Origin of the sequence: Deinococcus sp. YIM 134068 (assembly GCF_036543075.1) — a bacterium.
Lineage (GTDB): Bacteria > Deinococcota > Deinococci > Deinococcales > Deinococcaceae > Deinococcus > Deinococcus lichenicola.
In genome coordinates, this window is the sequence record NZ_JAZHPF010000007.1 from 1 (window position 1) to 115,343 (window position 115,343).

General features: G+C 69.7%; 85 protein-coding genes and 1 riboswitch (1 of these 86 running past the window's edge). Of the genes, 40 read left to right on the plus strand and 45 right to left on the minus strand.

Annotated elements, in window-relative coordinates:
* The 7 genes from rhaD to V3W47_RS08980 form a co-directional block, all read left to right on the plus strand.
* The coding region (gene rhaD, locus V3W47_RS08950; protein ID WP_331824861.1) for a bifunctional rhamnulose-1-phosphate aldolase/short-chain dehydrogenase at positions 1-1,538 on the plus strand (1,538 nt) is incomplete at its 5' end.
* The gene (locus V3W47_RS08955; RefSeq protein ID WP_331824862.1) at positions 1,528-3,018 is read left to right on the plus strand and encodes a rhamnulokinase; all 1,491 of its coding nucleotides are present in this window, start codon (positions 1,528-1,530) and stop codon (positions 3,016-3,018) included. The genes rhaD and V3W47_RS08955, both read left to right, overlap by 11 nt.
* An 83-nt stretch (positions 3,019-3,101) precedes the next feature.
* Positions 3,102-3,845 carry a (Fe-S)-binding protein gene (locus V3W47_RS08960; RefSeq protein ID WP_331824863.1) on the plus strand — a complete coding sequence of 248 codons (744 nt, stop codon included), beginning with the start codon at positions 3,102-3,104 and terminating at the stop codon, positions 3,843-3,845.
* A gap of 112 nt (positions 3,846-3,957) precedes the next feature.
* Positions 3,958-5,460, plus strand: a complete 1,503-nt coding sequence (locus V3W47_RS08965) for a LutB/LldF family L-lactate oxidation iron-sulfur protein (RefSeq protein ID WP_331824864.1) — start codon at positions 3,958-3,960, stop codon at positions 5,458-5,460.
* On the plus strand, positions 5,457-6,086 hold the full coding sequence (locus V3W47_RS08970) for a LutC/YkgG family protein (RefSeq protein ID WP_331824865.1): 630 nt from the start codon (positions 5,457-5,459) through the stop codon (positions 6,084-6,086). Before V3W47_RS08965 ends, V3W47_RS08970 begins: the two co-directional genes overlap by 4 nt.
* 1 nt (position 6,087) lies before the next feature.
* The gene (locus tag V3W47_RS08975) at positions 6,088-6,915 is read left to right on the plus strand and encodes a class II aldolase/adducin family protein (protein WP_331824866.1); all 828 of its coding nucleotides are present in this window, start codon (positions 6,088-6,090) and stop codon (positions 6,913-6,915) included.
* A 132-nt stretch (positions 6,916-7,047) separates the two neighbouring features.
* Positions 7,048-7,692 (plus strand): DUF305 domain-containing protein, encoded by a 645-nt coding sequence (locus V3W47_RS08980; protein ID WP_331824867.1) that lies wholly within the window; start codon positions 7,048-7,050, stop codon positions 7,690-7,692.
* A 78-nt stretch (positions 7,693-7,770) separates the two neighbouring features.
* Here V3W47_RS08980 and V3W47_RS08985 read toward each other — a convergent pair whose 3' ends face one another.
* Complete coding sequence (locus tag V3W47_RS08985; RefSeq protein ID WP_331824868.1) at positions 7,771-8,817, minus strand: hypothetical protein; 1,047 nt, start codon at positions 8,815-8,817, stop codon at positions 7,771-7,773.
* A 190-nt stretch (positions 8,818-9,007) separates the two neighbouring features.
* Here V3W47_RS08985 and V3W47_RS08990 point away from each other — a divergent pair, with 190 nt between their 5' ends.
* Positions 9,008-10,417 (plus strand): DEAD/DEAH box helicase family protein, encoded by a 1,410-nt coding sequence (locus tag V3W47_RS08990; protein ID WP_331824869.1) that lies wholly within the window; start codon positions 9,008-9,010, stop codon positions 10,415-10,417.
* Positions 10,404-11,648 (plus strand): DUF790 family protein, encoded by a 1,245-nt coding sequence (locus V3W47_RS08995; protein ID WP_331824870.1) that lies wholly within the window; start codon positions 10,404-10,406, stop codon positions 11,646-11,648. The genes V3W47_RS08990 and V3W47_RS08995 overlap by 14 nt, the downstream gene beginning before the upstream one ends.
* A 65-nt stretch (positions 11,649-11,713) precedes the next feature.
* Here the strand turns inward: V3W47_RS08995 and V3W47_RS09000 are convergent, their stop codons facing one another.
* The 12 genes from V3W47_RS09000 to V3W47_RS09055 all read right to left on the minus strand — a co-directional run bounded on the left by V3W47_RS09000 (position 11,714) and on the right by V3W47_RS09055 (position 25,130).
* The gene (locus V3W47_RS09000) at positions 11,714-13,240 is read right to left on the minus strand and encodes a CoA-acylating methylmalonate-semialdehyde dehydrogenase (protein ID WP_331824871.1); all 1,527 of its coding nucleotides are present in this window, start codon (positions 13,238-13,240) and stop codon (positions 11,714-11,716) included.
* Positions 13,241-13,439: 199 nt separating this feature from the next.
* Entirely contained in the window at positions 13,440-14,786 is a 1,347-nt protein-coding gene (locus V3W47_RS09005; protein ID WP_331824872.1) for an aminotransferase class III-fold pyridoxal phosphate-dependent enzyme, read from the minus strand.
* Positions 14,787-14,888: 102 nt separating this feature from the next.
* Positions 14,889-16,163, minus strand: coding sequence for a M20 family metallo-hydrolase (locus V3W47_RS09010; protein ID WP_331824873.1), 1,275 nt, complete (start codon positions 16,161-16,163; stop codon positions 14,889-14,891).
* Positions 16,160-17,242 (minus strand): ABC transporter substrate-binding protein, encoded by a 1,083-nt coding sequence (locus V3W47_RS09015; protein ID WP_331824874.1) that lies wholly within the window; start codon positions 17,240-17,242, stop codon positions 16,160-16,162. The genes V3W47_RS09010 and V3W47_RS09015 overlap by 4 nt, the downstream gene beginning before the upstream one ends.
* Before the next feature lie 126 nt (positions 17,243-17,368).
* Positions 17,369-18,346, minus strand: a complete 978-nt coding sequence (locus V3W47_RS09020; RefSeq protein ID WP_331824875.1) for an ABC transporter permease — start codon at positions 18,344-18,346, stop codon at positions 17,369-17,371.
* Positions 18,328-19,212, minus strand: a complete 885-nt coding sequence (locus tag V3W47_RS09025) for an ABC transporter permease (protein WP_331824876.1) — start codon at positions 19,210-19,212, stop codon at positions 18,328-18,330. Before V3W47_RS09025 ends, V3W47_RS09020 begins: the two co-directional genes overlap by 19 nt.
* The gene (locus tag V3W47_RS09030; RefSeq protein WP_331824877.1) at positions 19,209-20,018 is read right to left on the minus strand and encodes an ABC transporter ATP-binding protein; all 810 of its coding nucleotides are present in this window, start codon (positions 20,016-20,018) and stop codon (positions 19,209-19,211) included. The genes V3W47_RS09025 and V3W47_RS09030 overlap by 4 nt, the downstream gene beginning before the upstream one ends.
* Positions 20,019-20,135: 117 nt before the next feature.
* Positions 20,136-21,500, minus strand: a complete 1,365-nt coding sequence (hydA, locus tag V3W47_RS09035) for a dihydropyrimidinase (protein ID WP_331824878.1) — start codon at positions 21,498-21,500, stop codon at positions 20,136-20,138.
* Positions 21,501-21,536: 36 nt separating this feature from the next.
* Positions 21,537-21,938: a type II toxin-antitoxin system VapC family toxin gene (locus V3W47_RS09040; RefSeq protein ID WP_331824879.1), complete on the minus strand. Its 402-nt coding sequence runs from the start codon at positions 21,936-21,938 to the stop codon at positions 21,537-21,539.
* An 8-nt stretch (positions 21,939-21,946) separates the two neighbouring features.
* Positions 21,947-22,225 (minus strand): hypothetical protein, encoded by a 279-nt coding sequence (locus V3W47_RS09045; protein ID WP_331824880.1) that lies wholly within the window; start codon positions 22,223-22,225, stop codon positions 21,947-21,949.
* A 34-nt stretch (positions 22,226-22,259) separates the two neighbouring features.
* Positions 22,260-23,639, minus strand: a complete 1,380-nt coding sequence (preA, locus tag V3W47_RS09050) for an NAD-dependent dihydropyrimidine dehydrogenase subunit PreA (RefSeq protein ID WP_331824881.1) — start codon at positions 23,637-23,639, stop codon at positions 22,260-22,262.
* Between the two features lie 135 nt (positions 23,640-23,774).
* Positions 23,775-25,130, minus strand: coding sequence for an NAD(P)-dependent oxidoreductase (locus tag V3W47_RS09055; protein WP_331824882.1), 1,356 nt, complete (start codon positions 25,128-25,130; stop codon positions 23,775-23,777).
* An 887-nt stretch (positions 25,131-26,017) separates the two neighbouring features.
* Between V3W47_RS09055 and V3W47_RS09060 the strand changes: the two genes are divergently transcribed.
* The 18 genes from V3W47_RS09060 to V3W47_RS09145 all read left to right on the plus strand — a co-directional run bounded on the left by V3W47_RS09060 (position 26,018) and on the right by V3W47_RS09145 (position 47,985).
* A complete protein-coding gene (locus tag V3W47_RS09060) occupies positions 26,018-26,755 on the plus strand; it encodes a cobalt-precorrin-7 (C(5))-methyltransferase (RefSeq protein WP_331824883.1) in 738 nt (245 codons plus the stop codon).
* Positions 26,752-28,314, plus strand: coding sequence for a precorrin-8X methylmutase (locus V3W47_RS09065; RefSeq protein ID WP_331824884.1), 1,563 nt, complete (start codon positions 26,752-26,754; stop codon positions 28,312-28,314). The genes V3W47_RS09060 and V3W47_RS09065 overlap by 4 nt, the downstream gene beginning before the upstream one ends.
* Positions 28,315-28,322: 8 nt before the next feature.
* Complete coding sequence (cbiD, locus tag V3W47_RS09070; protein WP_331824885.1) at positions 28,323-29,450, plus strand: cobalt-precorrin-5B (C(1))-methyltransferase CbiD; 1,128 nt, start codon at positions 28,323-28,325, stop codon at positions 29,448-29,450.
* Entirely contained in the window at positions 29,447-30,178 is a 732-nt protein-coding gene (cobI, locus tag V3W47_RS09075; protein ID WP_331824886.1) for a precorrin-2 C(20)-methyltransferase, read from the plus strand. Before cbiD ends, cobI begins: the two co-directional genes overlap by 4 nt.
* Positions 30,175-30,957, plus strand: a complete 783-nt coding sequence (gene cobM, locus V3W47_RS09080; protein WP_331824887.1) for a precorrin-4 C(11)-methyltransferase — start codon at positions 30,175-30,177, stop codon at positions 30,955-30,957. Before cobI ends, cobM begins: the two co-directional genes overlap by 4 nt.
* Positions 30,954-31,724, plus strand: coding sequence for a cobalamin biosynthesis protein (locus V3W47_RS09085; protein WP_331824888.1), 771 nt, complete (start codon positions 30,954-30,956; stop codon positions 31,722-31,724). The genes cobM and V3W47_RS09085 overlap by 4 nt, the downstream gene beginning before the upstream one ends.
* Positions 31,721-33,247 (plus strand): precorrin-3B C(17)-methyltransferase, encoded by a 1,527-nt coding sequence (gene cobJ / locus V3W47_RS09090; RefSeq protein ID WP_331824889.1) that lies wholly within the window; start codon positions 31,721-31,723, stop codon positions 33,245-33,247. The genes V3W47_RS09085 and cobJ overlap by 4 nt, the downstream gene beginning before the upstream one ends.
* Positions 33,244-34,341: a CobW family GTP-binding protein gene (locus V3W47_RS09095; RefSeq protein ID WP_331824890.1), complete on the plus strand. Its 1,098-nt coding sequence runs from the start codon at positions 33,244-33,246 to the stop codon at positions 34,339-34,341. Before cobJ ends, V3W47_RS09095 begins: the two co-directional genes overlap by 4 nt.
* Before the next feature lies 1 nt (position 34,342).
* Positions 34,343-35,332 carry a HoxN/HupN/NixA family nickel/cobalt transporter gene (locus V3W47_RS09100; RefSeq protein ID WP_331824891.1) on the plus strand — a complete coding sequence of 330 codons (990 nt, stop codon included), beginning with the start codon at positions 34,343-34,345 and terminating at the stop codon, positions 35,330-35,332.
* A gap of 97 nt (positions 35,333-35,429) precedes the next feature.
* Positions 35,430-36,287 (plus strand): hypothetical protein, encoded by an 858-nt coding sequence (locus V3W47_RS09105; protein ID WP_331824892.1) that lies wholly within the window; start codon positions 35,430-35,432, stop codon positions 36,285-36,287.
* Positions 36,284-40,612, plus strand: coding sequence for a cobaltochelatase subunit CobN (cobN, locus tag V3W47_RS09110; protein WP_331824893.1), 4,329 nt, complete (start codon positions 36,284-36,286; stop codon positions 40,610-40,612). The genes V3W47_RS09105 and cobN overlap by 4 nt, the downstream gene beginning before the upstream one ends.
* Before the next feature lie 43 nt (positions 40,613-40,655).
* Entirely contained in the window at positions 40,656-40,898 is a 243-nt protein-coding gene (locus V3W47_RS09115) for a type II toxin-antitoxin system Phd/YefM family antitoxin (RefSeq protein ID WP_331824894.1), read from the plus strand.
* Positions 40,895-41,284 carry a type II toxin-antitoxin system VapC family toxin gene (locus V3W47_RS09120; RefSeq protein WP_331824895.1) on the plus strand — a complete coding sequence of 130 codons (390 nt, stop codon included), beginning with the start codon at positions 40,895-40,897 and terminating at the stop codon, positions 41,282-41,284. Before V3W47_RS09115 ends, V3W47_RS09120 begins: the two co-directional genes overlap by 4 nt.
* 16 nt (positions 41,285-41,300) lie before the next feature.
* A complete protein-coding gene (locus tag V3W47_RS09125; RefSeq protein ID WP_331824896.1) occupies positions 41,301-43,022 on the plus strand; it encodes a VWA domain-containing protein in 1,722 nt (573 codons plus the stop codon).
* On the plus strand, positions 43,019-44,344 hold the full coding sequence (locus tag V3W47_RS09130) for a cobyrinic acid a,c-diamide synthase CobB (RefSeq protein WP_331824897.1): 1,326 nt from the start codon (positions 43,019-43,021) through the stop codon (positions 44,342-44,344). The genes V3W47_RS09125 and V3W47_RS09130 overlap by 4 nt, the downstream gene beginning before the upstream one ends.
* Positions 44,345-44,708: 364 nt before the next feature.
* Positions 44,709-47,270, plus strand: coding sequence for an ATP-binding protein (locus tag V3W47_RS09135; protein ID WP_331824898.1), 2,562 nt, complete (start codon positions 44,709-44,711; stop codon positions 47,268-47,270).
* Positions 47,271-47,437: 167 nt separating this feature from the next.
* Positions 47,438-47,680 (plus strand): hypothetical protein, encoded by a 243-nt coding sequence (locus V3W47_RS09140; RefSeq protein WP_331824899.1) that lies wholly within the window; start codon positions 47,438-47,440, stop codon positions 47,678-47,680.
* Positions 47,653-47,985, plus strand: a complete 333-nt coding sequence (locus V3W47_RS09145; RefSeq protein ID WP_331824900.1) for a cation:proton antiporter domain-containing protein — start codon at positions 47,653-47,655, stop codon at positions 47,983-47,985. The genes V3W47_RS09140 and V3W47_RS09145 overlap by 28 nt, the downstream gene beginning before the upstream one ends.
* 70 nt (positions 47,986-48,055) lie before the next feature.
* On the opposite strand, the gene V3W47_RS09150 is transcribed toward V3W47_RS09145, so the two are convergent.
* Positions 48,056-48,448, minus strand: a complete 393-nt coding sequence (locus V3W47_RS09150) for an HU family DNA-binding protein (protein ID WP_331824901.1) — start codon at positions 48,446-48,448, stop codon at positions 48,056-48,058.
* Positions 48,449-48,566: 118 nt separating this feature from the next.
* Here V3W47_RS09150 and V3W47_RS09155 point away from each other — a divergent pair, with 118 nt between their 5' ends.
* Positions 48,567-49,643, plus strand: coding sequence for a hypothetical protein (locus V3W47_RS09155; protein ID WP_331824902.1), 1,077 nt, complete (start codon positions 48,567-48,569; stop codon positions 49,641-49,643).
* A 71-nt stretch (positions 49,644-49,714) separates the two neighbouring features.
* Here the strand turns inward: V3W47_RS09155 and V3W47_RS09160 are convergent, their stop codons facing one another.
* From V3W47_RS09160 to gcl, 11 genes are all read right to left on the minus strand, one after another.
* Complete coding sequence (locus V3W47_RS09160; protein ID WP_331824903.1) at positions 49,715-50,407, minus strand: HAD family hydrolase; 693 nt, start codon at positions 50,405-50,407, stop codon at positions 49,715-49,717.
* A gap of 95 nt (positions 50,408-50,502) precedes the next feature.
* On the minus strand, positions 50,503-51,963 hold the full coding sequence (locus tag V3W47_RS09165) for a replication initiator protein A (RefSeq protein WP_331824904.1): 1,461 nt from the start codon (positions 51,961-51,963) through the stop codon (positions 50,503-50,505).
* A gap of 905 nt (positions 51,964-52,868) precedes the next feature.
* Positions 52,869-57,671: a DUF5724 domain-containing protein gene (locus tag V3W47_RS09170; RefSeq protein ID WP_331824905.1), complete on the minus strand. Its 4,803-nt coding sequence runs from the start codon at positions 57,669-57,671 to the stop codon at positions 52,869-52,871.
* Between the two features lie 2 nt (positions 57,672-57,673).
* Complete coding sequence (locus V3W47_RS09175) at positions 57,674-58,078, minus strand: hypothetical protein (protein WP_331824906.1); 405 nt, start codon at positions 58,076-58,078, stop codon at positions 57,674-57,676.
* A 401-nt stretch (positions 58,079-58,479) separates the two neighbouring features.
* The gene (gene dinB / locus V3W47_RS09180; protein ID WP_331824907.1) at positions 58,480-59,541 is read right to left on the minus strand and encodes a DNA polymerase IV; all 1,062 of its coding nucleotides are present in this window, start codon (positions 59,539-59,541) and stop codon (positions 58,480-58,482) included.
* Between the two features lie 94 nt (positions 59,542-59,635).
* Complete coding sequence (locus tag V3W47_RS09185; RefSeq protein WP_331824908.1) at positions 59,636-60,433, minus strand: IclR family transcriptional regulator; 798 nt, start codon at positions 60,431-60,433, stop codon at positions 59,636-59,638.
* A 58-nt stretch (positions 60,434-60,491) separates the two neighbouring features.
* The gene (gene aceB, locus V3W47_RS09190; protein WP_331824983.1) at positions 60,492-62,030 is read right to left on the minus strand and encodes a malate synthase A; all 1,539 of its coding nucleotides are present in this window, start codon (positions 62,028-62,030) and stop codon (positions 60,492-60,494) included.
* A gap of 145 nt (positions 62,031-62,175) precedes the next feature.
* Complete coding sequence (locus V3W47_RS09195; RefSeq protein WP_331824909.1) at positions 62,176-63,423, minus strand: glycerate kinase type-2 family protein; 1,248 nt, start codon at positions 63,421-63,423, stop codon at positions 62,176-62,178.
* Positions 63,424-63,434: 11 nt separating this feature from the next.
* Entirely contained in the window at positions 63,435-64,331 is an 897-nt protein-coding gene (locus V3W47_RS09200; protein ID WP_331824910.1) for a 2-hydroxy-3-oxopropionate reductase, read from the minus strand.
* Positions 64,328-65,131 (minus strand): hydroxypyruvate isomerase, encoded by an 804-nt coding sequence (gene hyi / locus V3W47_RS09205; RefSeq protein ID WP_331824911.1) that lies wholly within the window; start codon positions 65,129-65,131, stop codon positions 64,328-64,330. Before hyi ends, V3W47_RS09200 begins: the two co-directional genes overlap by 4 nt.
* Positions 65,132-65,330: 199 nt before the next feature.
* Positions 65,331-67,109, minus strand: a complete 1,779-nt coding sequence (gene gcl, locus V3W47_RS09210; protein ID WP_331824912.1) for a glyoxylate carboligase — start codon at positions 67,107-67,109, stop codon at positions 65,331-65,333.
* Between the two features lie 382 nt (positions 67,110-67,491).
* Here gcl and V3W47_RS09215 point away from each other — a divergent pair, with 382 nt between their 5' ends.
* From V3W47_RS09215 to V3W47_RS09235, 5 genes are all read left to right on the plus strand, one after another.
* Positions 67,492-68,871, plus strand: coding sequence for an aldolase/citrate lyase/malate synthase family protein (locus V3W47_RS09215; RefSeq protein ID WP_331824913.1), 1,380 nt, complete (start codon positions 67,492-67,494; stop codon positions 68,869-68,871).
* Positions 68,868-70,142 carry an allantoate amidohydrolase gene (locus tag V3W47_RS09220; protein WP_331824914.1) on the plus strand — a complete coding sequence of 425 codons (1,275 nt, stop codon included), beginning with the start codon at positions 68,868-68,870 and terminating at the stop codon, positions 70,140-70,142. Before V3W47_RS09215 ends, V3W47_RS09220 begins: the two co-directional genes overlap by 4 nt.
* Positions 70,142-71,482 carry an allantoinase gene (locus V3W47_RS09225; protein ID WP_331824915.1) on the plus strand — a complete coding sequence of 447 codons (1,341 nt, stop codon included), beginning with the start codon at positions 70,142-70,144 and terminating at the stop codon, positions 71,480-71,482. The genes V3W47_RS09220 and V3W47_RS09225 overlap by 1 nt, the downstream gene beginning before the upstream one ends.
* A 283-nt stretch (positions 71,483-71,765) precedes the next feature.
* On the plus strand, positions 71,766-72,527 hold the full coding sequence (gene allE / locus V3W47_RS09230) for a (S)-ureidoglycine aminohydrolase (protein ID WP_331824917.1): 762 nt from the start codon (positions 71,766-71,768) through the stop codon (positions 72,525-72,527).
* 295 nt (positions 72,528-72,822) lie between these two features.
* The gene (locus V3W47_RS09235; RefSeq protein WP_331824918.1) at positions 72,823-74,586 is read left to right on the plus strand and encodes an NAD-dependent malic enzyme; all 1,764 of its coding nucleotides are present in this window, start codon (positions 72,823-72,825) and stop codon (positions 74,584-74,586) included.
* Positions 74,587-74,791: 205 nt separating this feature from the next.
* Here V3W47_RS09235 and V3W47_RS09240 read toward each other — a convergent pair whose 3' ends face one another.
* The 10 genes from V3W47_RS09240 to V3W47_RS09285 all read right to left on the minus strand — a co-directional run bounded on the left by V3W47_RS09240 (position 74,792) and on the right by V3W47_RS09285 (position 88,018).
* The gene (locus tag V3W47_RS09240; RefSeq protein ID WP_331824919.1) at positions 74,792-76,192 is read right to left on the minus strand and encodes an 8-oxoguanine deaminase; all 1,401 of its coding nucleotides are present in this window, start codon (positions 76,190-76,192) and stop codon (positions 74,792-74,794) included.
* Positions 76,193-76,280: 88 nt separating this feature from the next.
* Positions 76,281-77,681 (minus strand): NCS2 family permease, encoded by a 1,401-nt coding sequence (locus V3W47_RS09245; RefSeq protein ID WP_331824920.1) that lies wholly within the window; start codon positions 77,679-77,681, stop codon positions 76,281-76,283.
* 428 nt (positions 77,682-78,109) lie between these two features.
* Positions 78,110-79,435, minus strand: coding sequence for a guanine deaminase (gene guaD, locus V3W47_RS09250; protein WP_331824921.1), 1,326 nt, complete (start codon positions 79,433-79,435; stop codon positions 78,110-78,112).
* A complete protein-coding gene (gene xdhC / locus V3W47_RS09255) occupies positions 79,432-80,271 on the minus strand; it encodes a xanthine dehydrogenase accessory protein XdhC (protein ID WP_331824922.1) in 840 nt (279 codons plus the stop codon). Before xdhC ends, guaD begins: the two co-directional genes overlap by 4 nt.
* Positions 80,272-80,535: 264 nt before the next feature.
* On the minus strand, positions 80,536-82,923 hold the full coding sequence (xdhB, locus tag V3W47_RS09260) for a xanthine dehydrogenase molybdopterin binding subunit (RefSeq protein ID WP_331824923.1): 2,388 nt from the start codon (positions 82,921-82,923) through the stop codon (positions 80,536-80,538).
* Positions 82,920-84,326, minus strand: coding sequence for a xanthine dehydrogenase small subunit (locus V3W47_RS09265; RefSeq protein WP_331824924.1), 1,407 nt, complete (start codon positions 84,324-84,326; stop codon positions 82,920-82,922). The genes xdhB and V3W47_RS09265 overlap by 4 nt, the downstream gene beginning before the upstream one ends.
* Positions 84,327-84,713: 387 nt before the next feature.
* Complete coding sequence (gene uraH, locus V3W47_RS09270) at positions 84,714-85,073, minus strand: hydroxyisourate hydrolase (protein ID WP_331824925.1); 360 nt, start codon at positions 85,071-85,073, stop codon at positions 84,714-84,716.
* A gap of 139 nt (positions 85,074-85,212) precedes the next feature.
* A complete protein-coding gene (gene pucL, locus V3W47_RS09275) occupies positions 85,213-86,103 on the minus strand; it encodes a factor-independent urate hydroxylase (RefSeq protein ID WP_331824926.1) in 891 nt (296 codons plus the stop codon).
* Positions 86,100-86,645: a 2-oxo-4-hydroxy-4-carboxy-5-ureidoimidazoline decarboxylase gene (gene uraD, locus V3W47_RS09280; protein ID WP_331824927.1), complete on the minus strand. Its 546-nt coding sequence runs from the start codon at positions 86,643-86,645 to the stop codon at positions 86,100-86,102. Before uraD ends, pucL begins: the two co-directional genes overlap by 4 nt.
* Entirely contained in the window at positions 86,642-88,018 is a 1,377-nt protein-coding gene (locus tag V3W47_RS09285; protein ID WP_331824928.1) for a nucleobase:cation symporter-2 family protein, read from the minus strand. The genes uraD and V3W47_RS09285 overlap by 4 nt, the downstream gene beginning before the upstream one ends.
* 235 nt (positions 88,019-88,253) lie before the next feature.
* Between V3W47_RS09285 and V3W47_RS09290 the strand changes: the two genes are divergently transcribed.
* The gene (locus V3W47_RS09290; RefSeq protein WP_331824929.1) at positions 88,254-88,811 is read left to right on the plus strand and encodes a MarR family winged helix-turn-helix transcriptional regulator; all 558 of its coding nucleotides are present in this window, start codon (positions 88,254-88,256) and stop codon (positions 88,809-88,811) included.
* Here the strand turns inward: V3W47_RS09290 and V3W47_RS09295 are convergent.
* From V3W47_RS09295 to V3W47_RS09310, 4 genes are all read right to left on the minus strand, one after another.
* Entirely contained in the window at positions 88,760-91,903 is a 3,144-nt protein-coding gene (locus V3W47_RS09295; protein WP_331824930.1) for an alpha-mannosidase, read from the minus strand. The two genes, V3W47_RS09290 and V3W47_RS09295, sit on opposite strands and share 52 nt — an antisense overlap.
* A gap of 17 nt (positions 91,904-91,920) precedes the next feature.
* Positions 91,921-92,844, minus strand: coding sequence for a carbohydrate ABC transporter permease (locus V3W47_RS09300; RefSeq protein ID WP_331824931.1), 924 nt, complete (start codon positions 92,842-92,844; stop codon positions 91,921-91,923).
* Positions 92,841-93,749 (minus strand): carbohydrate ABC transporter permease, encoded by a 909-nt coding sequence (locus tag V3W47_RS09305; protein ID WP_331824932.1) that lies wholly within the window; start codon positions 93,747-93,749, stop codon positions 92,841-92,843. The genes V3W47_RS09300 and V3W47_RS09305 overlap by 4 nt, the downstream gene beginning before the upstream one ends.
* Before the next feature lie 384 nt (positions 93,750-94,133).
* Positions 94,134-95,387, minus strand: coding sequence for an ABC transporter substrate-binding protein (locus V3W47_RS09310; RefSeq protein ID WP_331824933.1), 1,254 nt, complete (start codon positions 95,385-95,387; stop codon positions 94,134-94,136).
* A 289-nt stretch (positions 95,388-95,676) separates the two neighbouring features.
* Here V3W47_RS09310 and V3W47_RS09315 point away from each other — a divergent pair, with 289 nt between their 5' ends.
* The gene (locus V3W47_RS09315; protein WP_331824934.1) at positions 95,677-97,140 is read left to right on the plus strand and encodes a glycoside hydrolase family 3 N-terminal domain-containing protein; all 1,464 of its coding nucleotides are present in this window, start codon (positions 95,677-95,679) and stop codon (positions 97,138-97,140) included.
* A gap of 101 nt (positions 97,141-97,241) precedes the next feature.
* Here the strand turns inward: V3W47_RS09315 and V3W47_RS09320 are convergent, their stop codons facing one another.
* The gene (locus tag V3W47_RS09320) at positions 97,242-99,008 is read right to left on the minus strand and encodes a hypothetical protein (protein WP_331824935.1); all 1,767 of its coding nucleotides are present in this window, start codon (positions 99,006-99,008) and stop codon (positions 97,242-97,244) included.
* 225 nt (positions 99,009-99,233) lie between these two features.
* Between V3W47_RS09320 and V3W47_RS09325 the strand changes: the two genes are divergently transcribed.
* The 3 genes from V3W47_RS09325 to V3W47_RS09335 all read left to right on the plus strand — a co-directional run bounded on the left by V3W47_RS09325 (position 99,234) and on the right by V3W47_RS09335 (position 103,729).
* Positions 99,234-100,040, plus strand: coding sequence for a ParA family protein (locus V3W47_RS09325; protein ID WP_331824936.1), 807 nt, complete (start codon positions 99,234-99,236; stop codon positions 100,038-100,040).
* Entirely contained in the window at positions 100,033-100,932 is a 900-nt protein-coding gene (locus V3W47_RS09330; protein ID WP_331824937.1) for a ParB/RepB/Spo0J family partition protein, read from the plus strand. Before V3W47_RS09325 ends, V3W47_RS09330 begins: the two co-directional genes overlap by 8 nt.
* Before the next feature lie 520 nt (positions 100,933-101,452).
* Entirely contained in the window at positions 101,453-103,729 is a 2,277-nt protein-coding gene (locus V3W47_RS09335) for a bifunctional diguanylate cyclase/phosphohydrolase (RefSeq protein WP_331824938.1), read from the plus strand.
* 203 nt (positions 103,730-103,932) lie between these two features.
* On the opposite strand, the gene V3W47_RS09340 is transcribed toward V3W47_RS09335, so the two are convergent.
* Positions 103,933-105,102 carry a hypothetical protein gene (locus V3W47_RS09340; protein WP_331824939.1) on the minus strand — a complete coding sequence of 390 codons (1,170 nt, stop codon included), beginning with the start codon at positions 105,100-105,102 and terminating at the stop codon, positions 103,933-103,935.
* A gap of 239 nt (positions 105,103-105,341) precedes the next feature.
* A riboswitch (cyclic di-GMP riboswitch) is annotated at positions 105,342-105,426 on the plus strand.
* A 125-nt stretch (positions 105,427-105,551) separates the two neighbouring features.
* On the opposite strand from V3W47_RS09340, the gene V3W47_RS09345 reads away from it, so the two are divergent.
* Positions 105,552-107,318, plus strand: a complete 1,767-nt coding sequence (locus V3W47_RS09345; RefSeq protein WP_331824940.1) for an NPCBM/NEW2 domain-containing protein — start codon at positions 105,552-105,554, stop codon at positions 107,316-107,318.
* 32 nt (positions 107,319-107,350) lie between these two features.
* Here the strand turns inward: V3W47_RS09345 and V3W47_RS09350 are convergent, their stop codons facing one another.
* On the minus strand, positions 107,351-109,069 hold the full coding sequence (locus tag V3W47_RS09350; protein ID WP_331824941.1) for an NPCBM/NEW2 domain-containing protein: 1,719 nt from the start codon (positions 109,067-109,069) through the stop codon (positions 107,351-107,353).
* Between the two features lie 756 nt (positions 109,070-109,825).
* On the opposite strand from V3W47_RS09350, the gene V3W47_RS09355 reads away from it, so the two are divergent.
* Positions 109,826-111,625, plus strand: coding sequence for an NPCBM/NEW2 domain-containing protein (locus tag V3W47_RS09355; protein ID WP_331824942.1), 1,800 nt, complete (start codon positions 109,826-109,828; stop codon positions 111,623-111,625).
* A 90-nt stretch (positions 111,626-111,715) separates the two neighbouring features.
* Here the strand turns inward: V3W47_RS09355 and V3W47_RS09360 are convergent, their stop codons facing one another.
* The 3 genes in view from V3W47_RS09360 to V3W47_RS09370 are tightly spaced (at most 29 nt apart) and all read right to left on the minus strand, a layout consistent with a single transcriptional unit that may run on beyond the window.
* A complete protein-coding gene (locus V3W47_RS09360; RefSeq protein WP_331824943.1) occupies positions 111,716-112,687 on the minus strand; it encodes a glycosyltransferase family 2 protein in 972 nt (323 codons plus the stop codon).
* A 29-nt stretch (positions 112,688-112,716) separates the two neighbouring features.
* Positions 112,717-114,225 (minus strand): lipopolysaccharide biosynthesis protein, encoded by a 1,509-nt coding sequence (locus V3W47_RS09365; RefSeq protein ID WP_331824944.1) that lies wholly within the window; start codon positions 114,223-114,225, stop codon positions 112,717-112,719.
* A gap of 10 nt (positions 114,226-114,235) precedes the next feature.
* Positions 114,236-115,343, minus strand: the 3' portion of a protein-coding gene (locus V3W47_RS09370; protein WP_331824945.1) for a glycosyltransferase. 101 nt of this gene lie beyond the right edge of the window; the window shows 1,108 of its 1,209 coding nt (coding positions 102-1,209); its start codon lies off the right edge, out of view; it ends in the stop codon at positions 114,236-114,238.

Genomic DNA, 115,343 nt, shown 5'->3' on the forward strand with positions numbered 1-115,343 from the left:
CGGCGGTGCGGGACAATCCGGGGCTGGAGGCCGTCGTGATGGGCAAACACGGCCTCGTCACCTGGGGCGAGACCTCGAAGGAGAGCTACGAGACGACTCTGCGGATCATCGGGGAGGCGCAGGCGTATCTGGACGCCCACCGGGAGGGGCAACCGTTCGGTGGGGCGAGCGTCCAGAGCCTGCCGGAGGACGAGGCGAATGCCCTGCTCGCCGGGGTGCTGCCCGTCCTGCGCGGCGCGATGAGGGGGGCGCGGCCCGTCATCCTGAACGTGGACCGCAGCCCGGAGGTCATGGAGTTCGTCAATTCCAACGCGGCGGCGGAACTGTCGCAGGTGGGCGCGGCCTGCCCCGATCACCTCGTCCACACGAAGCGGGTGCCGCTGTATCTGGACTGGACGCCGGAGCAGGGGAAGGACGCGCTGATCCAAGCGGCCAAAGAAGGGGTCGAACGCTTCAAGGCCGAGTACGCCGCCTATTTCGAGGAGAACAGGGGTGAGGGCGACGTGATGTTCACGCCCAGCCCGCGCGTGGTCCTCATCCCCGGCCTGGGCATGGTGAACAGCGGGCCGGACGCGCAGGGGGCGGACGTGTCGCGCCAGCTCTACCTCCGCGCCATTCAGGTCATGAAGAGCGCGAGCAGCCTCGGTGGGTTCGTCTCCCTCACCGCCGCCGAGAGCTACGCCGTCGAATACTGGCCGCTCGAACTGTACAAGCTCGCGCAGAAACCCGCGCCGAAGGTGCTGGAGGGGCACGTCGCCCTGGTGACGGGCGCGGCGAGCGGGATTGGCCGGGCCATTGCGCGGCGGCTGGCGCAGGACGGGGCACACGTCGTCATCGCGGACCTCAACGCGGAGGGCGGGGCGGAGGTCGCCGGGGAACTGACGAAGGCACGCGGATACAGACGGGCCACCAGCGTCCCCATGAACGTCACCGAGGAGGCGCAGGTGCAGGGCGCGTACACGCACGCGGTCCTGAATTACGGCGGCGTGGACATGGTGGTGAACAACGCGGGCATCGCCTCCAGCGCCCCCATCGAGGAGACCAGCCTGGAGATGTGGAACAAGAACCAGAGCATCCTCTCCACCGGGTACTTCCTCGTGGCCCGCGAGGCGTTCAAGGTGATGAAGGCGCAGGGCACGGGCGGCAACCTCGTCTTCATCGGCTCCAAGAACTCCGTCGCGGCAGGCAAGAACGCGGCAGCCTACAGCGCGGCGAAGGCGGCGGAACTCCACCTCGCCCGCTGCCTCGCGGAAGAAGGCGGGGCCGCCGGAATCCGCGTGAACTCCGTCCTCCCCGACGGCATCCTCGCGGGGTCCGCGATCTGGGACGGCAAGTGGCGGGCCGAGCGGGCGGCGACCTACGGCATCGCGCCCGACAAGCTCGAGGAGTTCTACCGCAACCGCACCACGCTCAAGGTCAACGTCTTCCCGGAGGACATCGCCGAGGCGGTCGCCTACTTAGGCTCGCCCGCCGCGAGCAAGACGACGGGCGGCGTGCTGACGGTGGACGGCGGCGTGCCCATCGCCTATGTCCGCTGAGGTTTCGCGCCACATTGCCGTCGATCTGGGCGCGTCGAGCGGTCGCGTCGCATTGGGAACCTTGCGGGAGGGGCGGCTGAGCGTCGAGGTTTTGCACCGTTTTCCCAACGGCGGCGTGCCCGTGCGCGGCGGCCTGTACTGGGACCTGCTCGGCCTGTGGCGCGAGATCCTGCATGGTCTGAAACTCGCCTCCTCGCGCGGCCCGGTCGCCAGCGTCGGCGTCAACTCGTGGGCGGTAGACTACGGCCTGCTGGATGACGAGGGAGAACTGCTCGGCGGCGTCCACCACTACCGCAGCGCCCGCCTGAACGGCGTGATGGAACGGGTGCGGGAAACGGTCGGGGACGGGGCGATCTACGGGGCGACGGGCATTCAATTCCTGCCCTTCAACACGCTCTATCAACTGGCGGCGGAACGGCCTGAGCGGCTCTCTCAAGCCCGCACCCTGCTGATGGTCCCCGACCTCCTCCACTACTGGCTGTGCGGGGCGCGGGTGACGGAGCGGACGAACGCGAGCACGACGCAGTTCTACGACCCCCTCAGCGGAGAGTGGGCGACCCCGCTGCTGGACGCCCTGAAGCTTCCCACCCACCTCCTGCCGCCCATCGCCTTACCGGGCACCGACCTCGGAGAACTCAGCCCGGAGGTGGCGCGCGAGACGGGCCTGCACGGCACCCGCGTCATCGTGCCCGCCACACACGACACCGCCTCTGCCGTGGCCGCCGTGCCCGCCGCCGCCGGGGAGACGGGCTGGGCCTACGTGTCGAGCGGAACGTGGAGCCTCGTCGGGGTGGAGACGCCCCAGCCAGTTCTGACGGACGCCGCCCTCACCGCCAACCTCACGAACGAGGCGGGCGTGAACGGCACCACCCGACTCTTGAAAAACGTCATGGGCCTGTGGGTCGTGCAGGAGTGCCGCCGCGCGTGGGACAATGCCGACTTCGCCGCACTGTACGAGGGGGCGGCGGGCGTCCCGGCGGGTGGCCCGCTCATCGACCCCGACGACGCCCGCTTCCTTCATCCCGGCCTCGATATGCCCGACCGGGTAGGGGCGTACTGCGCCGAGACCGGCCAGCCCGTTCCCCGGACCCCGGCGGAGGTCATGCGCTGCGTGCTGGACAGCCTCGCCCACCGGACGGTGGATGTGCTGGAGCAGCTTGAGGCCGTACAGGAGCGACCCATCCGCACCGTCTACGTGGTGGGCGGGGGCGCGCAGAGCGGGTTTCTCAACCAGCTCACCGCCGACCTCTCAGGCCGCACGGTGGTCGCCGGGCCGGTGGAGGCGACGTTGATGGGCAACCTGCTCGTGCAGGCGGAGGCGAGTGGGGCCATCCCGCGCGGCGGTGTGCGGGAGGTCGTGCGGGCCTCTGAACTCCTGACGACCTTCATGCCGTCCGGTCCCGTCCCCGCCGGGGAGCGCGAACGCTTCCGCCGCCTCACTGTTCGTCGCGTGACGGATGAGGCCCTGTCGCGGGGCTAGAGTTGGCAGACCCGGCCCCCGTCTCCACCCCACTCGCGGCCCTTCCGGTGAGGAGCGGCCACGAGTCGAAAGGTACGAACCCCTTGACTGTCGATCTGTTCATCACCTGTCTCAACGACGCGATGTTTCCCCGCACGGGCGAGGCGACCGTGAAACTCCTCGAACGCCTCGGCCACGAGGTCCGCTTCAACGAACGGCAGACCTGCTGCGGCCAGATGCACTTCAACTCCGGGTATCAGGAGGACGCGTTGAAGCTCGTCCGACATTTCGTAGAGACCTTCCGGGACGCGGAAGCCATCGTCGCCCCCAGCGGCTCCTGCGTCGGCATGGTCCGCGACCTGTACCCCCGCGCCGCCGAGTGGGCCGGGGACGAGGCATTGCTGGAGGAGGTGAACGCCCTCACCCCGCGCGTGTTCGAGCTGAGCGAGTTCCTCGTCAAGGAGCTGGGCGTGGAGGACGTGGGCGCGTACTACCCGCACCGGGTCACGTACCACCAGACTTGCCACGCGATGCGGATTTTGCGGGTGGGGGACGCTCCCCTCCGGCTGCTGAGGAACGTCAAAGGCCTGAATCTGGTCGAACTCCCCGCCGTGGAGCAGTGCTGCGGCTTTGGGGGCACCTTCTCCGTGAAGAACGCCGACACGAGCACCGCGATGCTCGCCGACAAGGTGCAGAACGTGATGAGCACGGGGGCCGAGGCCTGCACCGCCGGGGACAACTCCTGCCTGATGCACATCGGCGGTGGGCTGAGTCGCCTGCAGGCGGGCACCCGCACCGTCCACCTCGCCGAGATTCTGGCGAGTACCGAGGGGGAGGTCTTCGCATGAGCAATTCTTCGCCGAGCAGGGCGGCGTCCTGGGCAGAACAGGCCCCAAAGCGGTTGGGAGCCTTGCCCGCCTGCTCGTTCGGGCCTGGGCATTCTTCGTGCGAGGGACACCCATGAGCGCCGGTGGAATCAAGCCCGCCCGGACCTTCCAGCAGGCCGCGAAGGTGACGCTCGCCAACCCGCAGATGCGCCGTAACCTCCGGCACGCGACCACCGTCATCCGCGAGAAGCGTGAGCGGGCGGTGGCCGAGCTGCTCGACTGGGAGGCGCTGCGGGACGAGGGCGCGGCGGTCAAGGATCACGTGATGGCGAGGCTCTCGGAGTACCTCCTCGACCTCGAATCCGCCGTCAAGGCCCGTGGCGGGCACGTCCACTGGGCACGCGACGCGGCGGAAGCGCGGGGGATCGTGGCGGGCATCGCCGAGGGGCACGGGGCGCGGGAGGTCATCAAGGTCAAGTCCATCTCCACCGACGAGATCGAGCTGAACGCGGCGCTCTCGGAACGCGGCATCCACGCCATCGAGACCGACCTCGCCGAACTGATCGTGCAACTCGCCGAGGACCGCCCCAGCCACATCCTCGTCCCGGCCATCCACCGCAACCGGGCGGAAATCCGGGACCTCTTCCGGCGCAAGCTCGGCGCGGAACTGCTCACCGACGAGCCGAAGGCGCTGGCGGAGGCCGCCCGGCTCTACCTGCGCGAGAAGTTCCTGACGACGAAAGTCGCCGTCTCGGGGGCCAATTTCGCCGTTGCCGAGAGCGGCACCGTCTGCGTCGTGGAGTCCGAAGGCAACGGGCGTATGTGCGTGACTATGCCCGACGTGCTCATCAGCGTCATGGGCATCGAGAAGGTGGTCCCGACGTGGCAGGACCTCGCCGTATTCATGCGCCTGCTGCCCCGTTCCAGCACCGCCGAGCGCATGAACCCCTACACCTCCTTCTGGTCGGGGGTGACGCCGGGCGACGGCCCGCAGGAGTTCCACCTCGTCCTGCTCGACAACGGGCGGACGGACGTGCTGGCCGACGAGGTGGGGCGGCAGACGCTCCGCTGTATCCGCTGCTCGGCCTGCCTGAACGTCTGCCCGGTGTACGAGCGAGCGGGCGGCCACGCCTACGGCAGTGTGTACCCCGGCCCCATCGGCGCGATCCTCACCCCACAACTGCTGCATCTGGAGGACAAGAACGCGAACACGCTGCCGTGGGCGAGCAGCCTGTGTGGCGCGTGCTACGACGCCTGCCCGGTCAAGATCAACATTCCCGAGGTGCTGCTGTACCTGCGCGGCAAGATCACGGAAGAGAAGCCGTTGAGCGTCGAGGCCGTCGCCTTCAAGACCGCCGCGTGGGTGATGAGCGAGCCGCACCGCTTCGAGGGGGCGATCAGGCTCGCGCGCACGGGGCAGGGACCGCTGGTGAGGAACGGGGCCATTCACGCCCTGCCGGGGATGCTCGGCGGCTGGACGGACACGCGCGACCTGCCCGCCTTCCCGCCGCAGACCTTCCGCGAGTGGTGGAGGAAACGGCCCGCGCCGCAGGTCCGGGGAGACGACGGGAACGCGCAGACGAGTGAGGGCGAACCCGTCGCCCCGGAGCGGACGGACGACCGGGGGCCGGTGTGAGCGGGGAGGCGAAGCTCGACATCCTGACGCGCATCAACCGCGCGCAGGCCCGGCAACAGGAACCGTTCGCGCGGGTGCCCGTCCGTCCCTCGGCCCGCCCGCGCGGCGAGGTCGTGGAGCAGTTCGCCGAGTACGCCGCCGAGTACCGGGCGAACGTCGTCCGCGTCCCGGCGGCGCAGCTCGCGGGGGCCGTCCGGGACCGCCTCGCCCTGCTGGGCAGCGGGCGCGTCGCCATTCCGGGGGACCTGCCCGCCGGGTGGCTCCCCCCGGAGTGGCCCTTCACGCCGGACGAACCCGGCGTCACCGACCTGACGGCGGTTCAATCGGTGGTCACGGGCTGCGCGGTCGCCATCGCGGAGACCGGCACGGTGGTCCTCGATCACGGCGCGGGGCAGGGACGGCGGGCGCTGACGCTGGTGCCGGACCACCACATCTGCGTCGTGTGGGAGGCGCAGGTGGTGGACAGTGTGCCGGAGGCGGTGGCACACCTGCGGGAGAGCGTGGTGCGCGGGCAGCCGCTGACGTGGATCAGCGGGCCGAGCGCGACCTCCGACATCGAACTCAGCCGCGTGGAGGGCGTGCACGGCCCCCGCGTCCTCGACCTTCTCCTCGTGCGGGAGGCGTGAGATGGCCCTGCCCGAACCCTTTCCACAACTCGGCGAGCTGATCGCCTCCATCGGTGAGGCGGGCCACCGCGTCGCGGGCATGGACGCGAGCGAGGGCGGGGCCGGGAACCTCTCGGTCTGCCTCGGCTGGCCCGTGGAGGTGCGCCGCCGCTTCCCCATCGGGGAGGACTTCGTGCTGCCACAGCCCGCCCCGAACCTCGCCGGTCACGTGGTCCTCGTCACCGGGTCGGGGCGAAGGTTGCGAGACATCCGGCACGACCCCGAGGCCAACCTCGCGGCGGTCGTCATCGGCGGGGACGGGCGCGCGGCCCGGCTGCACACCTCCCCCCGGCGGCTGTTCGAGCGGGTGACGAGCGAGTTCAACTCGCACCTCGCCGTCCACGACGATCAGGTGGGGCGGTCGGGGACGAACTTCCACGCGGTGGTCCACGCGCAGCCGCCGCATCTGACGTACCTCAGCCACATCGCCGCGTACCGGGAGACCCGCACCCTGAACGAGCGGTTGCTCCGCTGGCAGCCGGAGACCATCGTGAATCTGCCGGAGGGCATCGGGGTCCTGCCGTTCATCCTGCCCGGCTCCCCGGCGCTGATGGCAGCGAACATCGGGGCGCTGCGCGAGCACCGGGTCGTCCTGTGGAGCAAACATGGGGTGATGGCGAGGTCGGACGTAAGCATTACGCGGGCGGTGGACCGGGTGGAGTACGCGGAGACGGCGGCGAAGTACGAGCACCTCGACCTGACGAGCGGCGGGCGGGGCGAGGGCCTGTCGCGCGACGAACTGCGCGAGGTCGTGGAGGCCTTCAACGTGCCCACGACCTTGTTGGAGTGATCCCGGCGCGAGGGAGATTCGATCCGGGTCGGCCCTCGGAAAATCGTTCACCTATCGTCCGTCGTCCCGGCACCGATGAACGAACGGTTGCCTCTCGACCTGGCCGGGCTACCCTGGGGTCGGAGGAGGTGCATGAGCAAACCACGCCGGGCACACACGCCGCCGCTCCTGCCCGCCCTGCTGATGGCCCTGCTGGTCGCCCTGCTCGCGCTGACGGCGTTCGTGCTGACCCGGCCCGCCCCTCCCCTCCCCGGCCCGGCGAGCGCCGAGGTGCGCTTCACGCAGGACATGACCCGGCACCACGAGCAGGCGGTGACGATGGCCCGCCTGATCCGCCCCCGCTCCACGCGGCGCACCGTGCGTTCCCTCGCGCTGGACATCGAGCTGTCGCAGGGGGAACAGCTTCGGCAGATGCGCGGCTGGCTCACCCTCTGGGGCCAGGGGCCGGGAGCGCCGCCGACCCCCGAACACGCCCGCCATATGGGGATGGCCTCCCCCGCCGAGCTGGTGTCCCTCTCCACCCTGCCCCCGCGTGAGGCCGAGCGGGCCTTCCTCCGGCTGATGATCCGGCACCACCGGGGGGCGCTGGCGATGGTGCGGGGGGTCCTGCGGCCCGAGGGGGTGCGGCCTGGCGTGCGGCCCGAAGTCCTGCGGCTGGCGCGGCAGATCGAGGCGAGTCAGCGGGGCGAGATCATCACCCTGACCGGGCTGCTCTCCCGGCTGGGCGGGCCGGACTCCTCGGACGCCGCGCCTTCCTCGGGTCAGCACCACCATTAGACCTTGTGCGGACGTGGGCGCTGAGAGGTGAAGAAGGTCGAAGGAAGGTGGAAAGTCCACGGATGTTCACGCTTCCCCTCACCCCTCCGCCTCCCCCGGCAGCGGCGGCGGCACGAGCAGGGCGCTCAGGGCCACGCCGCCCAGGCCCGCCATGACGGCGACGCCGAGCCACAGCTCCAAGCTGAGGTTGCTCAGGCCCGCCCCCACGGCGGCCCCCAGGTAGGGCACCCACACGCAGACGGGCAGCAGGAAGGCGAAGGCCCGCCACGCCCAGACCCGCCCCGGCGAGGGCCGCAGCAGGGCGCACACGGTATCGGCCAATAGTCCCGTGAGGACGGCCAGGAGCGGAACCCGCCACTCGCCGGGGGCCAGCATCAGGCTCATGCCGAGGTTGGTGACGGTGTACATGACCGTGACGGCCCCGAAGGGGAGGTCGAAGCGCCGCAGCAGCAGGAGCACGGGCGCGGCCAGGATCAGGGCCGTGAGGAGGATGGCGCTCAGCTCACCCCGCGTCTGCACCCAGCCCAGCCCCTGCGGCACGACCAGCAGGCCCCACATGTACATGTGCATGAAGGCCGTCACGGTGAGGAGCGCCGTGGCCGAGAGGGTCGCCACCCAGCGGACGCCGGGTGGGGCGCGGCGGGAGGCGGGCAGCCGCCACACGGCATTCAGCGGCGCGGCCAGAATCAGGGCGGCCCCCGCGAACAGCAGGAGGTGGGTGGGCGACAGCAGGGCTTCGATCCCGACCTCGATGCCGAAGGCGGTGTGCCATCCCATATCTCCCAGCCCGCCCAGCCCGAAGAGTGGCACGCCCAGTGCCGCCAGCGCGTAGCCCTCCGGAAAGGCCGCCAGCCCGCGTCCTCCACGCCGCCAGCCCCGGCGGGCGAGCCACAGGCACCACCCGGCGACGGCAAGGAAGCCGCTGTAGAAGAGCGCGTGCCAGGGGGTGAAGAAGGTCTCCAGCGTCTCCCCGAACCTGTTGTGTGCCCAGCCGTCCACGAACAACCCCAGCAGCAGCCAGCCGCCGAGCGCCAGGGTGATGAGGTGCTGCCCGGTGGTGGCCCGGTGTGGTCCGGCGGGGGCGGCGGGCACCGGGACCCGCGCGGGGGGCGGCACGGTGGTCATGCCTGACTCTAGGACAAATCACGGAAGGAGTGCCGCGCTCCCGACCACCTTCCCGACCACCTTCCCGACCACCGTCCCCGCCGCCTTGTCTCTCCGGGGAGAGCAGTCGGGGAAGCGCCTGAGTCCGCTCGCCCCGGAACGTCATGTCTGTCGCCAAGCGACCCGACCTGTCCCGCTAGGCTGCTCGTCTGTGGCCCCTGTACTGAGGTTGGACCGTGGGACCCTCGTGATGCGCGAGGTGCCTGAAGCTGTGGCGGCCCTCTTCGTGTGGGACGCGCGCAGCCAGTCCTACCGCGCGCCGGGAAGCGCCTACCGGGCCGTGGTGGAGGGCTGCCGGGGGGCGGGCGTGCCCCTGCGCGACGAGGCGGCGGCCTTCTTGCGCCTCGACCTCGGCCCCGACCTCGGCTATGCCCGCGAGCTGACCCCCTACCCGCACCAGCAAGAAGCCCTCGCCGCGTGGAAACGGGCCGGGCGGCGGGGCGTCGTCGTCCTGCCCACGGGCGCGGGCAAGACCCTCGTCGCCCAGCTCGCCCTGCGCGACACCGCCCGCAGCGCCCTGATCTGCGTCCCCACCCTCGACCTGCTGCACCAGTGGTACGCGGGCCTCCTCGCCGCCTTCCCCGACGCGAACGTGGGCGTCCTGGGGGGCGGCAGCCGGGACCGCACCCCCATCCTCGTGAGCACCTACGACTCCGCCGCCATCCACGCCGAGGACCTCGCCGGGGGGTACGGTCTCCAGATTTTCGACGAGGCCCACCACCTCCCCGCCGCCTTCACGCGCGTCATCGCCGAGATGGGGCTGGCCCCCTACCGCCTCGGGCTGACCGCCACCCCCAAACGCAGCGACGGGCGGGAGAGCGACCTCGACACCCTGATCGGCCCGGTGGTCTACCGCCGGGCACCGGAGGAGCTCGCCGGGGACACCCTCGCCGAGTACCGCGAGGTCGTCGTCCGGGTGCGGCTCAGCGCCACGGAGCAGCGGCACTACGACGAATTGATCGGCATACGCAACGACTTCCTGCGGCGCTCGGGCCTGCGGCTGGGGAGTCCGCAGGGCTGGCAGCAGTTCGTGATGAGGAGCGGGACCCCGCAGGGCCGGGTGGCGATGCTCGCCCACCGGGAGGCGCGCGGCCTCGCCTACGGCACCGAGGGCAAGTTGCGGGTGCTGGAGGAGGTGCTGGCGAACCACCCGGCGGAGCGGACGCTGATCTTCACGGACGACAACGCGATGGTCTACCGCGTGAGCCGCGACTTTCTCATCCCGGCCATCACCCACCAGACACCCGTCAAGGAGCGCCACGAGGTGCTGGAACACTTCCGCGAGGGGACCTACCGGGTCCTCGTGACGAGCCGGGTGCTCAACGAGGGGGTGGACGTGCCGGAGGCGAGCGTGGCCGTCGTGCTGTCGGGCACGGCGACCGAGCGCGAGCACATCCAGCGGCTGGGCCGCATCCTGCGCCGGGCCGAGGGCAAGACGGCGGTGCTGTACGAGGTCATCACCGAGGGCACCTCGGAGGAACGGGTCAGCCAGCGGCGGCACGGCGAGTGGCGGCCCGCGCCCCCGACCCCGGAGTGGGAGACGCTGAATGCTCCCGACTGAGCTGCTGATGTTCCGGGTGAGGGGCGGCGTCGTGGAACCGAGGCGGCTCAGGGCCACCCTCGGCACCCTCCGCCTCGCCGAGACGGTCATCGCCACCTTCGCGGCCAACGTCGGCAAGCGGCGGGAGGAGCTGGACGAGGACCTGCGCGCGCTGGAGGCGGGCCGCGCCGACTTCAAGGTGCTGCGCGGGCTGGCCCACCTCCTCACGGGCGGGAGCTGCACCTTCGAGGCGGGGGGCGCGGTCGCGCCGGGGGCCGTGCGCGCGAAGGTCTTCCGGCTCGCGCAGGCCTCGGTCCCCAGCCGCCACCACCGCGACCTCGTGCTGGAGCAGGCCGCCCGCGCGCTCTCGGTCACGGCCCCCCTGACCGCCGGGGACGTGTCGGCGGCGCTCTACGCCGACCTCCCCGACCAGCAGACGCTGACCGTGTTCGAGCCGCCGGAGCCGCTGGCGCTGATCCACCGCTTCGACCTCGCCCAGGCGCAGGGAATGCTCTACCGGGCCTACAGCGTCGTGGTCACGGCCCAGCGCAACGAACCCGCCCGCTACAAGCAGCTCCTGCGCTACACCAAGTTCTTCGGGCTGATGCTGACGGTGGAGGGCGACGCCGACGCGGGCTTCACCCTGACCCTCGACGGTCCGGCCAGCCTGTTCGGGGGCACCACCCGCTACGGCCTCGCGCTCGCCAAGTTCCTCCCGGCCCTGCTCCACGTCACGCGCTGGGACCTGACGGCGGCCCTGCGCCCCCGCCGTGACCTCGCCCCGGTGGCGGTGGACGGCGGGAACGAGTGGCTCTTCCAGCTCTCCTCGGCGGACGGCTACGTCAGCCACTACCCCGAGCCGACCGAGCATGACAGCGCGCTGGAGTCGGGGTTCGCAGCGCGATTCGCCAGGACGGACACGCCCTGGGTCCTCGAACGCGAGGTGGACCTCGTGCCGGTGCCCGGCGGCGTGATCCTGCCGGACTTCCGGCTGGTGCATCCGGCGGGGGGCAGCGTGCTCGTGGAGATCGTGGGGTACTGGCGTCCCGAGTACCTGCGCCGGAAGTTCGAGGGGCTGCGGCGCTCGGGCCGCGCGGACGTGATCGTGTGCGTCTCCGAGCGGCTCAATCTGGAGCGGGCGGGCGTGGACCCGTCCGACTTCGGCGACCGGCTGGTGTGGTTCAAGGGCATCCTGAACCCGAAGGACGTGCTGGGCGTAGCCGAGCGGCTGCGGTCGGAAGGAGCGATCTGACTCCAGGCGCGTCCTGCGGGAATGCGGCGGCCCGCCCCCGGCGGCTGGAACTCACCCCGACCTGCCTACCGATTCTGCGGAAAGCCCAGGTCCACCCGGCTGCTCGCGGGGTCGGGCCAGCGCGAGGTCACGACCTTGCCGCGCGTGTAGAACTTGATCCCCTCCGGCCCGTACATGTGGCTGTCCCCGAAGAGGCTCGCCTTCCAGCCGCCGAAGGAGTAGTACGCCACGGGCACCGGGATAGGCACGTTGATCCCCACCATGCCGACCTCGACCTCGAACTGGAAGCGCCGGGCCGCGCCGCCGTCGCGCGTGAAGATGGCGGTGCCGTTGCCGTACTCGTTCTCGTTGATGAGTTTCAGGCCCTCGTCGTAGCTGCTCGCTCGCACCACGCACAGCACGGGACCGAAAATCTCGTCCCGGTAGGCGTCCATCTCGGGCGTCACGTGATCGAGGAGCGAGACGCCGAGGAAGAAGCCGTCTCCGTCGAACTGTTGCTCCCGTCCGTCCACCACCACCGTCGCGCCCTGTTTCGCCGCGCCCTCGATGTACCCCGCCACCCGGTCACGGTGTTCGCGGGTGATGAGCGGCCCCATCTCGTTGCCGGGCTGGTCGCCGGGGCCGACTTTGAGGGCGGGCAGGCGCTCCCGAATGGCCGAGACGAGCGTGTCCCCCACGTCTCCCACCGCCACGAGGACGCTGATCGCCATGCACCGCTCGCCCGCCGAGCCGTAGGCGGCGGAGACGGCGGCGTCGGCGGCCATGCCCACGTCGGCGTCGGGGAGGACGAGCATGTGGTTCTTCGCCCCGCCGAGCGCCTGTACCCGTTTGCCGTGCGCGGTTCCCTGTTGATAGATGTAGCGCGCAATGGGCGTGCTCCCCACGAAGCTCACGGCGGCGATGCCGGGGTGTTCGAGGATGGCGTCCACCGCTTCCTTGTCCCCGTGCAGCACGCTGAACACACCATCTGGAAGACCAGCTTCTCTTAGCAACTCCGCCATAAACAGGCTCGCGCTGGGGTCCTTCTCGCTGGGCTTGAGGATGAAGGCGTTCCCGCAGGCGAGCGCATTCGCCATCATCCACAGCGGCACCATCGCCGGGAAGTTGAAGGGCGTGATGCCCGCCACCACACCGAGTGGCTGCTGGATGGAATACACGTCCACGCCCGTGCTTGCCCCCTCGGAGTACCCGCCCTTGAGGAGATTCGGCACCCCGCAGGCGTACTCCACGTTCTCGATGCCGCGCGCAATTTCACCCAGCGCGTCGGCGTGAACCTTGCCGTGCTCGCGGGTCAGGATGCGGGCAAGGTCGTCCCGGCGACGGTCGAGCAGGTCGCGGAAACGGAAGAGGACTTCGGCCCGCTTGCCGAGGGGTGCGGCCCGCCACGTGTTAGCAGCGGCGGTGGCGAGTTCGACGGCGTGGTCCACCTCGGCACGGCTGGCGAGCGGAACGAGGGCCTGCACCTCTCCGGTGGCGGGGTTGTAGACGGGGGCGGTGCGCCCGGAGGTGCCCTCAGCGGGAGCGCCCGAGAGCCAGTGGGTGAGGGTCTGGACGGAGGCCTGTTGGGTGGACGGTTCGGCGGTGCTGGTCATGGGGAGACCTCCGGGAGTTGGCACGTTGAGCTTTTATCTTTTGCTCCTCCCCCTTGAGGGGGGAGGCCGGGAGGGGGTGAGCGGGCAGGGCGTTTGCGAGGCCAGTGGAGAAGGTCTTGGACCTCTCTTGTTAGGGCAAGCTGACGCTTGCCACCCCTCACCCCGGCCCTCTCCCACGAGGGGAGAGGGAGAACTGCTCTTAATCTGCCGCCACCACCGCCCCGATCATCTCGTCCACCAGGGCCAGCGCCTCCTCGTACACGTCCAGCCCGGCGTCCAGCTCCTCGCGGGTGATGACGAGGGGCGGGCAGACCCAGACCATGTTGAAGCGGCTAAAGGCGTAGACGTGCCTGGACTTGAGGTGGGCAGCGAGTCTCGCCATCTCCGGCGAGGTACCGTTGAAGGGGGCCAGCGGCTCTTTCGTCCTCTTGTCCTTCACCAACTCCAACACGCTGAAGAGGCCGATGTAGCGCACGTCTCCCACACAGGCGTACTTGCGCTTCATGGCCTCCAGGCGCTCGCCCAGGTACTTCCCCAGCTCCAGCGTGTGCTCGAAGAGATTTTCCTCCTCGTACACCCTCAGGTTGGCGATGGCGGCGGCGAGGCTGACGGGATGGCCGCTGTAGGTCAGGCCGCCCGCAAGGAAGTTTTTCTCGAAGTAATCGGCGATCTTCTGATTCACGATGACCGCGCCCAGCGGCATATAGCCGCTCGTGAGACCCTTCGCGCAGGTCACGATGTCCGGCACGATGCCGTAGTGCTGGGTGGCGAGCCACTTGCCGGTCCGCCCGAAGCCGCTCATCACCTCGTCGTCGATGAGGAGGATGCCGTACTTGTCGAGCAGCGCCCGCAGCCGGGGGTAGTAGCTGTCGGGTGGGATCAGCAGGCCGTTGGAGCCGGTGATGCCCTCTACCATCATCGCCGCGATGGTGTGCGGCCCCTCCATCTGAATCACTTCCTCGATGTGGGTGATGCAGCCGTCCTCCCACGCCTCGGCGCTGCCGCCCATCGGCGGGCGGTACATGTAGGGGTCGAACACCCGCACAATGCCGGGGATGCCCGGTTCGACCGGCCAGCGCCGGGGGTCGCCCGAGGCCGTCATGCTGCCCATCGTCGCCCCGTGGTAGGAGCGGTAGCGGGTGATGATCTTGTCACGTCCGGTGTAGAGGCGGGCCATCTTCATCGCGTTCTCGTTGGCCTCGCTGCCGCCCAGGGTGAAGAAGCTCTTGGCGAGGCCCGTCACCTCCGCGAGCTTCCGGCCCAGCTCCGCGCGCACGTCGGTGGCGAACGACGGCCCGGCGAAGCACATCCGGTCCACCTGATCCTTGATCGCCTGCAAGACCTTCGGGTGCTGGTGCCCCACGTTGATGTTGATGAGCTGCGAGGAGAAATCGAGCCAGGTGTTCCCGTCGCCGTCGTAGAAGTGGCTGCCCTTGCCCCCGACCATGTGGATGGGACTGGCCTGCCCCTGCACGCTCCACGAGAAGAGGGTGTACTCGCGGTTGTCGGCGATAACCTGCTGGGTGTCTGGGTGAGGTTCCGGCATAGGGTGCCTCCTGAGTCACGCGGTCGGAAGGAAGAGGGTGAGGGTTTGATCGTAGGCCCCCGGCGGCGGTCTGCCAAGTGACGCCGGGCGACGCCGGACGCTTCAGCCCCGCCCCTGAATCCACGCCATCGCCCGGTCCGTCAGACGATCCAGGGCGACGACGCTCAGCTCGATGTGCTCTTCCCGCGTGTCCTCGATCTTGTTGTGCGAGATGCCCCGGAGGCTTTGGACGAACAGCATCACCGTGGGCACCCCGGCGCGGGCGACCTCCGCCGCGTCGTGGAGGGGACCGCTGGGTAGGCGGTGGCTCGTCGGCACGGTTTCCAGAATGGCCGCCTCCGCCGCGTCGATCAGTTCGGGGTGGAAGGGAATAGGTTCGATGTTCCATAGCTTGCCGACCTCGACCGTGCAGCCGCCCTCCTGAGCGAAACGCTCCGCCGCTTCCCGCGCGTCCTGCCACATCGCCGCCAGCTTCCCCGCGTCGAGGTGCCGTTGATCGAGCGTGATCTCGCACCGCTCCACCACACTTGTGACGATGCCCGGCCACGTCTTGACGCTTCCGACCGTACAGACGCCGCCGTGCCGCTCGGCGATGGCATAGATTTCCTGCCCCAAGCGCGCGGCAGCGAGGAAAGCATCTCGCCTGACGTTCATGGGCGTGCTGCCCGCGTGCGCCGCCTGCCCGTGGAAGGTCAGGGTGTGGCGCTCGACGCCGACCGTCCCGAGCACCGCGCCGAGCGGCAGGCCCAGCCTCTCCAGCATTGGCCCCTGCTCAATGTGCAGTTCGAGGTAGGCGGCGGCGTTCTTCAGCTCGTCGCGTGCCTGCGGAGCGTCCTCCAACTTCACGCCAACCCGCGCGAGGGCGTCACCCAGGTTCACCCCGTCCCGGTCGGTCAACTTCGTCATCTCGGCCACGTCGAAATGCCCGCTCGCCGCGCTCGACCCGTAGAGGGAGCGACCAAAACGCGCCCCCTCCTCGTCGGCCCAGTCCACGAGGCAGAGGGTGACGGGCGGGCGGCCTCCGTACTGGGCGTTCGCGCGCCGCATGACCTCCAGCCCGGCCAGCACGTTCAGCGAGCCGTCCAGCCAGCCACCGTTCGGCACGCTGTCGAGGTGCCCGCCGATCAGGAGTTCACGCTCCGACTCGCCCCTGAGCGTCGCCCACAGATTCCCGGCGGGGTCCTGATGAACTTCGACGGGCAGCTCGGCGAGACGTTCTTTCAGGAAGGCGCGGGCCTTGAGCCAGGTGTCGGTGAAGGCGACCCGCTGCGCCCCATCCTCGTCCCCGGTGAGTTGCCGCAGTTCCTTCAATTCCGCGACAGTTCGGGCGGGATCAAGTCCGGTCCGGGTGGACTCGGCGACCTCTCCCCCACTCACCGTGCCGCCTTCTTTCCGGTGGCGGCCTCCCATACGCTGTACGTCACGGCTGCCGCGTCCGGGTCGGCCTTCAGGATGCCGAGACTCTTGAGCAGCGCCACGTTATTGCGGTACACGGCGGGGTCGAGGTATCCGGCCAGTCCCCGGTTCGTCGGCCCGGAGTTGTAGAGCTTGGCGACCTCGGTCATCTGCCAGGTCTGGTGGGCCTTCGCGTCGGCGCGGGTGCCGCTGCCCTTGCAGGTGTTGCCGCACAGCGGGAGGACGATATTCACGGCCTCGGCCTGATTCTTGACGGCGTAGTTCCAGCCCCGGAGGGTCGCGCGCACGAGCTTGGCGGCGATCTGCTGGCCGCTCTGCCCGCTGCCCTTGAAGTTGGCGTTCCTCAGCGTGCGGTCGGTGGTGAACATCAGGTCTTCGAGGAGGTTGATGCCGTAGTCCGACGCGCGGAAGACGCGCAGCTTGTCGAGGCTGTAGCCCAGGCCCACGATCTGGTCCACCTCGTTGTAGGTCATCGCCGACACGAGGTCCACCTTGTCGGGGAAGACGATGCTGGGGTCGAAAGGGTACGTCACGGCCTGCACGCTGGGGTTGCCCACGGTGCTGTCGAGGCTGGTGGTCAGGCCGTACTTCTTGAGGAGGGCCACCGCCGGGTACTCGTTGCCGCTGGGCCACACGCCGACCCGCTTGCCCCGGAAATCCTGCGGTTTGGTGATGTTGCTGCTCCTCAGCGCCACGAGGGTATACCCGCTCTTCTGGAAAAGCTGCGCGATGTGCGTGACCGGAATGCCCTGCGCCCGCGCGGTCAGGAGGTCGGTGATCCAGGTCGTGCCGAAGTCGGCGGTCCCCGTCGCCACCGTCTGAATCGGCGACTGGTCCCCGGTCGGAAGGAACTGCACGTCCAGCCCCTCGGCCCGGTAGTACCCCTTCGCCTGCGCCACGAAGAAGCCCGCAAACTGCGCCTGCGGAAACCACTTGAGCTGCACTTTGACAGGCACGAGCTTCTGAGCCTGAGCGCCGGACGCGAGGAGAGTGGCGGCGAGGACGGCGGAGACGGCGGCGGTCAGCTTGGAGTGCTTCATGGTTCCCTCCGGGGAAGTGGAAAGGCGAGGACATACAACGCTTCTTTATTGCTCCTCCCCCTTGAGGGGGGAGGCCGGGTGGGGGTGAACGTGCCGGGCATCCAGGAAAACTCGACTCTCAACAGGTCATCCCTGACCCTCCTGCGGCACAGGCGCGAACCTCCTCTCCAACGCGCTGATCAAGCCGAAGAACGCCAGCCCGACGACGCTCGCCAGCACGATGGCGGCCCAGACGACGGCGAGGTTGAAGCGTCCGACCTCGATCTGAATGCGGAAGCCCAGCCCATGCCCGTCCGTGCCGAAGAACTCCGCCACGATGGCCGAGATCAGGGCGAGGGTGCTCCCCACCTTGAGGGCGTTGAAGACGAAGGGAAGCGCGGTGGGCACCCGCACGGTGCGGAAGGTTTGCGCCGGACTGGCCGCGTAGGTGTGCAGCAGATCGAGGTGGAGGGGCTGGGCCGCCTGCAATCCGCGCACCGCGTTCACGACGACCGGAAAGAGCACCGTGATCGCCACGACGACCATCTTGCTCGGCCACTCCAGCCCCACCGCCTTCACCACGACGGGAGCGAGCGCCACGATGGGCACGGAGCTGAAGAGGGCCGCGTAGGGCAGCAGTCCGCGTTCGAGGAAGCGGAAGCGTACGACCAGCAACGCGAGCGCGAGACCGACGACGGTGCCCACCACGAAACCGAGCAGCGCCTCCAGCACGAAGGTGTAGAAGGTGTCCTGAAGGAGGACGGTGCGCGCCTCCCACAACGCCGTGAGGACGCGGCTGGGAGTAGGGATCAAACCTGCTGGAACCCCATACGTGCGTAATAAGACCTCCACAGCAAGCACCGTGAGCAGCAGCGTGAAGGCGGCGGGGAGGACGCGGGCAGCCCGGCTCTCTCCCTGTGCCGCCGAACGAATGCCGAGAACGCCGAGGAGCAGCAGCGCCAGCACCCCGATGAGCCAGGGCTGGGGCTGGGTCGGCGGCGTTCCCAGCCGGGCCAGCGCGACGGCGAGCGCCAGCAGGCCAAAGCCGCTCAGCGCCAGCGGCAGCGCCGCGCCCAGGCCGGGACGGCGGGCCGCCCCGCGCCACGTCACCGCCCCGCTCGCCACGGCGTCACTACCCGTTCGAGGAGACCGACCAACGCGACCAGACTCACGCCCAGCCCCGCGCCGTAGGCCATGATCACCCACAGCGCGATGGTGTCCGACGCCCGCGAGTTCTCGGCGAGCATCTTGCCCAGCCCCGAAAAGGAAATCGTGCTGATCTCCGCCACGATGCTTCCCACCAGCGCCGCCGTCACCGCCACCTTGAGCGCCGTGAAGAGGTAGGGCAGGCTGGCGGGCAGCCGAAGCTGGAAGAACACCCGCCCCGGCGACGCGCTGTACGTCCGCATCAGGTCGAGTTGCAGCGCGTCCGGGCTGCGAAGGCCCCGGCTCATCCCGACGGCAATGGGGAAAAAGGCGATATAGGCGGCAATGAGGGCTTTGGGCAGGAAGCCCTGTACTCCGTACTGCCCGAGCAGCACCGCCAGCATGGGTGCGATGGCGACGATGGGCACCGTCTGTGACGCGACCAGCCACGGCAGCGTCGCCCGCTCGAAGGACCGGCTCAGGACCAGAAGTGCCGCCAGGACCAAACCTAGCCCAGTTGCCAGAACCAGACCCAGCAACGTCTCCCCACCCGTGACGACGGCGTTGTACGGCGCGGAAGTAGGTGCGGTGGGCGGCACGCTGAGGGAGCGGAAGCCCTGCGCCAGTTGGCCGGGCGCAGGCAGCACGGGGTTTCTAAGTTGAGTGGCACAGGCAAGGGCCGTCGGGCACCCGAGGTCCGCCCCGCTCGCCAGCGCCCGCGCCGCCGGGCCGACGTTCGCCCACAGCATCAGCGGCAGGTAGAGCAGCACGGCGACGACCAGCACCGCCAGCATAGGCAGGAGGGGGGACCCGGCGAGTCTTCCCCTCGCGGGCGCGGCGGTCATGCGTGCCCCTTCCTGAGCAGTTCCCGAACCTGCGTCATCAACTCGAAGAAGCGCGGCAGCTCGCGGGTTTCGTCGCCGCGTGGCTGCGGGAGGTTCACGTCCACCACCCCCTCGATCTTGCCGGGCCGGGCGGTCATCACCACGACGCGGGTGCTCAGGAACACCGCTTCGCTGATGCTGTGCGTCACGAAGATGACCGTTTTGCCCGTCTCGCGCCACAGCCGCAGGAGTTCGAGGTTGAGATGCTCGCGCGTGATCTCGTCGAGCGCCCCGAACGGCTCGTCCATGAACAGGAGGGGCGGGTCGAAGGCGAGCGCCCGCGCGATGCTCACCCGCTGCTGCATTCCGCCGGAGAGCTGCCACGGGTAGCGCCGCTCGAAGCCCGCCAGCCCCACGAGGTTCAGCATCTCGCGGGCGCGGGCCGTCCGGTCGCCGGGCACGTTCATCACCTCCAGCGGCAAGGTGACGTTGCTCAGCACCGTGCGCCACTCCAGCAACGCCGGGGCCTGAAAGACGTACCCGTACTTCCGCTCCCGCCGCGCCTGTCCGGGCGGCTGTCCCCCTATCAGGATGGTCCCGCCCGTAGGCTGCACGAGGTCCGCCAGCAACCGCAGCAGCGTCGTCTTGCCGCACCCGGAAGGCCCGATCAGGCTGATGAACTCGCCCCGCCCGATGCTGAGGTTGGCGTCCTGAAGGGCGACCGTCTGCCCGCCCGGATGTGGGAAAACCATCTGGAGGTCGCGGACGGAGACGATGGGTTCGGCGGAGGGAAGGTGAACAGCCTGGGAAGGAAGCACTTGTGTCACGCGACTCTCCTTGAACGGCAGACCTCAGAACTCGTGCTTCTCTCTTTTCTCCCTCTCCCCTCGTGGGGGGCCGGGGTGAGGGGGCGTGTGACCAGCTTCACCGTTGGGACGACACCCTCACCGCCGCAGCAATTGCCCCCGCCCTGGGTCCCCCACGAATTGCCCGCCCTCCACCGCGACCTGGCCGCGCACCGTCACCACGTCGGGCCGCCCGTCGATCTCCCAGCCCTCGAAGCCGCTGTAGTCGTTGTTCATATGGCTCGTCGCCGCTGAGATGTGGCCCCGGTAGGCGGGATCGTAGATCACGAGGTCGGCGTCCGATCCCACCGCGATGGCCCCCTTGCGCGGGTAGAGGCCGAAGAGCTTGGCCGCCCGCGTGCTCGCCGCATCCACGAAGCGCGCGAGGCTCAGGTTCCCCCGGCTGACCCCGTAGGTGTAGAGCAGGTTCACCCGGTCCTCGATGGCGGGGATGCCGTTGGGAATCCGCGTGAAGTCGCCCTCGCCCATCGCCTTTTGAGCCACATCGAAGGGGCAGTGGTCGGTCGCCACGGTGTCGATTTCTCCCCGCGCGAGGGCGTCCCAGAGTCCGGCCTGGTTGCCCTTGTCACGCAGTGGCGGACTCATCACGTACTTCGCCCCCTCCACGCCGGGCCGCTCGGCGCAAGTCCTGTCGAGGAGGAGGTGGGGGATGACGACCTCCACGCTCAGGTCCACACCGCGCCGCTTGGCTTCCAACGCCGCTTCCAGCGCCCGAGTGTTGGAAAGGTGAACCACGTAGCCCTTCGCCCCCGTCATCTCCACGAAGGTGGCGAAGTGGGCGGTGCCCTCGGCTTCCACGCTCTCCGGGCGGCTCGGCTCGTGCCACTCGGGGCCGGTCTTGCCTTCCGAGAGCAACTTGCGTTGGAGTTCCGCCACGAGGTCGGCGTTCTCGCAGTGGGCGGTGACGACCACGCCGAGTTCCTTCGCCAGTTTGAGGGTCTGGTAAAGCGCGTGGTCGTCGATGCCGAAGGCCCCCTTGTAGGCGAGGAAGACCTTGAAGGACTTCATGCCCTGCCCCACGAGGTCGCGCAGGGTGGCCTCCGTCTCGTCGTCCCAGCGCGTCACCCCGAGGTGGAAGGTGTAGTCGCAGGCGCTGTGATCCTCCGCCAGCCCCGTCCACTTCTCCCAGCCCCCCCGCAACGGCTCGCTCTGGGAGGGGGCCAGCATCTCGATATAGGTGGTCGTTCCGCCGATCAGGGCCGCCTGACTCGCCGTCGTGTGCGTGTCCTTGGCGAAGGTGCCCATGAACGGCAGGTAGACGTGAACGTGCGGGTCGATGAAGCCGGGAAAGACGTACTTGCCGCTCGCGTCAATTACGCGGGTGCCCTCGGGCGCGGTCAGCCCCTCCCCGATCTGGCTGATGGTCTCGCCCTCCACGAGGAGGTCGGCGGTGAAGTCGGCGTCGGCGGTGACGATGCGGCCATGTTGGATCAGGAGAGCCACGAAACCTCCGTTACAGGTCGGCGGGGGTGAGCACGGTCAGGCCAAAGCGTTTGAAATGTGGGGCATTGAGGGTGAGGAGGCGTCGAGGTTGTGAGCAAAGACAGCAGCAGCCAGGCGGGCGTCGTGGGCCTGCCTACCGGAAACCTGATGGGTCACGACCAGATTGAGCCAGGTCGTATAGAGTTCCGGCGGGTCCGGGAACAGGTTGAAAGCGCTGTTCAGCAACCGGAGGGCCGTGTGCGCCTCTTCGGTGGTGTAGCTCAGGCCGTTGCTGGTGCCGTAGGGCCGGGTCGCCACCACCCAGTACTCGTACATCACCTGTGGGACGAGCACGATTTCGTCGCCCCGCTCGATGAGCCTGTCAACAGCGGCCTCCACCTCGGCGTGCCGCTCGGCGTCCTTCTGCACGTAACGCAGCATGATGTTGGTGTCGGCCAACACACGCATCAGTCGTAGACCAGATCGTTCAACTCGGCACGTGTCGAGGGAACCCGACCACCACCAGGACGCATCACCTGCTGCTTGAACGCTCGGTGGGCTTCGGCCCGCTCCCCGGCATCCTCGATCTCGCTCAGCCGACGCACGGGCGGACGCAGGGTGATGGTCTGCCCCTCCACACTCAGCCGGAAAGTTTGGTTCCTCAACCGGGCCAGCAGTTCGGCGTCCCCGTGCAGGCGGCCCTCGGCGTCTATCTCGATCAAGGCGTCCAGTTTTGGCGCTTCCATGTCGTGCCCCCTCTCCTGAAGTTTAAAGATCCCCTCAGTGAATCTCGATCCCCGCCTCCGCCCGGTACGCCTCCATCTCGCTCCACTCCTGGGTCACGGCGGGGCGGGCGGCGGTGAGCTGGTCCCAGGTGACGGACTCCCTCCCGCTCGGCACGCTCACCATCTCGATGCAGCCGTCCACCGGGCAGACGTTGGCGCATAGCGCACAGCCCACGCAATCCGGCTCGCGGACGACCGGGGTGGGACGACCCTGCGCGACCTGCTTCCCGCCGTCACGGACGTTAAAGCCGGGATTCACCCGCACGCCCTCCGGTGAGTACAGGTCGATGCACTGGTGGGCGGTGTCGTTGCAGGCGACGTAGCAGAGGTCACACTGGATGCACTTGTCGGGGTTGATCCGAGCGACCGCCTGGTAGCCGAGGTCCAGCCCGCCGAAACTGCTCATCTGCGGCAGGCTGCGGCCCGTCACGTCCGCGATGGTCGCAAAGCCCTTGTCGTCCATCCAGTTGCTCAGGCCGTCGGTGAAGTCCTCGATGATGCGGTAGCCGTAGTGCATCGCCGCCGTGCAGACCTGAAGGGCCGAGGCCCCTAGCAGCAGGAATTCAGCGGCGTCGCGCCAGGTCTGGATACCGCCCATGCCGCAGATCGGCACGCCGCTTCTCCGCACCGTGGGGTCGCACATCAGCTCACTGAGCATGTGCAGCGCGATGGGCTTGACTGCCGGACCCGCGTACCCGCCGTGGGTGGCCTGTCCGCCGATGCTGGGGGTCACGAGGAGCGTGTCGAGGTCCACCCGCATCACGCTGTTGATGGTGTTGATGAGACTGAGGGCGTGCGCCCCGCCCGCCAGCGCCGCGTGCGCCGGGTCGGTGATGTGGGTGACGTTGGGCGTGAGCTTCACGATGACGGGGAGGCGGGTGACGCTCGTGACCCAGTGCGTGTTGAGCTGGCACATCTCGGGCACCTGGCCCACCGCCGCGCCCATGCCGCGCTCGCTCATGCCCTGGGGGCAGCCGTAGTTCAGCTCTATGCCGTCCGCGCCCGTGTCCTCGATCTGCATGACGATCTCGCGCCACGCGTTGGGATCGGCGTCCACCATCGCGGAGACGATGACGGCGCGGTCGGGCCACATCCGCTTGACCTCGGCGATCTCGCGCAGGTTGACCTCCAGCGGGCGGTCGGAGATGAGTTCGACGTTGTTGATGGCGACGAGCCGCTGCCCGCCGAGCGAGAGGCCCCCGTAGCGGTTGGAGATGTTGAGGACGGGAGCACCGATGGTCTTCCACACGGCCCCGCCCCAGCCGTGCTCGAAGGCGCGGTGAATCTGCGCCCCGCTGTTCGTCGGCGGCGCGGAGGCCAGCCAGAAGGGGTTGGGTGCCCGGATGCCCGCGAAGTTCACGGAGAGGTCAGCCATAGTGGGCCTCCAGAAGGGAAGAGTGTGTTACCGATCCAGCACGTGAGGCTCTCTTTTTGCCCCTCCCCCTTGAGGGGGGAGGCCGGGTGGGGGTGAACCGAAACGGCGTCCCCAACAAACAAATGCCCAATACCATCAGTCCGCCGCCACGGGCGAAGCACACAGCGCCGCGTGAATGCTTGCCGCCGCCAGCTTGCCGTCCTGCACGGCCATGACGGTGCTCGCGCTGCCGCGCACGCGGATACAGTCGCCGCCCGCGTAGACGCGAGGGAGGCTCGTTTGCAGCCCGTCGTCCACCCGGAGGTAGCCGCCGTCGAGCGCGAGGCCGAGTTCCACCGCGAGGGCCGGTTTCTCCTGTCCAATGGCCGCGATCACGGTCTCACACGGAATGGTGAACTCACTGCCGGGTATGGGTTCCGGGCGGGGGCGGCCCGAGGCGTCGGGGGCACCGAGGCGCATTCGCACGCAGCGTAGGCCCGTTACCTGCCCGCCTACGACCTCCACCCCGACGGGCTGGGTCAGGAAGGTGAAGCGGACGCCCTCGTGCAGGGCGAACTCGTACTCGTGGCGGTAGGCGGTCATCTCGCTCTCGGTTCGGCGGTAGACCATCTCGACCTCCGCGCCGTGCTTGCGTCCCACCGTCGCCGCGTCGATGGCGGTGTTGCCCGCACCGATCACGACCACCCGCTGACCCAGGGCGAGCGGTCCCACCTTCAACCGCCAGGGTTCAACCTTGCTCGCCTCGATCACGTCCAGGCCGTCCAGCACCGCCTCCTCACCGGGCACGCCGAGCGCCGGGACCGCGCCGAGGCCGAGGGCGAGGAACACGGCGTCGTACTCGGCCAGCAGCAGGTCTAGCCCCTCGCGGTCGGTCAATTCGACTCCGGTACGGACCTCCACGCCGAGGTTCTGCGCCGCCTCCACCTCGCGCAGGGACACCTCCACGGGTTCGCGCAGGCCGATGATGCCGTAGGTGCTCAGGCCACCGCCGAGGTCGCGCCGCTCGTACAGCGTGACCCGGTGCCCCAGCTTGGCGAGTTCGGCGCTCGCGCTGATCCCCGCCGGGCCGCTGCCGACCACCGCCACGCTTCGCCCGGTGGGGGGCGAGGGGGTAAAGACTTGGATGCCGCGCTCGAAGATGTGGTCGGTGGCGTACCGCTGGAGACGCCCAATCTGGATGGGCGTGTGGTCCTTGCCGAGCACGCACGCGCCCTCGCACAGCTCCTGCACCGGGCACACGCGGGCACAGGTGGCCCCCAGGAAGTTCGCCTCCAGAATGACGCGGCCCGACCCGCGCAGGTTCCCGGTCGAAATCTTGCGGATGAAGCTCGGGATGTCGATGTGCGTGGGGCAGGCTTGCAGGCATGGCGCGTCGTAGCAATACAGGCAGCGGTTGGCCTCCACCGTCGCCTCGTGCGGGGTCAGGGGCGGCAGGGCCTCCTGAAAGCGGAAGACTTCGGGGTCGGCGGCGGCTGGACTCGAACGTTCCATGACGGACCTCGCTTCACGGGGAGGGGCGGGTCGGTTCGTGCCCTCACCGGAGCCGACTTAACCGAATGTCCATGAATGCTAATGCGGGCCTTGAATAACGTCAAGCGATGTCAGGGCAACGCCAGGAAGACAGCCGATCAGGAAAAGCATGATTATTGGCCTAACTTTTCTTCTCTCGACGCATTGTCTAGAAGCATCATCCATTCGGAAGACCGTATAATCTCCCATTTAGCAGTATTTTTATGCGAAAATCTACCGTTCGTCTCATCCAACCCGCTGAGAGAATGTACTGTTCCCCTCGTTCCCGACGAGTTCGCCGGACCATGAAAGAGGATTCCGGGCGGCGGCGCAGGTGGAAAATTATGACCGTTATACATCCGGCCTCGTGCAGGGAGGCTCAAGGCAAGAGTAAGGCCGAAAACGCGTGCTTCTGCCTTCTGCCCTCCCGCACTCCCCAGCGTCCACATTCGACTTCCCGCGAACGTGGTTGAGACCGGGAACGCGCCTCGCTGGGCATTGGTGTGCAACTGTGCGGCATCCACGGACCATCCGGAGGCTTCTGCTACCATGCGCGCACCTGGGGATGGGGAAGTCCGGTGAGAGTCCGGCGCTGTCGCGCAACGGTATGCAGGTCACGAGCTTGTAAGCCCGAATGCCACCCAGGGACGCCTCTACACGCCTGAGCAAGGCTGTGGAAGGCACCTCTCGCCGTCAGAGGGCCACCCTGTGAGCTTCGTGCATCCCGGCGTCCCCCGCCGCCTTTGCCCGCTCCGGCCCCGGCTGGAGCGGGCTTTCGCTGTGCGCCCCTCCGGCTCGATTTCCGCCCCGCATGCCGGAGTGTTTCCTGTGTCACCTCCCTCCCCCGCTCGCGCCCGTCGCGCTGCCCCGTGTCACCACGTTCCCCCCACGCGAACCCGACCCCAGACAGGGGGCACGGCGTGATCGTCTGCGTCGGTGCCGGACCCGGCCACCTCGACTTCCTGACCCGGAAGGGCGCGGCACTGATCGAGGGGGCCGACGTGGTGGCGGGCTTCGACGCCGTGGTGGACATGGTGCGGCCCCTGATCCCCGGAAACGCCCAGGTCGTCATGATGGGCTACCGCGATCAGGTGGCGAAACTCGCGGAGGTGGCCGAACTCCACCACGCCGGGAAGCGTTGCGTCGTCGTGTTCATGGGCGACATCCACTTCTCGGGCTTTCAGTACCTGGAGCGGGTGGAGACGGCCTGCGGGCACGCGGTCGAGACGGTGCCGGGCATCTCCAGCGCGCAGATGCTGGCGAGCCGGGGCCGCGTCTGCTTCGACGAGACGACCTTTCTGACCTTCCACCGCCGGGGCGACCTGATCCCCTTCAAGACCCACCTGCGCGACGTGCTGCGGGCCGGGCGCAACGCCATCGTGATTCCGCGCCCCTGGGACTTCATGCCGCGCGACGTGGCCTCGTACCTCCTCGCCGGAAGTGTGAGCGCCGCGCACCACGTCGAGGTCTGGGAGAACCTCACGCGGGCCGAGGCGACGTGGGCGGGCAGCCTGGGCGAGCTGGAGGGCCGGGACTTCTCCGACATGAGCATCCTGCTGATCCGCGCGCTAACGCCCCTGCCCACGGGGTTGGAGGGGGAACGATGAACGATTACGCGATCATCCTCGCCGCGCACGGCAGCCGCGACCCGGCGAGCGCGGCGCAGTTCGGGGAGCTGGTGCGGGAGGTGAGGGCGCTGGAGCCGAACCGGACCATCACCCACGGCTTCCTCGAATTCAACACGCCCACCATCGACGAGGCGGCGCGGGAGGCGGTGGCGTCGGGGGCGCGCGAAGTCGTCCTCGTGCCCGGTGTCCTCCTCGCCGCCACGCACGCGAAGAACGACCTGCCGAGCGAGCTAAATGCCCTGCGCCGCGAGTTCCCGCACGTCACCTTCCACTACGGGGCGGCGATGGACCTCCACCCCGCGCTGCTGGAGGTGTGCCGCGAGCGGCTGGTCGGGGCCGAGGCGGGCGCAGCGGATGAGGTCCGGCGCGACGAGACGCTGCTCCTCCTCGTCGGGCGGGGCACCACCGACCCGGACGCGAACGGGGACATTCACAAGCTCGCCCGCTTTCTGGAGGAGGGGCTGGGGTATGGGGCGAGCGCGGTTTGCTACAGCGGTACAGCCAAACCTGATCTGCCTACCGGGCTGGCCCGCGCCGCGCGGCTGGGCTTCGCGCGGGTGGTCGTGCTGCCGTACCTCCTCTTCGAGGGGGTGCTCTCCCGCCGGGTGCGTTCGGCGGTGGAGGCCGCCGCGCAACGCTGGCCGGGCACGGAGTTCCTGACCGCCGCACCCCTGGGGCCGCATCCCAAAGTCGCGCGGGTGTTCCTCGAACGGGCGCGGGAGGGCGTGCAGGGCCACGGCCACATGAACTGCTCGCTGTGCAAGTACCGGGTGGGGGTCGTGGGCTACGAGGCGCAGGTCGGTGAGGCCCAGGTCGGGCACCACGGGGCGGTCCGGGGTCTGCTGGCGGGCGGGGAGGCACCTAAGCGGAAAGTCGTCCAGCACTACGAACCGCACCCCATCGAGGCGCAGTCCTTCGAGATCATCGAGGGGTTGCGCGACTGGTCGGCGGTGGACGCGGCGGACCGTTACGCCATGCAGCGCCTCGTCCACACGGCGGGCGACCCCGGCATCGTGGAGGACCTGTATTTCTCGCCGGGGGCGACGGAGGCGGGCGTCATGGCGATCCTGCGCGGCCTGACCGTCGTGACAGACGTGACGATGGTGCAGAGCGGCCTCAAGCGGCAGATTCTCGCGGAACTCGGCGTGCGGGTCTGGTGCGGCGTCCACGACGCGGAGACGCACCTCCTGAGCCGGGAGGCGGGCATCACCCGCTCGGCGGCGGGGATTCGTCGCGCTTACGAGAAGTTTGGGAACGACTGCATCGTGGCGATTGGGGATGCCCCCACCGCGATCTTCGAGACGGTGCGCCTCATCCGCGAGCGGCGTTGGCGGCCCGGTCTGGTGATCGGCCTGCCCGTGGGCTTCGTGGGCACGCGGGAGAGCAAGGCGGCCCTGCGCGCCTGCCTGAGCGTTCCCCGCGTCACGAACGCGGGCACGCGCGGCGGGAGTCCCTGGGCAAGTAGCGTGGTCAACGCGCTGATGATTGAGGCGCAAAACCGCCTCGCCGCCGTATCCGCTGCCGGGGCGGAGACGTGAGCCTGCTTATGACCCCACCCGCCCGCCTCAATCTCAGCCTGCCCGCTCCCAACGGGCTGCGGCGCGGCTTCACGACGGGGAGCGCGGCGACGGCGGCGCTGAAAGCGGCCCTGCTCCTGCTTGTTCATGGCGAGGAGCCAGCCGAGGTGGAGGTCACGCTACCGGACGGGGACTTCAGCCTCCTCCTGCCCGTGCGGAACGCCCGCCTGACCGATGTGGGTGCCTATGCGGAAGTCGTCAAGGACGGCGGGGACGACCCGGACGCGACACATGGGGCGACCCTCTGGGTGACGGCCACGCCGCTCCCCGATCCAGAGCTTCCCATGACCTTCCACGCGGGGGAGGGTGTCGGCACCGTGACCGCACCCGGCATCCGCGTCCCCGTGGGCGAACCCGCCATCAACCCCGTTCCACGCGAGATGATGCGGTGGGCGGCGCAGGAGGTTGCGGGACACGAGGCGTTCGCGGTGACGGTGGGCTGCGTGAACGGCGAGGCCATCGCCCGCAAGACCTTCAACCCCCGGCTGGGCATCTTGGGCGGCGTCAGCATCCTGGGCACGACGGGCATCGTGGAGCCGATGAGCCTGGAGGCGTACATGGCCTCCGTGGAGGTCTACGTGCGTGTGGCCGTTCACGCCCGCCCTGACGCGGTGGTCCTCACGCCCGGCAAGCTGGGTCGGGACTACGCGCGGGCGGCGCTGAACGTACCCCCACAGGCCATCGTCCAGATGAGCAACTTCGTGGGGGCGGCGCTGGACGCGCTGCAAGAGGCGCTGGAGGAGACCGGGCACCCCCTTCCCCTCCTCCTCGTCGCCGGGCATCCGGGCAAGCTCGCCAAAGTGCTCAACGGCGACTGGAACACGCACAGCCAGTACAGCGGCATGGCGATGAACGCGGTGGCGCGGGTCGCTGGGGGGCTGGGTGTGGACGGGCCGACCGTACAAGCTCTGGCGGAGGCGAATACGGTGGATGCCTGCGTGGCTCTCCTCACCGGGCACGAACGCGGCGCGGAGGTGTGGGCGGAGATTGCCCGGCAGGTCGCACAGACTCTCCATCACCGTGCCGCCAACGTTCGGCGGGTCCGCGTCGCCCTCTTTGCCCTCGATGGCGCGGGGCTGGGGGAGGCGGAGGCGTGACCCCGCCCGGCACCTTTTACGGCCTCGGCGTCGGTCCCGGCTCCTACGGCCTGCTCCCCGTCGCCGCGCTGGAAGTCCTGCAAAAGGCCGACCTCATCTACGCGCCGCGCTCGCGGGTGTCGGAGGCATCGGTGGCGCTGACCGCCCTGCGGGACCTTGACTTCCCCCGAGAGCGGGTCTGCGAGGTGGAGTTCAACATGGACGGCGACGACGCGCGGCTGAGCGAGCACTACGCCGCCCTCGCCCGCGAGATCGCCGCCCACCAGCGGGCCGGGCGGAGCGTCGCCTACCTGACCATCGGGGACGCGATGACGTACAGCACGCTGGGCTATCTCGTCGCCGCCTTGAAGCGCGAGGCCCCGGAGCTGCCCCGGCGTGTCCTCCCCGGCGTGACGAGCTACGCGACTGCCGCCGCCCTGACCGGCTTCAGCCTCGGAGAGGGCAAGGAGCGGGTGCTCATCCTGCCGTGCCCGGACGACCTGAACGCCCTGCGGGCCGACATCCTCTCCCACGATGTCGTCGTGCTGATGAAGGTGGGGCGGCGCATGGCGGGCGTGCTCGGCCTGCTGTCCGACCTCGGCATCCTCGACCACTGTGCCCTGGCGCACCGCCTGGGGCTGGACGGAGAAGTGGTGCTTCCTTCCCTGAACCCCGCCCCCGACGCGGGCCGCCTGGGCTATCTGAGCGTCGTCCTGATTCGCAAGTCATCCCCCCGGAGGTTTTCTTGAAGGTCTATTTCATCGGTGCCGGTCCCGGTGCCCCCGATCTCATCACCCTGCGCGGGGCGCGGCTCCTCGGGGCGTGTCGCCTCATCCTCTACGCCGGGTCCCTCGTGCCGGAGGCGGTGCTGGAACACGCGCACCCCGACGCCGAAAGAGTCAATACGGCGGGCCTGAATCTTGACGAGCAGGTGGCCCTGTACCGCCGCGCGTTGGAGCAGGGGTTGGACGTGGCCCGCGTCCACAGCGGCGACCCGGCCATCTACGGGGCGACCGCCGAGCAGATGCGTGCCCTGCGGGACCTGGGCATCAGCTACGAGGTCGTGCCCGGCGTGAGCAGCTTCACCGCCTGCGCCGCCGTACTGGGCGCGGAACTCACCCGCCCGAACGTCACGCAGACGATCATCCTCACCCGCGCCTCGGGCCGGGCGAGTCCGGTGCCGGAACGCGAGAACCTGCGCGGGCTGGCCGAACACGGCGCGAGCCTGTGCGTCTTCCTGGGCGGCAATCAGCTTCCCGAGATCGTGGCGGACCTGCTGGGCACCTACGGCCCCGAGATGCCCGTCGCCCTCGTGCAGCGGGCCAGCCAACCCCAGGAACGGCGGCACGTCAGCACCCTGGGCCGCCTCCTCTCCGAGATTCGGGTGAGCGAGTGGGCGCTGACCACCATGCTCATCGTCAGCCCGGCGTTGAGCGAGCCGGAGGCGTTGGAGACGACGAGCCGCCTGTACGACCCCGCGTACGCCCACCGCTTCCGCCGCGCCGTGAAGGAAGGGGGAGAGGCGTGACCGCCGCCGTGCATGAGCTGGCCGTGTGGCCCGTGCGCCGCGAGTCCGAGGCGCTGGCCGGGCGTTTGGCGGACGAGCTGGGAGCGGCGCTGCACCGTCCCTGGCAGAATGCCGAGCGGCAGTTGACGGCCTTCCAGACGGCCTTTCACACTGCGCGGGCCTGGGTGCTGATTGGCGCGGTGGGCATCGCGGTCCGCTTCCTGTCCGGCCTGCCGCAGAGCAAGCACACCGACCCCGCCGTGGTCGTCCTCGACGACGCGGCCCGCTTCGCCGTCGCCCTGCTGGGGGGGCACGAGGGGGGCGCGAATGCCCTCGCCTACCGGGTCGCCCGCCTGACCGGGGCCGTGCCCGTCGTCACCACCGCCACCGAGGCCACACGCCCGCTGACGCTGGGGGTCGGCTGTCGGCGCGGCGTGAGTGAGGAACAGGTGGAGGCCGCCGTCCTGCACGCGCTGGCGGCCCGTCCCCTCACGGGCGTGCGCGAGGTCGCCACCGTGGACCTCAAGGCGAACGAGGCCGGACTCCTCGCCTTCTGCAAGCGCCACGGGTTGCCGCTGCGGGTGATCGCTCATGCGGACATAGAGGCCCGCCCCTTTGTTACCCAGCCGAGTGAGTGGGTGCAGCAGAACGTGGGCCTCCCCGGCGTCTGCGAACCCTGCGCCCTGATCGCCAGCCCGCGCGGGCGGCTGATCGTGCCCAAGATGGCGTTGAACGGAGTCACGGTCGCCGTCGTGGAGGACCGCCTACACCTGGAGGTGAGCGCGTGACCGGCCACCTCAGCCTCGTCTCCGTCGGGCCGGGCGACCTCTCGCTCGTGCCGGAGCGGGCGCGGCAAGCTCTCGTGGAGGCGGACGTGATCGTCGCCTACGACCTCTATCTGCGTTGGGTCGCGCCGCTGATTACGAGTCAAGAGGTGCTGACGCCGCCTCTCACGCAGGAGAAGGTGCGGGCACAACTCGCCATCCAGAAGGCGCAGGAGGGGAAGCGGGTCGCCCTCGTCAGCAGCGGTGACATCGGCGTGTATGCGATGGCGGGCTTGGTCTTCGAGGACCTGCCCGAAGAGCCGCCCTTCGGCGTGGAGGTCATCCCCGGCATCACGAGCGCGACCGCCTGCGCCAGCCTCCTCGGCTCGCCCCTCACGCACGATTTCGCCACCCTCAGCCTCTCGGACCTGCTGTGCCCGTGGGAGTGGATAGAGGAGCGGGCGCGGCACATCGCGGGGGCCGACCTCGCCTGCGTCCTCTACAACGTGCAGAGCAAGGCGAGGCGCGAGGGCGTCTACCGCGTCCTGCGCCTCATGCTGGAACACAAGCGCCCCGATACGGTCTGCGGTGTCGTCCGCAACGCCTACCGCGAGGATCAGGAGGTGCGCGTCACCACGTTGGAGGCGCTGCTCGGCGACGAGTTCGACATGCTGACCACAGTCGTGATCGGCAACCGCTTCACGGCGCGCAAGGGGCGGTGGATGTACACGCCGCGCGGCTACAACGACTGGCGGGCAGAGGAGGCGACCCCGACCTCCCAGCCCGAGGGCACCGTCTGGGTCTTCGGCGGCACCCGTGATGGGAATGCTCTGGCCCTGCGCCTCGCGGAAGAAGGCGAGCGCGTGACCCTCAGTGTCGCCTCCGAGCTGGGGGCACAGGTCGCGCCGAAGCATCCGAACTTGCACGTTTACGACGGCCCCCCCGGTGTGGAGGCCAGGCGGCGGGCATTGCGTGGAGCGCGGGCCATTGTGGACGCCACCCACCCCTACGCCCAGGCCATCACCGCGCAACTGCGGGAACTGAGCGCTGAGTTGAACGTCCCTTACCTCCGTTTGGAGCGGGCGAGCGGCTTGCCCGAGGAAACAACAGGGCTGACCCTGGTGGACGACATCGAGCAGGCTGCCCACGCCGCCTCCCAGCACGGGCGCGTCTTCCTGGCGACGGGCAGCAAAGACCTCGAAACGTTCCAACGCGCGGCTCCAGAGGCCGACGTGTTCGTGCGCTTGACTCCTCAACCCGGCGTCCTCGAACGTGCGTTGAGCCTCGGTATCCGGCCCGAGCGCGTCTGCGCGATGATCGGCCCCTTCTCCCGCGAGTTCAACGTGGCGCAGTGGCGGGCGTGGAAGATCGGCGCGGTCGTCACGAAGGACAGCGGCGACGTGGGAGGCTTCACCGCCAAGCGTGAGGCGGCGCAAGAACTTGGCCTGCCCCTGATCGTGGTGCGCCGTCCCGCGCCCGTGCCCGGTGCCTTCCACACCCAGGACGAATTGATTTCTGCCCTCCAGACCCTCAAGGAGCACGCGTGACCACCTTCAGAACGCCCGTCACCATCGTCAGCGGTTTTCTCGGCAGCGGCAAGACGACCCTGCTCGGCAACCTCCTGAACCAGACGCACGACCGCACGCTCGCCCTGATCGTCAACGAGTTCGGCGAGGTCAGCATCGACGGCCCCCTGTTAGAGACGCGCGAGGACGGGGTGGAACTCCACGACGTTCACGGCGGCCTGCTCGCCTACGGGGGCGAGGGCGACGCCTTCCGCCGCACCCTGCACGCGCTGAGGGAACGCCGCCACACCTTCGACCACGTGCTGATCGAGACGAGCGGCCTCGCCGTGCCGACCGCCGTGATGGTCACGCTGGAGGAGGGCGAGTTCAGCGCCGACTTCGCCCTCGACGCCACATTGATCGTCGTGGACACGCCCCTGCTGCTCGCGGGTGCGTTCAGCCCGGACGCCGGGGACGAGGCGACCCGCAGCGCCGCCCGCGTCTTCGACGCCCAACTGGAATACGCGGATGTGGCGGTGCTGAACAAGATCGACGACCTGGGCGACGCCGACCTGCTTCAAGCTGAGGCGGACGTGCGCTGGCGTGCCCCCCGCGTGCGCTTCCTCGAACTCGCCTACGGGGCGCGGCTCGACACCCAGCTCACCCTCGGCCTGAACCTGCACGGCACGCGGCGGAGCGCGGCGCACCACGGCCCCGTCAGCGGCGCACCGGACGACCTCACGGCCCCGCTCCACGACCACACCACCCTCGACGGGCACTCGCACGGCGACCTCGACGCCCACGTTCACAGCCTCAGCACCCACCAGCACTTCCACGAGCACGACCCTGGCTGGCAGTCCTTCCGGCTGACGAGCGACGCGGCGCAGAATGTCCCCGACCTCGTGCGGACGGTGCAGAACGTGGCCCGCGTCTTTCCCGTCCTGCGCGTCAAGGGCTTCGTGCGGGGCGAGGACGGCGGGCGCTACGCGGTGCAGGCCGTCCGCTCGCGGGTGGAGACGCACCCGGCCCCCGCGAAGGCTGGGGCCACGAACGAACTCATCTTCATCGGCTACCACATCAGCCGCAAGAAGGTCATAGAGGCGCTGCAAGGGGCGCTTCCGCAGCGGTGGGCGTGAGATGAGCGCGCCGACTCTGCCGCCCGTCACGGCCCGGATGACCCTGGCCCGCAGCGCCCCCTATCTGCTGGGCGTGGTGGCCCTGCACGTTCTGGCACTGGCGCTCCTCGTGCCGTCGGCGCTCGCCGAGCCGCTGGTGTGGGGGCTGGGCCTGACTGCCTACCTCTTCGGGGTGCGGCACGCCTGGGACGCCGACCACATCGCGGTGATCGACAACACCGTCCGCAAGCTCCTGACGCTGGGCCGCCCCGCACACGGGGTCGGGCTGTTCTTCAGCCTGGGGCACTCGGCGGTCGTGCTGCTGATGGCGATTGCGGCGGCGGTGGTCGGGCGGGCGCTGCTGGGCGCTCAGGAGGAGATCGGCACCTTCGGGAGCTGGGTGGGGCCATTTGTGGCGGGCGTGTACCTGCTGCTCGTGGCGGGCTTCAACCTCCGCGCGGCGTGGCGGACCCTGCGGCGGCAGGACGGGGGCCACCACCACGGCGGTCTCCTCGCCCGGCTGATCGCGCCGCTGACCCGGCTCGTCACCCGGCAGTGGCAGGTCCTCCCGCTCGGCTTCCTGATGGGGCTGGGCTTCGACACGGCCTCCGAAATCGCCCTGCTTGCCCTTGCCGGACAGGCCGGGCAGGAGGGGCTGGGTTGGGCGGCGATTCTGGCCCTGCCGCTGCTCTTCGGGGCGGGGATGACCCTCTTCGACACCTTGAACGGCGCGTTCATGACCCACGCCTACGCCTGGGCGCTGGACCGTCCCGGAGCCAAGCGGGTCTACAACCTGCTGATTACCGGGCTGTCGGGGGCCGTGGCCCTCGTGATCGGCGTCGTCACCCTCGCGCAGTGGGCGGGCGAGCACTTCCCGGCGGCGGGCCGCGCCCTCGCCGCGTGGCAGGACGTGGACGTGTCGCCGCTGGGCTTCGGGCTGGCGGGCCTCGCGCTGGTGCTGTTTCTCTCGGCTCAGGTATGGCACCGGGTACGGCGGGAAAGGGTGACATGACGAGATGGCCGAACCGCTGGACTTTGGTGTGATGGTGGCGCTGCTTGCCCTGTGTGTTCTGCCAGACACCGTTTCACACTGACTTTGGAGAGTGAGTATGCGTGACCAGGGACAGTCCAATCGGTCCAACTTTTTTCTCGTTCCCAACGACCCGGCGGCTCAGGCTGAGGCTGCCAGACTTTTGAAATGGAAGTGGTCGCCGCGAGCCACCGAACTTATCACTCGTTTCCCACGCCGGGGCAGAGAGGTTCATATCCTGACCGCCGATGAAGTCGAACGGCAGTTGCTGGAGGAGTACAGAGCGCACTTTCCTGCTGTTGTCGATTTGCAACGTGAGTTGGGGGGAGTGACCTACCCCACTGTGGGAGACGATGGGGACTGGGCAACCTGGGGCCTGACACACATCGCCTCTCCTGACATCTTCGAGGAAGGGGTAGAACCGACCCAATTCTGTTGCGAGTACAACACGGCCAGGCCGGACAGTTACAGTGTCTCCGGTGACGGAAGACTCTGGGATGAAATACCAGTCGCCAGAAACGCAAAAATCGCCCTTGAGAGAATCGCCGCAACTTCATACCTCGTAAAGAAGTATAGCGGCACCGGCTATGGGTTGGTTCTTCGGAACATACCGCTAGGGCGCGACGCTTTTCTACCAATTCTTCTTAAAATTGCCGACACGTTGGATTGGCCCCTGATCCCGGAGACTGAGGATGAATACGCCTCTCTCTGGTCGGGGAAGGGGGGCTGGATGGAGTACAGTTCAAGTTTCCAAGATGGAGAAACGTTGTTTTGTCATATTCACTCCGCGTCTCTAGAAGAGATTGAACGCTGTTGCAAGGAGATTGAAGGAGTCCTGCGGCTGCCGGAGCGCGATTTCAAAGCCTCACGTTCCTTTCTGCACGACTTTCCCGGACTGCACCGGGTCAAGAGTGATGTTCCCGAGGGCAAGTCATGACTCTCCCGCCATCTCGCCAGCGCGTCACCCGCGCCGACGGGCGCACCATCAACGTCGTCCGCAAGCGCGGGCACCTGAGCTACTGCTTCCACGGCTGCTGCTGCGGGCGCACCGACAAGGGCTACGCCGCCGCTCCGGTGGACGTGTACAAGGACGAGTGGACCCGGCGCAGGATTCGCAACGCCGTCCACCTCACCAAAGCCGGGTGCCTGGGGCCGTGTTCGCTCGCCAACGTCGCCCACCTCGTCTTCGACGGGCATGACGTGTGGTTCCACTCGGTGAACGATGCGTGGCTGGTGCGCGCGATCTTCGACTATATCGAGGCGATGCTAGCGGCGGACGGGTATCTGCCGCCCCCACCCGAACTCGTGGAGTACACCTTCAATTACTACGCGTGGGACGCGGCGGGAAGCATGTCTGCCGGAACGACCCCGCTGCCCCTCGCCACGCCGGACGCGCCCGCCGACCTCTCCGGCATCGCTTTCCTGACCCACGCGGACACCGACCTCCTCAACCTCCGCGCGGCGCAGGAGACGTTGCCGCCCGACTTCGGCCCGGTGACGGGCGTGGCGCTCGGCAGCGTCCGCTCCGAGGCTCAGATGGCGACGCTGCTCTCCGGCGCGGTGGGGCGGGCCGAGGTCGTCCTCGTGCGGATTCACGGCAAGTTCTCGGCGGTGCCGGGCGCGGAACTGCTGCTGGGGCACGCGCGGAAGACGGGCCAGCACCTCCTCCTCGTCAGCGGCACGAACGAGCCGGACGCGGAACTCGCGGCCCTGAGCCTCGCGCCCGCGTACACGCTCGACACGGCGCGGGCGTACCTCGCGGCGAGCGGGTGGCAGAACGCACGTGAGCTTCTACTCTCCCTCAGCGACACGTTGCGGATGACGGGGTACGGGGCCGAGCCGCCGCTGGCCCTGCCCGAACACGGCCTCTACCACCCCGACCTGCCCGAGAACGCGACGCTGGAGGACTGGCACCGCCTCCGCACGCCGGGCCGTCCCGCCGTCGGCGTCCTGCTCTACCGGGCGCACGCGCTGAGCGGGAACACGGCCTTCATAGACTCGCTCGTGACCGCGCTGGACGAGGCAGGGGCTGATGCGCTGCCCGTCTTCACGACGAGCTTGAAGGATGTGGACGGGAACGGTGATCCAAAAGCCTTCGCCCTGCTGCGGGGGGAGGTGGACGCCCTGATCTCCACCCTCTCCTTCGCTATGGCTGACGTGCAGGCGGGGGACGTGACGGCGGCGGGAGCGAACGTCGGGGCACTGGAACGGCTGGGCGTGCCCGTCGTGCAGGGCATCACCAGCGGCGGGGCGCGCGGCCCGTGGGAGACGAGTGCGCGCGGGTTGAATCCCCTCGACACCGCCATGAACGTCGCCCTCCCTGAGTTCGACGGGCGCATCATCGGCGTGCCCTTCGCCTTCAAGGAGAAGGAGGCCGGGGACGCCGCCCGCCTCGCCGCCGACCCGGAGCGGACCGCGCGGCTGGCCGGAATCACCGTCCGTCTCGCCCGCCTGCGCCACCTCCCGAACTCCGAGAAGCGCCTCGCCTTCGTCTTCACCAACTCGACCGCGAAGGCGTCGCAGGTCGGAAACGCGGTGGGGCTGGACTCCGCCGCCTCGCTGCTGCACCTCCTCCGCGCGCTGGGGGCCGAGGGGTACGACGTGGGCGAGTTGCCGGAGACGAGCGATGAACTCATGCACGCCCTCCTCGCCCGGACAACCTACGACACGACGCAACTGACGCCCGGACAACTCGCGCAGGCCGCCGCGCACGTTCCCGCCAACTTCTACCGCTCGTGGTTTGCCGACCTTCCCGACGCGCAGCAGCGCCGGATGCGGCAGCAATGGGGCGAGGCACCAGGGGAGGCTTACGTCCACGACGGCTCCCTCGCCCTCGCTGGCCTGCACTTCGGCAAGATGTTCGTCGCCCTGCAACCGCCGCGCGGCTACGGCATGGACCCCGACGCGATCTACCACACGCCCGACCTGCCGCCGACCCACCACTACCACGCCCTGTACCGCTGGCTGCGCGAGCCGCCGGAACTGGGAGGCTTCGGTGCCCACGCCCTCGTCCACGTCGGCAAGCATGGGACGCTGGAGTGGCTGCCGGGGAAGGGAGTGGGGCTGAGTGCCAAGTGCTTCCCCGATTCCCTCCTCGGCGACCTGCCCCTCTTCTATCCCTTCGTCATCAACGACCCCGGCGAGGGTACACAGGCCAAGCGGCGGGCACACGCGACGATCCTCGACCACCTGCCGCCGCCCCTCACCCGTGCGGACACCTACGGGCCGCTGGCCGAACTCGCCGCGCTCGTGGACGAGTATTACCAACTGGAACTCCTCGACCCGTCCAAGCTGCCCCTTCTCCAGGGGCAAATCTGGGACCTCGTGCAGCGGGCGAACCTGGGCACCGACCTCGGCACGATGCTGCGGCGCGACCACGGCGACCATGTTCACGAGTGGGACGAGGCGTTCACCGAGGAGGGCGTGCCCGTCACCCTGACCGAGATGAACGGTTCGGACGTGGCGCACCTGCTGGAAGACATCGACGGCTACCTGTGCGAACTGGGCATGGCGCAGATTCGGGACGGGCTGCATGTGCTGGGCCAGCCGCCCGCCGGGGAGCAGTTGCCGGAGATGCTGCGGGCGTTGACGCGCCTGGCAAACGCCGAGATTCCGGGACTGCACACGGGATTGGCCGGGGTACTGGGGCTGAACCTGGGCGACTTGCTGGACAGTCCGGGGGCGAGGTTGGAAGAAAGCGGACAACTCGCCGACCTCGCGGGCCGTCCCGTCCTGACTCATGGGGACGCGCTGGAACTGCTGGACGAACTCGCGCTGCACCTCTACCAGACACTTCGGGCGCAGGATTTCGACCTCGCCGCCATTCCTGACGTGCTGGCCCTGACGCTTGGCAATTTGGATAACTTCGGGACCCTGCCCGCCACGCTCCATTACGCTTGCCGGGTCCTCAAGCCCAATCTAGATGCCACGGGCGACGAGATCACGCACCTGCTCGCGGGCCTGTCGGGGCGCTACGTTCCCGCCGGGCCGAGTGGAGCGCCGTCACGCGGTCTCGCCCACATCCTGCCGACAGGGCGCAACTTCTACGCGGTGGACCCTCGCGCCCTACCTTCTCAGGCGGCGTGGACGGTCGGTTCGGCGCTGGCGCGGGAGGTGCTGGAGCGGCACCTGAAGGAAGCCGGGACGTACCCCGAGCATGTTGCCATCAGCGTGTGGGGCACCAGCAATATGCGGACGCAGGGCGACGACGTGGCGCAGATTCTCGCCCTGCTGGGCGCGCGGCCCGTGTGGCACCCGCAGAGCCGCCGCCTGACCGGGGTGGAACTTATTCCGCTGGAGGAACTGGGCCGTCCCAGAATTGACGTAACGGTACGCATCAGCGGCTTTTTCCGCGACGCCTTCCCCCACCTCATCTCCCTGCTCGACGAGGCGGTGAACCTCGCCATGCAGGCGGACGAGCCGGAGGAGCAGAACTACCCGCGCAAGCACTACCTCGCCGATCTCGCGGGCCGTCTCGCCGAGCTGCCACTGGAAGAAGCCCAGTCCCGCGCCGCCTACCGCCTCTTCGGGAGTGCGCCGGGCACGTATGGGGCGGGCATCCTCGACCTCATCAACGAGGGGAACTGGCAGGGCGACGCCGACTTCGCGCGCACCTTCGTCAACTGGGGCGGCTACGCCTACACCGCCGCCGAGGCTGGAACCGACGCCCGCGAGGACTTCCGCGCCCGCCTCGCCGTGACCCAACTCGTGCTGCACAACCAGGACAACCGCGAGCACGACATCTTCGACAGCGACGACTACCTCCAGTTCTTCGGCGGGATGATCGCCTCCGTGCGGAACCTCAGCGGCGTCCAGCCCCGGCACTACTTCGGGGACACGGCGAATCCGGAGCGTGCCCGCGTCCGCGACCTGGGGGAGGAGGCGCTGCGCGTGTACCGCTCGCGGGTGGTCAACCCCAAGTGGCTGGAGGGCATCCGCCGCCACGGGTACAAGGGCGGGCTGGAGCAGACGGCGACCGTGGATTACCTCTTCGGCTTCGATGCGACCGCCCAGATCGCTCACGATTTCATGTACGAGGGGGTGGCGCAGGCATACGCCCTCGACCCCGAGAATCAGGCCTTCCTGCGCGAGTCGAACCCCTGGGCGCTCAATGCCATCGCCCACCGCCTGCTCGAAGCCCACGCCCGCGAGCTGTGGAGGCCAGAGACGGAGACGCTGAATGCCCTCCAGAACCTGCTCGCCGAGAGCGAGGGACTGCTGGAGGGACGGGGGGAAGTGGTGCGGGTGGGGCTGGGCCGATGAATATTCTCACCCACCTCTTCCTCCACCGGACTAAGCTTAGTCTATGGCGGAGACAGTCAATCTTCACGCGGCCAAAACCCACTTCTCCAAGCTCGTGGACCGGGCGCACGAGGGCGAGGAAATCATCATCGCCAAAGCGGGGAAGCCTTACGCACGGCTTGTTCCCCTGGCACCAACCCGTCAGCGCGAATTTGGTTTCCTGGCCGGACAGGTTGAAATTACTGAAGATTTTGCCCGTGAAGCGATGCGTCCCCTCACCGAGGAAGAACTGGCGGACTGGGAGTGAGGCTGCTGCTCGACACCCACATCCTGCTCTGGGCGACACTCAAACCCGACCTTCTCCCCGCTTCCCTGTATGCCCGGCTGCTCAACCCGCAACAGCAACTCGTGTTGAGTGCAGTCAACGCCTGGGAAATGTCCATCAAGCATCACGCGGGCAAACTCCCCGAGGCCGCACCACTCCTGAGCGACTTTCCCGGCGTCGCCTCCCGACTGGGGGCCGAGGTGCTGAACATCACACCCGCCCATGCCATCCGGGCCGGGGCGCTCGACTGGGCACACCGCGACCCCTTCGACCGGATGCTCGTCGCGCAGGCGTTGGAGGAAGGCTTGCGGCTGGTCACGCTCGACGAGAGCATCACGTCTTACCCGCAGGCACCCATTCTGCGCTAGCCGCCGGGGGCCGCCCGTGACCCTCCCCCTCTACCCCCTCTCCGCCGTCGCCCACCAGCCGGACCTCGTGCTGGCCCTCTCCCTCCTCGCCGTCTCGCCCGACATCGGCGGCGTCCTCATCCGGGGCGACCGGGGCGCGGCGAAAAGCACGGCGGCGCGCGGGCTGGCGGCCCTGCTTCCTCCCGCGCCCGACGGCACCCCCGCCCCCTTCGTCAACCTCCCCCTCGGCGCGACCGAGGACCGGGTGGTGGGCACCCTCGATCTCGACGCGGCCTTAAGGGGCGAGGTCCGCCTGAAACCCGGCCTGATCGCGGCGGCCCACGGCGGCGTTCTCTACATCGACGAGGTGAACCTGCTCGCCGATCATCTGGTGGACGTGCTCCTCGACGTGGCCGCAATGGGCGTGAACCGCGTGCAGCGCGACGGCCTGAGCGCCGAGCATCCTGCCCGCCTCGCCCTGATCGGCTCCATGAACCCGGAGGAGGGGGGACTCCGCCCGCAGTTCCTCGACCGCTTCGGGCTGTGCGTGGACGTGCGGGCACCCGCCGCGCCGGGGGAACGCGCGGAGATCGTGCGCCGCCGGATGCGCTTCGAGGCCGACCCGGACGCCTTCTCGCGGGAGTGGGAGCGGGAGGAGGCCGCGTTCGCCGCCCGCCTCGCCGCCGCCCGTTCCCGGTTGCCGCGTGTGGTCGTGCCGGATGGACTCTTGGACACCATCGCCGCCCTGAGTGCCGGGGCAGGGGTCCGCAGCCTGCGCGCCGACCTCGTGCTGCACCGGGCCGCGCGTGCGCTCGCCGCGCTGGAGGGCCGGGAGGAGGTGCGGGTGGACGATCTGCACCGGGTCGCGCCCCTCGTGCTGACGCATCGCCGGGACCCCCGGTTGCCACCTCCGCCACCCCCTCCCCCACCGCCGCAGGAGGCGACTCCCCCGCAAACGGACGAGTCCCGGCAACAATCGTCAGACGATGCCCCCTCAGCAGACGGCCCGGAGGAGGTCTTCGCCCCCACCGCAACTGCCGCCCCGCTCACCCTGCCTCCCGTCGCCTCTTTCTCAAGCGCTAGGAGGGGAGGGAATGCCACAGGCCGCACCATCCGGGCCGTCCCCGACCCTCAACCGTCCACGCTCGCCGTTCCCGATACCCTGCGCGCCGCCCTGATCCGCACCGCCGCGACCGGGGGCGGAACCGTCACCCTCCGCCGCGAGGACTTCCACGCCCCTGTCCGCGAGGAGGCGGGCGGGCAGCGGGTTCTCTTCGTGGCCGACGCGAGCGGCAGCATGGGCACGCGCGAGCGAATGGGGGCCGTGAAGGGCGCGATGCTGGACCTCCTGCGCGAGCAGACGCGCCGGGACCGGGTGGCCCTCGTCACCTTCCGGGCCGCCGGGGCGACGCTCGACCTCGACTTCACCACCGACCCGCACGCCGCCGAGGCCGCGATCAGCCGGGCACCGACGGGGGGACGCACGCCGCTCGCCCACGCCCTGACCCTCGCCGCCGAGGTGCTGGCCGGGGAGAAGGAAGCCCACCTCGTCCTGTTTACCGACGGTCGGGCCAACGTCCCCCTGACGCCGGGGGGAGACGCCTGGGCCGACGCGCTCGCCGCCGCCCGTTCCCTGCGTGGTATGCCCGCCCTCGTCGTGGACACGGAGGCGGGGCGCGTTCGCCTGGGCCGGGCCGCCCAACTCGCGGAGGTGCTGGGGGCGGAGTTGACGGAGCTGACGCCGGGGGGTGGGACGTGAGACGCCTCGTCCTCGCCGCCCCGCACTCGGGCAGCGGCAAGACGACGGTGGCCTCGCTGCTGTGCCTCGCGCTGCGCCGCCGGGGCCTGCGGGTCGCGCCCTTCAAGCTCGGGCCGGACTACCTCGACCCCACCCACCTTACGCGGGCGGCGGGCGCTCCGGCGCGCAATCTCGACTCCTTCCTCCTCTCCCCGGAGCGGCTGCGGACCCTGTTCGCGCGGGCGGCGAGGGACGCCGACATCTGCGTGCTGGAGGGCGTCATGGGCCTGTACGACGGGCGCGACCCCGCCAGCGATACCCACTCCACCGCCGACCTCGCCCGGCTGCTGGAGGCCCCGGTCGTGCTCGTCATAGATGCGGGCGGCAGCGCGCGGACGGTGGCGGCAGTGGCCCACGGCCTGCGGACGTTTGGACCGGACCTGAACGTGGTCGGCGTCATCCTGAACCGGGTGGCGGGCGAGCGGCACGCCTCTCTCTGTGAGGTCGCGCTCTCTCAGATCGGCCTGCCCGTCCTGGGATACGTGACGCGCGATGGGGCACTTCACCTCCCCGCCCGGCACCTCGGCCTGCTGAGCGCCGAGCAGGCGAGCTGGGACGAGGGGGACGCGCTGCGCGCCGCCGCGACGCTCAGGCTGGACGCCCTGCTGGAAGCGGCGGAAGCACCCGCGCTGCCCGTCTCCATCCCGTCCGTTTCCATCTCGGAGAGACGCGCCATCATCGCCTACGCCCACGACGAGGCGTTCCACTTCTACTACCCGGACGCGCTGGACGCCCTGCGGGACGCGGGGGCCGACCTCGTGCCCTTCAGCCCTCTGCGGGACGCGGGACTGCCTCCCGGCGCGGGCGGCGTGCTGCTCGGCGGCGGCTACCCGGAGGCCCACGCGGCGGAACTGGCGGCGAACGTGTCTATGCGCGCGGCCCTCCGTGACTTCGCGGCGAGCGGACGCCCCGTGGTCGGCGAGTGCGGCGGCCTGATGTACCTCGCGGAGACGCTGGAGGACGCGGACGGGCGCGTGTTCGAGATGTGCGGCGCTCTCCCCTACCGCACCCGCATGGCCCCGCGCCTGACCCTCGGCTACCGGGACGCGACCACGCTCGCCCCCTCGCCGCTCGCCCCGGCGGGCACGCCCCTGCGCGGCCACGAGTTCCACCACAGCGTCCTCACGCACGCGCCGACGCACCCGGCCTACACCTGGACGGACGCGGCGGGGCAGCGGGTGGAGGAGGGCTACGCGCGCGGAAACGTCCTCGCCAGCTACCTGCACCTGCACCACGGGGCGGACCCGGCGATGGCGGCGCGGCTGGTGGAGGCGTGTATGTGAGGCCCCGTTCCCCGTCTCGCTGAGGGCAGGCTGCCGTCGCCCCCGATGGGACGAGGCGGCGACCAGTTGCAGCTGTCAGGGAAGCCGGACGCCGCATACCTCCGCTCGAAGAGCACTTTCGGCGCACGCCACACCGGGCCGCTCGGGTCGGACCACAGGGACCTAGACCCTCAACCCTCCCGACGACCGCCGTGGCGTGCGCCGAAGCAGGAAGTCGGGGGCCATCACCCTCCCCACTCCTCCCCCTTGAACGCCCCCGGTGCTTTATTCAACGTTAAGCCTTCGGTGGGGCCGTCGCCGGGTGAGCGCCACGTCAGGACTCCTGGCCTACACTCGGTCCAGACTTTCCGGTGTCCACGAGGCCATGACCGACCGCTCCCCCTCCTCTTCCTCCTCCCCCACCGCCCAGTTCCTCCCCGACCCGTCCGCCGTTCTGGAGGCGCTGCCCGATCCCTTCTTCGCGGTGGACGCGGGGTGGCGGTACACCTACGTCAACGTTCACGCCGCCGCGACGATGGGCACCACGCCGGAGGCGCTGCTGGGGCGGGTGTTGTGGGAATGCTTTCCCGAGGCGCTCGACACCGCGTTGAACGCCGAGTACCACCACGTCATGCGGACGCGCGGGGTGCGCGAGTTCGACCTGCATTACCCGTCGCTGGACGTGTGGGTGACGGTCAAGGCGTTTCCGCACGCGGACGGGATCGCCGTGCATTTCCGGGACGTGACGGAACGGCGGCGGGCGGAGGAGCGGCAGGGTCGGCTGCTCGAGCTGACACGCGCGCTGGCGGGGGCGACGACCGAGCGTGAGGTGCTGGAGGCGGCCCTCGCGGTGGGACTGCCCGCCCTGGGTGCCTACGGGGGGCTGCTGCTGCGGCTCGACGAGACCGGGGAGGCGCTCGTGCCGCTGCACCTCGCCGGGTACGAGGCCGACCTGCGGGGGCGCTGGCCGAGCATTCCCCTCGCGGCCCCCTTCCCCGCGAACGAGGCGGTGCGGACGGGATCGGCGGTGTTCGCGGACCGGGAACGGCTGGGCGGGTCGGCGGCGCTCGCGGGGGAGCTGTCGCCCCGCACGCAGGCCCTCGCCGCCCTGCCGCTCGCGCAAGGCGGGCAGGTGTTCGGGGCGCTCGTGCTGAGCTTCGACACGGCCCAGACCTTCCCGGCCCCACAGCGCGACTTCATGACCTCGCTCGCCGGGCAGCTCGCGCAGGCGCTGGGGCGGGCATGGGTCCACACCGAGCTGACGCGGGAACGCGCCCGCCTCGCCGCCGTCCTCGACCAGATGCCCGCCGCGATCTGGGTGGCGGAGGTTCCCTCCGGGCGGATGGTCGCGGGCAACAGCGCCATCTCGCGCATCCTGCGCCACCCGTACCGCCCCAGCGCGAACCTCGCCGAGTACGCGGGCTACGTGGGCTTCCACCCCGACGGGCGGCGCTACGAGGCCCACGAGTGGCCGCTGGCGCGGACGATCACGACCGGCCAGCCCGTCCACGAGGAGATCGAGATGGGGCGCGGCGACGGCACGCGCGGCTTCGTGAGCTACTCCTCCGCCCTGATCCACGACGAGGAGGGCCGCCCCGCCCTCGCCGTCGTGACGGGGATGGACGTGACCGAGCTGCGCGAACTCAACGCCACGCTGGAGGCCCGCGTGCGCGAACGCACGGGCGAGCTGCACGCCCGCCACGAGGAGCTGGCGGCGGAGACGGCGGCGCTCCAGGCCTTCGCCCACCTCACCGAGCGGGTGGGCCGCGAGACGGACCCCGGCGCGCTGACCCAGGCCGCCGTGCGGGTGCTCCACGGGGCGCTCGGCGAGGGCAGCACGGGCTACTACGAGCTGGAGGGCGGGCGCTGGCGGCAACGCTCCTGGGACGGGCGCATGGACGAGCAGACGCTGGAGGCCGCGCGGGCCGGATTCCCGGAGACCACGCCCCTCTTCGCGGTGCCCGCCGCGTCGGGGGGGCCGCTGTTCGCGGACGGCTGGCGTACCTCGGACAACGAGCTGGCCCCCCACACGCCCGAGTACGGGGCGCTGGCCGTCCACCCCATCACGGTCGGCGGGCGCACGGTCGGGCAACTCGCCGCCGGGCTGCGCGAGAAAGAGGCGTGGTCCGAGCGCGACCGGGCCGTCTTCCTCGCGGTGGGGCGCGCCCTCACGCTCGCGGCGGAGCGGGCCGACTTCGCCCGGCAGCTCGCCGCCCAGGGCGCGGCGCTCGCGGCGAGCAACCACGAGCTGCGGCTGCTCAACGGGGAATTGGAGGCCTTCGCCTCCAGCGTCTCGCACGACCTGCGCGCGCCCCTCCGGCACATCCAGGGCTTCGCGGGGCTGCTGCGAAAGGCCCTGGCGGCGGGCGAGACCGGGCGGGCGGCGCGCTTTCTCGGCCTGATCGAGACGGGCGCGGGGAACGCGAACACCCTCGTGGACGAACTGCTCTCCTTCGCCCGCACGGTGACGCAGGAGCTGCGCGTGGCGGACGTGGACCTCGCGGGCGTCGTGGCCGGGGTGCGCGCCGACCTCGCCCCGGACCTCACCGGGCGGGAGGTGACGTGGCGGGTGGGAGAACTCCCCACCGTGCGCGGCGACCGGGGGCTGCTGCGCCTGGTGTTCGCCAACCTCCTCTCCAACGCCGTGAAATACACCCGCCCGCGCGAGGCCGCCCTGATCGAGGTCTGCGCCGAGCGGGAGGAGGGCGCGTGGGTCCTGCGGGTCCGGGACAACGGCGTCGGCTTCGACGGGGCATACATGGACCGCCTCTTCGGCGTCTTCCAGCGGCTACACCGCGCCGACGAGTTCGAGGGCGTCGGCATCGGCCTCGCCAACGTCAAGCGCATCGTGGCCCGCCACGGCGGCGAGGTCTGGGCCGAGGGGAAGCCGGGTGAGGGAGCGACCTTCTTCCTGCGTCTGCCCCGCGAGGAGCCGGGGGTCGTCTAGCCCGCCGGGACAAAATGTACCGCTTCCAGACAGCAGAACGCATATTTTTTAGGTGTTCCGATGATTGAGAGGCCGAGGGAGACTGTGGTGTTCTGCTATTTGGTGACAATTTGTTTCTTTCCCCTTCTGGGTGAAGGGGGAGGCCCGCAGTGAACATCCTCCGGGCGATGCGGTGGCACGTCCTGTTGCGCTGGGAGGACGGGCACCGCTCGACGCTCGTCTACGAGGGACCGCTGTGGATCGGCAAGACGAGCCAGGACGTGCATCTGCTCGCCCAGGGAGAGCACGAGCGGAGGCGACAGGCCTCCCCCAGCCTGCCGGAACGGCTCGCCTACGAGGTGCTGGGCTTTCAGGAGGTCGGGCCGGTGGCTTCTCGCTCGGCGTGTCCTCGCTCGCCTCCCCCGGCGTGACGCTCGCCCTGCTCACCGTCGCGGTCGTCGGCAAGGTGGGCGGCACGCTGCTCGGCGCGCGGGCGACGGGGGTGGAGGGGCGGACGGCGTGGCAACTCGGGGTGCTGCTCAACACCCGTGGTCTCACCGAACTCGTCTTCCTCGCGGCAGGGCTACACCTCGGCGTTATCCAGCCGCCGCTCTACACCTCACTCGTGGTCGTCGCCCCCGTCACGACCCTCGCCATCGGGCCGCTCCTCGACGCGGTGGGGGGCGGCGTCCGGCGACTCCTGCTGCCCGCCGGGGAGACGATCCTCCCCGAATAACCTGGTCGGGCTAAGGGCGTCCGTGTCGTTCTCGAATGCCCTCAGCCCGGTCGTCCCCCCCAACGCGAGGTTAGAGCGACCCCTTCAAGGTCGTCGCCACCTTGAAGCTGACCTTCTTGCCCGCCGGAATCTGAATCTTCTCGCTCGTGCCGGGTTTGACGCCCGTACGGGCGGCGGTGGCCTTGACGCTGAGGGTTCCGAGACCGGGCAGGCCCACGCTCTTGCCCCCCTTGATGGCGTCCACCATCGCCTCCATCGCGGCGTTGACGACGGCCTCGCTCTGCTTCTTCGTCAGGCCCGCGCGGTCGGCGACGCCCTCGACGAGCTGCCCTTTGGCGACCTTGCCCGCCCGGCCACCCGTGTCGGCGGCGGTGTCCGCCGGGGCGCTCGTCTCCACCTCGGCGACCTCGGCCTTCTTGGGCGCGGACTTGCGGGCGGGGGCCTTCGTTGCTTTTTTGGTCATGGTCCGCATCGTGACTCCTGCACGTTCGAAACGCAAGAGTCCCGCCGCGCCCGTGGACCCGGTTCACGCCGCCTTCACCCCTTCCCGCTCCCGGAAGCCGCGCTGGTAGAACGGGGGCATGGCTGCCGTTCCCCTCGCCCAGGCCCTTCCGGCGGCGCGTCAGAGTGCGCGCGAGTTCCTGCACGGCCTCGACCCGGCCCGGCGGGTGGTCGTCTTCTGCCACTTCGACGCGGACGGCCTCGCGGCGGGGGCGCTGTTCGGGGGCGCGCTGCCCCGGCTCGGCTTCCGGGACGTGCGGGTGGTGCCCTCGGGGCGCGGGGAGTCGGCCTTCTCGGACGCGGCGCGGGCGCGGCTCACGGCGCTCGGCCCGGCGGCCCTCGTCGTCACCGACCTCGGCGTGAACGGGCGCGGCGTCCTGCCCGGCGTCCCGACCCTGTACGTGGACCACCACCAGCCCGACGGGATGCCCGGCCCGGAGGCCACCGTCGTCAGCGGCTACCCGTGGGACCCCATCCCCGCGAGCGCGTGGCTCGCCCACGAATTGCTCGCCCCCCTGACGGACATGGATGATCTCGGCTGGATCGCGGCGGTCGGAACGATCAGCGACCTCGGGGACGGTGCCCCGTGGGACGCGCTGCCCGCCCTCAAGAAACGGTACACCGCCAAATGGCTGAAGGAGGCCGTCGCCCTCGTGAACGCGGCGCGGCGGGCGAGCGCGTTCGACGTGGACACGGCGCTGGAGCTGCTGCTTGTCGCCGACGGACCGAAGGCCCTCGCCACCGATGACGCCCACGGGGCGGACCGTCTGCGCGCTTACCGGGCGGAGGTGAACGCCGAACTCGCCGTGGCCCGCCGCTCGGCCCCGAAATTCAGCGCCACGGGTCCCTACGCCCTCGTCCGCCTCCACTCCGGCGCGCAGATTCACCCCCTGATCGCCCAGCAGTGGCGAGGACGCCTGCCCGGCCACGCCGTCCTCGCCGCGAATACCGGCTACCTGCCGAACACGGTCGCCTTCTCCATGCGGACCGCCCGCGCCGACCTGAACCTCCCGCAACTCCTGCAAGGGGTGGACGTGGGCGAGGCCGGGGACAGCTACGGCCACGGGCACGATCAGGCGTCGGGAGGTCAACTTTCCCCCGAGGCGTTCAGAAGGCTTTTAAGGGGCCTCGGATTCGAGGAGAGCACTGGGATATAGGAGGGAGGCTTACTGAGGCTTCCAGGGGCCTTTCAAGGGCGTTGAGGGGCATCGGTGGAACGGGTCGGAGGTCAGGCTGGACCGCCCACCCCCATCGGCGCTTCTTGCGGCCTCCCATCGAGCGGCGGCCCGTCCAGATGATCGAGCCAGTTCTGCGGGCTGTCGTACACCGCCACCGCGCCCTCGAAGCGGTCATCCCCGCCACAGCGCAGGGCCACGGTGTTCACCCCCGCCCTCCGGGCGCTCTCCACGTCGAAGGGCGTGTCGCCCAGCATCAGCACCTCGGAGGGCGGCAGGCCCAGCTTCGTGACGGCGGCCCGCACGATGTCCGGCTCCGGCTTGGACGCCTCCACGTCCGACGCGGTGGTGTGCTCGGTGAGCAGGTCCGCGACGCCAGCGACCTTCAGCAGGTCCTCCACCAGCGCCTCGTCCGCCGAGGTGCCCACGATCAGGCGCAGGCCGCGCGCCCGCAGGGCCTCCATCAACGCCCGCGCGCCCGGCTGACCCCTGAGCTGCGGCAGCTCCTCCTGAAAATGGCGTTTCCAGCCGTCGCTGAGGGCCTGGTAACGCGGGTCGTCCTTCCCGATGCCCGTCACGCGCGGCACGAGCTGATCCCCCCCCATACCGATCATGGGCCGGACCTGCCCGAACGTCACCTCCAGGCCTGCCTCCGCGAACGAGCGCACCCACGCGCGGGCGTGCGCGTCATTGCTGTCCACGAGGGTCCCGTCGATGTCCACGATCACGCCACGGTACTTGGTCATGGGCGGAGGGTAGGGGCGGAGGCGGGGCGGCGCGTAAGTGGGGGTTGGCGGGCGCTTCATGGAGGGGCGCTTCATGAGGGCGGGACAGGACCCGCCTACCCGCCGTACGTCTCCCGAATCTGCTCGGCGAACTCGGGGAGCCGCAGTTCCGAGGCGGCGCGCATGACCTCACGGTAGAGGGCATACGGCTCGACCTCCCCGGCTTGCAGGGCGATCAGCAGGCGGCGCAGGTGGTCGTCGCGCAGCTCGCGGCCCACGAAGAGGCGCACCTGCGTGACCGCGCGGACCGCCTGCTCGTCGGTGGGGAGGCCCAGGAACTCGCGCTCCACCGCCGTCGTCAGGCGCTCGGTCTCCTCCTCCTCGCGGCGGGCGAGGTCGGTGCGGCTGGTCTTCCCAGGGGCGCGCTCCACCCCCGGCGCGGCCTCCCCTGCCCCGGCGTCTCCGGGGTCGGTGTACTTGCCCTCCTCGTCGCGGATCACGTCCACGAGGAGGGCGCTGCGGTTGCGGACCCGGTAGCCGGCGCGGGTCATGGCCTCGAACCTCTCCAGCCGCCGGGTGACGTGGGCCTCGCCCCGGTCCTGCACGAGGCGGCGGGCCACAGCGGGCGCGACCCCGTAGCCCCGCAGCGCGTCCACCACGGGCGCGTCGGGGATGACCTCGATGACGGGTTCGGGAGCGGGCGGGGTGGCGGGCAGGTCGCCGAACTCGTACACGATCACGGTGTCGTTGCGGGCACCCTCGTAGGTCACGGCGCGCAGGTAGCCGCGCTCCAGCAGCTCGGTGTGGGCACTCTCCAGATTGCGCTTGATGCGGGCGGGCACCGTCTCGCGCAGCTTGCACTCGCGCGCCCACTGCTGGAGGTGCAGCCGCAGGACGGCGGCGGGCGCTTGCGGGTGCTGCGGGTCGTAGCGGTGGGCGTCCAGCACCCGGTACAGGCTGCGGGTCAGCGACCGCTTGAGGCTGAGCACGAAGGTCATGTCCAGCGGCTTGAGATACCGCTCGCGGATGCTCTGCACGACCGGGCGGGCGAGCCGGATTTTCAGGCTGGTCCCGCTTCCGAACGAGGTGTCCCCCTGCGTGTCCGCCACGATCTGCTCGACGATGTTGAACTTCACGGTCGTCCACCGCTGCCGCTTGTGGTCGCGCCACGACTCGCTCGCCGTGTAGGTCGCGCCCTTGAGGCGGTCGAGGCTCTCCTGAAGCGCCGCGTAGTACTGGCCGGAATCGGGAAAGCCCGCCCGCTGGAGCATCTGGTACGCCGTCGTGTGAACGGCCCCGTCCTCCGGTGCCCCCTGTTCGAGGTACATCACGTTGAGGATGGTGGCGAAATCGCCGTCCAGGCCGTGCGGAACGCCGCCGTACTCGCTCGGTGAGATGCAGGTCAATCGGGCATTGCGGTCGTCGATCACGAACTGCACGTCCCAGCGGGTGTAGTCGCTGGGGATGCGCTCCTGCACGCAGATCAGCCCCAGGCGTGCGGAATTGGCCTCATCGAAGCGGTCGATGTCGGCGGGCGCGGTGGGCTTGACCTTGCGTTTCTTGACGGCGGATGACAAGGGGCGCGGCCTCCACCCGGAACTATACCCGCCGCCCGCCCGGACCCGTCACACCCCGCGCCCGGCTAGGCCTATGCAGCCCTGATGTTGATTCTTTGTATGTTGTTTTCTTTTAAAAGATATTGATGATCAACATCAAGGGGGCGGCGGGCCGCAAAAGCGACTCGCGTGCTGGACGGCGTTTTTGCAACTGACCGCCTGGGAACATGCCGAGTAAATCGGTACTTTATGCCGAGTAAATCGGTAGTCGATGCCGAGTAAATCGGTACTTTATGCCGAGTAAATCGGTAGTTGGGCCGCCGAAGATGCCGAGTAAATCGGTAGTCCCCTGTGGATAACTCTGGGAAGATGCCGAGTAAATCGGTAGTCGATGCCGAGTAAATCGGTAGTTGGGGATGAATTGTTCTACCGATTTACTCGGCATCCTGGGCCGAAGATGCCGAGTAAATCGGTAGTCGATGCCGAGTAAATCGGTAGTTGGACCGAGTACAAGCCCGATTTACTCGGCATGTTGTCTTGAAGAGATAAAACCGCCCTGGGAGGATGAATCCATCAGTTTTCCCTTCGAGGAGAAAAATGAGGATGCCGAGTAAATCGGTAGTGCCGGAGGGAGGTTTATGCATAGACGCGGGAGCAGATCGCTACCTCACTTTTCGTCGTGTGGAAAGGCAAATTTTCGATCTTCGCATTCAAAATGACGGACGCGGCCTCCTCGGGTTCCGGTACGTGCGGGGAGGCCTGCGCGTATTGCCTGAAATGGAAGGTTCAAACATGGCTCAATGGAGCAGAAACGTCGTTCCAGCGCCTCTTTTTTTCTGTTCATGCCTGTCGAGGGGAACGTCGAAGGGCGTCCAGCGGCCAACCAACCTCTGCCGAACGCCCCGAATGACGGGCCAACTCCGGGGCTACGCCAACTGCTCCAGAATGGTCGGGTCCTGAATCTTGCGGTCCTCGGCGAGGAGGAGGACCTTGCTCACGACCTCGGCGGTGCGGGGGTCTGGGTCGGCGAAGGGGAGGAAGATTCGCCCCCCCTGCGCGTTGTGGACGGGAATGATGCACAGGAATCCGCCCGGCTGGCGGTGGACGGTGCCCGAACCGAGGTGGACCGTGTAGTTCGCGTGGTGCCCGGCGATCAGGGCGTGGCCGTGTTCGAGCCGCACATTCCTCAACCCCAGCAGCCGGAGCGTCTCGCGCAGGAGGCTTTCCCGCATCTCCACGGTGCTCTGGCTCGCCTCCGGGTCCACGCCGCCGACGTGGGCGACGCTGACGACGAGATCGAGGTCGCGCATCGTCTCGCTGAAGAGGCGCGGGGGAACGGCGCTCAGGGGCAGGGCTTCCCGCTCGTCGCGGCGCACGAAATAGACGGCGCGCAGGGGTGTGCCCTCCACCTCGTTCGGGGTGAAGGGGCCGCCGACGAACGTGTCCACCCAGACATTGATCCCTTCGGCATGGTCGGTCTTGCGCACGCCCTCCTCCGGGACGGGCACCCAACCCCGCGTCTTGAGGAGCGCGGCGGCCTTCGTGGGCTGGACGTGGTGCCCGTCGTAACGGGTGCTGCGCCGCGCCTCTCCTCCCCCCTCGGCGGGCGTGAGGGGGTAGTACTCGCGGAAGACCTGCTTGAAAGGCTGGGTGACGCCCTCCGCCATCACGTGTTCCTGAAAGGCGGGCCACTGGCCCCCCACGAACAGGTCGTGCGGGTGGGCGAGCCGGAGGGCCTGTTCGCCGATGGGGAGTTCACCGTCCGGCGTCCGCAGGGCGTCCCCCTGCCACCAGCCCGTGCCCCCCTCCCCGAGGACCCACACGAGCGACCGCAGCATGGGCGCGATGACGGGATGGCGGGCGAGGTCGCGCAACTCCGCCGCCCCGAAGTGGTCGCCGCGCACCATCGCCTCCTCCAGCGCGGCCCGCATCCGGGTGCGGGTGGCGTCCAGCTCGGTCAGGGTGGTCCTGATGGCGACGACTTCAGCATGTTTCTTGACCGCCGGGGGAAGGTTCTTCAGCGTCTTGTCGCCCCGGCGCACCCGCAGGCTGGCCGCGCCGTCGGGGGTGAGGTCGATGCCGACGGTCACGCCGTCCACCTCGGCCTCGCGCGACCAGTCGGGGGCGAGGCGGGCCTCCATCGCCCAGGTGAGGCGCTGTGGGTCGGCGTACCCGGCGGTGCGGGCGAGGTTCTGCATCCCGATGTCGGCGGCGAGACGTTCGCTGGCCTGCCGCTGCGCGCCGAACTGCCGTGCTTCCCTGCGGAAGTCGGCGAGGAGGCGGTAGCGGCCCTCAACTTCCCTCGCCGCCAACGTCTTCTTCCGACTCAACGGCAGCAGGCCGAGGGCGCGCACGGCGTCCCCGTGGCGCTTCCCGGTGATGCGCGTCCGCACCTCCTCCTCGTTCAGCTCTCCGAGGAGCGCCCGCGCGAAGAGTTCCGCCCGCTTGTGCCCGCCGCCGCCCGAGGCGTAGCGCGCGGCCCCGAGCAGGGTGGTGAAGTGCGCCGCCCCGAGCGCCCCGTGCATCCGGCGGAACCAGGCCACGTCCACCGCGCCCTCCGTCAACGTCTGCGCGGAGAGGGGCGTCCGCTCGCCGATCTCGGCCTCCCAAGCCTCGCGCACGTCACCCGGCACGCTCCAGCCGCCGTCCTTCGTATGGGCGTGGAGCCAGTACACGCCGTCCCCCAGGCCCTTCCAGCCCAGCGTGGCCTCCACGAGCGGTGCCCACTGGGGGGCAAACATGGCGAGGTCGAGGAGGCGGGCGTCCTTCACCCCCAGCGCCCGCGCCTCCCGCGCGAAGGTGGCGGGCGTATCCACGGGCGCGGGGAAGGACACGCGGATGAGGTGGCTGAAGGTCGTGTCCCGGCTCCCGCCGTGGCCGAGGTAGCTGCGCCGCAGCGGGTTCTTCCCCAGCCCGGCGAGGAGGCGCAGCGTTCGCCCGGCCCCGTGGAGGCTGCCCAGACTCAGGGCGGCCCCGGTGGCGGGCGTCTCCAGGTCGCCGCGCGTGAGTTCGACCTCCAGCACGCGCTCGCGCACGGCGTCCACGGCCCCTTGCCAGGCGGGGCTGGTGGGCAGGCCCTCGCGCGGCTTGCGGGCGGTGTGGAGGTGCAGGTCGGGGAAGTTCGAGCGGGCATACCCCTCCCCCGAACGCGGGCCGATCAACGTGTCCAGCAGGTCGTGGTGGGTGGCCCAGCCGTGCTCCTCCGCCCGGATGAGGAGCGCCGCGTCGGGCCGCTGACGGGGGAGCTTGGGGAAGGCCCGGTCATGGCAGACGCTCAGCTCCCACAGTCGCCGCCACTGCTCCGGGGTCCAGCCCTCGCGCGGCGTGGTGGGCCGCAGGGGAGCGAGGAGGTCGCGGGGGTCGGTGCGGTGCCACTCGTGCACCGGGTCCACGATCACTTCCACGTCGCGGGGCAGCAGGCCCAGCCCCGTCTCCCAGGCGTCGAGGGCGAGGTCGGTGTCCATCCCGTCCGCCGCCTCCCACACGAGGAAGGCCACGACGGGCCGCACGAGGGCCGCGTGTTCCAGCCAGAGGGGCACGGGCGGCCCGAACATGCGGTGCAGCGTCCGGTGCCGGAGGGCCTGCTCGGGGGCGAGGGGGGCATCCCTCGGGTCGTCGTCCAGGTCCTCCAGCGGGTCCCCGGCACTCTCCACCCGGCGCGCGGCGAAGTGGCCCAGCGCCCAGCCCATCCGGGTGAGGTCGCCGGGCTGCGGGTCGGTCCGGCCCACCCACCAGCGCCGCCACAGGTCCGCGAGGGGCAGGTCGTCCCCACGCAGCATCCACGGCGAGACGTTGCCCAGGAGCACGGTGTCCCGCCCGTCCCAGCCTGTCCCGGTGAGGGGGTCCTCCCGGTGGGCGTGGATGAGGTCGTCCAGCGATTTGAGCAGGTCCGCCCCGCGCCGCATCTCCCGCGCGTAGTCGTGTTCCCGCGCCTGGAGGGTGGGCAGGGGGGCGAGCTTCTCCGGGTCGAACAGCCCCAGCCCGTCGTCCAGCGTCACCACACTCTCGGGGTGCGTGAGCCGGGCGTGCAGCGTCTCCTCGGTCGTATTGGCGGGCCGGAACCCGGCGGGCGGCCCTCCCCCGACCTCAAGCAGGAGTTGGAGTCCGGCCTGCCGCTGCTCGGTGTTGCGGGTGGCGAGGAGGCGCGCGGCGCTCGCACTCGCCTGCCCCGGATCGCGGGCGAGGAGGCGGATCAGGCCGCGCCGCAGGTCCGCACTTCGGCGTTTCAGCAGGCCGTGGACGACCTCGGCCTCCTCCGGCCCCGGCGCGAGGGTGAGGTGGGCCGCCACGCCGACCGCCTCCTCGGCCACCGACGGGGTGCGGTCTTGCAGCAGGGTCATCAGCAGGGCGCGGGTGGGGGGGTCCAACGGCGTCTTCTCGCCACGCTCCCGCAAGACGCGCAGGGCATGGCTCTTGCCATTGCCGCTCATCCCCGCCAGATGCGGCGTAAGGGCCGTGAAGGGCCGCTCGCCGAGCAGGGCGGGCAGCAGGTCCAGCACCCCCGCGCGGGCGGGCACCTGCCCCAGCCAGGGGAAAAGCAGGGGCTGGTTTGTGGCCTCGCCTCCCAGCCGCGCCGCGTAGCCCTCCAGCGCCCCGAAGGTGACGCCGCTCTCCTCCGGCTGCCAGCGATTCACGCGCCCGGCGGCCAGAGCACCGAGCCGCACGTCCGGGTCGGCGAGCAGGGCACCCAGTTCCCCGTTCCCCAGCATCTGCGCCGCGCTCAGGAACTGCACCGCCGCCATCCGCCGCTCCGGGTCGGGACCTTGCAGCAGTGGGCGGGCGAGCGTGGCGGCCTCCCCCGCGTCCCGGAAGGCGAGGGTAAAGAGGGCGAGGTAGGCGTCCACTCCACCTCCCGACCGGACGGCGGCCCGCGCGGAATCGGTGTCCTCCAGGAAGGCCAGCGCCCGCTCCAGCAGCCCGCGCACGGCCTTCGTGTCGGTCACGTCGTAGCCCAGCCCGAACCACACGTCCGCCGCACGCAGGCAGGCGGCGAAGCGCAGGAGGTCCTCCCGCAGGATCAGCCGCAGGAAGCGGGCGAAGGCGTCCGGGTGCGCCTCGTCCACGGTTTCGAGGATGACCTGTCGCAGCCCCTCCTGACGCTGGGCGGCGAGGAGCAACCCTTCGGCGAGGTCCCAGGCGTCCGGGCGGGCGCTGGCGAGGAGGGCGTGGGGAACGTGTCGCCCCATCCGCGCGACGGGGTGCTGGGTGCCCGCCGTGTCCCGCAGCACCCCGAAGATCGTCTCGTCCCCGTCGTCGAGTGCCTGTGCGAATAGTAAGCCCAGCCCGTGCGCGTGCCAGCCGGGGAGGTGGCCCGTGTGGACGGCGAACCACGCCAGGTCCTGCGGGTAGTCGCGGGTGGCGTGCCACGTCGCCCACAGCCAGTTCACCGCCCGGTCCGCGTGCAGGCGGTGGCCCGGAGCGCGGAAGGCGCGGCGCTCGTAGCCCTGCGGGTACGGGTGGCGGGTGAGGAGCGCCCCCAGCGTCCGCCGGGCCGTGTCGGGGAACTGCGGGAAGAAGACCGACGCCAGCGCCCGCCGCGTCTCCTCTCCCCCACCGTGCAGAACGTCGGCGAGGGTGGCGAGGTCCGCCGTCCGCCGCTGGTGATCCCGCTCGTTGTTCACCAGCGCGCGGACCAACACGCCGAGGTCGGACGGCAAGGCCTCCGCCCGCTCCAGCAGGGCAGGTTTCCAGGGGGCCTGATACGGCGCGAGCACTTGCGCGGCGTCCACCCTCAACCCCCCGCCAGCGCGGTCAGGCGCAGCAGCAGCACGGTGCTGTCGGGCCGCAGGGCGACGGGCCGTTCCAGTTCCGTCACCTGCTCGTCGTCCACGAAGACGTAGTACAGCCCGTCAGAGAACGCCCGCAGCGCCACACGCACGGCCTCGTCCGTCTCCACCGTGCCCGCGCGTTCCTGCGGGGCGACCGCCACCCGCCCCTGCGCCGCCCCATGCGTGAGGTCCCGCTCCGTCAGCACGCGCAGCACGCCGACCGCCTCCTGACTCTCCCGGTATCGCCCCACCTCCGCCTCGACGAGCCGGGTGAGCAGGCTCCCCAGGGTGTGCGGCCCTTCGGGCACCTCGTACGGTCGGCGCTCGAAGGGGGTGCGGCGGCCAACGATCTTCGTCTCGACAATCATGGGATGAACCTCGGCAGGAGCGATGGTGAGTTCGGCGACGATCCTATTCTAAACACGTGGGACTGATTATGTAAATAGCAGAATCAAAGGCGATTCTTTGCCCCACAGATGGGCCGCTTCGAGGTTCGTAGGGGAGGACCACGGGAGGGCGTGGAACCGTGTCTTTTGTGCCTGCCCCAAATGTCTGGATGGAGTGTCGGATGGTGACGTTTTCTTTGTCTGGTGGGAGGACGAGCGATGCCCGTCACCCCGTCCCCAACCCTCTGCAAGCCGCTCTCCGAGTCCCCTACAAGGGGGATGGGGAAAGAGTGGTTCGCTCTTTTTGCCCCCTTGTGAGGCGAGGTCGGGAGAGAGTGAGCACGCACCGCGTCCCCGGAGGACAGACCCTCAGTCCGCTGTGGTTATCCAATCGCCGCCCTCCCCCCGTCCCGCTTCGTCAGGTTGATCACGCTCACCCCCAGCAGCCGGACTCCCCGGCCCGCGAGCAGGTCGGGGGTGAGCAGTTCCGCCGCCAGCGTCTCCAATTCATGCGCCTGACTCAGCCGCCGGTCTACGGTCTTGCGCCGCGTCACGGGCGTCCAGTCCTCGTAGCGCAGCTTGAGCACCACGGTTCGCCCGGTATAGCCACGGGTCCCCAGGCGGGCGGCGACCTCCGCCGTGACACCCGGCAACTCGGCGAGCAGCGCCTCACGCGTCGTCAGGTCGGTGTCGAAGGTGCGCTCGACCCCGATGGACTGGGCCTCGCGGTGCGCCTCCACCGGGCGATCGTCTACGCCACGGGCGAGGCCGTGCAGCCGGGGCGCGAACTTGCCCGCGCCGAGGATGGCCTGAAGGTCGGGCAGCGGGCGGGCGCGCAACTCCGCCCCGGTACGGATGCCGTGCGCGTGGAGCTTCCCGGCAATGACGGGACCGACTCCGTAGAAGTCCTCGACGGGCAGGGCGGCGAGCAGCGCGTCCACCTCCCCAGGCCGAATGACCGTCAGACCGGCGGGCTTGTGCATCCCGCTGGCGAGCTTGGCGAGGAACTTGTTCACCGACACCCCGGCGGAGGCGGTCAGCCCCGTCTCGGCGAGGATGTCGGCCTTGATCGAGTGGGCGGTCTCCTCGGCGTCGGCGAGCGTGCGGCCCTCCGCCGTCACGTCCAGATACGCCTCGTCGAGCGCCAGCGGCTCCACCACGTCCGTATACCGGGCGAAGACCCCGTGAATCTGCGCCGACACCGCCCGGTACACGTCCATGCGCTGCGGGATGAGCACGAGGTCGGGGCAGCGGGCCACGGCGAAGTGGACGGGCATGGCGCTCCTCACCCCGAAGGCGCGGGCGACGTAATTCGCCGTCATCACGGCCCCCTTGCGGGCGGTGGCGATGACGGCGACGGGGTTCTCGGCCAACTCCGGGCGGTCGCGCACCTCAATGGAGGCGTAGAAGGCGTCCATGTCCACATGCACGATCAGCCGGGTCATGGGGAAGAGTCTCGCTCAGGCCGCAGGTAGGGGTGGGGGGCGGGGCTACAGGTGGGATTGGCTGTCGCTAGGAAGCCGGATGTGGTTGGAGCGACTAGCCCCACCCCAGACGGGCCGACACCTGCCGCGCCGCCCGCTCCATCCGCTCGGCGAAGGGGGCGATCTGGTCGGGGGTGAAGCGGGAGGTGGGCGCGGAGACGCTGAGGGAGGCGACGACCGCCCCGGCCTCGCCCTGCACGGGCACGGCGACGCAGCGGACGCCCAACTCCCGTTCCTCGTCGTCCACGCCGTAGCCCTGCTCGCGGATGCGGCCCAGCTCCTGCTGCAAGCGCGCGAGGGTGGTGATGGAGCGCGGCGTGTAGGCCGGGTAGGGGCCGTCGCCGAGCTTCTGCCGCACGTCGCCCTCGGGCCGCCACGCGAGGAGGACCTTGCCCACGCCCGAACAGTGAAGCGGCGCGCTCGCCCCCAGGTGGGTGAACATCCGCACGAGCTGCCGCCCCTCGACCTGATGCACGTACACCGCCTCGGCGTCGTACAGCACGGCGAGGTTGACGGTCTCGTTGAAGTCGGCGACGAGGGCCTCCATCTCCGGGTGCGCCGCGCCGATCAGGTTGTCGCGCTCGGTGAAGGCCAGCCCGACCTGGTAGGCGCGCAGGCCGACGCTGTACATCCCGCTTCCCGCCTCCCACTCGACGAAGCCCTGCTGCCGCAACGTCTCCAGCAGGCGGTAGGTCGTGCTGGCCGAGAGGTTCACGTGGCGGGCGAGGGCGCTCAGGGAGGCGCGGCGCAGGTCACTCAGGGCGCGAAGCACGGTCAGGCCGCGTTCCAGCGTACGGACGCTTCCCGCCTCGCCGCTGCGGGCACGTCCCGGTTTCTGTCTGGTCGTGGTCATGGATGTTCGACCACAGGGTAGGGTCCAGGCCGCCCGAGAACTGTTCTGATCGCCGACCTCAAGCCAGCTTCCCGTAGGCGGGCAGCGTCAGGAAGTCCGCGAGGGGCTTCTCGGTCGCCACGTTCTTGAACAGCCCACCGGCCTCCGCGAAGGCGGGTCCCAGCCGCTCCAGCTCGTCCTCGAACAGCGCGTCCAGCAGTTCCGGCGTCAGCGTTCGCCCGTCGTCCAGCGGAACCCCCTGGTGGAGCCACTGCCACAGTTGCGCCCGGCTGATCTCGGCGGTGGCGGCGTCCTCCATCAGGTTATGGATGGGCACCGCCCCCCGGCCCTGGAGCCACGCCGCGAGGTATTGGATACCCACGCTGATGTTCGTCCGCACGCCCGCCTCCGTGACGCGGCCCTCCGGCGGGGTGAGGAGGTCCTGCGCCGTCACCTGGAAGTCCGCCTGCTTGCCCGAGTCGATCTGATTGGGCGTCGGCATCAGGCGGTCGAAGACCTCGGTGGCGAGCTGAACCATGCCGGGGTGGGCGACCCACGTTCCGTCGTGCCCGTTCGTCGCCTCACGTTCCTTGTCGAGCCGCACCTGCTCGAAGGCGCGCTCGTTCGCCGCCGGGTCGTTCTTGACGGGGATGAACGCACTCATGCCGCCGATGGCCGGGGCACCGCGCCTGTGGCACGTCTGGATGGCGAGCCTGGAGTAGTTCGCCATCATGGGCACCGCCATCGTGACCTGCGCGCGGTCGGGGAGGATGCGGTCGCCCCGGTTCCTGAACTTCTTGATGTACGAGAAGATGTAGTCCCAGCGCCCCGCGTTCAGCCCTGCCGAATGCTCGCGCAGCTCGTACAGAATCTCGTCCATCTCGAAGGCGGCGAGGATCGTCTCGATCAGGACCGTGCCCCGCAGGGTGCCGCGCCCAACGCCGAGCGTGTCCTCCGTGTGCGTGAACACGTCGTTCCACAGCCGCGCCTCGAGGTGGCTCTCCAGCTTGGGGAGGTAGAAGTACGTGCCCATGCCCCGGCTGAGCCGCTCGTGCGTGTTGTGGAAGGCGTACAGGCCGAAGTCGAACAGGGACCCGCTCATGGTCTCGCCGTCCACGGTCACATGTTTTTCGGGCAGATGCCAGCCGCGCGGGCGGACGAGGAGCATGGCCGTCCGCTCATTCAACTGGTAGCTCTTGCCGCCCTGCTCCAGCGTGATCGTGCCGCGCACCGCGTCGCGCAGGTTGAGCTGGCCGTCCACCACGTTCTCCCACGTCGGGCTGTTCGCGTCCTCGAAGTCAGCCATGAACATGCGCGCCCCGCTGTTCAGGGCGTTGATGACCATCTTGCGGTCCACCGGGCCGGTGATCTCCACCCGGCGGTCGTGCAGGTCGGCGGGCAGGGGGGCGATCTTCCAGTCCCCGGCGCGGACGTGGGCGGTCTCGGGTAGGAAGTCGGGCAGTTCGCCCGCGTCCAGCCGTGCCTGCCTCTCCTCGCGGGCGGTGAGCCGTTCACGTCGTCGCGCGTCGAAGCGGCGGTGCAGGTCGGCGACGAAGGCCAGCGCCTCCGGCGTCAGAATCTCGGCGTGGGCGTCCTGAACGGGCGCGGTGATGGACATTCCGGTGGGCAGGGACAGGGTTGCAGTCACGGGGGCCTCCTGGGGGAAGGGGAACGCGGCTTGTATTTCACCTCTTGAAGACGTTTTCCATTTTAAGCAGAAAAAGGCCTTAAGGATGGTCTCCGCGAGAGTGACGCCCCTCGTCCTATTCCACCCATACCGCCCGGTAGTCGTTGAGGTTGTGTCCGCTCGGCCCGGTCACGAGCGCATCTTCCAGCATCGTGAAGAAGCTGCCGGAGTCGTTACGGGTGAGGAAGGCGCGTGGATCAAGTCCCAGAGCGCGGGCGCGAACGAGCGAGTCGGGCGTGAGGAAAGCTCCCGCCGCGTCGCTGTTGCCGTCGATGCCGTCCGAACCGGCGGAGAGGGCATGGACACCCCGCTCGCCGAGGTCGTGGAGCAGCCACAGGGCGAACTCCTGATTGCGCCCGCCGCGCCCCTCGCCGCGCACGGTGACGGTCGCCTCCCCGCCGGAGAGGAGGACGAGCGGCCCCCGGAAGGGCGTGCCGTGATCGCGGACACTCGATATAAGGGAGGCATGGAAACCCGCGAGGTCGCGCGCCTCCCCCGCGAGGGTGTCGGAGAGGATGACGGAGCGCACGCCCTGAGCTTCCAGGAAGGAGTGCGCCGCCTCCAGCAGCACGCGGTTGGAGCCGATGATCGTGTTCTCGACGTGAGGCAATTCGCCCGGTTTCGGCGTTTCGGGCAGTTCCCCTCTCGCTCCCGCCGTGAGGTGCGCGCGGGCCTCCTGAACCTCCAGCCCGTAACGGTCCAGCACCCCCAGCGCCTCCGCGAAGGTGGACGGGTCGGGCACGGTGGGGCCGGAGGCGATCACCGATGGGTCGTCGCCGATCACGTCGGAGATCAGGAGGGCGCGCACGTGGGCGCGGGTGGCCGCCGCGAGCCGCCCACCCTTGACGTGCGAGAGGTGCTTGCGGACGGCGTTGATTTCCCCGATGTCGGCCCCGGCCCGCAGCAGGTCGCGGGTGAGCGCCCCCTTCTGCGCGAGCGTGACGCCCCACGGCGCACTCAACAGGGCACTCCCGCCGCCGGAGACGAGGACGAGGAGGCGGGCATCCTCCGGCAACGCGCGCACCCGTGTCAAAGCTCTCTCCGCCGCCCGGACGCTGTGTTCGTCGGGGACGGGGTGGCTGCCGGGCAGGACCTCCGCCGCGTCCGGGGCGCTCAGGTCGGGGGTGCCGCGCGGGGGGACGGCGAGGCCGGGGACGCCGGGATAAGCCTCCAGCGCCGCCCGCAGCATGGGCAGCGCCGCCTTGCCGAAGGCGAGCACGAGGTCGGGCCGGGGTTCGTTCAGGTACGGGGCGAGGAGGCGGGCGGGGGCCACGGCCTCCAGCGCCGCGTGGTAGCTGCGTTCGAGGAGCGCCCGTCTGTCCACGCCCGGCCCCCTCAGTCCAACCCGGACAGCCGCGCGTACAGCTTGGCTAAGCCCGAGTGGTCGAGGTCGCCCATGCCCTGCGCGATCATGGAATTCATCAATTCGGCGACGTTCGCGGTGGCGGGCAGGGGCACGGCCTGTTCCCGGCCCGCCTCCAGCGCGAGGCGCAGGTCCTTGCGGTGCAGGTGGATGCGGAAGCCGGGCTGGAAGTTGCCGTCGAGGATACGCTGGCCGTGCAGGTCCAGAATCCGGCTCTGCGCGAGGCCGCCAAGCAAAGCCTGACGCACCCTTGAGGCGTCCACTCCACTCTTGCGGGCGAGGGTCATCGCCTCCGCGACCGCCTGAATGGTCAGCGCGACGACGATCTGGTTACAGATTTTGGTCACTTGCCCCGCGCCGGGGCCGCCGATATGCACGAGCGTCTTCCCCACCGTCTCGAACACCGGACGCGCCCGCGCGAAGCCCTGCTCGCTGCCGCCCACCATGATGCTGAGGCTTGCCTGTTCCGCGCCTACCTGCCCGCCAGAAACGGGGGCGTCGAGGGCGTCGACTCCCTTCGCCTGCAACGCCTCCGCTACCTTGCGGGCCGTGCTCGGCGCGACGCTACTCATGTCGATGTAGAGACCGCCCGCACGCAGGCCCTCGGCCACGCCGTTCTCGCCCAGCACGACCTCCTCGACCTGCGGGCTGTCGGGGAGCATGGTGATCACGATGTCACTTGCCTCCGCGACCTCGCGGGCGGTGCGGGCCACGGTCGCGCCCTCGGCGGCGAGAGCCTGTTCCGGCTCGGGGCTGCGGTTGTTGACCGTGAGGGGATAGCCCGCCCTCAGCAGGTGCCGGGCCATCGGCAAGCCCATGATGCCGAGGCCGATGAAGCCGATGCGTTCCTTGCTCGTGTCCGTCGTCACGGGTTCAGCACTCCTTCCCTGAAGGCCTTCATCCACCCCAGCGAGGCCACCGTGTCCCCCTCCGGCACGTATTCCAGCCCGACGTATCCGGCGTAGCCCTCACGGTCGAGCGCCCCGAGGACGAACGGGAAGTTGATCTCCCCCGTCCCCGGCTGGTGGCGGCCCGGCACGTCGGCGAGCTGAACGTGGGCGATCTGCGGTTGGAAGCGGCGGAAGGTGTCGAGCAGTTGCCCGCCCGTCCGCTGCTGGTGGTACAGGTCGTACTGGATGCGGAGGTTGGCGGCCCCCACCTCCCCGATCAACTCCGCCGCCTGCTCGGGCGTCCGCAGGAAGAAGCCGGGGATGTCGTGCGTGTTCACGGGTTCGATGAGCAGCGTGACACCGACCTGATGCAGTTCGGCGGCGGCGTACCGCAGATTCTCCACGAGCGTGCGGCGGGCCTCCTCCGGGTCCGCGCCCTCCGGCAGCTTCCCGGCGAGGCAGTTGACGAGGGGTGGCACGTCACTCCGCAGCGCCTCCACGTACACGAGGGCCTGCGCCACGCCGTCGCGGAACTCCTCCCGACGCTCCGGCAGGATGGCGATTCCCCGTTCCCCCGCCGCCCAGTCCCCGGCGGGCAGGTTGAAAAGAACTTGCCTCAGCCCGTGCGCGTCCAGCTCCGCGCGCAACTCCTGGGGCGAATACGGGTAGGGGAACATGTACTCCACGGCGTCGAATCCCGCCCGCCGCGCGGCGGCGAACCGCTCCAGAAAGGGCAACTCCGGGAAGAGCATGGTGAGGTTGGCAGCGAACTTGGGCATAGAACCTCCGGGGGAAGGGAGTGAGGGATTAGGAATTAGGGGTTAGGGAGTTGACGGGCGGGTTTCCCTGGGTGCCAGGCCCGTTCACCCCCTCTGCTTCGCAGCTCTGCGAGTCCCGGCCTCCCCCCTCAAGGGGGAGGAGAAAAAATGTTCTCTGCTCTGAGGTTTGGGATTTTCCTAACGCCTAACCCCTAACCCCTCAATCCAGCATCGCTATCGCCGTCGGCGCGTCCTGCCTGGCGTCCTCGGCCAGTTCCTCGAACTCGGTGACGGCGGTGATCTCGGTGCCCATGCTGATGTTCGTCACGCGCTCCAGGATCACCTCCACCACGACGGGGACGCGGAACTCGCGCATCAGGTCGCGGGCCTTCTCGAAGGCGGGCAGAATCTCGTCGGGCTGGGTGACTCGCAGGGCCTTGCAGCCCAGGCCCTCGGCGACCTTGAGGTGGTCCACCCCGTAGCCCTGCGTCTCGGGCGAGTTGATGTTGTCGAAGGCAAGCTGCACCTGATAGTCCATCTCGAAGCCGCGCTGCGACTGGCGGATCAGGCCAAGGTAGGAGTTGTTCACGAGGACTTGCAGGTAGGGCAGGTTGAACTGCGCGCCGACCGCGAGTTCCTCGATCATGAACTGGAAGTCGTAGTCGCCGGAGAGTGCGACGACCTCCGCATCGGGCCGGGCGGCGACGACCCCCAGCGCGGCGGGCACCGTCCAGCCCAGCGGTCCGGCCTGCCCCGCGTTGATCCAGTGACGCGGCTGGTAGACGTGCAGGAATTGTCCGCCCGCGATCTGCGACAGCCCGATGGTGGTGACGTACACCGAGTCGCGCCCGAACGCCTTGTTCATCTCCTCGTAGACGCGCTGGGGCTTGATGGGCACGTTCTCGTAGTGCGTCTTGCGGAGCATCGTGCGCTTGCGCTCGCGGCACTCCTCGGCCCACTCCCCACGGTCCCTCAGCTTCCCAGCCGCCCGCCACTCGCGCGCCACTTCCACGAACAGTTCCAGCGCGGCCCGCGCGTCGGAGACGATGCCGTAGTCCGGCCCGAAGACGCGCCCGATCTGGGTCGGCTCGATGTCCACATGGACGAACTTGCGGCCCTGCGTGTACACCTCCACCGAGCCGGTGTGCCGATTCGCCCAGCGGTTGCCGATGCCCAGCACGAAGTCCGAGGCGAGCATCGTCGCGTTGCCGTAGCGGTGCGAGGTCTGGAGGCCCACCATGCCCGCCATCAGGGGGTGGTCGTCGGGAATGGTGCCCCAGCCCATCAGCGTGGGGATGACGGGCACGCCGGTCAGCTCCGCGAGGGTCTGGAGCAGGTCCGACGCATCGGCGTTGATGACCCCGCCGCCGGAGACGATCAGGGGGCGCTCGGCCTCCTGAAGCATCGCCATCGCCTTTTCCACCTGCGCGCGGGTGGCGGCGGGCTTGTAGACGGGCAGTGGCGAGTAGGTCTCCGGGTCGAACTCGATCTCCCCCATCTGCACGTCGAAGGGCAGGTCCACGAGGACCGGGCCGGGCCGCCCCGAGCGCATGAGGTGGAACGCCTGCTGGAACACGCGCGGCACGAGGGCGGGTTCGCGCACGGTGACGGCCCATTTGGTCACGGGCTTGGCGATGCTCTCGATGTCCACCGCCTGAAAGTCCTCCTTGTGCAGCCGGGCGCGCGGGGCCTGCCCGGTGATGCACAGGATGGGCACCGAGTCCGCGCTCGCCGCGTACAGGCCCGTGATCATGTCGGTGCCCGCCGGGCCGCTCGTGCCGATGCACACGCCGATGTTGCCCGCCTTCGCCCGCGTGTATCCGTCAGCCATGTGCGACGCGCCCTCCACGTGCCGCGCGAGGATGTGGTTCACCCCGCCGATCTTCCGCAGCGCCGCGTACAGCGGGTTGATGGCGGCCCCCGGCACCCCGAACGCGGTGTCCACACCCTCCAGGCGCATCACATGCACGGCAGCTTCCGCCGCAGTCATCTTGGGCATCTGAGTTTCCTCCTTGAGGGCGAGCTTAAGGGTCGAGGGCTGGTTTGTCAATCCGTAGAACTATATTTCGCTGAATGAAAATAAGGGGATGGATCGCGCTCCACATCCCCACGGGTTGAGCGGCGGACCTTCTCTCCGTGTTGGACGTAGGCTTGAGACGCCTGATCCCGCAGAAAATCAGGGCGGCGAGAGAAGCAGGTTCCTGAGAAGCCCAGAATGCTACTTTGGGTTGAGAGGGCATGTACCTGAGTATTTTACGGAGCAAAAAACCTCTCCACACTTTGACAAAAGCGGCGGGGATGTGTTACACCCTAAGCACTTCGCTCCTCATCGCCGCCCGACCCTGACCCGGCTGCCTGCGCGGCACCACTGGAGTCTCCCTGTGACCACACCTGCCCCCGACCTTCGGCGCACGCTTCAGGACCGTTTCGGTGGGCGCTGGCGTGCCCTGCTCGCCCAGGACCGGAGCAGCTGGGCACCCGGCTTCAACCCGGCGGGGGCGTCTGTTCGTCAGGGGGAGTGGCAGGTGGCCCCTCCGCCCGCAGAACTGCGTGCCCGCCTGGTGGAACAGCTCGTGGAACCGAGCGACGCCGGGGCATTGAAGGCTGCGCTCACCGCCGCCCCCGACGCCCTGATTTTCGACTTCGACGACACCTTTTCGCCGACGCCGGAGAATGTACGGGCCGGACACGCGAACCTTCAGGGGTTGCCGGAGGGTGGCCCGCTCCCCATGACCCGGCCCCGCCCGCTGTACATGGAGAACGGGGACGGCGGAAGCGCCAGCGTCGACGACCTCGCCGCCTTCGTGGGGGCGTTCGCGGGCCGTGACCACCTGTTCGTCTACGTTCCCAAGCTGGAGTTTCCCGACGAGGCGGAGTTCTGGAACGACCTGCTGACCGAGGCCGAGCACCTGAGCGGACGGGTGCCGAACAGCCTGCGCGTCTGCATCCAGATCGAGACGCTGCCGGGGGCCTTCCACGCCGAGGAGCTGCTGCATACGCTGCGGGAGCGGGCCTTCGGGCTGAATGCCGGGCGCTGGGACTACGTGTTCAGCGCGGTGAAGTGGCTGGGGCTGGACAGGCGATTCTGCCTGCCGGAGCGCGGCGAGTTGCACATGGGGCAACCGGCGATGGGAGCTTACGAGGCCCACCTCGCGCGGGTGTGTGGCCGACGGGGCGCGCAGGCCATCGGGGGCACGGCGGCGCTGGCCCCCGACCCGCAGAATCCCGAACCCGCCCTCGCCGTCGTGCGCGCCGACAAGGAGCGGGAGGCCGCGCGGGGTTACGTCGCGGCGTGGGCCGGGCTGCCGGAACTGATTCCCACCGTCCGGGCCGTGTTCCAGTCGCCGCCGCCCGTCTCTCCCCCATCGCCGATGGCCGAGGAGGACGTGGCCGCCGAACTGCTCGACCTTCCCCGCGCCGAACGGGTGTCCGAGGCCGCGGTGCGCGAGGCTATCGGCGTGTCGGTTACATACTTCCGCGCGTGGCTGGGCGGTCGGGGTGTGATCGTCCGCAACGGGCGGGTGGAGGACACCGCCACCACCGAACTCGCCCGCGCCCAGTTGTGGGGGTGGGTGCGTCACCGCCTGCCGCTGGACACGGGGGGAACGCTCACGCCGGAGCGTTTCCGACAACTCCTGGCCCACCAGGCCGACCCGCAGGAGAGCGCCGCGCGGCTGCTGCTCGCGCTCGTCCTCCCCGACGCCTGCCCCGCCTTCTTCCCGGCGGTGGCCCGCTCCCTCCCGGAGGTGAATCCCGTATGACCCGGCCCCCCACGACGCCCGCTCCCCTCCCCCTGGCCGAAGACTGGGGCCGCCTGGCCGGACGGGCGCTCGACTGCTGCCTGGAGATCGCCGCCTGCACCGAGGTTCCCGGCCAGATCACCCGCACCTTCCTCTGCGCGCCCACGCACGACGCCCACGCGCGGCTGGACCGCTGGGCCGCCTCGCTGGGGTTGCGGACCCGTGAGGACGCTGCCGGGAACTGGCGGGCCACCCGCCGCAGCGACAGGCCGGGTGCCCGCACGCTCGTCATCGGCTCGCACCTCGACACCGTGCCGAACGCCGGACCCTACGACGGCGTGCTCGGCGTGGTGCTGGGGGTCGCGCTAATGGAGGCGCTGCGCGACGTGTCCCTCCCCTACCACGTGGAGGTCGTGGGCTTCAGCGAGGAGGAGGGCGTGCGCTTCGGCGTGCCCTTCATCGGGAGCCGGGCGCTGCTCGGCACGGCGGAGGCGCTGCTCGGCGTGACCGACGCGCGGGGCCGAACCGTCGCTCAGGCCATCACCGACTACGGGCTGGACGTGAATACGTTGGCGGAGGCGCGACTTGCGGACGACGTGCTGGGCTATCTCGAACTCCACATCGAGCAGGGGCCGGTGCTGGAGGCCGAGGGCCGCCCGCTGGGGCTGGTGGAGGCCATCGCGGGGCAGTCGCGGCTGGACCTGACCTTCACGGGCCGGGCCAACCACGCGGGCACCACGCCCATGCGCCTGCGCCGGGACGCGCTGGCGGGCGCGAGCGCCTTCGTCCTCGCCACGGAGACGCTGGCCCGCAAGACGCCGCGCCTCGTCGCCACCGTCGGCTCGCTGACGCCGCTGCCGGGGGCCGTCAACGTGATTCCCGGCGAGGTCCGCCTCACGCTCGACATCCGCCACGCGTCGAACGAGGTGCGGCGCGAGGCCCTGGAACGGATACTGGCCGAGGGACGGCGCATTGCGGAGGAACGCGGCCTGAGCTTCACCCACGCCCTGCGGCTGGAGGAGGCCGCGACCCCGATGAACCCCGCGCTGATGACCCTATTGGGCAAGGCCATGCTCGCCGAGGGCCACGACGCCACCCCGATGGTGAGCGGTGCCGGGCACGACGCCATGCTGGTCGGGCAGGTCTGGCCCGCCGCGATGCTCTTCCTGCGCTCACCCGGCGGCATCAGCCATCACCCCGACGAGAGCGTGCTGGAGGGGGACGTGGAGGCCGCCCTGCGCGTCGGTGCCCGCTTCCTGCGCCTGCTCGCCGAGCGCGAGGAGGCCCGCTGATGTACGACCTTTTGGTGCGTGGCGGCGCGGTCGTGCGGGAGAGCGGCGTGGAGACCGCCGACCTCGCGGTGGAGGGGGGCCGGGTGGTGGCGGTCGGCCCCGACCTTGCGGAGAGTGCCCGCGAGGAGATCGACGCGCGGGGCCTGCACGTCCTTCCCGGCGCGGTGGACCTCCACGTCCACTTCAACGAGCCGGGCCGCACCGACTGGGAGGGCGTGACGACGGGCAGCCGTGCCCTCCTCGCCGGGGGCGGCACCACCTTCGGGGACATGCCGCTCAACAGCACGCCGCCCGTGCTCGACCGCGAGACCTTCGAGGCCAAGCGCCGCGCCGCCGAGGCCGGGTCCCACGCCGACTTCGCCCTGTGGGGTGGGCTGACGCCAGGTGGGCTGGACCGTCTGCCCGAACTCGCCGAGGCCGGGGCGCTGGGCTTCAAGGCGTTCATGAGCAACAGCGGCATCGCCGAGTTTACCGCCGCCGACGACGTGACCGTGTGGGAGGGGCTGGCCGTGGCCCGCGACCTGGGCCGCGTGGTCGCCCTGCACGGCGAGAGCGACGCGATCACGGGCATCCTCGCCGCGCGCATCCGGGCGGGGGGCGGCACGGGCGTCGCCGACTACCTGCGGAGCCGCCCCGTGCTCGCCGAGGCCGAGGCCGTCTCGCGCGCCCTGCTGCTCGCGGAGGAGACGGGCGGGCGGCTGCACCTCGTCCACCTCAGCACCGGGCGGGCCGTGACGCTGGCCGCCGAGGCGCGGTCGCGCGGCGTGGACGTGAGCGTGGAGGTCTGCCCTCACCACCTCCTCTTCACGGGCGAGGACATGGAACGGCTGGGCGCGGTCCTCAAGTGCGCGCCGCCCCTGCGTGGTCAGCCGGAGGTGGACGCCCTCTGGAACGCCTTGCGCGCCGGACTGGTGGACACGGTGGGGTCCGACCACTCACCGAGCAGCCTCGACCTCAAGGACCGTGCCGACTTCTTCGAGGTGTGGGGCGGCGTCGCCGGGGTGCAGTCCACCCTGGCCGCGATGCTCACCGAGGGGCGGGCGCACGGGCTGACCCTGCCGCACATCGTCCGCCTGCTGTCCCATGCGCCCGCCGACCGCTTCGGCCTCGCCGCGAAGGGCCGCCTGGAGCCGGGAGCCGACGCCGACCTGTGCCTCGTCGCGCTGGACGAGGAGTGGGTCCACACGAGGGACGACCTTCACACCCGCTGGAAATTCAGCCCCTACCTGGGCCGCACCTTCCGGGGCCGGGTACGCCGAACGCTTCTCAGGGGGCAGAAGGTGTATGTGGACGGGGTGTTTCCTCTGCCGCCGGGGGGACGGTTGGTGGTGCCGACCTGAAAGCGGTCAGCCGTCAGCTTTCAGCGGTCAGAAGAGAGGGGAATTGACGTGTTCGTTTTCTTTATTGCTAGGCCAGCTCACCCCCTCCCGGCCTCCCCCCTCAAGGGGGAGGAGCAAAAGAGCAAGGGCAATAGCTTTTTCTCCCTCTCCCCTTGCGGGAGAGGGCCGGGGAGAGGGGTGACGAGCAACGCTCGTCTTGTTGTCCAACGAGAAACACACTCCAACACGCCGTTAGACCGTCAGACGGTTAGACCGTTAGACCCCCGCCCCCCAGGAGGCCCCCTTGACCCTCAAACACCTCGGCCAGACCCGCAGCGTCGTCAACCCGGAGTACGCCCTCCTGACGCCCGAAACCTTCATCCGCACAGCCGTGGCCGAGTGGAAGGACACGGCCTGCCTCGTCCACATCGCCCCGGTGATCGGGCTGGGTGCCCGTTTCAGCCAGTTCACCGCCGAGATGCGTGCGGGCGCGGTGGCGAGCGCTCCGCCGAAGGGCGTTCAACGCTTCGTGTTCGTGCTCGACGGTGAGGTGGAGGTGCGCGTGGGCGGCGACACCCACCGCCTGACCGAGTACGGGTACGCCTACCTCCCCGCCGGGACGGATCACAGCATCCACGCGGGGGAGGCGGCCCGCGTCTCCGTCTTCGAGAAGCGGTTTCAGCCCCAGTTGGAGGGCCTGCCCGCGCCGGAGGTCTTCGTCGGCAACGAGCAGGACGTGGCGGGCACCGAGTTCGAGGGCGACCCCGGCCTCATCGCGCGCAAGCTGCTCCCCGACGCGCCGCAGTTCGACTTCATCGTGACCACCATGAGCTACGCGCCGGGGGCCACGCTGCCCTACGTGGAGATTCACTATATGGAACACGGCCTGCTGATGCTGGAGGGCGAGGGCATCTACCGCCTCGGCGAGCGGTACTTGCAGGTCACGAGGGGCGACGTGATCTGGATGGGTGCCCACTGCCCGCAGTGGTACGGGGCACTCGGCAAGACGTGGAGCAAGTACCTGCTCTACAAGGACATGAACCGTCATCCGCTAGAGCCGACGTAGGGCGGGGAGTCGCCAGTCACCAGTCGCCAGAAGGAACTATTGGACAACTATACGAATACAAGGAGTGTTTTTTGCTCCTCCCCCTTGAGGGGGGACGCCGGGACTGGTACAGCTCCGCAGGAGAGGGGGTGAGCGGGCCTGGCCTCCCCAGAACGTAGATAAACAACCACCCCAATCATCTGCCAGCGACTCGTCTTCTTTTCGACCAACGCTCCTGAACGTTCGTCAAAACGGCGGTCCTCCCCTCTTCCCTAACCCCTAACTGCTAAGCCCTGACGCCTCAAAGGAGGCCCCCATGACCGCCACCCACCCCCCCGCCCGCCTTCCCCTCACCACCCACTACGATGTTCGCCGTGACGCGGGGGGCCGCCGCTTCCTCGAACCGCTCGTGCGGGGCTTCGACCTCACGCGCATTCCGCTGCTGAATAAGGGAACTGCCTTCACCGAGGAGGAACGGGCCGCGCTGGGCCTCGACGGGCTGATCGCCCCGCAGGTGGACACGCTGGAGACGCTGGTGGAGAGATTGCACCGCGCCTACAGCAAGGTGACGGACCCGCTGGAGCGGCACGTCTTCCTCCGCAACCTGCAAGACCGCAACGAGGTGCTGTTCTACGCCCTCCTCGCCGCACATGTCGAGGAAATGCTGCCCGTCGTGTACACGCCGACCGTGGGGCTGGCGGTGCAGAACTTCAGCCAGATTTACCGGGTGCCGCGCGGCCTGACGCTCTCCACGGCGAATATCGGGCGGGCGGGGCAGGCCCTCGCCAACGTGCCCCTCAACGACGTTCGCATCATCGTGGCGACCGATTCCAGCGCCATCCTCGGTATCGGAGATCAGGGGTTCGGGGGCATGGCAATCAGTATCGGCAAGCTCAGCCTCTACGTGGTGGCGGGCGGCGTCGGGCCGGACAAGACCCTGCCCGTGGAGCTGGACGTGGGCACCAACCGTCAGGACCTGCTCGACGACCCCGATTACCTCGGCGTCCACCACACGCGCCTGACGGGCGACGAGTACCTGGCCTTCGTGGACCGTTTCGTGGAGGCGACGCGCGCCCGCTATCCGAAGGCGATCATCCAGTGGGAGGACTTCTCACGCGACGCGGCCTTCACGGTGCTGGAGCGGTATCGCAAGGTCGTGCCGAGCTTCAACGACGACATTCAGGGGACGGGCGCGGTGGTCCTCGCCGGGGTGCTGAACGCCTGCCGTCTGGGGGGCGAGCGGCTGCGCGACCAACGCATCGTCCTGCACGGGGCGGGTGCGGGCGGCATCGGGGTGACGGACGCGCTGCGTAGGGGCCTGATAGACGAGGGCCTGACCGACGAGGAGGCCCGCGCCCGCCTCTTCGTGCTGGACCAGACGGGCCTCCTCCTGACCGACCGCCGGTTGGACGGGTACAAGCAGCCCTACGCGCACGACCCGGCGGGCCTCGGCTTCACCTACGAGGGCCGCGCGCCGGGCCTGCTGGAGACGGTGCGGGGAGCGGGGGCGACCGTCCTCGTCGGCCTCTCCGGCGTGGCGGGCGCTTTCGGGGAGGACGTGGTGCGGGCGGTTCACGCGAACACCGCGCGGCCCATCGTCTTCCCCCTCTCCAACCCCACCGCCAACTGCGAGGCCCTGCCCGCCGACGTGCTGCGCTGGACGGATGGCGCGGCCCTCGTGGCGACGGGCAGCCCCTTCGACCCGGTGGAGCTGAACGGGCAGACGTACCCCGTCGGGCAGGGCAACAACGCCTTCATCTTCCCCGGCCTCGGCTTCGGGGCGATCCTCGCGGGCGTGCGCGAGATCACGGACGAGATGGTGGCGCAGGCGGCCTACGCCCTCGCGGAGTACACCGGGCGCACCCATCCCGACCGCCTCTACCCGCCCGTCTCGGAACTGCCGCAGGCGAGCGTGGAGGTCGCCGCGCGGGTCATCCGTCAGGCCGTGCGCGACGGCGTGGCGCAGGAGGCGGAGCTGGCGGAACTCGACGACGCGGCGCTGCTGGAGCGGGTGCGCGCGAAGTTCTGGGTGCCGAAGTATCTGCCGTTCCGCGCGCCCGCCGTCGGTGAGGAGGGGTGATGCTTTTCAGAGCGTGATCGAAAGGGACAAAACGCGCTTCTGTTGCTCCTCCCCCCTTGCGGGGGAGGCCGGGTGGGGGGTGGACGCTGCAGGCGTCCCAGGTGAGCTTCACCGTTGAAGAGAACCCTTCCAACGACGCTCTCGCCAGTCCAACAGCAGGGGCGGCCTCGTAAAATCTGAGCTGCCCCCTACCTCTGCCTACCCACTACCCCAGAATCATCCCCCGGCTCAGCCGCTCGTGCCGCTCCAGCAGGGGCGGCAGGTCCAGCGTCGTCACCCGCCCGCCCTCCACGACGGGCCGCCCGCCCACAAAGCTTAATGCCACACGCGGCGGGCCGCACAGGGTCAGGGCGGAGAGGGGATCGTGCCGCGCCCCGGCGAAGGCGAGGTCGCGCAGGTCCACGGCGATGAGGTCGGCGGCGAAACCCGGCGCGAGCTGGCCGAGGGCGTCCTCCCGGCCCAGCACCCGCGCGCCGCCCCGCGTGGCGAGCCAGAGGGCCTCGTAGGCAGTGAGGGCGTCCGCCGCTCGTGGGGCCTCGCCGGGCGTGCCGCGCACCCGCGAGGACAGGAGGGCCTGCCGTGCCTCCCCGAGCAGGTGCGCGCCGTCGTTGCTCGCGCTGCCGTCCACGCCGAGGGCCACCCGCACGCCCGCCTCCAGCAGCGTCCGCACCGGGGCGATGCCGCTCGCCAGCCGCATGTTGCTGCTCGGGCAGTGGGCGACGCCGCAGCCGCACTGGCCGAGGCGCGCCGCGTCCGCTTGGCTGAAGTGGACCCCGTGCGCGAACCACACGTCCGGCCCCAGCCACTCCAGCGACTCGGCGTAGTCCAGCGGGCGCAGGCCGAAGCGGGCCAGGCAGAAGGCGTCCTCGTCCGCCGTCTCCGCGAGGTGGGTGTGGAGCAGGACCCCGTGGGCGCGGGCCAGACGCGCGCTCTCGCGCATCAGGTCGCCCGTCACCGAGAAGGGCGAGCAGGGGGCGAGGGCCACCCGCGTCATCGCCAGGGGCCGGGGGTCGTGCAGCGCCGTGATCACGCGCTCGCTGTCGCGGAGGATGTCGTCCTCCCGCTCCACGGCGCGGTCGGGGGGCAGGCCCCCCTGCGACTCGCCGAGGCTCATGCTGCCGCGCGTCGCGTGGAAGCGCAGGCCGACCTCCTGCGCCGCCTCCACGGTGTCGTCCAGCCGCACCCCGTTCGGGTAGAGGTAGAGGTGGTCGCTGCTCGTCGTGCAGCCGGAGAGGGCGAGTTCGGCAAGTCCAACTTGCGTGCTCACGAAGGCCGCCTCCGGTGTCAGCCGCAGCCAGATCGGGTACAGCGTCCGCAGCCAGTCGAACAGCCCCGCATCCGGCGCGAGGCAGCGCGTCAGGTTCTGGTAGAGGTGGTGGTGAGTATTGATCAGGCCGGGCAGGACCACATGCCCGCTCAGGTCGCGCGTCTGGCAGTCGGGAGCGAGGAGGTCGGCGGGCAACTCGCTCTCCGGGCCGACCCAGCGCACGCGCTCGCCCTCGATGAGAACGGCGGCGTCCGGGATGGGCGCGTCGGGCGAAGTCCGTTCCCCCCGCATCGTCAGCAGAGTGTGGATGCCGCGCAGCAACGTCTGTGCTTCTGTCATACCTGACCTCCTTGAACGAAAACTGGCCCCGACACGCTGTCAGGACCAGGGGTTGTGAGGGCTGAACTTTCCCGGAGTCTACATCTTTCTACTCCCCCACGAGCCAGATGTAGCGGACGAGCAGCAGCGCCGCCACCCCGTACAGGATGGGGCTGACCTTGCGGCCCTGCCCACTCAGGAGCTTGATCGCGCAGTAGGAGATGACGCCGAGGCTCACGCCGTTGGCGATGGAGAAGGTCAGCGGCATGGCGATGACGGTCAGGAAGGCGGGCAGGCCCTCGCTGATGTCGTCCCAGTCCACGTGCTTGACGCCCTCCATCATGAGCGCCCCCACCAGAATCAGGGCCGGGGCGGTGGCGGCCCCCGGAATGGCGGCGGCGAGCGGCCACAGGAACATGGCGAGGAGGAACAGCACCCCCACCGTCACGGCGGTCAGGCCCGTGCGCCCGCCCTCGCCGATGCCCGAGGCCGACTCCACGTAGGCGGTCGTCGTGGAGGTGCCCATGAACGCGCCGAACATGGCCGCCAGCCCGTCCATCGCGAAGAGGCGGCGGGCGCGCGGCATGTTGCCGTTCGCGTCGAGGAAGCCCGCCCGCTGCGAGAGGCCCGTCAGCGTGCCCGTCGCGTCGAAGAAGTCCACGAAGAAGAACGTGAACACCACGCTCAGCAGCCCCAGCCCCAGCGCCCCGGCGAGGTCCATCTGGCCCACGAGCGACGCGGGCCACACGGGCGCTCCGAAGATGCCCAGGAAGGCACCGCCGAAGCCGGGGAAGGCGCGCAAGGCCCCCTCCGACCCGCCCGCGTACACGGCGGCCCCCGTCACGATGGCGAGCGCCGTCGTCGTCAGGATGCCCCACAGGATCGCGCCCGTCACCCGCCGGGTCATCAGAACGGCGGTGATGAGCAGGCCGACGAGTGACAACCACACGGTCGGACTTCTGAGCGACCCCAGCCCCAGCAGCGTCGCCTCGTTGCTCACGACGAGTCCGGCGCTCCGCAGCCCCAGGAAGGCGAGGAACGCGCCGATGCCGCCCGTGATGGCGAACTTCAACGCGGTCGGGATGGCCTGGACGATGGCCTGCCGCGCCCCGATCACGCTCAGGACCACGAACAGAACGCCGCTGACGAACACCGCCCCCAGCGCCGTCTGCCACGGCACGCCCAGCCCCTGTACCACCGTGAAGGCGAAAAAGGCGTTCAGGCCCATGCCCGGTGCCTGCGCGAAGGGATACTTGGCGATCAGCCCCATCACGAACGACCCGAAGGCCGCCGCGATGGCCGTCGTCATCAGGAGCTGCACGAAGGCGTTGGGGACGTTGATCGCCGCGCTCAAAACCTGCGGATTCACGAAGAGGATGTAGCTCATCGTGAGAAACGTCGTGAGGCCCGCCCGGACCTCACGCGAGACGGTCGAGCCATGTGCGCTCAGCCCGAAGAAGCGGTCGAGACCAGAACTGGGAACGGTGCGCGTCGTGGAAGCGTCGGACATGGGAGGACTCCTTGAGGGTGACGGCTCGGGGGGCGTTTGAAGGGCAAGCGGGGCTGGCCACCCCCCACCCGGCCTCCCCCGCAGGGGGGGAGGAGCTGAAAGACCACGCTGCTCGTCTTGCTATGAACGTTGGGCGACTTCACGCGCTCAGAATGGGTTCTTGGCGTTCAGACGAATGACTACGAGAAGATCACGAGTTCTCTTTTTTGCTCCCTCTCCCCTTGCGGGAGAGGGCTGGGGAGAGGGGTGACGAGCAACGCTCGTCCTTCTGCCAGACGGCAAAAACACCTCTACTGCCCGATCTGCGATTCACATCAAGCGTCTTGATGGGAGAGGCCGGGTGGGGGTGAGCGGGCCTGGCTCAGAAGAAACCCTGTCCTCTACCTCCCCAGTTCTTTCGCAGACCGCTGACGGCTGACCGCTCCCCCTCACGCCCTCACCCCCACCTCCGGCGCGGCGGACCGGGCGTACACCTCGTCACCGCCCACCCACACGCGGTCCACGTCCGATTGCGTGCCCAGCGTGAACAGGGCGGCCAGGGTGCGGCCCGGCCCGTCCGAGTGGCGCAGCACGGTGTCGAGGGTGCTGTCCTGCGGCGGACGGAGGTACACGGCGTCGAACGCCTTGCCCACGGAGAAGTCCCCGGTCGTCTCCTCCAGCCCCAACGCCTCAGCGCCCGCGCGGGTCGCCAGATACAGGAGGTGGGCGGGGCTGAGCGGTTCGCCCACCTCCCCCAACAGTTGCTGCATGAAGTACGCCTGCAAGCCCTCCTTGAGCATGGAAAAGCCCGTGCCCCCGCCCACGTCGGTGCCCAGCGAGACGTGGACGCCCGCCCGCAGGTGCCGCCGCAGCGGGAACAGGCCGCTGCCCAGCGCCGAGTTGCTGCACGGGCAGTGGGCGACCGAGCAGCGGTGTTCGGCCATCACGCCGAGTTCGCGGTCGGAGGGGTGAACGTTGTGTGCGAGGACGCCCCGGCGGGTGACGAGGCCCGCCCGCTCATAGGTGTCGAGATAGTCGCGGGCAGCGGGGAACAGGTCGCGCACGGTCCCGATCTCGCGCGGACTCTCGTTGATGTGGGAAGTGAAGCGCACGGTGGGGAACTCACGGGTCAACGTCCCGCAGGCGTCGAGCATCGCCTCGCTCGCGGAGAGCGAGAAGCGCGGCGTGACGGCGTACAGGAGGCGTCCGACCCCGTGCCAGCGTTCGATGAGGGTGCGGCCCTCGGCGTAGGCCCGCTCCGGCGTGGTGTGGAGTTCGGGGCGCAGGAGACGGTCGGAGACGACCTGCCCGGCGACGATCCGCAGGCCGGTGTCCTGTGCCCACGAGAAGAACTCCTCCATCGCGGAGGCGTAGTGACTTCCGAACACGAGCGCGGTCGTCGTACCGTTCGCGGCGAGGGCGGACAGGAACTCGTGGGCCACGGCGCGGGCGTGGGCGCGGTCGGCCATGCGCGCCTCCTCGGGCAGGGCGTTGCGGTCCAGCCACTCCAGCAGGTGCATCCCCAGCCCGCCGATGACCCGCACCTGCGGGTAGTGGACGTGGGTGTCCACGAAGCCCGGCAGCAGCACCCCGCCGCGCAGGTCCACGACCTCGGCGCGGGGGTGGGCCGCCCGCACCTCGGCGAAGGGGCCGCAGGCGAGGATCGTCCCCTCCTCCCCCACCAGCAGGCCGCCGTCGTCCAGCGCGTGCAGGGCATCCTGTGCGGTGAAGGCGTTCTCGGGCGTGTGCATCAGGGTGGCGCGGTAGAGCCTCATGGGGTCCTCTGGGGGATGGGAGAGGGGGCGGGTTCGGCCTCCATGACCTGCTGAAGCTGCGCGGCCACACTCAGGGCGATGACGGCGGGACTCTTGCCGCGAATGCCGGGCAGGCCGATGGGGGTGGTGATGCGCGTCAGAGCGTCCGGGGAGTGTCCGACCGCCGCCAATTGCTCGCGGAACCGCGCCCACTTGACCTTCGAGCCGATCAGCCCGACGAAGCCGAGGTCGGGGCGGCGCAATGCGGCGTCACACAGGGCGGCGTCCTCCGCGTGGTCGTGCGTCATGACGACGAGGTGCGATCCGGCGGGCAGGTCGGCGAGCGCGAGTTCGGGGATAGGCGTGTGGTGGACGTGCCGCCGCGCCGCGCCGCCCTCAAGCCCGGCCAGCCGCTCCGGTGCGAGTTGTGCCGCCCGCGAGTCGATCAGGTGCAGGTGGACGGGCAACGTGTTCAGGATGTGCGCCAGCGCGAGGCCGACGTGCCCGACCCCGAAGATGGCGAGGTGTGGGCGCACGGTGGCGAGCGGTTCGAGGAGGAGCGTCACCTCGCCGCCGCAGCACTGCCGCCCGTACTCGTTCGGGGCGCGGTCGGTCAGGCGCAGGGTGAGCAGTTCGGGGGCTGAGGCCCCGCAGGCGAGCAGGGCGCGGGCACGCTCTACGGCGGTCGCCTCCAGGTTGCCGCCGCCCACGCTGTCCCACGTCTCCGCCGTCCCGACGACCATCTTCGCCCCCGCCTCACGCGGGGCATGGCCGCGCACCGCCGCGACGGTGACGAGGACGCCCGGCTCGCCCCGCTCAGCGAGAGTTTGAACAGCGGTCAGCCAATTGGGGGCCATGTCAGGGAGCCGCCACTGGGGATTGGGAAGGGTTTGGCTGGCTGGCTAGTAAGAGGGCAAGCTTCGCTTGCCACCCCCCTCCCAACCTCCCCCACAAGGGGGGAGGAGCGAAAAGCCCGAGTCGTTGGTCAAAGTTAGCTGCAACGTCTGACTTCTGAACCAGCCTCTCAGCTTGCTTTTTGCTCCTCCCCCTTGAGGGGGGAGGCCGGGAGGGGGTGAACGAGCCTGGCCCCCCGAAAGACGAAGTGTTCGTCCAATCTTTCATCAGTCTGCCGCCACTTCCGCCCGTGCGCTCGCCTGCCGCGCCGTGTCCAGCGCCCAGAACACGGCCTCCGGGGTGGCGGGGCTGGCGAGGAGGGGTTCCCGACCGCCCGGCCCGAAGGCCGCCGCCGCCTGCCGGAGCGCCTCGCGGACGCTGATCGCCAGCATCAGGGGCGGCTCGCCCACCGCCTTGGAGCCGTACACCACGCCGCTCTCGGTGGCCCGCTCCAGGAGGGCGACGTTGAACACTTCGGGCACCTCCGAGAAGGAGGGGAGCTTGTAGGTGCTCGCCGACTGGGTGGCGAGGCGGCCCCGGTGCGGCCCGTCGGATGTGTCCCAGCGCAGGTCCTCCAGCGTGAGCCAACCCGCGCCCTGCACGAAGCCGCCCTCCACCTGCCCGATGTCGATTAGGGGTGAGAGGCTGTCGCCCACGTCGTGCAGGATGTCCACCCGGCGCAGGCGGGAGGCCCCGGTGAAGCCGTCCACCTCCACCTCGCTCACCGACGCGCCGTAGGAGAAGTATTTGAACGGCTCGCCCTGCATCGTGGTGCGGTCCCAGTGGAGGCCCGGCGTGCGGTAGAAGCCCGCCGCCCAGAGCTGCGTCCGCAGGTGGTAGGCGTCGTGGACGACCTGCCGGAAGTCCATCCCAAGTTCGGGGTGCCCGACCGGAAAGACCCGCCCCCGCTCGAAGCGCACGTCGTTCGGGTGGACGCCCAGCGCCCCCACCTTCGCCGCCACGGTGCCCAGCGACCCCGCCGCCACCGCCGCCAGCCGCGCCTTGATCTGCTCGCAGGCGTCCTTGATGGCCCCGCCGTTGAGATCCGCGCCGCTGCTCGCCGCCGTTGCGCTCGTGTTCGGTACCTTGTCCGTGCGGGTGGGTGCGAGCCGCACGCAGGAGAGGGGCACGCCGAGGGCGGTGGCCGCGACCTGCATCATCTTCGTGTGGAGGCCCTGCCCCATCTCGGTGCCGCCGTGGTTGATGAGGACCGAGCCGTCCTTGTAGACGTGGACGAGCGCCCCCGCCTGGTTGTACGCCGTGAAGTTGAAGGAGATGCCGAACTTGACGGGCGTGACGGCGAGGCCACGCTTGACGTGCGGGTGCGCCGCGTTGAAAGCTCGCACCTCCTCCGCCCGCGCCGCGAAGTCCGAGCGGGCGAGCAGCGTCTCCCACAGGTCCGCCAGCCGCTCGGCATGCCGGACGGGTTGCCCGTAGGGGGTGGCCTCGCCGGGCTGATAGAAGTTGCGGCGGCGCAGCTCGTGGGCCTCCAGCCCGAGGAGCGGGGCGCAGCGGCCCAGGATGTCCTCGATCACGAGCATCCCTTGCGGTCCACCGAAGCCCCGGAAGGCCGTCTGGGAGGTCTTATTGGTCCTGGCGATGCGACCGTGAACCTCTACGTGCGGAATGAAATAGGCGTTGTCGATGTGGCACAGGGCGCGGGCCAGCACCGGCTCGGAGAGGTCGAGGCTCCACCCGCCGTCCGAGGTGAGGGTGGCCTGGAGGGCGAGGAGGTGGCCGTCCGCGTCGAAGCCGACCCGCCAGCTCGCGTGAAAGGGGTGACGCTTGCCCGTCATGGTGAGGTCCTGCGTGCGGTTGAGGCGCAGCCGGACCGGGCGGCCCGTCAGTACCGCGCCCAGCGCCGCCACCGCCGCGAAGCCGTGGGGCTGCATCTCCTTGCCGCCGAAGCCGCCGCCCATCCGCAGACACTGAACCGTCACCTCGCTGCTCGTGAGACCGAGGACGTGCGCCACGATCTCCTGCGTCTCGGTGGGGTGCTGGGTGCTGCTCTGGACGAAGACCTGTCCGTTCTCATCCACCGTGGCGAGCGAGGCGTTCGTCTCCAGATAGAAATGCTCCTGCCCGCCGAACTCGAACTCGCCCTCGAAGACGTGGGTGGCCTGACTCAACCCGTACTCGGCGTCGCCCCGGCGCAGGGTGGGCTGGTTGCCCTGGAACGACCCGGCGGCGATGGCCTCCGTGAGCGTGAGGAGGGCGGGCAGCGGTTCGTACTCGATCTCGATGGCCTCGGCCCCCAGCCGCGCGGCGTCGGCGCTCTCGCCCAGCACCCAGCAGACCGCGTGGCCGTGGAACATGACCTCGGAGGGAAACAGCGGCTCGTCGTGCTTCACGCCCGCGTCGTTCACGCCCGGCACGTCCTCGGCGGTGAGGACCCGCACCACGCCGGGCACGCTCAGGGCGGGGGCGACGTTCAGCCGCGTGACCCGCGCGTGGGCGTGCGGGGCCTGAAGGGGCCAGGCGTGGAGGAGGTTCTGGAGCCGCACGCCGAGGTCGTCCGTGTACAGCGCGTGCCCGGTGACATGCAGTTCGGCGCTCTCGTGCGGGATGGCCTCGCCCACCGCGCCCACCGGGGGCCGTTCATGCAGGCTCGTCATACGCCCACCTCCTCGCCCGTCTTCTCGAAGTAGAACTTGAGCAGGGACTGTTCCAGCATCGCCGCCCGGTACGCCGCCGACGCGCGGTGGTCGTCCAGCGGTGTACCCTCGCCGCGCAGCACGCGGGCGGCCTCGCGTACGGTGCGCTCGTTCCAGACCTTGCCGGTCAGGGCCTCCTCGGTCGCGTAAGCCCGAATGGGCGTCGCCGCCACCCCCCCCAGTCCGATGCGAATGGTCTTCACCCGGTCGCCGTCCAACCTCAGCGCAAGGCCGACCGCCACGCTGGAGATGTCGTCGAAGCGGCGCTTGGCGATCTTGTGGAAGGCGGTGACGGGCGCGAGCGGCAGCGGAATCCGCACGGCGCGGATGAGTTCGTCCCCACGCCGGACGGTGCGGCGGTAGCCCGTGAAGTAGTCGGCGAGGGGCACCTCCCGCTCCCCCGCCCGCGAGGCGAGGACCACCCGCGCGTCGAGGGCGAGCAGCACGGGCGGGCTGTCTCCGATGGGGCTGGCCGTGCCGAGGTTGCCGCCCAGCGTGGCGCTGTTGCGGATCAGGCGCGAGGCGAAGTGCGGCAGCCACTCGGCGAGGAGAGGCACCCGGCCCGCGAGCCGCCGCTCGATCTCCGAGAGGCTCAGGGCCGCGCCGATTTCCAGGTGATCGTCCGCCCACGCGAAGGTCCGCAATTCCGGCAGCCCGTCTACCGCCACCGTTACCCCGGCGCGGGCGTGGCGCAGGTTGACCTCCACCGCCCAGTCGGTGCCGCCCGCGAGAAGCCGGGCGTCCGGGTGCGCCGCGAGCAGGTCGAAGGCGTCGGCAAGTGCGGTGGGACGGTGAAAGTCGCCGTCCGGGGTTCGCAGGGTCGTGAGCTGTGGAGTGGGAGCAGCCTGCTCACAGCGCCGCGCGAAGGTATCTTCCTGTGCCGGACCACCCAGCGCCCGCGCCGCGTCCTCGATGGGGCGGTAGCCCGTGCAGCGGCAGAGGTTCCCGCTCAGGGCGTGGATGTCGAAGTCGGCGGCGGGCCGTTCCGGGCGGTAATACTCGGCGGCCATGCTCACCACGAAGCCGGGCGTGCAGTACCCGCACTGCGAGCCGCCTCGCACGGCGAGTTCGCGCTGAACGGGGTGCAGCGCGCCGGGCCGCCCCAGCCCCTCGGCGGTCACGACCTCCTGCCCCTCCAGGGCACCCAGCATGACGAGGCAGGCGTTGACCGATTCCAGCCGGGTGCCGCCGTCCTCGCTCGGGCGGGCGACGAGGACCGCGCAGGCCCCGCACTCGCCCTCCGCGCAGCCCTCCTTGCTTCCGGTGAGGCCCTGATCGCGCAGCCAATTGAGCAGGGTGGTGTGGGGACGCACGCCCCGCGCCTCGCGCGGCACGCCGTTCACGGTAAGGGTGATGCTGTCCATCGTCGCTCCTTTCGTGGAGGGGGAAAACCAAAAAGGCGAGCCGACTCATGCCTGCCACACGCCGACCCGTGGGGGTCAGGCGCATGGTTGACGCACGAGGCGGACCGCTGGTTATCCATGCAGAACAGTGGTCAGGTTGTGGGTGAAGGGTACTCCGACGCGCGGAGGGGAACAAGGGTGGGGGTAGACAGCGGGGAGGATGGAGAGGGAGTTGACGAGTTGGTTTTCAGGGTTGCCAGGCCCACTTCACCCCCTCCCGGCCTCCCCCCTCAAGGGGGAGGAGCTAAGAAGCGAAAGCTCAAGCTTTGGCTCTGTTTCTCCCTCCCTCCTTGTTGGGGAGGGCCGGGGAGGGGGGAAACGTGGACAGCAGACCCCGGCACATCCCCCTCAGCTCCCCCGGTAAGTGCTGTACGACCATGGCGTCATCACCAGCGGGACGTGGTAGTGCCCCGAGGCGTCGCTCACGGTGAAGCGCAGGGTCACGAGGTCGAGGAAGGGGACGGCGGGTGCGGCCTCGAAGCCCTCGAAGTAGGGGGCAACGTGGAAGGTCAGCTCGAAGGTGCCGGGCGTCAGGCTACCGCGTTCGATCAGGGGGGCGTCGGTCCGCCCGTCCGCGTTCGTCACGGCCCCCGCGACCCGGCGGCGTTCCCCGCCCTCCACCGCGAACAGTTCCACCCGCACCCCGGCGGCGGGACGGCCCCGCGCCGTGTCGAGGACGTGGGTGGTGAGGCCCGCGTGTCCCGCCATCAGGCCCGCTCCGGAAACGTTCGCGTCCCCTGGCGAACGTTTCCCGACCGGAGGGAGAAGGAGAAAGCGCGGGTTCCGTGGAGTGCAGAACCTTCCGGTGCCCCCCCGGAAGGGACGGAACGGAGCGGAATCCGCGCCATCAGGCCCGCTCCACCCAGCCCTCCATCAGGCCGTAGGGTTCGGGGTCCACGTGGAAGATTTCGTTGTTGTTCTCCAGCCCGAAGCGTTCGAGGTTGTACTTCAGGTGATGCTTGTTGGGCATCTGGAACCAGATTCGCGAAATCTCCGGGCAGCGCGTCAGCACGGCCTGACCCAGCAGGTAGAGCGTGTTCTGGAGGCTCGGCGAGTAGTGGTCGGTGAACGTCTCCTGAATCTGGGTGTAGGCCCGAGTCCACACGTCGTCGTAGTCCACGTCGCCGGGGTTGTACTCCCACTTGGCCGTGACGAAGGTCGCCATCACGCGGTCATGCGTCTCCGGGAGGGTGGTGAAGCGTTCGTTCAGGAGGTAGCCGGCCCAGCCGCTCTGGGTCGTCTTGAGGACGTACAGCTCCTCGATGCCCGACGTGACCTTGAAGCTCTGGCCGTCGCCCTCCACGCGGGCGGTGCGCTTCGGCATCAGCCGGACGAAGGCGTGGTCGTGGCCCTCGCCGCCCACCTGCACGCGGTCCCAGAGGTGTTCGGTGAACTCCGCGAAGGCTCCCGTCACCTTCGGCCCAGTCTTCACGAAGTGGGCGACGAGTTCCTTCCCGAACTCCTCCGGGCTGCCCGCGAAGCCCTCCTTCGCCAGCCCGTAGATCGTGTTGCGTACCGTGTCCGTGGCGACGAGATCGGTGTTGTCGCCGTCCACGTGCGCGGCGTCGAAGTCGCCCGTCATGGCGACGCGCACCCGAAGCTCCCGGACGCGGTGGCGCGGCGTGTCGCGGAAGACCTTGAAGAGGTTGACCTCGGCCTTGCCGTAGTTGTTCTCGCCGAGGCGGACCCTGACCTGTGTGGGGGCGTCCTGGGTCTGAGTGTTCTGTGTCTGCGTCATGCGTTCTCTCCTCCCTCGTCCTGCCGGACCAGATCGAGTACCCGGAGCCGGGCGATTCTGCCGATTTCCCGCAGGGCGGTGGCCCGCTCCTGTTCGGGGGTGTGCGTGAGGCGTGCGGCGGCACCCGCGAGGATGCTCTCCTTCGTGTTCTCCCGCACGCAGACGATGTAGGGCATGTCGAACTTCTCGTGGTAGGCCGCATTGACCCGGTGAAACTCGGCGTACTCCTCGGGGGTGAGGCGGTCCAGCCCCGCCGACGCCTGCTCGTTCGCCGACTCGGGCGTGACCTCCCCCGCCAGCGCCGCCTTGCCCGCGAGGTCGGGGTGGGCGCGGATGAGGGCGAGTTGCTCCCCTGCGGAGTCCTCCTGCACGGCCCCGGTGAAGGCGGCGGCCAGCTCCTCCACGCTCCGGTAGGGTCTCCCCTCCCCCACCCGCTCCGCGTAGCGCGGGCTGTGTTCCAGCACGCCGCCGAAGGTCCGCACGAACTCAGTCAGGGGGAGGGCGTTGGCGTCGTCCAGGGTCAGGCTGAGCGTGCGGGTCAATGGAGATCACCGACTTCGGGGGCGTGGGCGGCGGTGTCGGCGGTGGAGGAGAGCTGTGCGCGGTCACTCCCGACGATGTGGAAGAGGATGTTGAGCAGGATGGCGGCGATGGCCCCGGCGGTGATGCCGCTCTCCAGGAAGAGGCCCGCCCAGTCCGGCAGCTTCTCGTACAGGGTGGGCACGGTGGAGGGAATCACGCCGAGCGCGATGCTCACCGCCACGATGGTCAGGTTGCGGGTGTCGGCCATGTTCACGCGGGCGAGCGTCTGGATGCCCGCCGCCGCCACCGTCCCGAAGAGCACCAGCCCGGCCCCGCCCAGCACCGGCAGGGGAATGGACGCCACGAGCGCCCCCAGCTTGGGAAAGAAGCCCAGCAGCATCAGGATCACGCCCGCCGCCGCCACCACGAAGCGGCTCTTGATGCCCGTGAAGCGCACCAGACCGACGTTCTGCGCGAAGGCCGTGAAGGGAAAGACGTTGAAGATGCCGCCGAGCGCGGTGGACAGGCCGTCGGCCCGCAGGCCCGCCGTCACGTCGTCGGCGCTGACGGGCTTCTCCACGATCTCCCCGATGGCGAGCAGGTCGGCGGTCGTCTCCACCATCACCACGAGCATCACCAGGATCATGGACAGGATGGGAATGAGCGCGAAGGTGGGAAAGCCGAAGAAGAAGGGCGGCGTGAAGCCCACGAGGGCGGCGGTGCCCACCGTGCCGAAGGACGCCTGCCCGAAGATCGCCGCGACCACCGTCCCGAACACGAGGCCCAGCAGCACGGCGACCCGGCTCCAGAACCCCCGCGCGAAGCGGGTCACGAGCAGCACGAACAGCATGGTCAGCGCGGCCAGCCCCAGATTCGCCGGGGCACCGAAGGTCTCGGCGGCGGGGTTGCCCCCTCCCGCCCAGCGGATCGCCACGGGCATCAGCGAGATGCCGATGAGGGTGATGACCGTTCCCGCGACCACGGGCGGAAAGAAGCGCAGCAGCCGCGAGAAGTACGGCGCGAGCAGCACCGTGAACAGGCCCGCCACGATCACCGCCCCGTAGATGCCCGGCAGGCCATAGTCCCGCCCGATCAGGATCATGCTCGCCAGCGCCGCGAAGGTCGTTCCCTGCACGATGGGCAGCTTGGCCCCGAAGCCGGGAAACCCGAGGGTCTGGATCAGGGTGGCGACCCCGCACATGAAGAAGCTCGCGTTGACGATCCTCACCACCTGATCGGGCGGAAGGTTGATGGCGCTCGCCAGCACGAGCGGCACGGCGATGATGCCCGCGTACATGCTCAGGACGTGTTGCAGCCCGAAGGCGACCATGCGCCCGGTGGGTGGCACCTCGTCGACGGGGTGGACGGACGGAACCGGTGCTGCTCGCGTCATACGAACCTCCCTATGGGTGGGGGTGGACGTGGGTGGAGCATACGCCCGGAGAGACAGCTGATTGGGGACCACCGGCAGGCCAACTACTTAGATGTCTATCTATGGTGTGAAGTGATGGTAAAGGTCAGGGAACGATCTGTCAAGCAGTGAAGTTGATTTTTGCTCTGTGAAATCAACTCCGCCATGTGACACAGAGAAGCGCGTGCTACGCTCTGTCTGCTCCCAAGCGCAATCTATGTCTCCTGCCCAGACCCCCGACCTCCTCGAACGTATCCATCAGGACTGGACGCAGACCCGCCCGGAGGTCGATCCAGGGCCGATGCTTACCGTGCTGCTGCTGGACCGCCTGCACGCGGCGCTGACGCGGCAGATCGAGCGCACCTACGCGGAGACGGGCCTCAACCCCGCCGGATGGGACCTGCTCCTCACCCTGTACCGCTCGGCCCCGCCGGAGGGCCTGACGCCGACGGAGTTGAGCGGCCTCGCCGCCATCACCGGCCCCTCCATGACGAACCGGGTGGATCGGCTGCTGTCGCGTGGCCTCGTTGAGCGGCGGGTCAGCGAGTCCGACCGCCGCTCCGTGCGGGTACGCCTGACGCCGGAGGGGCGGTCGCTCGTTGAGCGGTTGTTGCCCGAACACCTCGCTAACGCGGAGCGCATCCTGTCGGCCCTGGACCCGGCGGAGACCCGCACCCTCGAACGCCTCGCCCGCCGCCTGCTGACGGGCTTGGAGGCCTCGGGTCAGCCCTCGCCGGAGGAGGACGCCGCCAGCGCCAGCGTCCGCACCCGGTAGGGCGCGAGGGGCGCGAGGGGGTCGCCGGGCAGGGCGTCCTCCAGCAGATTGAGTTCGCCGCTCACCCGGAAGTCCGCGCTCTCGACCGTCAGGTGGGTTTGGTCGCCGTTCGCCTCGTAGACCCGCAGCACGTAGCCACTCCCCTCCTCGGCGTGCTTGAGGGCGCTGAGCCACACCCCCTCCGGCAGCCGCAGGTAGGTGTGTCGGGCGGGGAGGCGGGCTGGAGTTTCTGAGTCGGACGAGGGGCGCACCGTTCGTAGAGGGGCATTCAGGCTATGCGCCTCCCTTCGCGTCCCCTGCCGCCAGTCGCCCGCGTGTGGGTAGAGCGCGTAGGTAAACGAATGCTTGCCCTGGTCCGCGTAGGGGTCGGGATAGATCGGCGTCCGCAGCAACGTGAGGCTCAGCTCGTCCACGCCCGCCCCGTGCCCGTACTTGCCGTCGTTCAGGAGGCTCACGCCGAAGCTCCCCTCGCTGAGGTCGAGGAAGCGGTGGGCGGCCACCTCGAAGGCGGCGGTCTGCCAGCTCGTGTTGCGGTGGGTCGGGCGCGTCACCGTGCCGAAGGTCGTCTCGGCGCTCGACCACGGTGCCCGCACGGCGAGGGGAAAGGCGGCCCGCAGCAGTGTCCGCCGTGCCGTCACCCGCAGCGTCGTGTGAACGCGCAGCGCCCGGTCGTTCGGCCACAGCTCGTAGGTCTGCTCGGCCACCACGCCCGGACCCTCCCGCCGCACGTGGACGCGGCCCACCTCGCCCTGCCGCTCGGCGCGGGGGGGTTCGGTGACGGTCAGTTCCTCGCCCTCGTCGGATGCGCTCGCATCGATCTCCCAGGCGTCCCACGCGCGGGGAACGTCCACATGCTGCCAGAGGATATTCGCCCGACCCCGCACCGCCTCCCGCCCACTCGCTTTATGAATGAGGGAAACGAGGCTGCCGTCCGGCCCGACCTCCGCGCGCAGGTGGGCGTTCTCCAGAATGAGGCCATCTGTTGAGGGCTGGGCGGCCTCTTCCCGCCGCCTGAGCGTGATGACCTCGTGCGAGAGACCGCGCATCAGGAAGGGGTCGTGGAGGTACAGAGTCTCCCCTTTCCCGCTGCACGACAACTCCTCGCCGTCGGCATTGAAGGCCCGGTATGCCCCGGCTTCGGGCAGATGGACGACGGCGAGCAATGGTCTGTCGGCGGCGGTGAGATTCCAGATGACGACGTGTTCGGTCCCTTCTGGCCGTTCTAGAGCCGCTGAGAGCGCGTCCAGCGCCGCCCGACACACCTCCTCCGCCCGTTCCAATGCCGCCGACAGTTCCGCCTCTGCCGTCACGTTCACCTCCCGGATGCTGGAGCCGGGCAGGATGTCGTGGAACTGGTTGCGAAGGAGGACGGTCCAGCACCCGGTCAGTTCGGTTTGAGGGTAAGCGCGGTTCAGGTGTCGGTGGGCCAGCGTCGCGGCGGCCTCAGCCTCCACAAGTGTGTGTTCCAGACGGCGGTGGAGCTGTTTAATGGCCGCCTGCGTGGTGAAGATGCCCCGGTGAAGCTCCAAGTAGTGCTCGCCCGTCCAGACCGGGAGTGTGGGGTCGGCGTTCCGCAGGTCGGCGAAGAACTCCCCGGAGGGACGCTGGTTCAGGCGCGGTAGGCCGGGAAAGTCGCGCACCCGCTCGTACCGCTCCAGCATCTCGGGCGTCGGGCCGCCCCCGCCGTCCCCCCAGCCGAAGGTGAACAGGCTCTCGCCGTGCCGCCGCGCCCCCCGGAAGTTCGCCCACGTGCTCAGCAGGTCGTGGGCGACGACGCTTCCGTTGTACCCCTCGCCGGGGCTGGGGTTGAGGAAGGAGTGGGCCAGCACCCGTGTCCCGTCCAACCCCTCCCAGCGGTAGAGGTCGTGGGGAAAGCGGTTCGTCTCGTTCCAGTTGAGCTTGGTGGTGAAGAAGAAGGGCAGGCCGCCGTCCGCCAAGACTTGCGGCAGATTTCCCGCAAAGCCAAAGGTGTCCGGCAACCACGCGACCGTCGCCCGCCGCCCGAAGGTGCGCTCGAAGTACCGCTGCCCGTGGAGCAGTTGCCGCGCCCAGCTCTCGCCGGAGAGCAGTTGCCCGTCCGGTTCCACCCATGTCCCGCCCACGATCTCCCAGCGGCCCTCCGTCACGCGCTCGCGGATGCGCTCGAAGAGGGCCGGGTCGTCCTCCTGCACCCAGGCGTAGAGCTGGGCCGTGCTCTGGCTGAAGTGAAAGCTCGGGAAGCGGTCCATCAGGTCCAGCACCGTGGAGAACGAGCGCAGGGCCTTGCGCCGCGTCTCGTGCAGCGGCCACAGCCACGCGAGGTCGATGTGGGCGTGCCCGGTCAGGCTGAGGGCACCCTCGGGCGGGAAGTCAGAGCGGAGCTTGGCGAGTCCTGCGGCGAGAAAGTGCCGCGCCTCTCCCAGGCTCTCCCGGTGTTCGGGTCCCAGAGTGGCGGGCGGCCCCGTGAACGTCCACCCCTCCCAGATAGTCCCGAGTTGCGCCCCGTGCCCCGATGCCTGCACGACGCGGGCGAGATACCCCTCCGTCTCGTCACGTGGCAGCCGCACCCGCTTGACCGTCTCGTGCAGCAGGTCGGCGAGGCGGGCGGCCAGGGTTTCCCGCCCCCTCTTCAGCAGGTGAACGGCGGCGTCGTGGGCTGCCCCCAGGTCGGCGAGCAATTCCCGCACCTCCGCGTCCGGCTGCACGAGGCGCAGGCGTCCGGTCATGGGCGCGGCGATGTAGGAACCGTGCAGGCCGCGCGGCGTGACCTCCAGATCGAGCGTGAGCGTGCGGGCCGCTCCGGCGGGCAACGTCACCTCGCGGTGGTACGGGTTGAGCGCGTAGACCGCCGTGCCGTCCACCCGCACCAGCGCCTCCCCGCCCGGCTGGAGGTCGAGGATGACTGGCCCCCCCTCCGGCACGGGCACCTCGAAGCGCATCCGCACGGGAAAGCGGACGCTGGGCCACGGCTGCCCCTCCGCGACGGGAGAGGTCGCCCCGTCCGCGTCCGTAAAACTCCCGGCGGGCAGCGTCTCCTCCGAAATGTTGCGCCACGCCGACAGTTCGTCCAGCCGCCCGGCGAGGCGTGTCAGGTCCTGCTCGACGGAGATCACGCCCCAACACTAGCGGACTACTTGGTGGCCCCCTCCAGCCCGCGCATGAAGAACCGTTGGGCGAAGAGGAACAGCGCCAGGATGGGCACCATCATGATGACGGCCCCCGCCGCCGTGTTGAAGATGTTGTCGTTGAAGGCCCCCTTGAGCTTGAGCATCTCCACGGCCAGCGGAAGCTTGTTCTGCGCGCCCGTCAGCGCGATGGACGGCCAGAAATAGGAGTTCCAGGTGTTGACCAGCGTGAAGATGGACAGGGCCGCGATACTGGGAATCGCCAGCGGCAGCATGACGCGCCGGAAGATCAGCGCCTCGCCCGCCCCGTCGATGCGCGCGGCCTCCAGCAGACTCTGCGGAATCGCCAGGAACGCCTGCCGCATCAGGAAGATGCCGAACGCCGTGCTCACGGTGGGCAGCACCACACCGAGGTACGAGCCTATCCCGATGAGGGGACCGATCACCGGCCACGCCTTGAGCTTCGCCAGCGTGAGCATGTTGACGAGGAAGCTCGTCTCGGTGGGCAGCACCATCGTTCCCAGGATGACGGCGAACACCACGGCCTTGCCCCGGAAGTCGTGCCGGGCGAGCGGGTAGGCGGCCAGCGCCGAGACGATGACCGTCAGGACCACGCTCAGCCCGCTGATGAGGAGCGAATTGAGAAATGCGCGGCCCACCGCCGGGTACGTCTGCACCACGTTCACGAAGTTCGCCAGCGTGACCCGCTGTGGAAAGAGGCTCGCCGGGAAGTCGTACACGGTGCGTCCGGTGGTGACGGCGTTGCTGTCCGTCACGCTGATCACGAACGTCCAGATCAGCGGAAACGCCGCGAAGAGGAAGATGGTGAACAGCACGAGGTACGTCAGCACCTGCCGGAGCGGGTGACGAACGCGCCGCCGCGTCACGGTCCGGGCGACGGGCGGGGCGGCCCGCACCACCCGCGTCATGCCCGCACGCTCCCCTCACGGAAGAGCCGGAAGTTGATCACCGAGAGCACCAGCGCGATGGCGGCCACGACCAGCCCGGCGGCGCTCGCCAGCCCGTAGTTGAAGTCCAGCCCCCCGAACGACTTCTTGTAGACGTACAGCAGCGCCGTGTAGGTGGAGTTCAGCGGCCCGCCCGTCCCGTTCGTGAACACCAGCACCTCCTCCAGCACCCGGATCGCCGACAGGACACTCAGGAGGGTACACAGCAGGATGGTGGGCTGCATCAGGGGCACGGTGATGCGCCAGAAGGTCTGCCACGGCGAGGCCCCGTCCAGCCGCGCGGCCTCCTCCAGCTCCTCGGGGATGTTCTGCAACCCAGCCATGTACAGCACCATGTAGTAGCCGAAGCCGCGCCAGAACGTCACGAGCATGATCGCCCAGAAGGCCGTGTTCGGGTCGAGCAGCCAGCTCAGGTTGCTGTCGGGGTTCATGAGGCGCAGCCCCTTGAGCAGCCAGTTGAGCACCCCGTCCTTGTTGTAAATCCAGTCCCACATCACGGCGGCGAGCGAGATGGACGTGATGACGGGCACGTAGTACGCCGCCCGGAAAAATGCGATGCCCGGCAACTGCCGGTTGACCAGCACCGCCACCGCCAGCGACGCGATCTGGAGCGCCGGAACGACGAGCAGGTATTTGAGGCTGTTCAGGACGCTGATGCGGAAGAGTTCGTCCCCCGCCAGCGTGCGGAAGTTGTCCAGTCCCACCCAGGTCGGCGGGCTGCGGGTGGCGAAGTTGGCGGCGGTGTACTCGGTGAAGCCCAGGTAGGCCCCGTACAGCACCGGATACAACGTGAACACCACGAGCAGCAGCAGGGCGGGCAGCAGAAACAGGTACGAACTGAGCGCGCCGCGCAGGGTCTTGAGCATGTGGGCCTCCTTCCGGGGGAGGGCCTGGGATGGAAAAGAGATGTGGGGGGGCGTGGGGCTGCTCCTCGCTCCTGCTTGAACCCCTCCTGTGAGTCAGAAGGCGGGCGAGAAGGTGTTTTTCTCGTCCGGGAGCAGGGACAAGCGGTGCCCGTCACCCCCCTCCTCGACTCTCTCCCACAAGGAGGGAGGGAGCAAGAGAGCTACAGCCTGGGCTTTCTAGCCCCTCCCCCTTGAGGGGGGAGGCCGGGAGGGGGTGAACAGGCCCGGCCTCTCAAAAAACCAGCCCGTCAACTCCCCCGTCCCACAAGCCCGATCAACGCGTCCTCGCGCCGAGTTTCCGAAGTCAAGGGAAGAGGCGTCCACGCACCTCTCCCCTCCCCCATCTCACTTCATGTTGTTCCAGGCGGTCGCGGCGTCGGCGAGGGCCTGCTGCGCCGTCTTGCGGCCCAGGAAGGCGGCCTCGATGTTGTCGTCGAACGCCTTGAACATGTCGGTGGGATTCTTCAGGGGCGGGACGGCGGTCTTGAGGTTGGCCCCGTTCGCGGCGATCATGCCGGTGGCCCGCTCGATGGGGTCCTTGCTGGAGCGAATCTGCGTGAAGTACGGGTCGCGGTCGGACCCCGCCGCCGTGGGCACGACGGGCACGATCTTGGCGAAGGCGACCTGATTGGCGCGGTTGGTCATGAAGCGGGCGAAGAGCAGCGCCTCCTTCGGGTGCGAGGACGCCTTCGGCACGACGAGCGACATGCCGCCCCCGGCCTCCGTCTTCCCGGCCCCGATGGGTGCCATCGTCACCTGCGAGGCGGCGTAGATCGCCTTGTTGTTGTCCTTGATGCGGTTGAGCGCCTGCGGCCCGCCGATGATCGTGGCGAGCTTGCCCTGGGTGTACAGCTCCTGGCTGAGCTGGAAGGCCTCCTTCCGCAAGAGGTCCTGGGGAATCACGTCCGCCCTGTACAGGTCGATGTAGGTCTGGAGCAGCCGCGCGTGCGCCGGGGTGTTGAAGGCGGCCTGGGTGCCCCGCAGGATGGGCAGCCCCTCGCCCACGAAGACGCCGAGGAAGGTGCCGCCCTGGGGGTCCTTGATGGCGGGTGCCCAGCCGTAGGCCCCGGTCCGGGTCTTGACCTGCCGAGCGAAGGCGGCCATCTGCGCGGTCGTCTTCGGAAGCGCCGTCACACCCGCCTTCTTGATCAGGTCATTGTTGTAGGCCATCACGCCCGCGTTGAAGGAGGCGTACCACGGCAGGCCGTACACCTTGCCGCCGATGGTGAAGTTGCTCAGCGAGTTGGGGTAGTACAGGTTTCTCAGGCCCGGCCCGACCGCCGCGCCCATGTCGGTGAGCAGGCCGCTGTCCGCCGCCTTCTGGGTGGACTCCACCCACAGGTTCACCACGTCGGGCACGCTGCCCAGCGACACTGAGGTGATGAACTCCTGCTCCAGCGTGCCCTGCTTATCGATGTAGTTGACCTTGATGGTTGGGTTCTGCCGCTCGAAGTCGGCGATCACGCCCTTGATGTAGTCGTCGAACTTGGGGCTGAGGTAGAACGTCCAGAAGTCGAGTTCCACCCGCTGCTGCGCGCTGGCCGAGCCGAGCGTGCTGGCGACGAGCGCGAGGGTGAGGGTCCGCAGGGCGTGTTTCATGGTCGGGCCTCCCTGAAGGGCGGGGTTGGGGCGGAACCGTGGGAAGCGGGCGGGAGCCACCACCCCGCGACTCGTTGGAGCGGCACCCCTGTGCAAGAAGGTTCCTGATGCGCTGCCGGAGGACGGTCCGGGCACCCATCACAACAACCTGCCTTGTGATTTTACGAACACTTCATGGTATGCACGGTTTGAAAGCGTTGTCAACAGGTGCCGGAGGGCTGTTTTCCCTCTCATGCTGGAGACTTGACAGCACCTGCCTCTTCCTGTGAGGCTGCACTCCACACCACCCATGAACGCCGCCCGCACCCTGATCGTCGATGTGCCCGGCCCGGACCTCACCCCGGCGCAGGGCAACTTCCTGCGTGAACACGGTTTCGGCGGCGTGTGCCTCTTCGCGCGCAACATCCGCACGCCGGAGCAGACGGCGCGGCTGATCCGTGACCTGCGGGACGTGCTGGGCGAAGACGCCTGGATCGCCACCGATCAGGAGGGTGGGGCCGTGCTGCGGCGGCTGGACGTGCCGATGCCGCCCTCTCCCCTGGCGCTGGGGGTCATCGGGAGCGAGGCCGTCGCGCGGGAGGCGGGCGCGGTCGCGGCGCGCGGGTTGATCGACCTCGGGGTGAACTGGAACTTCGCGCCCAGCCTCGACGTGAACGTGAATCCACAGAATCCGGTGATCGGGGAGCGGGCCTTCGGCTCGGACCCGGCGCTGGTGGCGCGGCTGGGCACCGCCTGGGCGCTCGGGCTGGAGGCGGGGGGCGTGATGAGCGCCGTGAAGCACTTTCCCGGCCACGGCGACACCCATCAGGACAGCCACCTCACCCTGCCCGTGGTGGACAAGCCGCTCACCGCGCTGGAGGCGACCGAGTGGCCCCCCTTCCGAGCGGCGCTGGCGGCGGGGGTCGGCAGCGTGATGACCGCCCACATCGTCTATCCGGCCCTCGACCCGGAGCGGCCCGCGACCCTCTCCCCCGCCCTGCTCACGGGGCTGCTGCGTGAACGCTGGGGCTACGGCGGCGTAGTGGTCACGGACGCGACCGACATGCACGCCATTGCCGACCGCTACCCGCACGGAACGGCGGCCCCCCTTGCCCTCGCCGCCGGGGCGGACGCGGTGCTGAGCTGCGGCCACGGCGACCTGGAAACTCATGCCGAGCACGCGCGGGCGCTGGAGGCCGCCCTGGGAGACGGAACGCTGGCCGAGGCGCGGGTGGCGGAGGCCCTCACCCGGCTGGAGGCGGCGGCCAGACGGTTTCCGGGCATGCCCCGACCGTACGCGGCGGCTCAGCGGGGGGCAGACGAGGCGAGCGTCGAGGGGTGGGCGCGCGCCGCCCTGACGTGTGCGGGGACGGTGCCCCGTCTCCACCCGGACGAACCGGCCCTGCTCTACGTCCCACGCACCGCGCCCGTCGGCGGCCCCTACGGCGACCCCCCCAGCGGTGAGGCGCTGGCGGCGGCTCTGCGCGCCCGTTTCCCGCATCTGCAAGTGGCTCTCTATGGAAGGGAGACGGAGAAGCCGGACCTCTCCCTCCTCCACGCTTTCCCGGACGCGCCCGTCGTCCTCGCCACCCTGGACCGCTGGGCACCCCCGACGTGGCAACCCCGTCTCGCCCAGGGGTTGCACGGTCGGACCGCCGTTCACCTGGCGCTCTGGACGGTTCACGACCTCGGCGCTCCCCTCCCGACGCTCGCCACCCACGGGTTCCGGGAGGTCAACCTGCGGGCGGCGGCGGCGTTCCTGGCGGGGGGATGATGGGCCGAGAACGGGCGAAGGCAGAGGGCTGAGGGCGCGTTCCCCCAGCCTTCTGCCTTCTGCCTTCCGCGACGCTTGCAGGAAGTCCAACCATCTGGCGACTACTGCCGGTTCGGCGACCCCTCCGTCACGATGTCGAACTGGGCCACGTTGCCGCCGTCGTCGAGCTGGAACACGACCGTCCACTCCCGGCCCGGCTCGCCCTCGAACGTCACGGTCCGCAGGTACGAGGTCAGGCCGTCGTGCTCGACGACCGCCTCGTGCAGGAGGCTCGTCTCGCCGCCGAAGGACCGCGCCTGGGTGGAACGGTCCGCCTCGAAGGCCGTCAGGTCACCCCACTGGGCCTGGGCCGAGGGCAGGAACGCCTCCCACAGCTCCCCGAAGCGCCCCTGGTAGAGCAGGGCGGTCAGCTCCCGCCCCCGCGTCCACGGCGAGGGCGTGGCGGAGGCAGTTGCCGTCCCCTCCCCAGCGGCCTCGGTGACGGGCGGAGCTACGTCCGTGGACGTTATCGCTCCCGTGGGGGCCTCCGGGCCAGCTTCCGCGACGGGAGACGCCTGTGCGGGCCGTTCGGGCACCGGGACGGCGACGGGCGGCTGCGGCGTGGTGGCGCTGGTGGGCCGGGCAGGAGCGGCGGCGGACGCCTGGGGCGCGGAGGTGCCGCTGGGTCTCGCCGGGGCCGGGGAGGCCGTGCGTGCGCTGGCCGCCGGGGAGGGCCGGGGAGTGGCCGGACGCGCGTTCGCCACCGCCGGGGCCTGGGGCGTTGGGCGGGCGGTCGCTGCCTGCGTGGGCTGGGAGGGCGCGGCACGCGTGCTGGTCCTGGCCGCCGGAGGAGCCTGCGTGGTCGTCGGGCGGGTGCTCGCCGCCGGGGAGGTCCGGGGCGTCGTTTGACGGACCGTAGCCGCCGAAGAGGTCTGGGGAGTCGCCGGGCGCGTGCTCGCCGTTGGAGTGGTCGTGGTCCGGGCTGTCGGTCGTGCGCTGGCCGCCGGGGTGGTGCGGGCGGGCGTCGTCCGGGTGCTGGGCTGCGGGGAAGTCCGGGGAGTCGTCTGCGTCCTCGTCGACGTGTTGGCCCGTGCCGTCGCCTGAGTCGGCAGCGCTTCCGGTCCTGCCAGTTGCGCGGGCGTCGGCTCGGGGCGGGAGGTCGTCCGGCTCGCCGCGCTGGTCTGACTCGGCGTGCGCTCCGGCCTCACTCCAGCGGTCGGGGCAGCCTGGGAGTTGGTGGTGGTCGGTACCCGCGCCGTCTGACCGGCGGTGCTGGCCGATGTGGCGGCCTGCCGAGGAGTGGAGGGGTTCGCCGCCGTCACCGTCGCGCCCCCAGCTCGGGCCGCCGGTGGGGTGGTCCTCGCCTGGGTCGTCTCCCGCGCGGTCGCCGTGTTCGCCTCCGGCCTCGTGACCGGCTTCGTCGCCGTCGTGGTTGGGCGTGTGGGCGGGCGGGCCGCCGCCTCCGCCTTCGCCGGGGCGTCCCCGGTCCGCTCACGGGTGATCACGAGATTTGGGGAGGGCCTGGCCGACGCGGCGGCGGAGGCGTCGTCCGGGGCTGCGTTCCCGGAGTCCGCCGTCGCTCGCGGGGTGACGGGCGGCGTGGTGGACGCGTCGGCGGCCTGTTCCTCCTCCGGCGTGAGCGTGACCTGGGCGGAGATCGGGGGCGCGGCGACCGGCTCGTCCTCGGGCAGGACCGCCGTCAGGGGTGCCTCGGGGATGGACGCCTCCGGCGAGGGCGCGGCGGCAGAGGTGGAGGTGGGCGGCAGGCTGCCCGTGGGTGTGATCGTCCACCACGACAGACGTTGACCGAGCAGCAGGATCAGGATGGTCGTCAGGGCGGCGACCACACACAGCCCGATGACCTCCTTCCAGTTCTCCTTCCAGTACATAGCGAAACCTCCGCGTCCGAGCGTTGGGAGCCGTTATAGGGCAGACGCGGCGGCACAAATGAGACCTGAACCAGCGAGGAAGGCCCTCGTAGCCTGTTGGACCTGTTGGAAAAGCTCAGCCAACGGCTTTTCTCACTGAGGAACTGGCGCGGTCCCGAGTCCGGGGAAGGCAGGACGGCGGGCGGGACGGCGGCTCCCGGCCCACGCGGTAGCATGGCCGCACCTATGAAGGTCATCACGTTCTTCAACCACGCGGGCGGTGTGGGCAAGACCAGCAGCGTGCGCGACGTGGGCTTCACGCTCGCCCACCTCGGCCACCGTGTCCTCCTCGTGGACGCCGACCCCCAGGCCAACCTCACCGACTGGCTGGGCGTGCGGAGCGTGGACCGGGGGGACGGACCGCGCGAGATCACCCTCGACGACACCCTCTATCCGGCCATCCTCGCGGACGACGGCGCGAACCTCGCCCTGCCCGATCCCGTGCGTGCCCACGGCCTCGACCTCATCCCCGGCCACCTCGACGTTGCCACCATCGAGCCGCTGCTGCCGGGGCAACTGATGGGCGTGATGCGCCTCAAGGAGGCCCTGCGTCCCCTGGCGGACCGCTACGACTTCGTGCTCATCGACCCGCCGCCCAGCCTCGGCCAGCTCAGCGCCCTGTCGGTGATCGCCGCGCAACAGGTGGTCGTCCCGGTGCCCGCGAGCGGCAAGGGTCTCAAGGGGCTGAAGACCGCCGTGCAGATGCTCGGGCGCTTCCGGCAGGCCAATCCCGACCTGACCCTCGCCCTCATCCTCGTCACCCAGTACAACGACACCACCAACCACAGCCGCGAGAGCCTCGCCCAGCTTCGCGCGGGCTTCGGGCACCTCGCGCCGATCAGCACGCCCCTGACCTACCGCCCCGCCCTGTACCCCGACTCCCAGCTTCACGGCGAGCCGCTGCCCCTCTACTCCAGCCGCAGTCCGGCGACGGGCGAGATTCTGACCGTCACGAACCAGCTCCTCGCCGCGCTGGGGGTGGGCCATGCCTAAGCCGACGCGGCGCAACCGGGCCGACGCCTTCGGCTCGCTCCTCGGGGCGGTGGAGCAGACGACCTCCGCCCCGGCGGGCGTGACGAGCGTGCCCCTGGACCGCATCACCGTGCGTTCCCGGCAGCCGAGACGCCACTTCGACGAGGCGTCCCTCGCCGCCCTTGCCGAGAGCGTGCGCGAGCAGGGTGTCTTGCAGCCCGTGCTGCTGCGGGTCTCAGGAGAGGGTTACGAACTCATCGCGGGTGAGCGCCGCGTCCGGGCCGCCCGGCGGGCCGGACTGAGCGAGATCCCCGCCACCGTGCGCGAGGTCTCCGACGAGGAGGCGGACGTGCTCGCCGCCCTGGAGAACCTGCAACGCGAGGACCTCAACCCCCTCGACGAGGTGGAGGCGACCCTCACCATCGTCGCCCGTGACCTCGGTGTGCCCGTGGGGGAGGTCGTGCCCCTGCTCCACGCCCAGCGCCGCACCCCCCAGCCGGAGACGGTGGAACGGCTCGACCGCATCTTCCTGCGCCTGGGTCGCGGGTCGTGGCGCTCGTTCGCCTCCAACAAGGTAGGTGTGCTGCGCTTCCCGCCCGAACTGCTCGACCTGATGCGGCAGGGAAGGCTGGAGTACACCCGCGCGGCGGCCCTGGCCCGCGTGAAGGACGCGGACCTGCGTGCCGCCCTCACGCGGCAGACCCTCGAAGACGGCCTCACGGTCCGGGAGATCGGCGCGCGGGCGAAACCTCAGCCATCCGGGAAGACCCAGCTCGAACGGGTCCGCGCCCTGCTCGACGAGCGTGCCCTGGCGCACCTCGGGCAGGAGAAGCGTGCGCGTGCCCAGGCGCTGATCACCGAACTGGAGGTCCTGCTGGAGGGGTCCGGGAGCAGGAAGACCCGGCGCTCTTAACGTTAAGAGCAGACGGGGGGGGCCGGAAAGCGGTGACTCGCCGGAGTGAACGAGTAGGGAAGAGGCACTTCTTCTGGTGGTGGGATGACCTCGTTCCCAGTTTTATGGGGAGCGCCTGCCACACCCGCCCGAGAAGCCCCTCGATGACAATTCTCGTCGGTGGAGTTAGGGCTGACGCTTGCTCTTAACGTTAAGAGCAGATTCCACGCTCCCCCTGGATAGGTGTTCAACTCAACCGTCGCTGCTCCTCGTGCGAGGGAGTTGCCGCGAAGTATTTCTGCCCCATCGCCCGAGGACACGGCGAATCAAAGCAGCTTCCGCCTCTCACCCGCCGTCCTCGGGTCACAACTGCCGACCTGCCCCCCTCCAACCTGAACGGTGGCTCAAGCTCGGGGACGTGCCACATGCCTTTTTCGCCGTAAGACCCGTGTGAGGGACCAGGCTCTACCGTTGTCGTCGTGTTGCCCCGCGTCCTCTTCTCGCCCTGTTCTGCCGCCTGCTCCATCGCGCGGGGGACCGCGTGACGTCGAGGCTGCCCACCTCGCGGGTGTGGACGACGGTGCGGTCGTTTCTCGCGTTGCTCGCGCGGGACGACGAGGCGAGCGAACCCGACTGGCAGGCGCTGCTGGAGGCGGCGGTCGCCAGCGTGCCCGGCGCGCAGGCGGGGTCCCTGAACGTGCGCGAGGGCGAGGCGTTCGTGATGCGCGCGGTGGTGGGGTTCGACCGGGGGCTGCTGGGCACCTCGCACCCGGAGGCGGCCCTGCGCCGCTGGTACGGGCAGGACGAGGTGTGGCGGGAGGCGGGCCAGCCCCGCGTGCTGCGCGGCGAGGACCTGCGCGAACACTCCCGCCGGGCGCATGAGGGGTCCGGGCTGCGCGGGCACGACGAGCTGTTCGAGACCCTGGGAGAACGCGGCTCGCTGTGCGCCAACATCTGCCTGCCCGTCGTGGTGGGGGGCGTGGTCGTGGCGGAACTCAACCTCGACAACCTGAGCGACGAGGCCGCCCTTACGCCCGACTCGGTGGGGGTCGCGCAGGAGTTCGGGATGCTGGCCGCCGCCGCGCTCGCCGCGCGCGAACGGCGGGGACGTGAGGCCGCCCGCGTCCTCGAACTCGCCGCCGCCCGTGAGGGCACCCTGCTCGCGCTGGGGGTGGCGCTGGAGACCCGCGACCTGGAGACGAGCGGGCACACCGAGCGCGTGGTCCGGCTCGCGCGGGCGCTGGGGCGGGCGCTGGGACTGTCCGGCGGCGAGCTGGAGGCGCTCACCCAGGGCGCGTACCTGCACGACCTGGGCAAGCTCGCCATCTCGGACACCATTCTCCGCAAGCCCGGCAAGCTCACGCCGGAGGAGTTCACCCTGATGAAGACGCACGCCACCCACGGCCACGAGATCGCCCAGAGGCTGCCGAATCTCGCGCCGGGGGCGCTGGACGTGGTGTTGCACCACCACGAGAAGTGGAACGGCGGCGGCTACCCGTTCGGCCTCTCGGGGGCGGACATTCCCCTGCTCGCGCGCATCTTCGCGGTGTGCGACGTGTACGACGCGCTGACGAGTGAGCGGCCCTACAAACGTGCGTGGACCCACGGGGCCGCCGTGGCGGAGATCGTGGCGTCGGCGGGCGGGCACTTCGACCCCCGTGTGGTGCGGGCCTTCGCGGCTCTCGACGTGGTGGCGTGCCTGCATGGCGGTGCCTCCGCCGACCCCGAGGGGAACATGTGCGCTGGCCTGACCTCCCTCGACGAGCAGGCCCGGCAGCTTCAGGAGGCGCTGCACTACGCCGAGGCCGTGATCGAGGTGACGCGCTTTGCCGCCTCCGACCTGGGGCAGGACGACCTGTGCCGCGAGGTGCTGCGCGTGGTGGCGAGCACCTCGCCCCTCGACTGGGGCGGCCTGACCCTCATCGAGGGCGATGTGGCGCGGATTCGCCCCCTGTGGCCGCTCCCTGTCGCCGGGACGGGGGAGGAGCCGGAGACGGTGATCCCGCGCGGGCCGGGTGCGGTGTGGGAGGCGATGGGGCGGACCGAACCCCTGTTCGTGGAGGGGCGCGGCCTGGAGGGGGGCGGCCACCTGGACGCGTTGCCGAACGCCCTGCGGCGCGGTGCCCGCGCGGTCGCGTGGCTGCCGCTGCTCGTGGAGCCGTCGCGGGCGGTGGTCCTCACCGTGGTGCGGCGTGCGCCCGCCGAGGGCTGGACGGCCCACGACCGCCGCTTGTTGGAGGCGGCGGCACGCAGCGTGCGGGCGACCCTGGAGCGCCACGCCCACGTTCGCGCGCTGGAGGAGGCCGCCTACCAGGACATGCTGACGGGCCTGGGCAACCGCCGGGCCTTCGAGCAGGCCCTGGAGGACGCCCTGGCGCGCGGTGAGCGCGTCGGCGTGATGCTGCTCGACGTGGACGGCCTCAAGGCGGTGAACGACGGGTTCGGGCACGAGCGCGGCGACGAGCTGCTGCGCGCCTTCGCCCGCGCGCTGCGCTGGAGCGTGCGCCGGGAGGACGAGCTGTACCGCCTCGGCGGCGACGAGTTCATCCTCGTGTTCCGCGCCCTCGCCGGGGACGGGCCGGGGGAAGCTCCCCTGCACGTCCGGCTGGCGACGGCGGTGGAGGGCGTGCGCGCCGAGGGCTTCCCGAACGTGAACGTGAGCGCGGGCTTCGCCCACAGCCCGGCGGACGGCCACACCGTCAGCCAGCTCACCCGCGTCGCCGACGAGCGCATGTACCGCGTCAAGCGTGCCCGCGCGCGGGACGGGGCCGCCCACACCTCGCCGGACGCCCGGCACCGGACGGACTGGCGCGGGTAGGCCGAGGGTGGCCCCACAGCGGGGGATGGGGATGGTCGTCTATCACTGTACTGCCCGGCTCTTCCGACCCTCAGCGGCCCGTGGCGGCGTTGCAGAAGAAGGAAAAGGAAGTCGGGAGTGGGCGGTGGACTCGGTGCGGCCTCGCACCCCACCGCCCACTTTCTCCTGGTGGGGGATGATGGCGGAGGGAAGAGGGCCACTTCTCACGGCGCGAAGGAGCGCACCTGCACCCGGTACACGCCCCCCACGTCCTCCCGCCATGCCAGCACGACGGCTCCCGAGGCGTCCACGGTCACGGAGGGCGAGCGCGCGTCCCGCCTCTCGTCGCGGTTCACCAGGCCGAGGTCGCGCCAGGTCCGACCCGTCCAGCGGGCGAGTCGCACCCGGCCAATGCCTCCACGTTCCTCCACCCATGCCAGCACCGGGTTGCCCCCCCGGTCCAGCGTGAGCGACGGGGCGGAGGCCGAAGCGGTGCCGAGCCGCCCACTCAGCGCCTCCCACGTGCTCCCCGTCCAGCGTGAGGCGAACAGGCCGTCCTGCCCCTCCACGTCCTCCAGCCATGCGACGACCGGGCGCTCCCGCGCGTCCAGCACGAGGCGGGTGGAGGCGACATAGGTGTCTGGCGTGCGGTTGAGCGCTCCGCCCAGCGCCTCCCACCGCTCCCCGGTCCAGCGTTTCGCGAGGACGCTGCTCGCCAGCACCTCTCCCTGCAACCACGCGACGGTGGGCCGCCCCGCCCCGCCCAGCGCGAGGGCGGGCGTTCGGGAGAAGGCCGTAGTGTCGTTGAAGGGCACGCCCCGCGTCCACACCCGCGCCCCGGCGTCCCACGTCCGCACGGTCAGGCGGCTCCCGTAGGGACTTCGCAGGGTCTCGCCCCAGGCCAGCACCGGCTCGCCGTCACGTGCAGCGACCGCCCGTGTCCGCGCCGCGTAGGGGAGGTCGTCGCCGAGGTAGCGCGTCCGCCAGTCGGTCCACGCCCCGTCCCGGTAGGCCCGGAACACCACGAGGTCGTTGTCGCCGTAGTTCTCGTTCCACACGAGGACGGGCGTGCCCCGCTCGTCGAGGGCGAGGTTGAGGGAGGAGACCGGGCGCGGGTGGTCGTAATTGAGGGGACCGCCGCCGAGCGCCCGCCACGCGCCCCCCTCGTATCGCCACGCGGTCAGGTGGCGGGCGGTGAAGGTGCCGCGCCCGCTGCTGAAGGTGCCCACGTCCGCCATCACGGCGAGGACGAGCGAGCCGTCGGGGGCGGCGGCGAGCGCCAGTTCACGCACGGGCCGCGCCGGGTCGAGGCCGGGCGGCCCGGCGAGCGGTGGGACGGCCAGCGAAGCTGTGACGAGGGCCGCGACTCCGGCGAGCAGGGGAGACTGAAACATGAGTTGGGTCCTCTCGGGAGGAACACGGCGGGCGAGGGCGGGCTGTCGCTCCCCATTGTGCCGCCTGTCACCGGCGTGAACAACGCGCCGCGTCGGGGAGAGGGGTCATCCGGGTCAACCGTTCCGTCCCTCCGTCCTCACCTTTCAAGCGGGAGGAGGAACGTGTTCATCCTTTCCACCCGTCATACACGCGTAAGAACTCGATGTGCATCCTATAAACGTCAGGTGAAGAACGCCCCCTGACTGAGAGAGGCGACGACTCCCGTCCTGTAATTCGGGCACCTCGGACGGGCCGAGCCAGTGGTGCGACCGGCCATCAGTCCCCACCCGCGCCCCACGGCGCGGCGGGCCTTCCTTTTCACCCCGCCCGGCGGCTCCTCGTCCGCACGGTCCGTCCTGGGCCGTGTCCGGTGCCGTCTGGCCCCTCCACAACTTGCAGGAGTTTTCCCGTGCATACCCGCTTCACGCTGACTCTGCCCACGCTGACCCTGACCACCCTGGCCCTCACGCTCGCCGCCTGCGGCTCCACGCCCGCACCCACAGAGGCGGCGACCACGAGCGGCGGCCTTCTGCACGCCGCCTCGCTGGGGGAGACCAGCCCCACCGTCGGCGTGTCCGCCGGCACGCAGGTGCTGAGCACCCGGCCCTTCGCCAGCGCCACGAACGGTTGGGGACCTGCCGAGCGCGACCGCAGCAACGGCGAGCGGGCCGCCGGGGACGGGACCACCCTGACCCTGGGCGGCAAGACGTACAGCCGTGGCCTGGGCACGCACGCGCCCTCGGCCCTCGCCTTCGACCTCGACGGCCAGTGCCAGACCTTCACCGCCGACATCGGCGTGGACGATGAGGTGAGCGGCGGCAGCGTGACGTTCCAGGTGATTGCCGACGGGCAGGTGCTCTACGACTCCGGCGTGACGCGCGGTGCGGACGCGGCGAGGAGCCTCAAGGTCGGCGTCGCAGGCAGGAAGCAGCTCAAGCTGGTCGTCACCGACGCGGGCGACGGCGCGAGCTTCGATCATGCCGACTGGGCCGAGCCGACCCTGAGCGACTGCGCGCCGACCACTGCGGCGGTGGCGGCGGGCGCGGAGGCGGACGTGGTGTACCAGGGACCGCTCGTGATCACGCGGGGCGGCACGTACTCGGGCAACTGGCAGTCGCTCGACCCCAGGGTGCCCGCCGTTAGCATCCGCACGAGCGAACCCGTGGTCATCGAGAACAGCCGCCTGCGCGGGCGGGGCAACCTCATCGAGGGCTTCCACACCCGCGTCACGATCCGCAATAACCACGGCCACGGCCTGAACCCAGAGGTGGCGGGCCGCAGCCCTGGCCGCTTCATCAACCTGGAGGAGGTCTACGACGTGCGCGTCGAGAACAACGTCTTCGAGGGCACGAGCGGCATCTACTTTCGCCAGTACCGGGGTGACGCGGGCAGGGGGGAAACGATCAAGGTGCTGCGCAACGTCGCCAGGAATGTGGACGGACGCAAGAGCGACGGCCAGGGGGGCTACTCCACGAGCGCCTTCAACTGGGCGCAGTTCGTCCAGTTCAACGACGTCACCCGCATCGCTGACGCCGAGATCGCCTGGAATCAGGTCATCAACGAGCCGGGCCGGTCGCGGGTGGAGGACAACATCAACCTCTACGTCTCCAGCGGCACACCCCAAAGTCCCATCCGCATCCACGACAACTACATCCAGGGGGCCTACAACGCGCTGCCCGCCACGGACGCCAAGTTCTCCGGCGGCGGCATTCTCGTCGGCGACGGCAAGGTCAGCGACCCCGCCAGAATCGGCTATGCCCACGTCTCCCACAATCAGGTGGTCGGCACCACCAACTACGGCATCGCCATCGCGGGCGGCTCGGGCAGCGTGCTGGAACACAACCGCGTGGTGTCCAGCGGACGCCTGCCCGACGGCTCGCCCATCGCCGCGCAGAACGTCGGCATGTATATGTGGGACCCTTACGGGGGTGCCAAGCAGAGTCCCGCCACCTTCGGCCACAACCGCGCCCTGTACAACGTCGTCGGCTGGACCCGCGTGCGCGGCGACAAGGTGGACTCCAACGCCTATTGGTGGCCCGCCAAGGGGTTGAACGGGAGCGTCACCGTCTCCACCACCAACCTCGGCACCGCCGTCAACCTCGACGTGGAACGCGCGGAGTTCGGGCGCTGGCAGACCAAGCTCACGCAGGCCGGGGTGAGGATCGGCGTGCAGTGACGCGCCGGCTGGAGGAGGAGAGGAGGCCAGCCCTACGGCCAGAAGCGGAGGAGGGTCTGCCCAACCGTGACGATCTTGCCGTCGGGCTGGAGAAGGACCCTTCGGACCTCAAAGGACCCCCCAAGCTCCCTGCGCGGCGCGATCACGACCCTGCCCTCGTTCCCGAAGCTGGAATCAAGGCTCAGGTCGGAGTTCAGCCGGACCAAAGCACCTCCTCCGACAGCCTCTGGACCATAGGGACTGCCCGAGTCGTCAAGATAGTCGGTGGAGCCTGCAAGGACGATTTTGCCGTCCGCCTGTAGGGCCAGATCGCTGATGCCATTGGGCCCCTCGAGTTCTCCCATGAAGAAGTTCCCGCTCTCCCCGCCGAACCTCCCGTTCGTCAAGAGCCGTCGGACGTTCACGCCCACGTAGGCCGTGGCGCGGCCCCCGAGCGCCAGAATCATGTCTCCATTGGGTTCCACGACGAAGGAGATGCCCCCGTCCCCAGTGACCCGAGTCAGACCGCTGCCCGCGAAGCTGGTGTCCGGCGAGCCGTCGGGTCTGTAGCGGGCCATTGCCCCCGCCGCCCTGGGAAGGAACATGTTCTCGTACGGTCCCGACACCACGATGGTGCCGCCGGGTCCCAGGGCCACCTGTCGGGCCTCTTCGACACTGCCGAAGGGCTGGGGGTATGGGTTGTCCTGCAACGGCGCGAGGTCGGTGAACACCAGTCCGTCCGACCCGAAGGACATGTCCGGGCTGCCGTTCGGAGTGTAACGGGCGAGCGCGAAGTCGCTGTTGCCACTCGGACCGAGGCCCCCACCCACCACGATGAGCTTGCCGTCCGGCTGTAGGACGGCGTCGAGAGCACCACCCTGGCTGATCCCGTAGAGGGGACCATTGGCGGCCCCAAAGTTGGTTGTCACCCTGCCGCCCTGGCCGTAGCCAGTGTCCAGGCTCCCGTTCGGGTTGTACCGCCGGACCTCGAACTTCCCGCCCGTGACGTTCGTCACCACCAGCCGCTTGCCGTCCGGCTGCCGGGCGATGATGTCCCCGGTCAGCACGTTGCCGTCCGGCTCCAGAAGGGCAGTATTCAGGGGGCCGGAGGTGGGCACAGGATTCCAACTCGTATCCAGGCTGCCTGCTTCGGGCTTCGTGGTCGCGCACTCCAGCTTCGGATCGGCCCAGTCGGCGTGGTCGTAGCTGATCCCATTGCCCCCGTCCGTCACCACCAGCCGGAGTTCCTGCCGTCCCACCACGCCGACGTTCACCCGCTTCGTCGCGCCCGCGCCCGTCGTCACCCCGCTGTCGTACAGCTGGGTACCGTCTGCCCAGACCTGGAAGATGACCGACCCCCGGCCTCCCACCTCGTCGTCCACCCCGATGTCCGCCGTGAAGTTGTTGCACCTCGCCCCGTTCGTTCCCTTGAGGTCGAAGCGCAACTCACTCCCCGCGTGGACACCGAGGCCCTGCGCGTAGGTCTGGCCGTTGAGGGTGAGCGGCCTGCCGTCGCCGGGCTGCTGTTCGCCATTGCTGCGGTTGCGCTCGAACGGTCCCCAACTGTTGCGGGCGAGGGTGGGGGTCTCGTACTGGAGGGTATTGATGCCGGGAGCGAGGGCGAGGGGCTGTGCGGAGGCGTGGGCTTCCCAGGGATAGGAGCGACCGCCCGCATAGGGATCGCTCTCCACGGGTGAGGTCCCCTGACTGCATGCCAGCAGCAGCCACGGAACCGTCGGGGCGATGAACAAAGAGGCGCGGCGCTGCGGCATACACCCTCCTATCCGAGCCGGTCGAGGCCGGCGCTGTCCCGCTTTCATATCTTTGAAGGTCAGTCTAACCCCTGCCGGCGCTGGAGCGGAGGTGGGGGCGGCACGCGCCCTGCTATCCCCTCCCTGCTCCAATCGGGTGCTGATTTGTAGAGATGACGCCGAGGACTTATAGCACCTGGCGGAAGATGCTGACCGATCGGTCACGCTCCTGACGATGGGATGAATTGTAGAAATCCGTAGTCCTCTTCAAGCGTCTGTGCCAGATTTTTAACAATCCGTAGGCTCATCGCCTAAACGTCTAGCGCGAGGCATGGCGCGAGATGAGAGCCTTGAAAAGAGGTTCTGCTTTCATTCCCTCGGTGTTCGATCCTGGGGCAGGAAATCTCCAACAACATTAAGTCGCATTTTTCCTCGTGTAAGGCGCATTTCCGCCGCCCTTTCAAAAACCTGACACAGTTTCGTGGGGCAGTTCATGAATGGGCAGAGGGTCCCAAGATGAGTTTTATTTTGATATTTCCAACAGAAAACTATCATTAAAAGCCGTTAACGTTCGCTTGCGCGGCTGGGAAGGCCCGGCACGCGGCGACGAAGCTGAGCGACCACAACAAAGACACGCGAGGACGAGTCGCGTGCCGGTGAGCTGTTGCTTTGTCTCGAAGACCCAGCGGGTCTGGTTCACACACCACCAGTAGACCCGTCGTAAATGACGCCTTTCTGATCACCGTGAAGGTGAGTCCGCAACACCCTGGAGACCTCATGACCCGTACCCGTACCCTTTGCCACGCCCCCCTCGCCCTCGGTCTGCTGGCCCTCACCCTGGGGCTGGCCGCCTGCGGAAGCCAGACCTCCCCGACTCAGGACGCCGCCGAGCAGCCCGCCGCGAGCACCGAAACGGAGTTCGTGTACGACGGGCAGGACCATAGCTGGAGCAGTGAGGCTGGGGCGGGCGCGGGCGTCTCTGCCCTGACGCTCGACGCGGGGACGAACAGCCTCAGCCTGGAGAACTGGACGAACGCCACAAACGGCTGGGGACCGGTCGAGATTAACCAGAGCGCCGGGGAGAGGAGTGAGGGCGACGGACGCACCCTCACGCTGGCGGGCGAGACCTACGCGCAGGGCTTCGGTGTCCACTCGGCCTCCAGCCTGACGTTCAGCCTGGGGGGTCAGTGCGAGACCTTCACGGCGGATGTGGGTGTGGACGACGAGGTGGGAAGCAAGGGCAGCGTGGTCTTCCAGGTGTGGGCGGACGGAGCGAAGCTCTACGACAGCGGCGTGATGACGGGCGTGGGCGCGACGAAGAGTGTGAGCGTGGACGTGTCGGGCAAGGCCGAACTCAAGCTCGTCGTCACCGACGGCGGCGACGGCATCAGCCACGACCACGCGGACTGGGCCGCCCCCCTTCTGCTGAACTGCACGGGGAGCAACGTCAAGGCCTCCGGCGAGGTCGTCTATGGTGGTCCCATCGTGATCACCAAGGGCGGCACGTACTCCGGCAACTGGGAAGCCACGGAGAACAAGACGGCGGTGTACATCGCCACGAAGGAACCCGTCGTCATCGAGAACGCGAACATTCGCAGCCGGGGTAACCTGATCAGCGGGTTCAGCAACCGCCTGACGGTGCGGAATGTGCGCGGTTACGCCCTGAATCCGAATGTCGCGGGCAAGACGGCTGGGCGCGCCATCAACGCCGAGGAAGTCCTGAACCTGCGTGTGGAGAACAGCTACTTCGAGGGCAGCACCGGCATCTACGTGCGGAAATTCCTGGGTGACCCGTCGCAGGGAGACAGCATCCGCATCCTGCGTAACCGGTTCAGGAACACGGACGGACGCCGCAGCGACGGCAACGGCGGGTACAACGGCACCGTGAGCGTGGTGCAGGCGATCCTCTTCAACGACGTCAAGCGGCTGCCCAACGTGGAGATCGCCTGGAACGAGATCATCAACGAGGCGGGCAAGAGCCGCACCGAGGAGAACATTAACTTCTACGTCTCCAGCGGCACCCCCAGCAGCCCCTTCCTGATCCACGACAACTACATTCAGGGTGCCTACAGCGACAAGCCGACCACCGACACCTCCTACCCCGGCGGCGGCATCCTGGTGGGCGACGGCAAGGTCACGGACCCGCTCGACAACGGGTACACCCGCGTGTACAACAACCAGGTCGTCGGCACCACCAACCACGGCATCGCCATCGACGGCGGCGTGGACAACCGGGTGTACAACAACCGCGTGATCTCCAGCGGGCGTCTGCCTGACGGTCAGCGCCTCCCCGCCGCCAACGTCGGCCTGTACGTGTGGGACCTGCACGGTGCCCGCTCGCTGACCCCGCCCACCTTCGCGGGCAACCGCCTGGAGAACAACGTGGTGGGCTGGACCCGCGTGCTGGCCGACGGCAAGACGGTCAACAACCCCACGTGGCTGCCCCACTGCGGCGTCAATGGGACGGTGTGCGGCGGTAACCAGAACATCGGGACCGTCACCCTGGAGATGGAGGGGCAGGAATACCAGCGCTGGCAGGACAAGCTCAGCGCCAATGGCGTGAAGGTCGGGCCTTAACCCCTCCTCCTCACCTCCTCAAGGACACCGGGAACCTGCTGAAGGCTCCCGGTGTCTCTTGTGCCGCTCCAGCCAGCCCCACTTCCCGTCTTAACGGCCCGCCGCAGTTGGAGGCGGTCGCACGTAGGCCCGGCCCCGCAGGGCGTCGTAGAGCGCCTGGGCGGCGGTGCGGGCCGAGTTCACGCTCAACTCGCGGTGCTGCATCAACCGGATGAACGCGCCCGCCGTCTTGACCGCGAACCGCAGGACATACCAGGGCGCGGAGGTGCCGTACTCGCGGTACACCAGCAGTTGGTTGCGGGTGTTGTAGTAGTGCTTGAGGGGATTGTAGGGGCCACGCGGCGACGGGCACGACAAGCTGCCGTGGTGCCACAGCCGACTTGAGGGCACCAGCCGCGCCCCCACACCCAGACGCCGCAGCCGCAGGGCGTACTCGAAGTCGTCGTAGGCGAAAAAGAAGTTATCCACGGGCAGACCCGCGCGCCGGATGACCTCGGTCGGGATCAGGGGTCCCACGAAGGTGAACAGGTCCACGGTGGCACCACTCACGGCGTACTCGCGCGCGGGGAGGTTGTCCTCCTTGAGCCGCAGGGCGTCGAAACGGCGGCGGTGATACAGGTCGTAGCGGCCATCGCGGGCCAGCACGGCGCTGCACCGGACCTCCACGCCGTTCCCGTAGGCCAGCAGCTCGGCCAGAGCCTCCGGCTCGGGCAGGCAGTCGTCGTCCATCAACCACAGGGAGGTGTGATCGCCCTTCAGGGCCAGTTCCACCCCGCGCGCGAAGCCGTAGGCTCCGCCCAGGTTCTGCGGCAGCCGCAGGTAGGTCACGCGGTCGTCGCTGGGAATGATGTCCGGTGTGCCGTCGGTCGAGGCGTTGTCCACCACGTAGATGCGGTCGAGGGATGCCGTCTGGGCGAGCAGGCTCCGCAGACACTTTTCCAGCAGGGCCTTGCGGTTGTAGGTCACGACGACGGCACCGACACCCCCCTCTCGTGCCGGGAGGTCCGGGAAGGGAGGGGTGGAGTCGGTCCTTGGGGAGTTGGAACGGGGAAGATGAGTCATCTGTCTTGGCCCTGCCTTTCTATGGGGAGTCACACCCGCTTCTCGGGGAGGCCGATGGCACCCAGCCACCCGCGCACTTTGTCCTGTGCCCGGCGGGCGAGCGGGCGGGCGTAACGTCGTAACTCGGGGGAGGGACCGAACAGCGCCAGCACGAGGAGCAGCGCCGCGCCAAGCAGCCCCTCCAGCACGAAGATCAGCCAGGGGGACACGCCCGCCGCGTGGAGCAGGGACACGGCGGCGAACGTCACGGCACCCACGCTCAGGCCGCACGCCAGCCCCAGGCCGTAGGCCCGCCCGATCTCCCGCCCGCCGCCCCCGAGAATGCGCCGGGCGAGCACGGCATACGCGGCGCTGCGGCAGGCCCCCATCACCACCAGCACCCCCGCGAAGGCGACGACGCCCCACCCGAGCCGGTACACGCCCCAGAAGGCCGCCGCCAGCCCCAGCAGGTAGACGCTCTGAAGGGCGAGCTTGGCACCGAGGTGCGCGGTCGCCTCGGCGAGGACCGCCGAGAGGTTGCTCAGGACCGGGAAGGGGATGAACAGCGCCATCATCCGCACGATGGGCACGGCGTCGAGAAACGGCTCGCCCAGCAGCACGAGGACGATCTCCCGCGCCGAGACGAATACGACCGCCGCCGCGCTGAAGAGGACCGTGGAGAGCGCCAGCAGCCCCGAGAGGTACGCGCCGCGCAGGCGGGGCCGGTCGTGCTGAACCGCGCTGAAGGACGGGGCGAGCACCCGCGTCAGGCTGCGCGCCAGCGAGATCATCGGGGCGTAGACGGTGTTGTAGCCCCGGTTGTACAGTCCCAGGGCGGCGGCCCCGTACAGCCGCCCGATCATGAAGGTGTCGAGGTTGACACTGAGGAACTCGAGGAAGCTCACGAGCGAGGCGCGCCCCCCGAAGGCGTACAGGTCGCGGTAGGCGGCGGGGCGGAAGGTGAGGCCGAAGCCGTGCCGCCCGTAGGCGTAGCTGACGGCGAGCTGGACCACGGCCTGCACGCCGACGCTGATCACCAGGCTGTAGGCCCCGAAGCCCAGGGCCGCCGCGCCCAGGCCGCAAACGCCCTGCCCGATCACGTAGGCGCTCACGTCGGCCAACACGAGCGGCTTGAAGCGCAGGGCACGCCGCAGCAGGCTGGTCGAGACCGCCGCCAGCGACGCGACGACGTACAGGCACGCGAAGGCCCGGAACAGCGGCACGACGTCGGGGTTGTTGAAAAAGCGCCCGGCGAGCGGCGCGGCGAGCCAGGCCAGAACGGTGGCGAGGAGTCCCAACCCCAGCGAGGACGTGAAGCCCGCCCGGATGTCCTCCTCGGTGAGGTCGCGCTTCTGCACGAGCGCCGCCCCGATCCCGAAGTCCGCAAGGTACTGGCCCACCGCGTACAGGCTCAGGCCGATGGCGAACAGCCCGAACTCCTCCCGCGTGAGCAGCCGGGCGAGCGCCGCCGCGAACACGGGCGCGAGCAGCAGGTTCGTGAGGAAGGAGACGTAGCTCCATTGAATGGCCCGGAAGGTCTTCTGCCGCAGGTTGTTCACGCGAGGCCCCTCATGTGGGGTCCAGCGCCTCGGCGTCGCGGGCGGGGCGCTGGGCACCCTCACCGGCGCTGGCGGCGCGCTCCACCGCCCGGATGTAGAGCGCCTCCAGCCCCCGCGCCTGTTGCCCGGCATCGAAGCGCGCCCGCACGTCGTTCAGGGCCGCCGCGCTCAGGCTCCCGCGCAGTGCCGGGTCGAGCAGCAGCCGCGTCAGGGCGTGGGCCAGCCCCGCCGCGTCGCGCTCGGGCACCACCAGCCCGGTCTCGCCGTCCGTGACCGCCTCGGGGTTGCCCGCGCTGCGTGTCGTCACGGTGGGCACCCCCATCGCCAGCGCCTCCAGCAGCACGGTGGGCAGCCCCTCGGTGTCGCCGCTGCGGGCCGTCACGCTGGGCAGGCAGAACACCCGCGCCGCCGCCATCCAGGCCCGCACCTCCTGCGGCGTCTGCCGGCCCACGAAACGCACGTCCGGCCCCGGCCCCAGTCCCAGCTCGCGCGCCAGCCCCTCCAGTTCGCCGCGCAGCGGTCCGTCCCCGACGAGCACCAGCCGCGCGTCGGGCACCCGCTCCCGCACCGCCCGCATCGCGCGCAGCAGGTACTCGGTGCCCTTCTTCTCCACGAAGCGGCCCACGAACAGCACGAGGTTCTCACGCGGCATCTCCGGGGCGGGTGTGAAGGCCCGTGTGTCGATGCCGTTGTAGTGCGTGACGACCCGGTGCGGTGGGTAGCCCCGGTCCAGCAGTTGCCGCCGGATATGCTCGGACACGGCGATGAGCAGCGCCCCCGACGCGATCAGTTGCGGGCGCCGGGTGACGAGGCGGCGGTTCCGGAGCGAGTCCGAGGCGAGGAGGAGTTCGTCGCGGGTGGTGGCGTCGAAGCCGTGGAAGGTCACGATCAGCGGCAGGCGCAGACGGCGGACCAGCGGCAGAGCCATCACCCCGTTGGAGCCGAAGTGCGCGTGGATCAGCCCTGGCCGCAGCTCGCGCAGGCGTCGGTCGAGGTGGGGCGCGAGGCCGGTCGCCTTGTACCACAGCTCGGCGAGGCGTCCGGTGAGGGGGCGGTCGTTGAGGACGATGGTGCGCTCCGGCGGCGTGGGGATGCCGTCCACCCGGCGCGTGCCGACG

What these genes read in the sequence shown, in the direction of transcription:
- V3W47_RS08955 (WP_331824862.1), top strand. Translation starts at nt 1,528, where the DNA reads ATGTCCGCTGAGGTTTCGCGCCACATTGCCGTCGATCTGGGCGCGTCG.
- V3W47_RS08965 (WP_331824864.1), top strand. Translation starts at nt 3,958, where the DNA reads ATGAGCGCCGGTGGAATCAAGCCCGCCCGGACCTTCCAGCAGGCCGCG.
- V3W47_RS08975 (WP_331824866.1), top strand. Translation starts at nt 6,088, where the DNA reads ATGGCCCTGCCCGAACCCTTTCCACAACTCGGCGAGCTGATCGCCTCC.
- V3W47_RS08980 (WP_331824867.1), top strand. Translation starts at nt 7,048, where the DNA reads ATGAGCAAACCACGCCGGGCACACACGCCGCCGCTCCTGCCCGCCCTG.
- V3W47_RS08985 (WP_331824868.1), bottom strand. Translation starts at nt 8,817, where the DNA reads ATGACCACCGTGCCGCCCCCCGCGCGGGTCCCGGTGCCCGCCGCCCCC.
- V3W47_RS08995 (WP_331824870.1), top strand. Translation starts at nt 10,404, where the DNA reads ATGCTCCCGACTGAGCTGCTGATGTTCCGGGTGAGGGGCGGCGTCGTG.
- V3W47_RS09000 (WP_331824871.1), bottom strand. Translation starts at nt 13,240, where the DNA reads ATGACCAGCACCGCCGAACCGTCCACCCAACAGGCCTCCGTCCAGACC.
- V3W47_RS09005 (WP_331824872.1), bottom strand. Translation starts at nt 14,786, where the DNA reads ATGCCGGAACCTCACCCAGACACCCAGCAGGTTATCGCCGACAACCGC.
- V3W47_RS09015 (WP_331824874.1), bottom strand. Translation starts at nt 17,242, where the DNA reads ATGAAGCACTCCAAGCTGACCGCCGCCGTCTCCGCCGTCCTCGCCGCC.
- V3W47_RS09025 (WP_331824876.1), bottom strand. Translation starts at nt 19,212, where the DNA reads ATGACCGCCGCGCCCGCGAGGGGAAGACTCGCCGGGTCCCCCCTCCTG.
- V3W47_RS09045 (WP_331824880.1), bottom strand. Translation starts at nt 22,225, where the DNA reads ATGGAAGCGCCAAAACTGGACGCCTTGATCGAGATAGACGCCGAGGGC.
- preA (WP_331824881.1), bottom strand. Translation starts at nt 23,639, where the DNA reads ATGGCTGACCTCTCCGTGAACTTCGCGGGCATCCGGGCACCCAACCCC.
- V3W47_RS09055 (WP_331824882.1), bottom strand. Translation starts at nt 25,130, where the DNA reads ATGGAACGTTCGAGTCCAGCCGCCGCCGACCCCGAAGTCTTCCGCTTT.
- V3W47_RS09065 (WP_331824884.1), top strand. Translation starts at nt 26,752, where the DNA reads ATGAACGATTACGCGATCATCCTCGCCGCGCACGGCAGCCGCGACCCG.
- cbiD (WP_331824885.1), top strand. Translation starts at nt 28,323, where the DNA reads ATGACCCCACCCGCCCGCCTCAATCTCAGCCTGCCCGCTCCCAACGGG.
- V3W47_RS09100 (WP_331824891.1), top strand. Translation starts at nt 34,343, where the DNA reads ATGAGCGCGCCGACTCTGCCGCCCGTCACGGCCCGGATGACCCTGGCC.
- V3W47_RS09105 (WP_331824892.1), top strand. Translation starts at nt 35,430, where the DNA reads ATGCGTGACCAGGGACAGTCCAATCGGTCCAACTTTTTTCTCGTTCCC.
- cobN (WP_331824893.1), top strand. Translation starts at nt 36,284, where the DNA reads ATGACTCTCCCGCCATCTCGCCAGCGCGTCACCCGCGCCGACGGGCGC.
- V3W47_RS09115 (WP_331824894.1), top strand. Translation starts at nt 40,656, where the DNA reads ATGGCGGAGACAGTCAATCTTCACGCGGCCAAAACCCACTTCTCCAAG.
- V3W47_RS09135 (WP_331824898.1), top strand. Translation starts at nt 44,709, where the DNA reads ATGACCGACCGCTCCCCCTCCTCTTCCTCCTCCCCCACCGCCCAGTTC.
- V3W47_RS09140 (WP_331824899.1), top strand. Translation starts at nt 47,438, where the DNA reads ATGCGGTGGCACGTCCTGTTGCGCTGGGAGGACGGGCACCGCTCGACG.
- V3W47_RS09150 (WP_331824901.1), bottom strand. Translation starts at nt 48,448, where the DNA reads ATGACCAAAAAAGCAACGAAGGCCCCCGCCCGCAAGTCCGCGCCCAAG.
- V3W47_RS09155 (WP_331824902.1), top strand. Translation starts at nt 48,567, where the DNA reads ATGGCTGCCGTTCCCCTCGCCCAGGCCCTTCCGGCGGCGCGTCAGAGT.
- V3W47_RS09160 (WP_331824903.1), bottom strand. Translation starts at nt 50,407, where the DNA reads ATGACCAAGTACCGTGGCGTGATCGTGGACATCGACGGGACCCTCGTG.
- V3W47_RS09175 (WP_331824906.1), bottom strand. Translation starts at nt 58,078, where the DNA reads ATGATTGTCGAGACGAAGATCGTTGGCCGCCGCACCCCCTTCGAGCGC.
- dinB (WP_331824907.1), bottom strand. Translation starts at nt 59,541, where the DNA reads ATGACCCGGCTGATCGTGCATGTGGACATGGACGCCTTCTACGCCTCC.
- V3W47_RS09185 (WP_331824908.1), bottom strand. Translation starts at nt 60,433, where the DNA reads ATGACCACGACCAGACAGAAACCGGGACGTGCCCGCAGCGGCGAGGCG.
- aceB (WP_331824983.1), bottom strand. Translation starts at nt 62,030, where the DNA reads ATGTCCATCACCGCGCCCGTTCAGGACGCCCACGCCGAGATTCTGACG.
- hyi (WP_331824911.1), bottom strand. Translation starts at nt 65,131, where the DNA reads ATGCCCAAGTTCGCTGCCAACCTCACCATGCTCTTCCCGGAGTTGCCC.
- gcl (WP_331824912.1), bottom strand. Translation starts at nt 67,109, where the DNA reads ATGCCCAAGATGACTGCGGCGGAAGCTGCCGTGCATGTGATGCGCCTG.
- V3W47_RS09220 (WP_331824914.1), top strand. Translation starts at nt 68,868, where the DNA reads ATGACCCGGCCCCCCACGACGCCCGCTCCCCTCCCCCTGGCCGAAGAC.
- V3W47_RS09225 (WP_331824915.1), top strand. Translation starts at nt 70,142, where the DNA reads ATGTACGACCTTTTGGTGCGTGGCGGCGCGGTCGTGCGGGAGAGCGGC.
- V3W47_RS09235 (WP_331824918.1), top strand. Translation starts at nt 72,823, where the DNA reads ATGACCGCCACCCACCCCCCCGCCCGCCTTCCCCTCACCACCCACTAC.
- V3W47_RS09240 (WP_331824919.1), bottom strand. Translation starts at nt 76,192, where the DNA reads ATGACAGAAGCACAGACGTTGCTGCGCGGCATCCACACTCTGCTGACG.
- V3W47_RS09245 (WP_331824920.1), bottom strand. Translation starts at nt 77,681, where the DNA reads ATGTCCGACGCTTCCACGACGCGCACCGTTCCCAGTTCTGGTCTCGAC.
- guaD (WP_331824921.1), bottom strand. Translation starts at nt 79,435, where the DNA reads ATGAGGCTCTACCGCGCCACCCTGATGCACACGCCCGAGAACGCCTTC.
- xdhC (WP_331824922.1), bottom strand. Translation starts at nt 80,271, where the DNA reads ATGGCCCCCAATTGGCTGACCGCTGTTCAAACTCTCGCTGAGCGGGGC.
- xdhB (WP_331824923.1), bottom strand. Translation starts at nt 82,923, where the DNA reads ATGACGAGCCTGCATGAACGGCCCCCGGTGGGCGCGGTGGGCGAGGCC.
- V3W47_RS09265 (WP_331824924.1), bottom strand. Translation starts at nt 84,326, where the DNA reads ATGGACAGCATCACCCTTACCGTGAACGGCGTGCCGCGCGAGGCGCGG.
- uraH (WP_331824925.1), bottom strand. Translation starts at nt 85,073, where the DNA reads ATGGCGGGACACGCGGGCCTCACCACCCACGTCCTCGACACGGCGCGG.
- pucL (WP_331824926.1), bottom strand. Translation starts at nt 86,103, where the DNA reads ATGACGCAGACACAGAACACTCAGACCCAGGACGCCCCCACACAGGTC.
- V3W47_RS09285 (WP_331824928.1), bottom strand. Translation starts at nt 88,018, where the DNA reads ATGACGCGAGCAGCACCGGTTCCGTCCGTCCACCCCGTCGACGAGGTG.
- V3W47_RS09290 (WP_331824929.1), top strand. Translation starts at nt 88,254, where the DNA reads ATGTCTCCTGCCCAGACCCCCGACCTCCTCGAACGTATCCATCAGGAC.
- V3W47_RS09300 (WP_331824931.1), bottom strand. Translation starts at nt 92,844, where the DNA reads ATGACGCGGGTGGTGCGGGCCGCCCCGCCCGTCGCCCGGACCGTGACG.
- V3W47_RS09305 (WP_331824932.1), bottom strand. Translation starts at nt 93,749, where the DNA reads ATGCTCAAGACCCTGCGCGGCGCGCTCAGTTCGTACCTGTTTCTGCTG.
- V3W47_RS09310 (WP_331824933.1), bottom strand. Translation starts at nt 95,387, where the DNA reads ATGAAACACGCCCTGCGGACCCTCACCCTCGCGCTCGTCGCCAGCACG.
- V3W47_RS09315 (WP_331824934.1), top strand. Translation starts at nt 95,677, where the DNA reads ATGAACGCCGCCCGCACCCTGATCGTCGATGTGCCCGGCCCGGACCTC.
- V3W47_RS09320 (WP_331824935.1), bottom strand. Translation starts at nt 99,008, where the DNA reads ATGTACTGGAAGGAGAACTGGAAGGAGGTCATCGGGCTGTGTGTGGTC.
- V3W47_RS09325 (WP_331824936.1), top strand. Translation starts at nt 99,234, where the DNA reads ATGAAGGTCATCACGTTCTTCAACCACGCGGGCGGTGTGGGCAAGACC.
- V3W47_RS09330 (WP_331824937.1), top strand. Translation starts at nt 100,033, where the DNA reads ATGCCTAAGCCGACGCGGCGCAACCGGGCCGACGCCTTCGGCTCGCTC.
- V3W47_RS09340 (WP_331824939.1), bottom strand. Translation starts at nt 105,102, where the DNA reads ATGTTTCAGTCTCCCCTGCTCGCCGGAGTCGCGGCCCTCGTCACAGCT.
- V3W47_RS09350 (WP_331824941.1), bottom strand. Translation starts at nt 109,069, where the DNA reads ATGCCGCAGCGCCGCGCCTCTTTGTTCATCGCCCCGACGGTTCCGTGG.
- V3W47_RS09355 (WP_331824942.1), top strand. Translation starts at nt 109,826, where the DNA reads ATGACCCGTACCCGTACCCTTTGCCACGCCCCCCTCGCCCTCGGTCTG.
- V3W47_RS09360 (WP_331824943.1), bottom strand. Translation starts at nt 112,687, where the DNA reads ATGACTCATCTTCCCCGTTCCAACTCCCCAAGGACCGACTCCACCCCT.